The sequence below is a fragment of the Streptomyces sp. 3-6 genome, from assembly GCF_056323165.1.
In genome coordinates this window covers 576,448-690,369 of record NZ_JBWHZP010000001.1, presented here as the reverse complement: position 1 = coordinate 690,369, position 113,922 = coordinate 576,448, and the positions used below count along the sequence as shown (strand labels likewise).

Below are 113,922 nucleotides of genomic sequence, written 5' to 3'. Positions count from 1 at the left end.
GAGCCGCTGTGGCCGAACTGGCAGGTCCTGGCCGAGCGTGAGCCCTACCCGGCCGTGCCGCACCGCCGGCTGCTGCGCACCCGCACCGCGCGCACCCTCGCCGAGGTGGGCGCCTGGGAGCTGCGCGACCCCCGGCTGGTCGCCCTGCTGGAGAGCCATGCGCTCGCCCTCGGCCTGGACCCGCGGACCACCCCGGCCAACGCGGCGGTGCTGCCGTACATGGAGCACGCCTTCGGCACGTGGTACGTGCGGGGCGGTCTGCGGGAGCTGGCCCGCGCGCTGCACGAGCGGTGCCGGGCGCGCGGGGTGGAGTTCCGCTTCGGCGCGGAGGTGGCCGGGGTGCGGGAGAAGGACGGCCGGGCCGCGGGCGTGGAACTCGCCGACGGCGGCGCCGAGGACGCGGAGTTCGTGATCGCCGGTACGGCCCCCGGCGTGCTGGACCGGCTGTGCGGGGACACGGCGGTGCGCGGGAACGGGGAACCCCCGGCCCTGCGCACGGGGGCGAGCCGGCTCACGGTGCTGCTGGCGTTGCGCGGCGGGCGCCCGGAGGGCACCGCGCACCGCACGGTCGTGCACGCGGAGGACCGCGAGGCGGAGTGGGCGGCCCTGTTCGGTGACCGGCCCCGGCTGCCCGCCCGTCCGACGGTCACCGTGCTGCGGCCGGACGACCCCGCCCTGGTCCCGGACTCGGACCACGAGGCGGTCACGGTGTCCGCCGTCGTTCCGGTGCCGCCCGGCGGGTGGCGCGGAGCGGACGCGGAGGACGTCGCCGCCGGGGCCGGGCGGCTCATCGAGGCCGCGGAACGAGCCGTTCCCGGGCTCCGCGACCGCCTGCTGTGGCACGAGGTGCGCACACCGGCCGATGTCGAGGCGGAGACGGGGGCGGAGGGCGGAGCGGTGCCCGGGCCCGCCCTGGCGGCGGCCGGCGGGCGGCTGCTGCACGCGGCCAACACCACGCGCCTGCCGGGCCTGTTCACGGTCGGCGGCTGGTCCCACCCCGGTGGCGGTCTGCCGCACGCGGGGATGTCGGGCGCCCTGGTCGCCGGGCTGATCGTGGAGGGCCCGGACTTCCGCGGATCGCAGTGAAAGGCCGGGCTCGGAGGCTCCGGACGCCCCGGACGGCACTGAGCGGCGCCGAGCCCGGAGTGAGCCCGAAGCGCCACGTGTCCCGCACCCCGGGGACGTGCCGTCACCCGGGGCCGGTCACGCGGGGGCCGGTCACACGACGGCCGGTCACGCGGGGGCCGTCACACCCGCCTGATCACCTGATCACGAGGGGCGTCGCGCGGGCCGCCGGTCAGTAACGATACTGCTCGTCGTAGCCGGTGCCCTGGCCGTTGCCGGGCACCTGCTGGTCGCCCTGGTACGGGTAGGACTGCTCGGGCGGGAGGTCACCGCCGTAGGTGTCGTCGGTGCGCTGCTGCGGCACCCAGAGCCCGCCGGCCGGGGTCTCGCCGCCGTAGCCGGCCGTGTACTCGTCCTGGCCGTAGCCCTGCTGGCCGTAGTTCTGGGCCTGGGCCTCGGTGTAGCCGGTGTCGTACGAGGTCCCGCCGTAGCTCGCGTTGCCGATGTACGGGTCGGAGTAGGCGGCGTACTGCTGCTGCCCGGTGGTGTCGTAGCCCTGCTGCTGGCCGTAGCCGGAGTAGTCGTAGGAGTAGCCCTGGGCCGCGGTCGCGTACTGGTCCTGGTAGGGGTCCTGGGAGGGCACGCCGTACCCGCCGGTGTCGCCGTAGGTGCCGTAGGAGCCGGTGTCGTCGGGCAGGGGCTGCGGCTCGTAGACCGTGGTGGTCTCGGCGGCCGAGGGGCGGGCGGGGGTGAACACGTCGTCGCGGCCGTAGTCGTCGTCCGTGCCGTAGGCGTCGTCCGGGCGGCGGTCGGCGGACGCGTCGGGGTACGCGGGATCGGAGGCCCCGGACGCCTCGGACGTCTCGTCGAGGTCGGAGACCTCCAGGGTCGGCTCCTCGCGGTCACCGCGGCGGCCCTTGACGGCGGCCAGCCCCGGCGCGTTGACCGCCCAGCCCTCCGCGAAGCCGCGGCGGAAGGACAGCGTGACGTAGGTCTGCCCGACCGCGAAGGCGGCGGCCCCCAGGCCGATGACGACCACCGACGGGATCAGCACGCCGACGACCACGCCGAGGAACCCGCCGAAGGCGAGCAGCCGCCAGCGCAGTCGCGCCTTGTACTGCAGCAGCACCTCGCCGAGCAACCACAGCGCGACGATTCCGAACGCGATGTAGAGGACCGTCCAGCCCATGTACGCCCCTCTCCCAGTGGTCGCTACGCAGTGTGGCGTACACCGGTGCGACCGGTCCAGGCCCGCGGTGCGTGGTGCAGGCCCAGGTTCTCGTAGATTTCCAGCGTCGCCGTGGAGTTGTTGAGCGTGATGAAGTGCAGTCCGGGCACTCCCTCGGCCAGAAGCCGCGCACAGAACTCCGTGGCGTACTCGATGCCAATGGAGCGTACCGCCGCCGGATCGTCCTTGGCTGTGAGGATGCGCTCTTTCAGGGCCTCGGGGAACACCGCGTTGCTGAGCTTCGGCAACCGTTCCAGCATCTTCACGCTGGTCACCGGCATGACCTCGGGAATCACCGGAGTCTCACAGCCCGCCGCGTCGACTCGGTCACGCAGCCGCAGATAGGACTCGGGCTGGAAGAACATCTGCGTGATCGCGTAGTCGGCGCCGGCCCGGCACTTGTCGACGAAGTGCGCGACGTCGGTGTCCCAGTCGGCCGAGCGCGGGTGCATCTCCGGGAAGGCGGCGACGCCCACGCAGAAGTCGCCCGACTCCTTGATGAGCCGGACGAGTTCGGCGGCGTAGGTCAGGCCCTGCGGGTGCGGGACCCAGTCGCCCATCGGGTCGCCGGGCGGGTCGCCGCGCACCGCGAGCATGTTGCGGATCCCGGCGTCGGCGTACTGGCCGATGATGTTGCGCAGCTCGGCGACGGAGTGGTCGACGGCGGTCAGGTGGGCGACGGGGGTGAGGGTGGTGTCGGCGACGATCTGCTCGGTCTCGTGCACGGTGCCCGCGCGGGTGGAGCCGCCGGCGCCGTAGGTCACGGACACGAAGTCGGGGGCGACGGCCTCGACGCGGCGGAGCGCGCTCCAGAGGTTCCGCTGGCCCTTGGGGGTTTTCGGCGCCGAGAACTCGAAGGAGTACGTGGTCTTGCCACCGGCGAGCATGTCGCGCACGGTGCGTGCGCGGTCGGTCCTGGTGGATGCGGTTCCGAGGGCCATACCGGCAGGTTAGCCAGGGCCCGCCCCTCCCCCAACCGGATGGGGGAGATTTGCCGGAATTGCCGGCTTGCCGTCCACCTTTTGGACACCGCTGAGACGAAACGGGGTCATTCCGCGCCCGGGCCGGCGCGCCGCCGGCCGGCTCCGTGCACGCCCCCCGTCGTGTCCGCCGCCCGCGCCGCGTCCGCTGCGTCCGCCTTGTCCGCTGCGTCCGCCGCGTCCGTCCGGGCGGTCCCGCCGCCCCCGGTCGTCGGCGATGCCGGCGCGCGGCTCAGTCCGCGGCCGACGCCTGCCGGAGGCGCTTCGCGAACTCGGCCGCCGCCGCGCCCGGGTCGTCCGCCTCGGTGAGCGCGCGGACCACGACGACCCGGCGGGCACCCGCGTCCAGGACCTCGTCGAGGGTGCCGAGGTCGATGCCGCCGATGGCGAACCAGGGGCGCTCGGTGCCGAGGCCGGCCGCACACCGGACCAGGTCGAGACCCGGGGCGTGGCGGCCCGGCTTGGTCGGGGTGGGCCAGCAGGGGCCGGTGCAGAAGTAGTCCACGCCCTGCTGGACGGCCGCCGCGGCGGCCTCGGACGGGGCGTGGGTGGACCGGCCGATCAGGGTGTCCGCCCCGAGGATCGCGCGGGCGGCGGGCACCGGGAGGTCGCCCTGGCCGAGGTGGAGGACGTCGGCCCCGGCGGCGTGGGCCACGTCGGCGCGGTCGTTCACCGCGAGCAGCTTGCCGTGCCGCGCGCACGCCTCGGCGAGGACGGCGAGGTGCTCCAGTTCCTCGGCCGCCTCCATCCCCTTGTCCCGCAGCTGCACGATGTCGACGCCGCCCGCCAGGACGGCGTCCAGGAACTGGGGGAGGTCCCCCTGCCGCGTGCGGGCGTCGGTGCACAGGTACAGGCGGGCGTCGGCGAGACGCCCCCGGGCGGTGGCGGCGGCAGCGGCGGCCGGAGCGGGGACGGCGGTGGCGTCGGGCATGTGGTGCTCCCCCCAGGGCCCGTGCGGGCCTCGGTGTCTGCGGTATCGGGTGCGACGGCGTGGCGATGCGGAGGCGTGGCGATGCGACGGCGCGCAGGCGCCACGGCGCGGAGGTGCCACGGTGGCGTCCCGCGCCACCGGTGCGTACCCGCCCGGCCGTGCGTGGCCGCGGCGGCCGTACGGGCCCGCCGCCCGTCGCCCGGCGTGGGACGGGCCGGTGCCGCGCGGGCGTGCCCGGCGCGGGCAGGTGCCGGGTCCCGGCGGGCCGCTGCGGGCGGCCCGCCGGGACCGGCCGGAACGGCCCGGCCGGCGGACGGTGCGGGTGGGTCAGACGGCGAGCGCCTGGGCGCGGCGCTTCACCTCCGTGCCGCGGTTCTCGCTCAGCGCCTGCGCGGGCGTGCCCGGCAGGCTGGGGTCGGGGGTGAAGAGCCACTCCAGCATCTCTTCGACCGTGAAACCGTCGTCCCGCAGGAGCGTCAGGGTGCCGACGAGGCCCTTGACGACCTTGTCCCCGTCGATGAAGGCGGCGGGGACGTGCAGCGCGCGGTTCTCACCACGGCGGACGGCGATGAGCTGGCCCTCCTTGACCAGCTGCCGGACGCGCGTCACCTCGACGCCGAGCTTTTCGGCGATGTCGGGGAGGGTGAGCCAGGCGGGGACGAGAGCATCGATGTTTGCGTCAATCTCGGTCACGGGACAAGCGTGCCACCCGGCGCCGACAGTCGGAAGCCGGGCCCGCCCACCTGGGCCGACGGGCGCGTCGCGCCCCGGCCCGCCCGTACTCCTGCCGACCTCCGGGAAGGAGCCGGGCAGGGCCCCCGGCGCGGGCACCGGCAGCGGGGCACCGCCCCGCACGCCACCCGGAGCTCACACCCGCGCCCTCTCCGCGGCGCCCGCCCCCTCTGCGGACCCGACCCCTTCGCGGCGCGCGCCGCACGGGCTTTCTCAGCCCCGCCACGCCCACGTCACACCCCGGCCCGGCCGCCCCGCCGCCGCCCGCTCCCCCGCACCCGGGCCCGCCCGCCCCCGCGCACGCCCTCCCGTCACCGCGTCGCCGACTTGAGGGGGCGCGCCGGGTCGGCCAGCAGGTCCGGGTCCACCGGGGTGCCCGCCTCGATCAGCCTGCGCCCCTGGGCCAGGTCGCGCGGGCGTCCCACCGCCAGCAGCGCGACCAGGCGGCCGTCCCGCAGCCAGCAGACCGTCCAGGCCGGGTCCGCGGGGTCGCCGCGCCACACGGTCCGGTCGGCGTCCGCGTGGTGTCCCGCATACTGGACGAAGCGTCCGAACTGCTCGGACCAGAAGTACGGCACCGGGTCGTAGACGGCGGGCTCCCCTCCCGTCACCTCCCCGAGGATGTTCGCGGCCACCGTGCGCGGCCCCTGGAGGGCGTTGTCCCAGTGGTGCACCAGCAGGCGCCCGCCGTACCGCCCCGAGGGGAAGGACGCGCAGTCCCCGACGGCGTACACGGACGGCGCGGACGTCCGCAGGTGGCGGTCGGCGACGACCTCCCCGTGCGTCCCCAGCTCGATCCCCGAGCCGGTCAGCCATCCGGTGGCCGGGCGGGCGCCGATGCCGACGACCACCGCGCCCGCGGGCAGCCGCGTGCCGTCGTCGAGCAGGACGGCCCCCGGTTCGGCGCCCCGCACGCGGGTGTGCGTCCGCAGCTCCACGCCGGCGGCGGCGTACCAGGCGGCCATCGGCGCCGCCACCTCGGGCGGCAGGGCGTCCGCGAGGGGCAGGCCGGCCGCCTCGACGACGGTGACCGCGCAGCCGGCCTCGCGTGCCGCGGTGGCGAACTCGGCGCCGATCCAGCCCGCGCCCACCACCACCACGTCGTGCTTCTCGGCCAGCAGCGGCCGGAGCCGGGCGGCGTCGTCCAGGGTGCGCAGCAGATGGACGCCGGGCACACCCTCGGTGCCGGGCAGCCGGACCGGTTCGGCCCCGGTGGCGACCACCAGGACGTCGTAGGGGACGGGCCCGGCCTCCGTGTCCAGCACCCGGTCGGCGGGGCGCAGGCCGAGGACCTCGCAGCCGAGCCGCAGGTCGATGTCCAGGTCCTCGAAGTCGACGTCGAAGGCGGAGTCCTCGGCCTTGCCGAGCAGCACCGCCTTCGACAACGGCGGCCGGTCGTAGGGCTGGTGGGGCTCGGCGCCGATCAGGGTCACCGTGCCGGTGAAGCCCTGCTCGCGCAGGGCGACCGCGGTCTGCACCCCCGCCATGCCGGCGCCCGCCACCACCACCCGGCGCGCGTCGGACGGTGCGGTTTCCTGCGTCTGCTCGCTCACCCGATCACCTTAGGCACCGGTCGGCGCGCCGGTCAGTCCCGTCGCGCCGTGAACCGCCGCACAGCGCGGACCGCGAACCGCCGCACCCCGGACCGTGAACCGCCGGACAGCGGACCGTGCGCCGGCCGCGCCCGCCCGCCCCGGCCCCCCTGCCGGTGCGTCGGCCCGGGGACTAGGGTGGCCGCCGTAAGCACTCGCGGGAGTCCGGACGCACCGGGCTGAGAGGGAGGCTGGCGGCCTCCGACCGTACGTACCTGATCCGGGTCATGCCGGCGAAGGGAGGGGCTGGACGCCCATGTCGCCCACACACACCCCGGGGACCGCACCGACCGCCTCGGGCACCCCACCGACCTCCGACGTCCTCGTCGTCGGCGGCGGCCTCATCGGCCTGGTCACCGCCTGGCGGGCCGCGCAGCGCGGGCTGACCACCACCGTGGTGGACCCCGAACCCGGCGGCGGCGCGGCCCGGGTGGCCGCCGGCATGCTGGCCGCCGTCACCGAACTCCACTACGGCGAGCAGACGCTGCTGGGGCTGAACCTCGCCTCGGCGGACCGCTACCCCGACTTCGCGGCCGAGCTCACCGAGGCCACCGGCCAGGACCTCGGCTACCGCAGGTGCGGCACCCTGGCGGTGGCCCTCGACGCCGACGACCGCGCGCACCTGCGGGACCTGCACGCCCTGCACGAGCGGTCGGGCCTGGACTCGCAGTGGCTGACCGGACGGGAGTGCCGGCGCCTGGAGCCGATGCTCGCGCCCGGGGTGCGGGGCGGGCTGCGGGTGGACGGCGACCACGGCATCGACCCGCGGCTGCTGGCGGCGGCCCTGGTGACCGCGTGCGAGCGGGCCGGGGTGCTGCTGCACCGCGCGTGGGCGGACCGGCTGACCGTGGTGCGGGACCGGGCGACGGGGGTGGTCACCGCCGACGGCACGGAGCTGAGCGCCGGTCAGGTGGTGCTCGCGGCGGGCAGCCTCAGCGGCCGGCTCGCGGGGGTGCCCGAGGAGGTGCGGCCCCCGGTGAGGCCCGTGAAGGGCGAGGTGCTGCGGCTGACGGTGCCCGCGCGGCGCATGCCGTTCCTGAACCGGACGGTACGCGCCGTGGTGCGCGGCAGCCACGTCTACCTGGTGCCCCGGGAGAGCGGTGAGCTGGTGATCGGGGCGACCAGCGAGGAGGTGGGCTGGGACACCACGGTCACCGCGGGCGGGGTGTACCAGCTGCTGCGGGACGCGCACGAACTCGTCCCCGGCATCACCGAGTTGCCGCTGACCGAGACGCGGGCCGGGCTGCGTCCCGGCTCCCCCGACAACGCGCCGCTCCTCGGTCCGACCGGCCTGGCCGGCCTGCTGCTGGCCACCGGCCACCACCGCAACGGGGTGCTGCTCACGCCGGTCACCGGCGACGTCCTCGCGCACACCCTGACAACCGGTGAACTCCCCGAGGTGGCACGTCCGTTCACCCCCCGGCGGTTCACCGCCGACGCACTCCTGGAGCAGTCCGCATGAACCCTCCGCTCACCATCTCGGTCAACGGCAGCCCCCTCGCGGTCGAGCCCGGCACGGTGCTCGACCACGTCGTGCGGTCGCTCACCGCGGCGCCCTCCGGGGTGGCCGCCGCCGTCAACGAGACCGTCGTCCCGCGCGCGCAGTGGCCGTCCACCCCTCTCGCCGAGGGGGACCGGGTGGAGGTCCTCACCGCGGTGCAGGGAGGCTGAGCATGGCCGACGACCCCTTCGTCCTGGGGGACCTCACCCTCACCTCCCGGCTGATCATGGGGACCGGAGGGGCGCCCAGCCTCGACGTGCTGGAGCAGGCCCTGACGGCCTCCGGCACCGAGCTGACGACCGTGGCGATGCGCCGCGTCGACCCCTCGGTGCACGGCTCGGTGCTGTCCGTCCTGGAGCGGCTCGGCATCCGGGTGCTGCCGAACACGGCCGGCTGCTACACCGCGGGCGAGGCCGTGCTGACGGCACGGCTCGCGCGGGAGGCGCTCGGCACCGACCTGGTCAAGCTGGAGGTCATCGCCGACGAGCGGACCCTCCTCCCGGACCCGGTCGAGCTGCTGGACGCGGCGGAGACCCTGGTGGACAACGGCTTCACGGTGCTGCCGTACACCAACGACGACCCCGTGCTGGCGCGGAAGCTGGAGGACGTCGGCTGCGCGGCGGTCATGCCGCTCGGCTCCCCCATCGGCTCCGGTCTCGGCATCCGCAACCCGCACAACTTCCAGCTCATCGTGGAGCAGGCGGGCGTGCCGGTGATCCTGGACGCGGGCGCGGGGACGGCCTCCGACGCGGCGCTGGCGATGGAGCTGGGGTGCGCGGGGGTGATGCTGGCCTCGGCCGTGACCCGCGCGCAGGAGCCGGTGCGGATGGCCGCCGCGATGCGGTACGCGGTGGACGCGGGGCGGCTGGCCCGGCTGGCGGGGCGCATCCCGCGGCGTCACTTCGCGGAGGCGTCCTCGCCCACGGAGGGCCGGGCCGCCCTGGACCCGGAGCGGCCCGCCTTCTGACCGGCGCGTCCGGCCCCGGCCGCCCGGTCCGCCCCGCCCCGCCCCGCCCTGAGGCCCCGTGGTCGCCGCAGCCCGGCGGGCGCCGCCCCGCACGGCCGGGGCACCCCGCCCGCCCCGCACGGTCTCTCGTGCGTTGCGTCACAGGTCGGCTGCAGTCCCGCCCCGATCGGGGGCCGACCGGGCGGGGGTGTCGGCGGCGGCTCGTAGACTCACCTGCGTGGACACGACCCTTCAGGACCCTCTGGTCGGGCAGGTGCTCGACGGCCGGTATCGCGTGGAGGCGCGGATCGCGGTCGGCGGTATGGCCACGGTCTACCGGGCCGTGGACACCCGGCTGGACCGCGTCCTCGCGCTCAAGGTGATGCATCCGGCCCTCGCCGCCGACGCCTCCTTCGTCGAGCGGTTCATCCGCGAGGCCAAGTCCGTCGCCCGGCTGGCCCACCCGAACGTGGTGCAGGTCTTCGACCAGGGCACCGACGGGGCGTACGTCTACCTGGCGATGGAGTACATCGCGGGCTGCACCCTGCGGGACGTGCTGCGCGAGCGCGGAGCGCTGAAGCCCCGGGCCGCGCTGGACATCCTGGAGCCGGTGCTGGCCGCGCTGGGCGCCGCGCACCGGGCCGGGTTCGTGCACCGGGACATGAAGCCGGAGAACGTGCTGATCGGGGACGACGGCCGGGTCAAGGTCGCCGACTTCGGGCTGGTCCGGGCGGTCGACACGGTCACCAACACCACCGGCACGGTGCTCGGCACGGTGTCCTACCTGGCCCCGGAGCAGATCGAGCACGGCACCGCCGATCCGCGCGTGGACGTCTACGCGTGCGGGATCCTGCTGTACGAGATGCTGACCGGCGAGAAGCCGCACGACGGGGACTCCCCCGCGACGATCCTCTACAAGCACCTGCACGAGGACGTGCCGCCGCCGTCGGCCACCGTCCCCGGCATGGCCTACGAGCTGGACGAACTGGTCGCGTCGGCGACCGCCCGCACCCCGGACGTCCGCCCGCACGACGCGGTGGCGCTGCTCGCGCGGACCCGCGAGGCGCGCGCCGCGCTCACCGGGGAGCAGCTGGACGCCGTGCCCCCGCGGGCCGTGTCGGAGGAGCACGACAACGCCGAGGACCGCACGAGCGTCATCCCGCGCGCGCTGACGATCCCGCGCCCGCTGCCGGTCGACGGGGACGACGACGGCGACGGGCGGGCCGCGGGCGCCGGCGGGGCCGGGTCCGACCACCGCACCAGCCGGCTCCAGGCACCGCCTCCCCTTCCGCCCTCGCCCCGGCGGCGTCCGGCGCTGCGGGGCGGCCCGATGGCGGTCGTGGTCGCGGTGCTGCTGGTGCTGGGCGTCGGCACCGGCGTCTGGTACATCAACTCCGGCCAGTTCACCCAGGTCCCGCCGCTGCTGGGCAAGACCGAGCAGCAGGCCCGGGACCGGCTGAAGGACGCCGGACTGGGCCTCGGCCAGGTGGAGGAGGAGTTCAGCGACACCGTGGAGCGGGGCACCGTGATCAGCACGGACCCGAGGACGGGCGCCCGCATCCGGGGCAACGACTCGGTGTCGCTGGTGCTGTCCAAGGGCCCGGAGACGATCCGGCTGCCCGACCTCGACGGGTACCGGCTGGACGAGGCCCGGTCGCTGCTGAAGGACGAGGGGCTGGAGCCGGGCATGGTCACCCGGGAGTTCAGCGAGGACGTGCCGCGCGGCTCGGTGATCGCGACGAAGCCGGTCAAGGGCACCAAGGTCCGGGCGGGCTCGGCGGTGGCGCTCACGGTGAGCAAGGGCCGCCCGGTCGACGTGCCGGACGTGACCGGCGACGAGCTGGACGACGCGCGCGCGGAGCTGGAGGAGGCCGGCCTGGTGGTCGAGGTGGCCACCGAGCGGGTCACCTCGGAGCACGACGCGGGCGAGGTCGCCCGGCAGTCCCCGCCCGGCGGCCGTGAGGTCGCCGAGGGCGACACGGTGACGCTGACGCTGTCCAAGGGCCCGGAGATGGTGGAGGTCCCCGACGTCGTGGGCGACAGCGTGGACGAGGCCAGGGAGAAGCTGACGGGCGCCGGGTTCGAGGTCAAGGAGGACCGGGGGCTGCTCGGGCTGTTCGGCGACACGGTGAAGGCCCAGTCGGTGGAGGGCGGCGACACGGCGCCCAAGGGCTCGACCATCACGATCCGCATCCGCTGACGCCGCCGGCGTCCGCGCCGCCCGGTACCGGCTGCGCCCCTGCCCGACGGCCCGCCCCGCGCCGGGGACACCGGTGGCGGCGGTGCCGCACGGGCCCCCGGCCGGGCCGCCTGCGCCGTCATGACACCCTGGAGGCGTGAAGAATCACCCGTCCGGCCGCCTCCGCAACCCGATCGGCGGCCATGTGCCCGTGGCCGGCGGCCTGCACTCCGTCGGTCTGTCCTACGCCCGTGACCTGGGCGCCGAGGCCGTGCAGGTGTTCGTGGCCAATCCGCGGGGCTGGGCCACCCCGGTCGGCAACCCGGCCCAGGACGAGGCCTTCCGGGCGGCCTGCGCCGACGCGTCGCTGCCGGCGTACGTGCACGCCCCGTACCTGATCAACTTCGGTTCCCACACCCCGGCGACCGTGGAGCGCTCCGTGGCGTCCCTGCGCCACTCGCTGCGGCGCGGCCGGGAGATCGGGGCGCTGGGCGTGGTGGTGCACACCGGCAGCGCGACCGGCGGCCGGGAGCGGCCGGTGGCGCTGGCGCAGGTGCGGGAGCACCTGCTGCCGGTGCTGGACGAGCTGACCCACGACGACGACCCGTTCCTGCTGCTGGAGTCGACGGCGGGGCAGGGGTCCTCGCTGTGCTCACGGACCTGGGACTTCGGGCCGTACTTCGAGGCGCTGGACGCCCACCCGAAGCTGGGCGTGTGCCTGGACACCTGCCACGTCTTCGCGGCCGGCCACGACCTGACCGGGCCGGACGGCATGCACCGGACCCTGGACCTGCTGGTGGACACGGTCGGCCCGGGGCGGCTGAAGCTGGTGCACGCCAACGACTCCATGGACGTGGTGGGCGCCCACAAGGACCGGCACGCCAACATCGGTGCCGGGCACATCGGCGAGGACCCGTTCCGGGCGCTGATGACGCACCCGGCGACCGAGGGCGTGCCGCTGGTCATCGAGACGCCCGGCGGCAAGGAGGGGCACGCGGCCGACGTGGAGCGGCTGAAGAAGCTCCGGGACGGCTGACGCGCCCCGGGGCCGCCCGGCCTCAGAGCTCGGGGCCCTCGCCCGGTTCCTCCTGGTAGGAGTAGCGCTGCTCCCGCCAGGGGTCGCCGATGTTGTGGTAGCCGCGCTCCTCCCAGAAGCCCCGGCGGTCGGCGGTCATGTACTCGACGCCGCGCACCCACTTCGGGCCCTTCCAGGCGTAGAGGTGGGGGACGATCAGCCGCAGCGGGAAGCCGTGCTCGGCGGTCAGCAGCTCGCCGTCCTTGTGCGTGGCGAACAGGCTGCGCTCGGAGGCGAAGTCCGCGAGCCGCAGGTTGGCGCTGTAGCCGTACTCGGCCCACGCCATCACATGGGTGACCTCGGGGGCGGGCGGGGCGAGGTCCAGCACGGTGCGGGCGGGGATCCCGCCCCACTCGGCGCCGAGCATGCTGAACTTGGTCACGCAGTGCAGGTCGGCGACGACCGTGGTGTACGGCAGGGCCGTGAACTCGTCGTGGTTCCAGCAGTGCTTGTCGCCGTCGGCGGTGGCGCCGAACACCCGGAACTCCCAGCGTTCCGGCCGGAACTTGGGGACGGGGCCGTAGTGGGTGACCGGCCAGCCGCGCTGCAGGCGCTGTCCGGGCGGGAGGTCGAGCCGTTCGGCTCCGTGTGCTGTGCGCTCCCTCGGTTCGTTTTCCGCCGGCTGACCCATGTGTCCCATCCTGACAGACCGGGGGTGATGCGCCCGACCCGGGCCACGCAGGAACGGACAATCTGCGCGAAAAGCGCTAAGCATGGCCTTACTTACTAAGTGCGGGCTTACTGGACGATCTTCCCGCCGCGGTGCCATCATGCGCCTCATCTGCCAGTTTCCGCGCGGAAGGAACCCCGTCATGCAGGGCGACCCCGAGGTCATCGAATTCCTGAACGAGCAGCTGACCGCCGAGCTGACCGCGATCAACCAGTACTTCCTGCACTCGAAGCTGCAGGACCACAAGGGCTGGACGAAGCTCGCCGAGTACACGCGCGCCGAGTCCTTCGACGAGATGCGCCACGCGGAGGTCCTCACCGACCGGATCCTGCTGCTGGACGGGCTGCCCAACTACCAGCGGCTGTTCCACGTCCGGGTCGGGCAGACGGTGACCGAGATGTTCCAGGCGGACCGGGAGATCGAGGTCGAGGCCATCGACCGGCTGCGGCGGGGCGTGGAGGTGATGCGGAGCAAGAACGACATCACGTCGGCGAACATCTTCGAGGCGATCCTCGCCGACGAGGAGCAGCACATCGACTACCTCGACACCCAGCTGGAGCTCATCGACAAGCTGGGCGAGGCGCTGTACCTGTCGACCGTGATCGAGCAGGTCCAGCCGGAGGCCCCGGGGCCCGGCCTGAAGTGAGGACGCTTCGCCCCCGGCCCGTGCCGGACGGCCCTACGCGGCTTCCGGGAGGTCCGTGGTGAGGGGCGGGCGGCCCTGGTCGGCGAGCTGCCTGCGGGGGCAGGCGCCCCGGCCGAGCAGCGCCTGGATGCGCCGGACGCAGCCACCGCAGTCGGTGCCCGCCTTGCAGGCCGAGGCGATCTGGCGGGGCGTGCAGGCGCCCGCCTCCGCGTGGCTCCTCACTTGTTCCTCGGTCACGCCGAAGCAGCTGCAGACGAACACGCGGGTTCACCTCCCGACGGTGGTGCTGGGTCGTGCCATCGCCGACCCTGGATCGGTGAGGCTAACCTAACCTTACTGCTCGCCCGGGAGGGTGCGACAGAGGGGTGGGGCCCGGATCGATGTGATCCGGGCCCCACCCCTTTCCCGTGGTCACCGCCACGGCACGGCCGGTCACCGGCCCCGTGCGGCGCCTACTGGGCGCGGTACATCTCGGCGACGAGGAAGGCCAGGTCCAGCGACTGGCTGCGGTTGAGCCGGGGGTCGCAGGCCGTCTCGTAGCGCTGGTGCAGGTCGTCGACGAAGATCTCGTCGCCGCCGCCCACGCACTCGGTGACGTCGTCGCCGGTCAGCTCCACATGGATGCCGCCGGGGTGCGTGCCGAGCTCCTTGTGGACCTCGAAGAAGCCCTTGACCTCGTCGAGCACGTCGTCGAAGCGGCGGGTCTTGTGACCCGAGGCCGCCTCGAAGGTGTTGCCGTGCATCGGGTCGGTCACCCAGGCGACGGTGGCGCCGGACGCCGTGACCTTCTCGACCAGCTCCGGGAGCCGGTCGCGGATCTTGTCCGCGCCCATCCGGACGATGAAGGTCAGCCGGCCGGGCTCCCGGTCGGGGTCGAGGCGCTCGATGTACTGCAGCGCCTCCTCGGCCGTGGTGGTCGGGCCCAGCTTGATGCCGATCGGGTTGCGGATCTTCGAGGCGAACTCGATGTGCGCGTGGTCCAGCTGCCGGGTGCGCTCGCCGATCCACACCATGTGCGCGGAGACGTCGTACAGGTGGCCGGTGCGCGAGTCGACGCGGGTGAGCGCCGACTCGTAGTCGAGCAGCAGCGCCTCGTGCGAGGAGAAGAACTCGACGGTCTTGAACTCCTCCGGCTCGGCGCCGCACGCCTGCATGAAGTTCAGCGCCTGGTCGATCTCGCGGGCCAGCTGCTCGTAGCGCTGGCCGGACGGGGAGGACTTCACGAAGTCCTGGTTCCAGGCGTGCACCTGCCGCAGGTCGGCGTAGCCGCCGGTGGTGAAGGCGCGCACCAGGTTCAGCGTCGAGGCGGAGGCGTGGTACATCCGCTTCAGGCGCTGGGGGTCCGGGATGCGGGCCGCCTCGGTGAAGTCGAAGCCGTTGACGGAGTCGCCGCGGTAGGTCGGCAGGGTGACGCCGTCGCGGGTCTCGGTCGGCTTGGAGCGCGGCTTGGAGTACTGGCCGGCGATGCGGCCGACCTTCACCACGGGCACGGAGGCGGCGTAGGTGAGGACGGCACCCATCTGGAGCAGCGTCTTCAGCTTGGCCCTGATGTGCTCGGCGGACACGGCGTCGAAGGACTCGGCGCAGTCGCCGCCCTGGAGCAGGAACGCCTCTCCGCGAGCGACGGCGGCCATCCGGGCACGCAGCTGGTCGCACTCGCCGGCGAACACCAGCGGCGGATACGTTTCGAGCTCGGCGATCACATCGCGCAGAGCCTGGGCATCCGGGTACTCGGGCTGCTGCGCCGCGGGCAGGTCTCGCCACGTCGCCTGAGCGGCGACACTTCGGGAATCAGCGTTCACGGTCACGCCTCAACATTACGGGGTGAAGCCGCCCGCTCCGGGCCATGCCCAGCAAGTGAGACGCACCGTACGCTCCGCGGGCATGCGCTAAGGTGCTCGGCATGTTCGCGCACTCGCACCTCACCTGGTGGTGGACCGCTCCCCCGGCGGCCCACTGACTGCGCGTACGCACAGACTCCGCGAAGGCCGCCCGAGGGCGGCCTTCGGCGTTTCGCGGCGTCGGCCGGCCGGCCTCCCGTCACCGAGGGACCAGGACCGATGAACCCGACCGACCTTCTTGCCGACCTCCTTGCCGACAGCCGCCCGTTCGCCCTGCTGCGCCGCCGCACCCCCGGCCACGACCACGGGGTGGTCGAGCTGCTGCTCGGCCCGGTCACCCCGCGCGAGCGGCTGGCCGACCTGCCCGACGAGGGCCTGGCGCTCGTGCCGTTCCGGCAGATCCGCGAGCGCGGCTTCGACGTGCGCGACGACGGCACCCCGCTGCTGGTGCTGACCCCCGAGGAACGCCACGAGATCCCGCTGGCCGACGCCCTCGCCGCGCTCCCGGCGCACGATGTCCGGGTGACGGACGGCGGCTTCGACGTGGACGACGAGGAGTACGCCCGCGTCGTCGGCCGGGTGCTGCGGGAGGAGATCGGGCGGGGCGAGGGCGCCAACTTCGTCATCCGGCGGACCTACGAGGGCCGCGTCCCCGGGTTCGGGCGGGCCGACGCCCTGGCCCTGTTCCGGCGGCTGCTGGAGGGCGAGCGGGGCGCGTACTGGACGTTCGTCGTGCACACCGGGGACGGGGAGGGGCCCGGGGGGTCGTCCCCGGAAGGGCGGGAGACGGGCGGGCGCACTCTGGTCGGGGCCAGCCCGGAGGTGCACGTGCGGGCGTCCGGCGGGACGGTGGTGATGAACCCGATCAGCGGAACGTACCGCTACCCGGCCGGCGGGCCGAGCGCGGAGCACCTGCTGGACTTCCTCGCCGACGGCAAGGAGATCGAGGAACTGTCGATGGTCGTCGACGAGGAACTGAAGATGATGTGCACCGTCGGCGACCGGGGCGGGGTCGTCGTCGGCCCCCGCCTGAAGGAGATGGCGCACCTCGCGCACACCGAGTACGAGCTGCGCGGCCGGTCCTCGCTGGACGTGCGGGAGGTGCTGCGGGAGACCCTGTTCGCGGCCACCGTCACCGGGTCGCCGGTGCAGAACGCCTGCCGGGTGATCGAACGGCACGAGGCCGGCGGGCGCGGCTACTACGCGGGCGCCCTGGCCCTGATCGGCCGGGACGCGGGCGGCGCGCAGACCCTGGACTCGCCGATCCTCATCCGCACCGCCGACATCGACGCGGACGGGCGGCTGCGGGTCCCGGTCGGCGCCACGCTGGTGCGCGGTTCCGACCCGGCGGGCGAGGTGGCCGAGACCCACGCGAAGGCGGCCGGCGTGCTGGCCGCGCTGGGGGTGCGTCCGGGCCGGCCGCGCGCGGAGGAGGCGCGGCCCCGGCTCGCCGACGACCCCCGGGTGCGGGCCGCGCTGGACGGACGCCGGGCCTCGCTCGCGCCGTTCTGGCTGCGGATGCGGGAGCCGTCGGGCCGGCCGACGGGCCACGCGCTGGTGGTGGACGCCGAGGACACCTTCACCGCGATGCTGGCGCACCTGCTGCGCTCGGGAGGCCTGGAGGTGACCGTGCGGCGCTACGACGAGCCCGGTCTGCGGGAGGCGGTCCGGGCGCACGAGGGCCCGCTCGTGCTGGGGCCGGGCCCCGGCGACCCGTCCGACGCGGCCGACCCGAGGATGCGGTTCCTGCGCGCCCTGACGGCCCAGGCCCTGCACGGCCACCGGCACGGGGTGCTCGGGGTGTGCCTGGGGCACGAGCTGATCGCCGCCGAACTGGGCCTGGACATCGTCCGCAAGGAGGTGCCGTACCAGGGCGCGCAGACGGAGATCGACTTCTTCGGGCGGCCGGAGACGGTCGGCTTCTACAACAGCTTCGCCGCGCGCTGCGACGACCCGACGGCGGCGGAACTGGCCGCGCACGGCATCGAGGTGAGCCGGTCGGCCGGCGGCGAGGTGCACGCGCTGCGCGGGCCGGGCGGGGCGCCCGGCGGTGCCTTCGCCGGGGTGCAGTTCCACCCCGAGTCGGTGCTGACGCTGAACGGCGCGGCGCTGGTCGGGGAGCTGATGGGTCAGCTGCGCGGCACCAGCACGTTCTCCGAGCGGCGGCCGGCGGTGTAGTCGAGGACGTTGTCCACCGTGGTCGCGATGATCTGGCCGACGGCCTCCCGGGTGTAGTACGCCTGATGGGACGTGACCAGCACGTTGGGGAAGGTGACCAGGCGGGCCAGGGTGTCGTCCTCGATGGCCTCCAGGGACTTGTCGAGGAAGAACAGGCCCGCCTCCGCCTCGTACACGTCGAGGCCGACCCCGGTGAAGCGGCCCGCGCGCAGTTCGGTGACCAGCGCGGCGGTGTCCACCAGGCCGCCGCGGCTGGAGTTGACCAGGATGGCGTCGTCCTTCATCGACTTCAGCGCGGCGGCGTCGATCAGGTGCCGGGTCGCGGGCAGCAGCGGGACGTGCAGGCTGATCAGGTCGGACTCGGCCAGCAGGCGCTCCTTGGGGACGTAGGTCAGGCCGAGCTCCCGGCAGGCGGGGTTCTCGGCGACGTCCCAGCCGAGCAGGCGCATCCCGAAGCCGTGGGCGATCCGGGCGAACGCCTCGCCGATCTTCCCGGTGCCGAGGATGCCGACGGTGCGGCCGTGCAGGTCGCGGCCCATCAGCCCGTCGAGGCGGAAGTCGAAGTCGCGGGTGCGGGTGGAGGCGCGGACGATGCGGCGGTTGACGGCCATGGCGAGGGTCCAGGCGAACTCGGCGACCGAGTACGGGGAGTAGGACGACACGCGGGCGACGGTGAGCCCGAGCCGTTCGGCCACCTGGAGGTCGACGTTGTTGAAGCCGGTGGAGCGCTGGGCGACCATCCGGGTGCCGCCCGCGGCGAGCTGTTCCAGGACGGCACCGCCGAGATCGCAGTTGACGCTGGTGGAGATCACCTCGTGGCCGGAGGCGATGGGGGCGGTGTCCTCGTCGAGGAAGACGTGGAGGCCACGCACCGCGTGGTGGCCCTCGAAGGCGCGCTCGATCAGGGGACTCTCGTCGGCCTGCACGCCGAATGCCAGGATCTCCACGGGTTCCCTCCGGGGTCGTACCGTTCGCCGCCACGGCTGCCGTCGCGGCGAATATACGGGTCCGGCGGCGGGGACGGCGTGAGCCGGACGGCCGCGGGCGGGCCGCCGGACGGGGCCGGTCGTCCCGGCGGAACCGGGACGTGCGGCCCTGTCGGGGGCCCGGGGAGCCGGGCCGGGGAGGCGGGCCGGGCCGGGGCCCGCCCGGGCTCCGCCCGGCGCGCCTACGCGTCGTCGAGTCCGCGTTCGATGGCGTACCGGACGAGTTCGACGCGGTTGTGCAGCTGGAGCTTGCCGAGGGTGTTCTGCACGTGGTTCTGGACGGTGCGGTGGGAGATGACGAGGCGCTCGGCGATCTGCTTGTAGCTCAGGCCCTTGGCGACCAGGCGCAGCACCTCCGTCTCCCGCTCGGTCAGCCGGGGGGCCTTCGCCTCCTGGGCGTCGGGCGCGGGGGCCGGCTCGGCGGCGAGCCGGCGGTACTCGCCGAGGACGAGTCCGGCGAGGCCCGGGGTGAACACCGGGTCCCCGGCGGCGGTCCGGCGCACGGCCTCCTGCAGTTCCTCCGTGGACGCCGACTTCAGCAGGTAGCCGGTCGCGCCCGACTTCACCGCCTCCAGCACGTCGGCGTGCTCGCCGCTCGCCGAGAGCACCAGCACCCGCACGGCGGGATGGGCGGCGACGACCTCCTTGCACACCTGGACCCCGGGCTTGCCCGGCAGGTTCAGGTCGAGGACGAGCACGTCGGGGGTGGTGGCCCGGGCGCGGCGCACGGCCTGTTCGCCGTCGCCCGCCGTGGCGACCACCTCGAACCCGGACTCCGTCAGGTCCCGGGCGACGGCGTCCCGCCACATGGGGTGGTCGTCGACCACCATCACCCTCACGGGTCCCCGGTCCCGGCCGTCCGGCCGCTGCTCCGCCGTGTCCGTCATCGCTGCTCCGCCTTCCCCCGGGGGTCCCCGTCGGTGCCGGGCCCCCGGCCGTCCGGAAGCCCGTCGTGGTCGCTGTCGTCGTGGTGCGCCGGGCCGCCCGCGCGGGTGCCGCCGTCCCCGGCGGGGCGGGGGAGCCGCAGCTCCACCTCCGTGCCCTGTCCCGGGACGGAGATCAGGTCCGCCCGGCCGCCGAGGTCGCGCAGCCGCCCCCGGATCGACAGGGCCACCCCGAGCCGGCCCTCGCCCTCGGCCTCGGCGAGCCGTCCCTCGGGGATGCCGGGGCCGTCGTCGCGCACCGAGACGATCACCTCGTGCGGCTCGTCCTCCACCAGGATCCAGGCGCGCGCCCCCTCCCCGGCGTGCCGTCGGACGTTGTCCAGGGCGGCCCCGACGGCGGCGGCCAGCTCCCGGGCGGCGGCCGGCGGCAGCAGGACGGGGGCCCCGGGCTCCGCCAGGGCGGTCCGGGAACCGGCGAACGGGGCGAGCAGCGTGCGCAGGTCGACCGGCGCGCCGTCGTCCGGAACCGGCCGCTCCGCGGCGGTCACGGCGGCGCCCGGGGCGGCGTCCCGCGGGGTCCGGCCGGCGGGCACCAGGCCGCCGGAGACCAGGGTGCGCAGGGCGACCTCCTGCTCCCCGGCCATCCGGCCCAGCTCGGCCGCCTCGCCGCCGATCACGGCGCCGCGCCGCTGCACCATCGCGAGCACCTGCAGGACGCTGTCGTGGATGTCCCGCGCGAGGCGCTCCCGTTCCCGGGTGGCGGCCTCGATCTCCAGGGCGCGGGCCAGGGTCCGCTCGGAGGCGCGGGCGACCTCGACCACGTAGCCGATGGCGATGGAGGCGACCCAGACGAGGATCACGTTGTGCACCGTGTCGCGGGCCGGGCTGCCGCGTTCCACCAGGTTGGCCACGGCGACGAGGGAGGAGGCGAGGGCCGCCCAGCGCCAGCCGCCCTTGACCGCGAAGGCGAGCACCGCGCCGGCGGTCCATATCGACGGCAGGGTGGGGCCGCCCGCGTGGACCCGTTCGGGCGCGTCGGCGAGCGGGGTGAGCAGGATGCCGGTGAGGGCGAGGGTGAGGTCGGCGGCGAGGAAGCGCTTGGTGCAGGCCGCCGCGTTGGCGACCTTGGGCAGGGTGGCGAGGGTCCAGCCGGCCAGCACCGCGTAGTAGCCGACGGCGAGCCAGGGGCGGGGGAACTCCTCGTAGGCGGTGGCGAACAGGCCGATCGCGTAGAGCAGGGTGAGCACCCGGTAGCCGGCGAGCGCGCGCCACAGCGGCTGCTCGACCGACATCCTCATGACCTTCTCGCGCCCCGGCATCGTCCCCGTCCCCCCGTGTCCGGCCCGCGCCCCCGCCGGCCGGACCGCCTACTCGGTGCGGTCCCGGCCGGACGGCTGCGGCCGGTCCCGGCCCGCCTCTTCCATCGCCGTCCGCAACTTGGCCGCCTGCTCCTTCTCCGCGCGGGCCAGGGCGGCCCTGGCGGCCTTCTCGGCCTCCTTGTCGGCCTTGGCCGCCTCCGCGAGCTGCCGCTTCATGGCCGTGGCGTACATGTCGACGTACTCCTGGCCGGACAGCTTCATGATCTCGTACATGACCTCGTCGGTCACCGCCCTGAGCACGAACCGGTCGTGCTCCATGCCCTGGTAGCGGCGGAAGTCCAGCGGGCGCCCGATGCGGATGCCCGGCCGCATGAGCTTGGGCATCACCTTGCCGGGCGGCTGGATCTTCTCGGTGTCGATCATGGCGACCGGCAGCACGGGCGCGCCGGTGGCCAGCGCCACGCGCGCCAGGCCACCCGGCTTGCCGCGGTAGAGGCGGCCGTCGGGCGAGCGGGTGCCCTCGGGGTAGATGCCGAACAGCTCACCCCGTTCGAGGACCTCTATGCCGCTCTTGATCGCCGCCTCGCCGGCGCCCCGGGTGCCGGAGCGGTCCACGGGGAGCTGACCGACCCCTTTGAAGAACGCCGCGGTCAGACGGCCTTTCACGCCGGGCGTGGTGAAGTACTCGGCCTTGGCGATGAAGGTGACCTTGCGGTCCAGGACGGCCGGCAGGAAGAAGGAGTCCGAGAAGGACAGGTGGTTGCTGGCCAGGATCGCGGGACCCTCGGCGGGTACGTTCTCCAGGCCCTCCACCCAGGGCCTGAAGGCGAGCTTCAGCGGCCCCCCGATGGTGACCTTCATGGTGCCGTACAACAACCGCGTGCCTCCCGTGTGTGTGGCACGAACCTTATCCCGGCGGGCGGCCGACGGACCCGACGGCCCTGGTCGGTGTCAGTGCGGTCGCGTACGGTGAAGGTCCTGCGCGTCGTGCGGCCCCCGGCCCGGACGCGCCGGCCCCGTCGTCCGTCGCCGTACCGCACGTGTGCCCGTCCGTCTCACGAACAGGAGGCCGAAGGTGCCGCTCCTGACCGGAGCAGAGCCGTTCCGCCACGAGGGCGGCGGGACCGCTGTGCTGCTGTGCCACGGATTCACCGGTTCGCCCCAGTCGCTGCGCCCCTGGGCGGATCACCTGGCCGGACGGGGCCTGACCGTCTCGCTGCCCCTGCTGCCCGGACACGGCACGCGCTGGGAGGACCTGCGGGTCACCGGCTGGCAGGACTGGTACGCGGAGGTGGACCGCGAGCTGCGGCGGCTGCGGGAGCGCTCCGAGCGGGTGTTCGTGGCCGGGCTGTCGATGGGCGGCGCGCTGGCCCTGCGGCTGGCCGCGCGGCACGGGGACGCGGTGAGCGGCGTGATGGTCGTCAATCCGGCGAACCGGGTGCACGGGGTGGCGGCGCACGCCCTCCCGGTGCTGCGGCACCTCGTCCCCACCACGCGGGGCATCGCGAGCGACATCGCCCGGCCCGGCGTCACCGAGCTGGGCTACGACCGGGTGCCGCTGCACGCCGCGCACTCCCTGCGGACGTTCCTGCGGACGGTGGACGGCGAACTGCCCCAGGTGACCCAGCCGCTGCTGCTGATGCGCAGCCCGCAGGACCACGTGGTGCCCCCCTCGGACTCGGCGCGGATCCTGGGCCGGGTGTCGTCCACCGACGTCACGGAGGTCCTGCTGGAACAGAGCTACCACGTGGCGACGTTGGACCACGACGCGGAGCGCGTCCTCGACGAGAGCACCGCGTTCATCGGGCGGCTCGCACCCGGCGCCCTCGACGAGGCCGGTCTCGGCAAGGAAGGAACGACCGCAGGTGACTGAGCACGACGCGGGCCGCGAGGACCGCGAGGACCGTGAAGGTCACGAGGGCCCCGAGCCGCGCGCGCCGGAGACGGGCGCGGGCCAGGACGTGCCCCTCGACGAGGACGCCGCGTGGCGGGCGATCGTCGCCGGGTACGGCGACGAACCGCCGGACCCGCCCGGCGCGAAGCCGTTCAAGTCGGTGGAGGACCTCGCCCTGCTGGAGAGCGGCGCGAACGACGCCGACGACACCCGTGACGACGGCGTGCAGACCCAGGCCCCGGCGCCGGCCAGGGCGGACGAGGAGCCGGCCGGCCCGCTGGGCGGCTCGGTCTCCTTCGCCCCGGGCGTCGGCCCCCGCGACTACACGGTGCCCGAGCCCTCCGACGACGACCTCGACGAGAGCGACGAGGGCCACTTCGTCCCGCCCGAGCCACCCCCGCTGCCGGAGACGGACCCGGCGGTCAAGCTGGCCTGGCTCGGGGTGCTCGGCGGCCCGCTGCTGCTCCTGCTGGCGGTCCTGCTCGACTGGTACATGTCCTGGTGGCTGACCACGCTCAGCATCGGCGGTTTCCTGGGCGGCTGCGCCACCCTGGTCATGCGCATGCGCACGGACGACGAGGACGACGACGACCCCGGCCGGGGCGCCGTGGTCTGACCGGTCCGCCTACGCCACCGGGGCGGCCGGAACCCTCAGGGCGGCCAGCACGGGAAGGTGGTCGGTGGCCGCCCTCAGGTCGGCCTCCGTCACCCCGGGGTGGTCGAGCGGCACCCCGCAGCCCAGGACCTCGACGCCCCGGGTCGCGAAGACCGCGTCGATGCGCCGGTGCGGCTCGGTCCGGACCCAGGTGTGCTCGCCGCCCCACGGAGCCGCCGTCCGGCAGTCGGTCAGCGCCCCGGCCAGCCGCCGGAAGGTCCGCCCGCCCGGCCGCTCGTTCACGTCCCCGCCCGCGACCGCGTGCTCGGTGCCCATCCCGGCGAGCCGGTCCAGCAGCATCCCGCCCTGCGCGTACCGCTCGTCGCCGTCCAGCGACAGGTGGCAGCTCAGCACCCCGAGCCGGGCCCCGCCGAACCGCACGACGGCGGTGGCGAAACCCCGCCGGTGCTGCCCCGGCCGGAGCGGCAGCAGGACGTCCTCGGTCCGCTCCACGGTCGCCCGCAGCGAGCACAGCAGCGCCGGACCGGCCGCGGTGGCACCCCCGGAGAGGACCACCAGCCCGGAGGCGGACGCCAGCCGCGCCAGCTTCTTGCGCCACCGGAAGAACCGCGGCGCCTCCTGCACCAGGACCAGGTCGGGCGCGCAGGCGGTGATGACCCGGGCCAGGGCCGCCGGGTCGTCGCGCAGCGAACGGATGTTGTAGCTCAGCACCCGGATCACGGCCGAACCGTCCGGCTCGGTACGGGAGTCGGGCAGCGGCCCAGTCGTCACCATGCCGGTCAACATACGCCGCCCCGCGCGACACGACGGGTCGTACGGGCCGACGACGACCGGACGCGACCCGCTCAGCGGGCTCGGCGGGCTCAGCGGTCATAGCGGGATGAGCGGGCGGGGTCCGGGAGGACGTCACGCCAGGCGGGAGGGGCACCGCGAACCGGGGGGCCGCCCTCCGTCGTGGAGACACGGCCGAACGCGAACGGCGGTCCACGGCCGGGCGGTTCGGGCCGGCCCACGCGGCGGCGACTCGGTGGGCCGAGGCGTCCTCGTGGCGCCCGGGCGCGCGTCGCCCCCCTCCCCCGGGAACGGCTGCGCCCGCCGTCCCCTTCGTCGGGGTGGGGCGGGCGCTGCCGGGTTGGTGGGGGGCGGTCACATGATGGGGTCGGGCTCCCGGGCCAGGTCGGCGGCGCCGACGAGGCCGGCCTTGTTGCCGAGCTGGGCGGCGAGGACGTCGGCGACCGGGCGCCAGTTGCCGCCGACCAGCCACCGCTTGTACGACTTGCGGATCGGCCCGAGGACCAGTTCGCCCTCCTCGGAGAGGCCGCCGCCGACGATGAAGGCGGACGGGTCGAAGAGGGAGGCGAGGTCGGCGAGGCCCGCGCCGACCCAGCGGGCCAGCTCCCGGTAGGAGTCGACGGCCACCCGGTCGCCCTGGCGGGCGGCCACGGACACGTGCTTGCCCTCGATGCCGTCGGGCGTGCCGTCGCCCAGGGCGAGCAGCGTCTCGGCGTTCTCCGGCGTGGCGTTGGCGCGCTGCTGCGCGTAGCGGACGAGGGCGCGGCCCGAGGCGTACTGCTCCCAGCAGCCCTGGGAGCCGCAGCCGCAGAGGAGGCCGTCGGGCACCATGCGGATGTGGCCGAACTCGGCGGCCACGCCGAAGTGACCGCGGCGCAGCTTGTTGCCGATGATGACGCCGCCGCCGAGGCCGGTGCCGAGGGTGATGCAGATGACGTTGCGGTGGCCCTTGCCCGCGCCGAACTTGTACTCGCCCCAGGCCGCCGCGTTGGCGTCGTTCTCCACGACGACCGGGAGGGCCACGCGGGCTTCGACCTTCGCCTTCAGCGGCTCGTTGCGCCAGTCGATGTTGGGGGCGAAGTAGACCTCGGAACGCTGGCGGTTGACGTAGCCGGCCGCACCGATCCCCACGCCGACGATGTCGTGCCCGGCCCGCGCGCCCTCCACCGCGGAGGCGATGGCGTCCACGATGCCCTCGGGTGTGCCCGGGGTCGGCACCTTGTGGGTCGAGAGGATGTTGCCTTCCTCGTCGACCACGCCGGCCGCGATCTTCGTGCCGCCGATGTCGACGCCGATGGTGAGTCCCATGAATCCCTCAGTTTCGGTCGAGCCCCGCTACCGCCCACGGTACCCGAGGCCCTGTCCCCCTTTGTGCGGCGTCCGCCCGGTGGGCGGGCGCGGGGCGGGGTGCGGGAGGCGGCGGCGGCCGGCCCGGGAGGGCTCCGGGCGGCTGCCGGTCAGTCGAGGTCGATGCGTTCGGCGGGGCCGGAGCCGTCGTCGCCGTCCCGGCCCTCGTCCAGGTCCCGGGGGTCGGTGTCACCGGCGCCGGAGGCGCGGGTGGTCCAGCGGCGCTCCTGGTCCTGGACCGCGGCACGGTAGGCGGCGAGGAGTTCGCCGCCCGCGGCGGCGAGGTGGTCGAAGACGTCCGGATTGCGTTCGATGACGGGCTCGACGGCGGCCTTCGCCTGCTGGACGACCTGACGCACCACCTGCTGCGCCGCCGGCCCGGCGACCGCGCCGAGCAGCGGGGACTGCAGGCCGGAGAGCTTGTCGGCGACGGTGTCGACCAGCTTCCGCAGTTCCTCGGCGGCCGATCCGGCGGGCGGGCCGTACTGGGCGCGGCGGCGGGCCTTCTCGGCCTCCAGGTCCTCGGCGCAGGCGGTCGCCCAGGCGTCGGCGTCGGCGGGTGCGCGCCGGTCGGCGGCGGGGCGGGCGCCGGTGGTGGCCGGGGCCTCGGCCGGGACGTCGGCCACCGGGGCGGGCCGGGCGTCGTCGGCGGGCCGCTTCTCGTCCGCGTCCCGCGCCTCGTGCACGGCCTCGCCCCATGCGTCGTCGGACGGGGGGAGCTGTTCGCTCATGACGGACTCCTGACTACGGATGGGCCCTTACGACGGTACCCGAACGGGCTCGGCGCCCGGCCGGGGACGACGACGCGCAGGCCGGATCCGGCAGGTCCCGCCCCGGCGTCGCCCCGGTGGTCCACGTCCCTCCCACAGCGCCCTCCGCCGGACGCAGCGTCCCGCCCGCCTGTTTCGCCGGATTCACCGGCCCTGCGGCCACAGTCCCGGGTCGGGCCGAAACCGGATGGTCAGTTCGCCCTCGCGCAGCGCGGCGCCGTCGACGGTGCAGCGGCGCAGTGCGGAGGGCAGGGCGACGACGCGGCGGAACGCTCCGGCGGCGAGGACGAGTTCGTCGCCGCGCCGGATCAGGTCCAGGTCCTCGCGCCGGGCACCGGGCAGCGGGATGCTCCAGGCCAGGACGCCGTCATCGGTCAGGCGGTCGGTGAGGGGCCAGTCGACGGCGGCCGGGGCCTCGCCCGCGCCGGGCAGGCCGAGGGCGGCGAGGTCCTCGGTGCCGCGCGGGTCGCGTCCGAGGTGGGCGACGGGGTGGACGGTGAACGTCTCCCGCCAGTCGGCGAGCGTCTTGCGCTGCTGGGCGACGGGGCCGGCGAGCCAGCTGTCGTCGAGGTCCTCGGGCAGGACCCGGCTGGCGACGAGGCCGTCGGCACGCAGTCCCCGCAGGGCCAGGCCGAGGACGGCGGTGCGCACCGCGTCGGCCCCGGCCGGGGAGGGCTCGGCGACCAGGCGCACGGTGGTGGAGCGGTCGGCGAGGACGGCCTCGACGGCGGCCAGCTCCAGGTCCCAGCGGGCGGCGGTCTCGTACAGCCGCTCGGCGGGCAGCGGCACCCCGGCGAGGCGGCCGAGCACGGGACGCAGGGCGCGGGCCGCCTGCCGCTCGGGCGGGAGGAGGCGGCGCAGGTAGCGGCGGAGTTCCGCGGGGAGGGCGAACAGCGCGAGGGCGCGTTCGCTCGGCGGGAGGTCGACGACGAGGAGGTCGTACGCCTCGGAGAGGGCCGCGTCCCGCAGGGCGCGCAGCAGGGCGAGTTCCTCGGCGCCGGGCAGCGGGGTGAGTTCCTCGGGTTCGAGGCGGGAGGCGCCGAGCAGGTCGAGGGCGGCGCCCGCGCGGTCCTGGAGGGAGAGCAGGTCGTCCCGGAACGTCGCGTCGTGGTCGACACGGCGGGCGGTGAGGCCCGGGGCGGCCTCGACGGGACCGGCGCCGACCGGTACCCCCAGCACCGCGCCCAGGGTGTCCGTCCGGTCGGTGCCGAGGACGAGGGTGCGGGCGCCCGCGCGGGCGGCGGCGAGCGCGGTGCCGGCCGCGACGGTGGTACGGCCGCTGCCGCCGGGCCCGGTGATCAGGAGGGTACGCATGAGGGTGAACGGTACCCGGGTGCCGACCGGCGCGAACGGTACGTGTGCGCGCCCCGGCGGCACTCCGTGCGCCCTACTTCGCCCCGCCCTCGACCCGCTTCTTCAGGCCGGCCAGGGCCCGGTCGATGATGACCTTCTCGGCCTTGCGCTTGATCATGCCGAGCATCGGGATCTTGACGTCCACGGTGAGCCGGTAGGTCACCTCGGTGGTGGCCGCGCCCGCGGGCCGCAGGACGTAGGAACCGTCCAGGGAGCGCAGCATCTGGGACTTCACCAGGGTCCAGGAGACCTCGTGCTCACCGGTCCAGGTGTAGGCGAGGGTCTGGTCGTCCTTGATCGCACCGGCGTCCATGACGAGGCGCACCTGCTCGGCCCGGCCCTGACCGTCGGTCTTGAGGACCTCCGCCTCCTTCACCTCGCCGGTCCAGTCCGGATAGCGGGCGAAGTCGGCGATCACCCCCATGACCTCGGCCGGAGCCGCCTCGATCGTGATGCTCGAGCTGGTGTGTTCCGCCATCGCCGTGGCTCCTCCAGGTGCGGGCCGGTCGTCGGATCGCCGTGCACGGGCTCCCCGCGCACGCCCGTGCAGCGGAAGGCTACCGCGCGCCCGACCGGCACAACGCACCCGACCTGGGACATCCTGGCCGGATCCGGATCACCGCGGCGGGGCCGGGCGTCCCCCGGCCGGGCCGGGCGCCCCGCGGCGCGCCACGCCGACAGGGGCTGGCGGCCGGGTGGCCCCGGGACGGCCTCTCGGCCCCGGCCCGGCCCGGGGCCCGGGCGAGCGGCTCACCACTCGAGGGCCCAGGGCCGGCCGCTGCTCGCGAAGTGCCCGACGTTCACGCACTCGGTGGCGCCGACCCGCATCCGGCGCACCAGCGGCTGGTGGACGTGGCCGAACAGGGCGTAGCGGGGCCGGGTGCGGTGGATGGCGTCCAGCAGGGCCCGGCTGCCGCGTTCGAAGCGACGGGCGACGGTGTCGTAGACCAGTTCCGGCACCTCGGGCGGGATGTGGGTGCACAGCACGTCGACCTCGCCGACCGCCTCGATCTTCGCCGCGTACTCCTCGTCGCTGATCTCGTACGGCGTGCGCATCGGGGTGCGCAGTCCGCCGCCGACGAAGCCGAAGACCCGGCCGCCGATCTCCACCCGCTCGCCGTCGAGGACGGTGACGCCGGGCCCGGCGTACTCCTGCCAGAGCGGGGGCATGTCGACGTTGCCGTACGTGGCGTACGTCGGCGCGGGGAACGCGGCGAACAGCTCGGCGTACTGCTTGCGCACGGCCTTCTCGATGGCGGTGGCCCGGTCCCCCTCGATGCCCGCCCACAGCCGGGCGCCGAACGCGCGGGCCTCCTCGAAGCGGCGCGCGGTGCGCAGCTCGACGATGCGGTCGGCGTTCTCCCGGCCGAACAGGTCGGGGAAGATGCCGCGGGAGTGGTCGGCGTAGTCGAGGAAGAGCACCAGGTCACCCAGGCAGATCAGGGCGTCGGCGCCCTCTCCCGCCCGGGCGAGGTCACGGGCGTTGCCGTGCACGTCGCTGACCACGTGGACCCGGGTCCGCCCGTTCGCGGGCTGTGCGGTTGCCATGCCGATCAAGCGTAAACAGCGTTTCCGGTGGTGAACAGTGGCGGCCCCCGGCGCCGTCGTCGTTGGCCCGTCGCCCGGGGGGTGGACTACGCTCCGCAAAGAAACACCAGCCTGTGTGACGCAGCGAACATCTCACCGGGACCCCCTGTCGTGGAGGCCATACCGGCGGGTAACGTCCGGGCAGTCCAGTCGTGCTCGGGATTCAACCGTTGACTTCGCGAGCACTCTCCCGAGCCTTGGACCGCACCGTCGCATCGCACAACGTCGTGGCGCCGGCGCCCTAAGAGGAGCAGCAGTCTTGCGCGAGTTCAGCCTTCCGGCTTTGTACGAGGTCCCCGCGGACGGAAACCTGAGTGACATCGTCCGCCGCAACGCCGCGCAGCACCCCGATGTCGCGGTCATCGCCCGCAAGGTCGGCGGTGACTGGCAGGACGTGACGGCCACGGCGTTCCTCGCCGAGGTGCGGTCCGCCGCCAAGGGGCTCATCGCCGCCGGAGTGCAGCCCGGCGACCGGGTGGCGCTGATGTCCCGGACCCGTTACGAGTGGACGCTGCTGGACTTCGCGATCTGGAGCGCGGGCGCGATCACCGTGCCGGTGTACGAGACCAGCTCCGCCGAGCAGGTGGCCTGGATCCTCGGCGACTCCGGCGCCACCGCCTGCGTGGTCGAGCTCGATGTGCACGAGGCCGCCGTGGAGTCGGTGCGCGACCGGCTGCCCGAGCTGAAGCACGTGTGGCAGATCGAGGCGGGCGCCGTGGAGGAACTCGGCCGCCTGGGCCAGGGCGTCACCGACGCCACGGTCGACGAGCGCAGCTCCGTCGCGAAGGCCGACGACCCAGCCACCATCGTCTACACCTCCGGCACCACCGGCCGCCCCAAGGGCTGCGTGCTCACCCACCGCAGCTTCTTCGCGGAGTGCGGCAACATCGTGGAGCGGCTGCGCCCGCTGTTCCGCACCGGCGAATGCTCCGTGCTGCTGTTCCTGCCCCTCGCCCACGTCTTCGGGCGGATGGTGCAGATCGCGCCGATGGTGGCGCCGATCAAGCTCGGCCTCGTGCCCGACATCAAGAACCTCACCGACGAGCTGGCCTCCTTCCGGCCGACCCTGATCCTGGGCGTGCCCCGGGTCTTCGAGAAGGTCTACAACTCGGCCCGCGCCAAGGCGCAGGCCGACGGCAAGGGCAAGATCTTCGACAAGGCGGCCGACACCGCGATCGCCTACAGCCGCGCGCTGGACACGCCGTCCGGGCCGTCGCTCGGGCTGAAGCTGAAGCACAAGGTCTTCGACCGGCTCGTCTACGGCAAGCTGCGCGCGGTCCTCGGCGGCCGGGGCGAGTACGCCATCTCCGGCGGCGCCCCGCTCGGTGAGCGCCTCGGCCACTTCTTCCGCGGCATCGGCTTCAGCGTCCTGGAGGGCTACGGCCTCACCGAGTCCTGCGCGGCCACCGCGTTCAACCCCTGGGACCGGCAGAAGATCGGCACCGTGGGCCAGCCGCTGCCCGGCTCGGTGGTGCGCATCGCCGACGACGGCGAGGTGCTGCTGCACGGCGAGCACCTGTTCAAGGAGTACTGGAACAACCCGGCCGCGACCGCCGAGGCGCTGGCCGACGGCTGGTTCCACACCGGCGACATCGGCACCCTCGACGAGGACGGCTACCTGCGGATCACCGGCCGCAAGAAGGAGATCCTGGTCACCGCGGGCGGCAAGAACGTCGCCCCGGCGGTGATCGAGGACCGGATCCGGGCGCACGCGCTGGTCGCCGAGTGCATGGTCGTCGGCGACGGGCGGCCCTTCGTGGGCGCGCTGGTCACCATCGACGAGGAGTTCCTGGGCCGCTGGTGCGCCGAGCACGGCAAGCCCGCCGGGTCCACGGCGGCGGAACTGCGGGACGACCCGGAGCTGCTGGCCGCGATCCAGACGGCGATCGACGACGGGAACGCGGCGGTGTCCAAGGCGGAGTCGGTACGGAAGTTCCGGGTGCTGTCGGCGCAGTTCACCGAGGAGTCGGGGCACTTGACCCCGTCGCTGAAGCTGAAGCGGAACGTGGTGGCCAAGGACTACGCCCACGAGATCGAGGCGATCTACGCGAAGTAGGGGCTGCGGGGTGCGCGCGCAGTTCCCCGCGCCCCTGAGAGGGGCGTTCGCCCCGCCGTCGGACGGGACCCCGGACGGGGTCGGGCGCCGGGGCGGGGTGGGAGCCGGTGCGCTCCGGCGGCACGGCGTGCGTCGGGGTTGCGCGCGCAGTTCCCCGCGCCCCTGACAGGGGCGCTCGCCCCACCGTCGGACGGGAACCCGGACGGGGGTCGGGCGCCGGGGCGGGGAGGGGGCCGGTGTACTCCGGCGGCACGGCGTGCGTGGTGGTTGCGCGCGCAGTTCCCCGCGCCCCTGACAGGGGCGCTCGCCCCACCGTCGGACGGGACCCCGGACGGGAGTCGGGCGCCGGGGCGGGGAGGGGGCCGGTGCGCTCCGGCGGCACGGCGTGCGTCGGGGGTGCGCGCGCAGTTCCCCGCGCCCCTGACAGGGGTCCCGGGGTTACAGCAGGGTTTTCAGGTGTTCCGCCAAGAGGTCCCAGCGCCACTTCTGTTCGACCCACTCCCGGCCGCGCTCGCCCATCCGGCGGCGCAGGTCCGCGTCGCCGAGGAGGGTGATGAGGCGGTCGGCGGTGGGTCCCGGGGCGCCGCCGGGGACGACCCAGCCGGTCTCGCCGTCCAGGACCGCGTCGGGGGCGCCGCCGGAGTCGCCGGCGACGACGGGGAGGCCGGTCGCGGAGGCCTCCAGGTAGACGATGCCGAGCCCTTCCACGTCCAGGCCCCGCCGCCGGGTGCGGCAGGGCATCGCGAACACGTCCCCGGCGCCGTAGTGGGCGGGCAGCTCGGACCAGGGGACGGAGCCGGTGAAGCGGACCGAGGCGGCGACCCCGGTGTCGTGGGCCAGGCGGCGCAGGTCCTTCTCGTAGGGGCCGCCGCCGACGATCAGCAGCACGGTGTCCGGCTCGGCGGCCAGGACCGCGGGCAGGGCGCGGATCAGGGTGTCCTGGCCCTTGCGCGGCACCAGCCGGGACACGCAGACCACCACCGGCCGGTCCGTCAGGCCGAGCCGGGCGCGGACCTCGTCGCCGCCCGAGCCGGGGTGGAAGGTCTTCTCGTCCACGCCGGGCGGCAGTTGCACCATCCGGGCCGCCGCGTCGGGCGTCAGGGCCCCGGCGATGCGCTCGCGGGTGTACGCGCCGAGGTAGGTGAGCGTGTCGGTGGACTCCCCGATGCGGCGCAGCAGTTGCCGGGCCGCGGGGAGCTGCGCCCAGCCCGCCTCGTGGCCGTGGGTGGTGGCCACGATCCGCTCGGCGCCGGCCCGGCGCAGGGCCGGCGCCATCAGCCCGAGGGGGGCCGCCGCCCCGAACCAGACCGAACGGCACTCGTGTGCGCGCAGCAGGCCGACGGCGCGCCGGGTGACCGCCGGGGTCGGCAGCAGCATCGTGGTGCGGTCGCGCACGACGGTGAAGGGCTGCTCGGCGTCGAAGGCGGCGGTCGCCTCGACGCCTTCCCGGGACCGCTTCCAGGTGGAGGCGTAGACGACCAGCCGGCCGGGGTCCAGGCGCAGCGCCATGTTGTGCAGGAACGCCTGGATGCCGCCCGGGCGGGGCGGGAAGTCGTTGGTCACGATCAGGGTCTTGTGCATCGCCGCAGACCCTACCGAACCGCGGTCGGGGCCGGTCGCGGCAGGCGGACGGCGGGCGTCCCCGGAGCACGCCCGGGGCCCGGCCGCTGTGGCACCGGGGGCGGGCTCCGGGACATCATGGCCCCCTCGGCACCCCCACACCGAGCCTCCCACCGAGACCCCCCACACCGACGGACAGGATCGACGTGAAGACGACGGGCGCGGCACGGCCCCTCTTTGGACTGCTGACCGTCTGGGCCGTGACCAGGACGTTTCTTCTGCTGTGCGTGCTGAAGGTCGTCGTCTTCCCCGGTCCCGACGTCACCAGCGACGTGTCGGTGATCTACCACGACTGGTTCGCGGTGCTGCGTACCGGAACGTTTCCGCTGAACGACGTCACCTGGCAGTACCCGCCCGCGGCGGCCCTGGCGATCCTCTCCCCCGCGCTGCTGCCGTTCCTGGAGTACGCGACCGCGTTCTTCGTCCTGGTGTGCGTGGCCGACCTGGTCACCCTGGGCCTGCTGTGCCGGGCCGCCACGCGCCCCGGGCGGTCGTGGGCCGGCGCCTGGGTGTGGGTGGCCGGCGTCCCGCTGCTCGGGCCGACGGTGTACGCGCGGTACGACGTGATGGTCACCGCGGTGGCGGTGGCGGCGCTGCTGGCCGGGGTCGGCCGGCCCCGGCTGATGGGGGCGCTGGTGGCGTTCGGGGCGCTGCTGAAGGGCTGGCCGGCGCTGCTGCTGCTCGGGGTGCGGCGGCGCTCCGCCTGGGTGGCGGCGGCGCTGACCGGCGCGGGCCTGGCGGCGCTGTTCGCGGCGGTGATGCCGGGGGCGTTCGCCTTCCTGACGTTCCAGCGGGACCGGGGCACGGAGGTCGAGTCGCTGGGCGCGCTGGTCCTGCACGTGGCCCGGCACTTCGGCTGGGACGGTCAGGTGCTGCTCAACTACGGCTCGGTGGAGTTCGTCGGCCCGTACGTGGGCTGGGTGAGCACGGGCGCGCTGCTGCTGAGCGCGGCGGGGTTCGGCTGGCTGGTGCTGTGGCGGCTGCGGGCGACCCGGTTCGCGCCGCACACCGTGGCCGACGCGGCCTTCACGGCGGTGCTGGTGTTCACCACCACGAGCCGGGTGATCAGCCCGCAGTACATGGTGTGGCTGGTCGGCCTCGGGGCGGTGTGCCTGTGCTTCCGGGCGGGCGGCCGGATGCGGCTGCCGGTGGGGCTGGTGCTGGCCGCGTGCCTGGTGACGGTGCTGGAGTTCCCGGTGTGGTTCGCGCACGTGGTGGCCAGTGACCGGCTGGGCATCGGGCTGCTGCTGGTGCGCAACGGCCTCCTGGTCGCCGCGACGCTGCTGGCGGCCCGGGCCCTGTGGTCGTCGACCGCGTCCCGCCGTCCGGCTCCGCCGTCGCCCTCGTCCTCGCCCTCGCCATCGCCCTCGTCGCCGTCGCCGTCGCCGTCGCCGTCCCAGGATCGGACGAGCCGTACGGACGGGACCCAGGTGTCGTCCTGACCGACCGGACGGGACCGGGTGTCGGCCTCACCGTCCCGACAAAGCCCTCGGCGTCCTCCCGGCCGTTCGACCGTCCGGCCGGAACCCCGGGCGCCGTCCGGACCGTCCAGCCGACCGCACCCGGTCTCAGCCGAAGGTGCGCCGCACGTCCTCGCGCCACTGGGCGGTGAAGTCCGCGAGGGTGGTGCCCAGGACCTCGTGCAGGGCCTGTTCGACCGCGCCCTCGCGCCGGTCGTGGGCGCCCACCGCCCGGTAGAAGGCGCGCAGGCGGTCCTCGCCCCAGCGGTCGGCGACGAGGCGGCAGGCCATCCAGCCGCTCTCGTAGGCCCGCGCCAGGCTCCCGGAGTCGCCGGAGAAGCCGAAGTCGTCGTCGGTGGGCAGGGCGGCCGGGACGTCGCCGCGGGCCACCGCGCGGGCCAGTTCGGGCGCGGCCCGGGCCGGGGCGCGGTCGCCGCCGCGGTAGCCGACCCAGTCGGCGAAGCCCTCCGACAGCCACAGCGGGGTGGCGGCCGCGGTGTGGGCGCGGGTGGCGACGTGGGTCGCCTCGTGGGTGAACACCACCTGGCGTCCGGAGTCGCCGAGCACCCCGAACGCCTCGGGGTTGACGATGATCCGGTCCGCCGGGGACCGCTCGCGCGCGCCGGTCTCGCCGGTGGTGACGGCGGCGATGCCCCGGTAGGACGAGGCGGGCGAGTTCAGCAGCCCGGCCATGCCCTCCAGGGAGGTGGGCACCAGGACGACGAGGCGCCGGGGCCACTCCCGGCCCCACGCGTCGGACACCGCGGGCACCGCCCGGTCGGCCAGCCGGGCGTAGTCGCGCAACCGCTCCCGCGACTGCCCGACGCCGAGCACCAGGCTGCCCGCGCCGCGGACGGCCCGGACCCGCCCCTGGTCCCACAGCTGCTCCCCCGACGCCTCGCCCGGCCGTTCGGCGGCGACGCTCCACCGGCCGCCGTCGTCACGGGTGAGGCGCAGGGTGCGGGCGGTGGTGACGGGCGAGCGGTCGTGGCCCTCGATGCGGTAGCGGAGGTCGGCGTCGGCCGTGGCGGTGTCGCCGGTGCGGTGCACGGCGGTCACCCGGTAGGACCAGTCGGCCAGCGGCACGGCGCGCAGGTTGTCGTACCCGGCGCGGGCGCCGGTGGCGGCGTGGGCGGCGGCGTCGGCGTCCAGCAGGGCCCGCGCGCGCCGGTCCAGCAGGGACTGCACCTCGGCCCGGGTGCCGTCGGTGGGCCCGCCGCACGCGACCAGCGAGACCAGCAGCAGGCACAGCGCCACCACGGACGCCCCCGGTCCCCGCACACGGCCTGCCACGTCTTCGAGGGTACGGGCGCGGGGGCCGCTCCGGTCAGACCCGGGTGACCGAGGAGACGGGCATCATCCCGACCGGGTCGTAGCGCACGGGGGCGCCGGGGTAGGGCGCGTGGATCACCTGGCCGTTGCCCACGTACATGCCGACGTGGCTGGCGTCGGAGCGGTAGACGACCAGGTCGCCGGGGCGGGCCTGGGAGAGCGGGACCTGGCGTCCGGCGTACCGTTGGGCCTGCGAGGTGCGCGGGAGGGCGATGCCGGCCTGCGCGTAGGACCACTGCATGAGGCCCGAACAGTCGAAGCCGTTGGGGCCGTTGGCGCCCCAGACGTACGGCTTGCCGAGGGCGGAGCGGGCGGCGGCGAGGGCGGCGCCGGCGCGGCCGGAGACCGGTTCGGCGTCGCCGGGGACGGGCAGGCCGGCGCGGCCGGAGCGGGTGGCCCGGTCGTGGGCGGCACGGGCGTCGTCCGGCAGGGAGTTCAGCAGCCGCCGCGCCTCGGCGAGTTTGCGCTCGACGGTCTTCTTGTGGCGCGACACGGCCTTGCGGCTGCGTTCCAGGTCGCCCAGCTTGCGGGCGGTCTCGGCACGGTCCTGGGCCAGGGTGCGCAGGGCCTCCTGGAGGGTGCGCAGTTCGCCGGCCCGGCGGGTGCCGATGCGGTCGAGGACGGAGGCCTTGTCGAGGTAGTCCTCGGGGTCCTCGGAGAGCAGCAGTTCCAGCGACGGGTCGAGGCCGCCGGAGCGGTACTGGGCGCCGGCCATCGAACCGAGGGCGTCGCGCAGGGTGTTGACGCGTTCCTGCTGCCGGGCGAGGCCGTCCTGGGCGGTGCGGACCTGCCGGCGCAGGGTGTCGGTGCGTTCGTCGGCCTCGTTGTACGCCTCGGTGGCCTTCTCGGCCTCCTCGTAGAGCCGGTCCACCTCGGCCCGGGCGTCGTCGTGCGGTGCGGCGGCGGCCGGTACGGCGCCCAGGACGGTGGCGGCCGCGGAGAGCAGCCCGACGGCGACGGTGGTGCTCCGGTCGGACCCGGAGGACGGTGCAAGGCGGCGGTGGGACCCCACGGGAAGCCGCGCTCCTTCCGCTGGCGGACGGGGAAACGCGGCAGACAGTAACCCCGCGGCGGTGGGCGGACCAACGACCCCGGCGGGCACGCACGGTGACGCCCCGCCTCTGACGCAGGTCACAGGCGGGGCGTGGGCCGCTCGGCGACGTGGTGATTCCCCCGAACGGGGGTACGTCGTGCCGGTGTCCGGCCGGGTGCGGCGGCCGGACGGCGGTGGTGCGGAGGGGTCCGGGTCAGACGCGGACGCCGAACATGAACGGGCCGCCGATGGTGTTCATCGACTCGTAGCGCACGACGGTGCCGGTGCGGGGGGCGTGGATGATCTGGCCGTTGCCCGCGTAGAGGCCCACGTGGTGCAGGTCGTTGAAGAAGAAGACCAGGTCGCCGACCTTGAGGTCGCCGACCGAGTAGATCCGGGTGCCGGCCCCGGTCTGCGCCTCGGAGGTGCGCGGGATGCCGACGCCGGCCTGGGCGTAGGCCCAGGAGGTCAGGCCCGAGCAGTCGAAGGAGGAGGGGCCGGTGGCGCCGTAGACGTAGGGGGTGCCCAGCTTGCTCTGGGCTGCGGCGAAGGCGGCGGCGGCGCGGCCGGAGCCGGCCGGGACCTTGGCGGAGAGCGCCTCGCGCTGGCTGGTGCGGGTGGCGCGGTCCTCCTCCTGGGCGAGCTGGGCCTTCTGCTCGGCGGTGAGGCTGTTGAGCAGCTTCTGCGCGGAGGCCAGCTTGCCCTGGACCTCCTTCTTCTTGTTGCCCAGTTCGGTGCGCGTGGAGGCGAGGTCCTTGAGCTTCTCGCCCGCCTCGGACCGCTGCTGGGCGAGTTCGCGCTGCTTCTTCTGGATCTTCTTCAGCGCGTCGACCTGCTGGGTGCTGAGCTGGTCGAGGGTGGACGCCTTGTCGAGGTAGTCGTCCGGGTCGGCGGAGAGGAACAGCTGCACCGAGGGGTCGATGCCGCCGCTGCGGTACTGGGCGCTGGCCATCGAACCGAGGCCGTCGCGCAGCTCGTTGAGCTCCTGCTGGCCGCGGGCGACGTTGTCCTGGATGGTGGAGATCTCCTTCTGGAGCTTCTCCTGCTTCTCCTTGGCGCCGTTGTACTTCTCGGTGGCCTGCTCCGCCTGCTCGTAGAGCTTGTCGACCTTGGCCTTCACCTCGTCCTTGCTCGGCTTCTCGCTGGGCGCGGCGTTGGCCGCCTGCGAGCTGAGGACGACGGCTGCGGCGGCAGCGGTGGTGAGCACGGTCACTCGTGCGCGGTTCGGCTGCTTGGGACGACGGTGGGACGCCACGGAGGCGAGCTCCTTCTTCCTCCAGCCGCCTACCGACACGCCGGTGGGCGGGGGCCTCCGCCGTCGCCACCCCATGTGAACGATCACCCGAGCGGAGGTTCGAGGCCCGACCCTAGTGATTCTCTTGTGATCAGTTCAAATCCCTGGACCCGAAATCTCCGTCACAGCGCGTTTCTTTGCCATGAACTCACGTGCAGTGATATGGAGCTGACGCTACGTTGCGTGAGGATCCCTGCCAATTCGGGCAATCGGCGGGTACGTTGCGGTTGGGCCTTACGGTTCCGATGGGGCGTAGGGGCGGTTAACGGCCGGCGGGTCCCCCGGCCGTTCCCGGCGCGTGCCGGCCGCGCGTACCGGCCGGGGGGCTACGCCTTGGTGAAGCGCTTCAGGAGCACCGCGGAGGCCACCGGGCGGGCGCCGGCGCGGGCCACCCCGTCGGCGACCTCGCGGTCGGTGGAGACGACGATGACCGGCCGGCCCGGCGGCTCGGCGCGCACCAGCTGGCGGATCAGCTCGTCGGCGGTGACGCCCGGCTTGGAGAACAGCACCCGCACCCCGCGCGGCGGGGCCAGCAGCACCGGCGCGGCCAGTTCGGCGCCGTCGAAGACGCAGGTCACCTCGGCGCCGGTCTGCGCGGCGACCTGGGCGAGCTGGCCCAGCAGCCGCAACCGCTGCTTCTCCAGCGGCATCTGGGGATAGCCGGTCTTGGTGACGTTGTAGCCGTCGACCACGAGATGCGCCTGCGGCAGCGCCAGCAGCTGGTCGAGGATCGCGGGGTCGTCCTCGGACAGCGCGCGGGCCGCGATGTCCTTGGGGGTCATCCGGCCGGGCTCCACGGCGTCCACGGTCTCGGCGGGCCGCACGGACACCGGGGGCAGGGCCAGTTCGCGCCGGAGCCCCTGGGCGGCGTCCAGGACGGTGTCCAGCAGCAGCCGCACCCGCATGTCCTCGACGCTGCGCCCCTCGCGGGCCGCGCGGCGGGCGGCCTCCAGGGCGGCCTCCGTCTCCCCGAGACGCCCTTTGATCCGCCGGGTCTCGCTCTCGGCGGCCGACACCTGCGCGTGGCTCTCCGCGCGGACCGCCTCCAGCTCGCCCTGCGCTTTGCGCAGCGCCGCCTGACCGCGTTTGACGTCGCTGAGCGCGGACCGCAGTTTGCGGTGCAGCGACTCGGCCTCCTTGCGCGCCGCGTCCAGCTCGCCGCGCAGCCGCTCGGTCTCGGCGCGGGTGTGCTCGCGGGCCCGGGCGAGTTCGGCGCGCAGCCGCTCCAGTTCCGCCCGGTTCTCCTCGTCGGCGCGTTCGGCGTCGGCGCGCTGGGCCTCCTCGCCGGCCGCGGCGACCAGCTTCACCCAGCCGGGCGGGCGCAGCACGTAGGCCGCCGCTGCCACGTCCAGGGGGTCGGCGGCCGGGGGCGGGGAGCCGGAGTCCAGGGCGCCGGTCAGTTCCGGCTGCGCCTGCCTGAGCTTCTCCCCGATGCGCTGCCGGAACAGCGGGTCGGTCTCCAGGGCGGAGGCCATCGCGTTCCCGGCGAACTTGACGCGGCGGGTCGGCGTGAACCGCGCGTACTGGCGCAGCTGGGCGGGCAGCTCGGCGACGGTCAGGCCGCCGAAGCCGTCCGAGACGATCTGGACGACCCGGCGGCGCACACCGTCGGGCAGCGGACGGTCGAGCACCTCAGCGGCGCCGTCCTGCGGCCCCCCGCCCGTGGTCTCCACCATCCGTCACATCCCATCGCCTTGCCGCCCCGCGTACGGGGTCTCCGTCAGCGGGGCCGTCCCCCGCCGACGACGTCGCGCGAGCGGGAGGGACCCCTTTCGCTCAGGAACCGGCATCCGGCCTGTCCACGAGTTCCACCTGGTCCACGGCGTTGCACCAGCGGCACCGCACCGACTCGATGGTCTCACTGAGCACCTCGCGCTCCTCGACCCTCGGCTCCCCGGCCAGGTCGAGGTGGACGTACTCGACGACCTTCGAGGAGCGGGTCACGTCGAAGCGCGTGAGGTTGCCGCAGAGGGTGCAGCGCCACCGCGTGGCGGCGGTCGGCAGGGGAACCGTCATCGTGGCTGTTCGCCTTCCTTCCGGTCTCGGGGCACGCCGGGCGCCCCGGTGGGTCAGGGTCGTAACCCTACGGCCTGGCGGGTCCCCGCCGCCCGCCCGTCCACGGCGGCGAGGCGGTCCGCCCGGGTGCGTCCCGTTACGTCATGCTCTGTGTCCATGGTTCCCCACTGGAGAGCACTCCTCGCGCGGGCGGTCCGGCGGCCGTCGGCGCCGGTGACCCACACGCTGGTCGTCGTGTGCTGCGTGGTCTTCCTGATCGGCCCGGCCTCGGGCCTGAACCCGGTCCACGGGACGGGCGAGGAACTGCTCGCCGCGCAGCGGGCGTACTTCCGGCGCTGGGGGGTGATCCCCGCAGACCTGTTCGACGGGTCCCTCCGCGCGGTCCTGACCCCGGCCACCGCCCTCTTCGTGCACGGCAGCTGGGTGCACCTGCTGGGCAACATGCTGTTCCTGCACGTCTTCGGCACGCTGACCGAGGCACGGATGGGCCGCCTCCGCTTCACCCTGTTCTCCGTCTGCTGCGGCTACCTCGCCCTGCTCGGTTACGCCGTCGCCCACCCGGACTCGGAGCAGTCCCTGGTGGGGGCCTCGGGGGCGATCTCGGCGGTGCTCGGCGCGTTCCTGTTCCTCTTCCCCCGCGCCCGGGTGACCAGTCTGCTGCCGTTCCTGCTCTTCCTGCCGGTCCGCCTCCCCGCCTGGGTGGTGCTGCCGTTCTGGGCGGCCCTGCAGTGGCTGGGGGCGGGGCAGGCCTCCGACGGGCCGGGGGTCGCCTACCTCGCACACCTGGTGGGCTTCGGGCTGGGCCTCGGCTGCGCGTGGGTCTGCTCGGGCCGGACGACTACAGTGAAGGCGCCCCCAGCTCCGGCCCCCGAGGGAGAGAACCAGCCGTGATCACCGCGATCGTCCTCATCAAGACCAGCGTGGACCGGATCCCCGAGATCGCGGAGCGGATCGCCGCGCTGGACAGCGTCAGCGAGGTCTTCTCGGTCACCGGGACCTACGACCTGATCGCCATGGTCCGGGTCCGGGAGCACGAGGACCTGGCCGAGGTCATCCCCGGCCGGATCAGCAAGATCCCGGGCGTGGAGGGCACGGACACGCACGTGGCCTTCCGTACGTACTCCCAGCACGACCTGGAGGCGGCGTTCGCCATCGGGCTGGACAACTGAGGGCCCGCCCGGACCGCAGGACGGGACGGCCCGGTCCGCCGGACCGGCGCTCCGGGGGACCGTGCCACCGGTCCGGGGAACCGTGCCGGCTCAGGCCACTGGCGCGTCCGGGACGCAGCGGCCGTCCACCGTGCGGTAGGTCCAGCGGGCGCCGTCCCGGACGAGTTCCCGCACGGCGCGGACGAACCGCTCCACGTGCTCGTCCGGGGTGCCCGCGCCGAAGCTGACCCGGACGGCGTGCGCGGACCGCTCCCCGGGCGCCGGCGCGCCGCACCCGCCCGGCTGCGGCGTGTCGCCGAGCAGCCGCGCGAGCAGCGGGTGGGCGCAGAACAGGCCGTCCCGGACGCCGATACCGTACTCGGCGGACAGCGCGGCGGCGAAGCGGGAGCTGTCGAAGCCGTCGACGACGAAGGAGAGCACCCCGACCCGGGGGGCGTCGTCCCCGAACAGGGACAGGAACCGCACCTCGGGCACGTCGGCGAGTCCCTCGCGCACCGCGCGGATCAGCCGCTGCTCGCGGGCGACGAGGGTGTCGAACCCGGCCGCGGTGAGCGCCCGGCAGGCCGAGGCGACGGCGTGCGCGCCGATGACGTTGGGCGACCCGGCCTCGTGGCGGGCGGCGTCGGTGTGCCACCGGACGTCCACTCCCCCGTCCCCGCGCCGGACGACCCGGCGGCTCGCACCGCCGCCCGCGAGGTACGGCTCGGCCTCCCGCAGCCAGTCCGCCCGCCCGGCGAGCACCCCCGTGCCGAAGGGGGCGTACAGCTTGTGGCCCGAGAAGGCGACCCAGTCGACGTCCAGGTCCCGCACGCTCAGCGGGTGGTGCGGGGCGAGCTGGGCGGCGTCCAGGACGATCCGGGCGCCGTGCGCGTGGGCGGCGGCGGCCAGTTCGCGCACCGGCCACAGCTCGCCGGTGACGTTGGAGGCGCCGGTGACGCAGACCAGCACGGGCCCGTACGGCGCGCGGGCGGCGAGGGCGCGCTCCAGGGTCTCGACGGCCTGCCCGGGGCTGCCCGGCGCGTCCAGGACGGTGACGTCGGAGCGCCGCCAGGGCAGCAGGGCGGCGTGGTGCTCGGTCTCGAAGACGAAGACCCGGCAGCCCTCGGGCAGCGCGCCGGCGAGCAGGTTGAGGGAGTCGGTGGTGGACCGGGTGAAGACCACCTGGTCGGCACGGCGGCAGTCGAGGAACGCGGCGACGGTCCGGCGGGCGTCCTCGAACAGCTCCGTGGAGAGCCGGGAGAGGTACCCGGCGCCGCGGTGGACGCTGCCGTAGTACGGCGCGTAGGCGGCGACGTCGTCCCAGACCTGCTGGAGGGCGGGCGCGCTGGCGGCGCAGTCGAGCGCCGCGTAGGTCACCTCGCCGCCGGTGACCAGCGGGACGGTGACGTCCCGGCCGAGGACGGGCAGCGGGCCGCGGTCCCCCGGGGCGACGGGGCCGACGGGGCCGACGGGGCCGACGGGGGCCGGGGCGCTGGCAGCGAACGCGGTGGCGACGGCGGTGACGGACATGCTGAACTCCCTTGGGTGGCACGCCGGTTCACCGGGCGAGCAGCGGTGGCTCCAGCCCGGCGGGACGGCGGAAGGAACGGCGGACAGCCGAAAGAGGGGCGAAGAAGCGGACGGCGGAGGGAACGCGGAGGCGGGGCGCTTCGGCCCTACGACATTCGCCGGCTCACGGGAGACTCCTCGACGACCAGGACCCCTGGTGTCGCGAGGGGTCCGCGCTTGCCGTGGACCCTGCTGTCCACGGCCTGGTCCTCACCCGGGGCACCCCGCCACGGACGGAGGGTTGCCGGACAGCCGGCCGGGGCCTGATGGCTGTCACTCATGACCTGCACAGGAACGTACGGCACGAAAACGGGGTCCCGCAACCCGGTTCCGGATCGCGGGACCCCGCACGTGCGGTGGTTCAGGCGTTGCTGACGGCCACCCACCGGTCCAGGACGCGCCGGGCCGACCCCGAGTCGATCGACTCGGCCGCCTTCTCCATCCCGGCGCGGATCTGCTCCGTGAGGGTGCCCGTGCCGGGCTCCAGCGCCACCAGCGCCGCCGCCGAGTTCAGCAGCACGGCGTCGCGCACCGGGCCGCGTTCGCCGTCCAGCAGCCGCCGGGCGACCTCCGCGTTGTAGGAGGCGTCGGCGCCGCGCAGGGCCGCGACGTCGACCAGGCCGAGGCCCACCTCGCGCGGGTCGAACACCTCCTCGGTGACCGTGCCGTCCCGGACCACCCAGACCCGGGAGGTGCCGGTCGTGGTCAGCTCGTCCAGGCCGTCGTCGCCGCGGAACACCAGCGAGGAGTGGCCGCGTCCGGCGAACACCCCGGCCATGATGGGCGCCATCCGCGCGTCGGCGACCCCGACCGCCTGCGCGGTCACCCGGGCCGGGTTGGCGAGCGGGCCGAGGAAGTTGAACACCGTGCGGATGCCCAGCTGGCCGCGCGCCGCCGCCACATGACGCAGCGCCGGGTGGAACTTCACCGCGAAGCAGAAGGTGATCCCGGCCTCCTCGGCGACCTCGGCGATCCGGCGCGGGGTCAGCTCCAGGTTGACGCCGAGCTTCTCCAGCACGTCGGAGGCGCCGGACGCGGAGGAGGCGGCCCGGTTGCCGTGCTTGACGACCTTCGCGCCGGTGCCGGCGACGACGATGGAGGACATCGTGGAGATGTTCACCGTCTTGGCGCCGTCCCCGCCGGTGCCGACGATGTCGACGGTGGCGCCCGGTACCTCGATCACGTTGGCGTGGTCGTACAGGGCGCGGACGCAGCCGGCGATCTCCTCGACGGTCTCGCCCTTGGCGCGCAGGGACACCGCGAAGCCGGCGATCTGGGCGTCGGTGGCCTCCCCGCGCATGATCAGGTCCATCGCCCAGGCGGTGTCGTCGGCCGACAGGTCACGGCCCTCCAGCAGGCCGTTCAGCAGGGCGGGCCAGGAGCGGCCCGCCGCGGTGTCGCCTCCAGCGGGGGTCACAGCGCTCATCAGCCGCTCCTGTTGTCGTCACACGCGTCTTGCCTCCCACCCTATCCAGCCCCGGGCACGGCGAAGGCCCCCGTCCGCGTTCCGGACGGGGGCCTTCGCCGTGGTGTGGCGACGCTTCGCTCAGCGGTGCGAGGGATCAGTGGTGGCCGTGGCCGCTGGTGATCTCCTTGTACTCCTCGGCGGTCGGCTTCGGAATCTGCGACTCCTCGCCGTAGTACGCCTTGCTGAGCTTGGCCCGCAGCTTCTCGGTGGCCTTGACCTTGCGCTCGACGCCGTTCTCGTCGACCGTCGGGCCGATCTCCGCCGGCTTGTACTGCTCGTGCGCGGTGAGGGTGTGGAGCTGCTCCTGGCTGAGCGGCTCGTGCACCTCGATGAACTCACCGTGCGGCAGGCGCTTGATGATGCCGGCCTCGCGGCCGTGCAGCACCTTGTCCTTGTCGCGGCGCTGGAGGCCGAGGCAGATCCGCTTGGTGATGATGAACGCCACCACCGGGCCGAGGAAGAACCCGATGCGCACGAACCAGGTGACCGCGTTGATCGACAGGTGGAAGTGGGTGGCGATGATGTCGTTTCCACCGCCCACCAGCATGATCAGGTACGCGGTGATCCAGGCGACGCCGAACGCGGTCCGGGTCGGGGCGTTGCGCGGGCGGTCCAGGATGTGGTGCTCGCGCTTGTCCCCGGTGATCCAGGACTCGATGAACGGGTAGAGCGCCAGGATCCCGAGGAACAGACCGAACAGCGCCAGGGGGATGAACACGCCCAGGACCAGGGTGTGGCCCCAGAAGTTGATCTCCCAGCCCGGCATGGCGCGGACCAGGCCCTCGGCGAAGCCCATGTACCAGTCCGGCTGGGCACCCGTCGAGACGAGGTCCGGCCGGTACGGGCCCAGGTTCCAGATCGGGTTGATGGTGACCAGGCCGGCGATCAGCGAGATGAAGCCGAAGACCAGGAAGAAGAAGCCTCCCGCCTTGGCCATGTACACCGGCAGCAGCGGCATGCCGACGACGTTCTTGTTGGTCCGGCCGGGACCCGCGAACTGCGTGTGCTTGTGGTAGAAGACCAGGATCAGGTGGGCGACCACCAGACCCAGCATGATGCCCGGCAGCAGCAGGATGTGGATCGAGTAGAACCGGGCGACGAAGTCCGTCCCCGGGAACTCCCCGCCGAACAGGAACATCGAGATGTACGTGCCGACGATCGGCACGGACAGGATCGCGCCCTGCGTGAAGCGGACACCCGTACCGGACAGCAGGTCGTCCGGGAGCGAGTAGCCGGTGAAGCCGGTGAACATGCCCAGCACGAACAGCAGGAAGCCGAACAGCCAGTTGATCTCACGCGGCTTGCGGAACGCGCCGGTGAAGAAGACGCGCATCATGTGCACGAACATGCCGGCCAGGAAGATGACCGCGGCCCAGTGGTGGATCTGCCGGATGAGCAGGCCACCGCGCACGTCGAAGCTGATGTCCAGGGTCGAGGCGTAGGCCTGCGACATCAGCTGGCCCTGCATCGGGACGTAGCTGCCGTGGTACTCCACCTCGGCCATCGACGGGTGGAAGAACAGCGTCAGGTACACACCCGTGAGGATGATGATGATGAAGCTGTAGAGGCAGATCTCACCGAGCATGAAGGACCAGTGGTCCGGGAAGATCTTCCGCATGTTGGCCTTGGCCAGGGAGTAGATCCCCAGCCGGCCGTCGGCCCAGTCGGCGACGCGCTCGCCGGCCGGTGCCTTCCCGCGAGAGCGGGAGTCGGTGGTCGTCGTGGTGCTCATCCGCGCTCCCAGAATGAAGGGCCGACGGGCTCGTCGAAGTCGCTCTGCGCTTCGAGGTAACCCTCGTCGTTCACGCCGATGCGCAGCTGCGGCAGCGCGTGACCGGCGGGACCGAAGATCACCTTGGCGCCGTCGGAGAGATCGAAGGTGGACTGGTGGCAGGGGCACAGCGCGTGGTGCGTCTGCTGCTCGTACAGGGAGATCGGGCAACCGACGTGGGTGCAGATCTTCGAGTACGCGAGGATGCCCTCGTGCGACCACTCCAGGGCGCGCTTGTCCTTGATGTTCTCCGGCTGGATCCGGACGAGCATCAGCGCGGCCTTGGCGATCTCGTTCTGGAACCCGTGCTCGTGCGGGTCCAGGCCCTCGGGCTGGGCGAAGGTGAGCGAGCCGACGATGATGTCCGAGGGACGCAGCGGCTCGTTGGTGTTCTGGTTGATGAGCAGCTTGCCCTTCGACCAGGCGGTGTGGCGCAGCTTGTCCTCGGGCAGCGGGCCGAGGTCGCGCAGCAGCACGACACCGGACAGCGGCACCAGGGTCAGCGCGCCGAACATCGTGTTGCGGATGAGCTTGCGGCGGCCGATGGCCGACTCCTTGGCGCCCTGCCGGAAGTCGTCCATGACCTTGGCCTTGACGTCCGGCGCGGCCTGGATCGGGTGCCGTTCGTCGGTGAGCTCCACGTCCGACATCAGGGTGCGGGCCCAGTGCACGGCGCCGGCGCCGATGGCGAACAGCGCGATGCCGAGCGTCACGCCGAGCGCGAAGTTCAGCGCGCTGATGTGGCCCAGCGTCCAGATGTAGACGGTCTTGTCGACCGGGATCGCCACGAAGGCGGCGATGAAGCCGATGGTCGCCAGCATCGACACCGTGAACATCAGGGCGACCGTGCGCTCGGACCGCTTGGCGGCCCGCTCGTCGATGTCCTGGATCCGGTGCTCGTGGGGCGGCAGCCCCGGGTCGGCGAACGGGTCCTTGGGATCCGTGACGCCGACGGTGCCGTGAGCGGTGTCCTGCGCGGTGGGCAGGTTCTCTTCGGGAATGTCTTGGCTACTCATGACTTCTTGGCCTTTGCGGTCCGAGCGGCGACCCACACAGCGACGGCGATCAGCCCGCCGAGGCCGAAGACCCAGCCGAAGAGGCCTTCGGCGACCGGGCCCAGCGAGCCCAGCGCGAGGCCGCCCGGGCTCTCGGAGTCGTCGCTGTTGACCTCCTGGAGGTACGCGATGATGTCCTTCTTGTTCTGCACCGTCAGCACGCTGTCGGGGAACGAAGGCATGTTCTGCGGGCCGGTGAGCATGGCCTGGTACACGTGCTTCGGGTCGACGTCCTCGAGGTCCGGAGCGTACTTGCCGTGCGTCAGGGCGCCACCCTTACCGGTGAAGTTGTGGCACTGCGCGCAGTTGGTGCGGAACAGTTCACCGCCCTTGGCGATGTCGGCGCCCTGAGGGCCGTACTCCTCCTCCGTCGGGACGGCGGGACCGGCGCCCAGCGAGGCCACGTAGGCGGCCAGTTGGTCGATCTCGGCCTGGCTGTACACGGCCGGCTTCCGCGGCGCCTGGGCGCTCTGCGAGGTGGCGGCCGGCATGCGGCCGGTGGCCACCTGGAAGTCCACGGCGGCGGCGCCCACGCCCACCAGGCTCGGCCCGTCGGAGGTCCCCTGACCGCCGGTGCCGTGGCAGCTGGCGCAGCCGACCGCGTAGAGCTTCTTTCCCTCCTCGATGGTGAGGGACTGGGCGGTTTCTTCGGCCTGCGCCTTGTCCGCGGGCGCGAACACGGCGTACAGCCCCCCGGTGCATGCCAGCGCGAGGAGGAGAACCACGAGCGCCGCCAACGGGTGGCGTCGTCGTGCGGAGAGCTTTTTCACGGATTACCCCGGTGTCAGGATCTTCTGCGTCGATGCTTCTGGTTGGTGCGCGTCAGGAGCGCGCGCGGTGATGAGCCCGGCTACTTGATCATGTAGATCGTCGCGAACAGACCGATCCAGACGACATCGACGAAGTGCCAGTAGTAGGACACGACGATGGCGGCTGTGGCCTGATCGTGGGTGAACCTCCGAGCGGCATAGGTCCGGCCCAGGACCAGCAGGAAGGCGATGAGTCCGCCCGTCACGTGCAGGCCGTGGAAGCCGGTGGTCAGGTAGAACACCGAGCCGTACGGGTCGGAGCTGAGGGACAGGCCCTCGTGCTTGACCAGCTCGGTGTACTCGACGATCTGACCGCCGATGAAGACCGATCCCATGATGAAGGTGACGATGAACCACATCCGGAGCTTCTTCACGTCACCGCGCTCGGCCGCGAACACGCCGAGCTGGCAGGTGAGCGAGGAGAGCACCAGGATCGTGGTGTTCGTCGCCGCGAACGGGAAGTTCAGCGTGTCGGCCTTCTCCGACCAGAAGTCTGGTCCGGTCACCGATCGCAGGGTGAAGTACATCGCGAAGAGGGCCGCGAAGAACATCAGCTCGGAACTCAGCCAGATGATGGTTCCGACGCTGGTGAGGTTCGGTCGGTTGACCGACGGGTGCGCGTGCCCGGTATCTACTGTCGTTGCTGTCGCCACGCCGACATTATGTCGGTCGCTTATCCCGCCCTCACCCCGGGGGGTGCCGTTCGGAGTGTCCGCCCCTCCTGGACTGCCCGGATGGCCCATCGAAGCCATGTCCGAACCGGTGTTGACGAGCGTGCGGAAGGGGTAGCATCCGCGCCATCGGGGACCCGACGTCCCCGACGAGGCTGCCCTCTCTCGGAGTGTGGAGGAACCATGCAGGCGACCGCCACCGTGCTGGTCTACAGCGACAACGCCAACACGCGGGAGCAGGTGCGCCTCGCCACCGGCCGACGGCCCGCTCCGGACGTGCCCGTCGTGGAGTTCGTCGAGTGCGCGACCCAGGCGGCCGTCATCAGGGAACTGGAGCGCGGCGGCATCGACGTCTGCGTGTTCGACGGTGAGGCCACGCCCATCGGCGGCATGGGGCTGGCCAAGCAGATCAAGGACGAGATCTTCAACAGCCCGCCGGTGCTGCTGCTCATCGGACGGCCCCAGGACGCCTGGCTGGCCACCTGGAGCCGTGCGGAGGCCGCTGTGACGCTGCCGGTGGAGCCGGTGGAGTTCGCCTCGGCCCTGGCGTCCCTGCTGCGTCAGAAGCGGCTGCAGAGCGCCTGAGCCCTTCCGGCCGGGCCGGGCGGGCCTCCGCGAGCCCGGCGCGAGGGTCACAGGCGGCCCCGGGAACGCCGCGCGTGCCTCGCCCGGGCTCACCGTCCGCGGCCCGGGCTCACACCGACTGGGGGCGCAGCCGGGCCTGTTCCTGCGGGCCGGCGGACTCCGGGTCGCCGGTGACCAGGGCGCTGCCCTGGCGCCACTGGGCCCAGGTGAGGTTCCAGTCCCCGAAGCCGTTGCCGAAGGGCTCCATGGTGTCGCCGTCGGAGTTGACGACCTCGACCAGGTCGCCCTCCCGCACGGTGTCGAAGAACCACTGCGCGTTGCCGGTGCTCATGCCCACGCAGCCGTGGCTGACGTTGGCGTAGCCCTGGGAGCCGACGGACCAGGGGGCGGCGTGCACGTACTCGCCGCTCCAGGTGACGCGGGTGGCGAAGCTGACGTTGAGGTCGTAGGACTCCGAGGAGCCCTCGGCGATGCCGACGGTGCTGCTGCGCATCCGGACGAAGCGTTCCTTGGCGAGGACGACCTTGACGCCGTTGCGGGTCTCGAAGCCGGGCTTGCCGGTGGTGACGGGGATCGACTTGACCTCCTCGCCGTTCTTGTAGACCGTCAGCCGGTGTGCGGCGGCGTCGGTCACGGCTATGACGCGGTCGCCGGTGCTGAAGGTCAGCGGCTCGGCCCTGCCCCCGCGCAGGCGGTCGTTGACCTTGATGCCCTCCAGGGTGCTGCGGACCCGGACGGTCGCGTCGGCGGGCCAGTAGTCCTTGGGGCGGTAGTGCAGCTTCTTGTCGTCCACCCAGTGCCAGGCGCCGCTGACGGCGGGGGTGGACTCGACCTTGAGGGCGCGTTCGACCACGGCCCGCTGGGCGGGGTCCCGGACGGGCGCGTCGAGTTCCGCGGTGACGGGCTGGCCGACGCCGTAGGTGCCGGGCTTCGGCCCGAAGGCGACCCCGAGGCGCTTGGTCGTGGAGGGCTTGCCGGTGGTGAACGTGAGGACCTTGCGGCCGGGGGCCCCGTCCTCGTCCTCGGTGCTCACCCGCACCGTGTAGGCGGAGTCGGCGGCCAGCGGCGAGGTGCTGTGCCAGCGGCTGCCGTCGGCGGCGAGTTCGCCCGCCAGGTAGCGGCCGGAGGCGTCGACGGCGGTGACGTCGGTGATGCGCCCGCCGGAGTCCTCGGCGACGATCTCCAGCGGCTTGTCGGGGTCGGCCGGCCGGTCGTCGCCGGTGGGGCCGTTGAAGGAGATCTGGTCCGCCGCGTCGTAGGGCTCGCCGGACAGCGGGTTGCCGTCGTCAGAGCAGCCGGTGACGCCCGCACCGAGTGCGATCACCAGCAGCGTGCAGCCGACGACGGTGCGGATGCGCGGGTCGTTTCTCATGACCTCACGCTAGGGAGCGGCGTCAATCGTGGCGCGCTGGGCGCCTCGAACGAGTGACGCGGATTGCGGCAGACGCGGGGGCCCGGACGCTCCTGACGGAGTGTCCGGGCCCCTGGGTGCCTCGGGCGTGGTACGGGACCTACTGGGTGCGGTTCTCCCCGCGGTAGTACTCGAAGGTCCAGCCCCAGATGCCCGCCGCGATCAGCGGGATGGAGAAGTACATCAGCCACCAGCCCACGGCGATCGCCGTGAAGCCGAGGGCACAGCCGAGCGCCAGGAACAGCGGCTGCCAGCTGTGCGGGCTGAAGAACCCGACCTCGCCGGCGTCGTCCGCGACGTCCGCTTCCTTGTTGTCCTGGGCGCCGACGTCGACCCGCTTGGCCGTGAAGCCGAGGTAGAAGCCGATCATGACGGCCAGGCCGAAGGCCAGGAAGAGGGCTGTGGTGCCGACCGCTTCCTTGGACCACACACCGTAGACGACCGCCACGATGAGCAGGAAGACGCTCAGCCACATGAACATCTTGCCCTGGATCTTCACTTGCCGGCCTCCTTGCCGCCGGAGAGGGCCTTCTCTCCATGACCGACGTTCTCGAGCTCGTCGAGGGCGGCGATCTCCGGGTGGTGGAGGTCGAAGGCCGGGGATTCACTGCGGATGCGCGGCAGCGTGAGGAAGTTGTGCCGGGGCGGCGGGCAGGAGGTGGCCCACTCCAGGGAGCGGCCGTAGCCCCACGGGTCGTCGACACCGACCATCTTGCCGTACTTGGCCGTCTTCCAGACGTTGTAGAAGAACGGCAGCAGCGACATGCCGAGCAGGAACGAGGCGATCGTGGAGACCGTGTTCAGGGCGGTGAAGCCGTCGGCCGCCAGGTAGTCCGAGTACCGGCGCGGCATGCCCTCGGCACCCAGCCAGTGCTGGACCAGGAAGGTGCCGTGGAAGCCGATGAACAGCGTCCAGAAGGTGATCTTGCCGAGCCGCTCGTCGAGCATCTTGCCGGTGAACTTCGGCCACCAGAAGTGGAAGCCGGCGAACATCGCGAAGACGACGGTGCCGAACACCACGTAGTGGAAGTGCGCCACCACGAAGTAGGAGTCGGTCACGTGGAAGTCCAGCGGCGGCGACGCCAGGATGACACCGGTCAGACCACCGAAGAGGAAGGTGACCAGGAAGCCCAGCGACCACAGCATCGGCGTCTCGAAGCTCAGCGAGCCCCGCCACATGGTGCCGACCCAGTTGAAGAACTTCACACCGGTCGGGACCGCGATGAGGAAGGTCATGAAGGAGAAGAACGGGAGCAGCACGCCGCCCGTGGCGTACATGTGGTGCGCCCACACCGTCACCGACAGACCGGCGATCGCGATGGTCGCGCCGACCAGACCCATGTAGCCGAAGATCGGCTTGCGGGCGAAGACCGGGACGATCTCACTGACGATGCCGAAGAACGGCAGCGCGATGATGTACACCTCGGGGTGACCGAAGAACCAGAACAGGTGCTGCCACAGCAGCGCCCCGCCGTTGGTCGGGTCGAAGATGTGCGCCCCGAACTTGCGGTCCACCTCCAGCGCGAGCAGTGCCGCCGCCAGCACCGGGAAGGCGAGCAGGACCAGGACACCGGTCAGCAGCACGTTCCAGGTGAAGATCGGCAGCCGGAACATGGTGAGTCCCGGTGCGCGCATACAGATGATCGTGGTGATGAAGTTGACCGAACCGAGGATGGTGCCGAAGCCCTGGAAGGCCAGGCCCATGATCCACAGGTCGGAGCCCATGCCGGGCGAGCGGATCGCGTCGGAGAGCGGGGCGTAGCCGGTCCAGCCGAAGCTGGCGGCGCCGTCCGGCGTGAGGAAGCCGGCCAGCGCGATCAGCGAGCCGAACAGGTAGAGCCAGTAGGCGAACATGTTCAGCCGCGGGAACGCCACGTCGGGCGCGCCGATCTGCAGCGGCATGATCCAGTTCGCGAAGCCGACGAACAGCGGGGTGGCGAACATCAGCAGCATGAGCGTGCCATGCATGGTGAACGCCTGGTTGAACTGCTCGTTCGACAGGATCTGCAGGCCCGGACGGGCCAGCTCGGCGCGCATGACCAGGGCCATGATGCCGCCGATGACGAAGAAGATGAACGACGTCGTCAGGTACATCGTGCCGATGGTCTTGTGGTCGGTGGTCGTCAGCCACTTCACCACGATGCTGCCCGGCCGCTTGGCGCGGACCGGCAGTTCGCTCTCGTAGGAGCCCTCGGCCGCCGTGACGCCCTGAGGTTCGTTGATGATGCTCACAGGACGCTCACCTCCCGGTTCTTCTCGGGACCCGACTGCTCGATGCCCGCGGGCACATAACCGGTCTGCCCCTTCTTGACGAGGTCGTTGAGGTGCTGTTCGTAGCGCTCGGGCGAGACGACCTTCACGTTGAACAGCATCCGGGCGTGGTCCACACCGCACAGCTCGGCGCACTTGCCGAGGAAGGTGCCCTCACGGCTGGGGGTCACCTCGAAGGCGTTGGTGTGGCCCGGGATGACGTCCTGCTTCATCAGGAACGGCACCACCCAGAAGGAGTGGATGACATCGCGCGACGTCAGGATGAAGCGCACCCGCTTGCCCTCGGGCAGCCACATGGTGGGGCCCGGGTTGTTGGTCTGCGGGTTCCTCGTCGAGGGGGTACCGCAGTCGTGGACACCGCCGGCCTCGGCCGGGAAGGCGTCCCTGTAGCGGTCCGGGATCGCGTCCAGTTCCTTGGCGGTCTTGGCGTCGCCGGTGGAACCGTCCACGTTCTCGACGTAGTTGAAGCACCAGCTCCACTGGAAGCCGACCACGTTGACCGTGACGTCGGGCTTGCTTTCGAGCTTCATCAGCTCGGATTCGTCACGGGCCGTGAAATAGAACAGCACCGAGACGATGAGGAGGGGGACCACCGTGTACAGCGCCTCGAGGGGCATGTTGTACCGGGTCTGCGGAGGGACCTCCACCTTGGTGCGGCTGCGCCTGTGGAAGAAAGCACTCCACAGGATCAGACCCCACACCAGAACGCCCACGGCGAGCGCGGCCGCCCACGAGCCCTGCCACAGGGAGAGGATCCGGGGAGCCTCTTCCGTGGTCGGGGTGGGCATACCAAGGCGGGGGAAGTCCTCCCAGGTGCAACCGGTGGCGGTCGCCAGGACCAGGCCCGCGGTCGATGCCTGCAGCAGCTTCCGCCGCATCGGGCGCCGCGGCTTGGGGGTACCGCCCACGCCCTTCAGGCGGTGGGGGAGGTCGGAGCCGTTGGGACTCACGTAGCGCCTTCCCGAGAGTCTCGCCCGCGCTGTACGGCTGCGGCCTGGCCTTCTCGCTGGTCGGTCGCCGCCCTGCGTCGGGCAGGGGTTTGGATGTTTATGCGGACCAAACCCTAGCCGACGCCCTTCGGGGGGTCGCGGGGAGGGTGGCATACGCGCCGGGGGTCACCCTGAACGGGTGGGACGAGCCGCCTGCCAGGGCCCGTTCGGAAGGCCGGCCGGAGCCCGGCCGGGTCCCGCCGGGGAGGCCGGACGGGGCCCCGCCGGGTCGATCCTACGACTCCCCCGCGCTGCCGGGAGAGCCCCGCACGCTCTACCGTTGCCGTGTGGGTTACTTCGACGCCGCTTCCGCCGCTCCCCTCCATCCCGTGGCCCGTCAGGCGCTGTTGGCCTCCCTCGACGAGGGGTGGGCCGACCCCGCGCGGCTGTACCGGGAGGGGCGGCGGGCGCGGATGCTGCTCGACGCGGCCCGCGAGGCGGCGGCCGAGGCCGTGGGGTGCCGTCCCGACGAACTGACCTTCACCCCCTCCGGCACCGTGGCGGTGCACACCGGCATCGCGGGCGCGCTGGCCGGGCGGCGGCGGACCGGCCGTCACCTGATCGTGTCGGCGGTCGAACACTCTTCGGTGCTGCACGCGGCGGACGTTCACCGCGCCGGCGGCGGCGAGGTCACCGAGGTGGCGGTGGACCGGACGGGCGCCGTCGACCCCGCCGGCTACGCCGCAGCCCTGCGCCCGGACACCGCGCTGGCCTGTCTGCAGTCCGCCAACCACGAGGTGGGCACCGAGCAGCCGGTGGCCGAGGTGGCCGCGCACTGCCGGGCGGCCGGCGTCCCCCTGCTGGTGGATGCGGCGCAGTCGCTGGGCTGGGGCCCGGTGCCGGAGGGCTGGTCGCTGCTGGCGGCGAGCGCCCACAAGTGGGGCGGGCCGCCCGGGGTGGGCCTGCTCGCGGTGCGCAAGGGGGTGCGCTTCGCGCACCGGGGGCCCGCCGACGAGCGGGAGTCGGGGCGGGCCGCCGGCTTCGAGAACATCCCGGCGATCGTGGCGGCGGCGGCCTCGCTGCGGGCGGTGCGCGCGGAGGCGGCGCAGGAGGCCGCGCGGCTGCGGGAGCTGACGGACCGGATCCGGGAGCGGGTGCCGCGGCTGGTGGCGGACGTGGAGGTGGTGGGCGATCCGGTGCGGCGGCTGCCCGGGATCGTCACCTTCTCGTGTCTCTATGTCGACGGGGAGACGGTGCTGCACGAGCTGGACCGCGCCGGTTTCTCCGTCTCGTCCGGTTCGTCCTGCACCAGCAGCACCCTGACGCCGAGCCACGTGCTGAAGGCGATGGGGGTGCTCAGCGAGGGCAACGTCCGCGTGTCGCTGCCGCCGGGGACGCCGGAGGAGGACGTCGAGCGGTTCCTGGCCGAGCTGGCGCCGGTGGTGGCCCGGGTGCGGGAACAGCTGGGCGCCCCGGGCGCCGCCGGCTCCGCCCCGGTGGGCGGCGGAGACGACGCGCTGGTGGTGGACGCGCTCGGCCGGCGCTGCCCGATCCCGGTGATCGAGCTCGCCAAGGTGATCGGGGACGTGCCGGTGGGCGGCACGGTCCGGGTGCTGTCCGACGACGAGGCGGCCCGGCTCGACATCCCCGCGTGGTGCGAGATGCGCGGCCAGGAGTACGTCGGCGAGGAGCCGGCGGACCGGGGCTCGGCCCATCTGGTCCGCCGGCTGTCGTAGCGCCTTCCGGCAGGGGCGGCCGTCAGGAGAGGTGCTTCTGCACCTCGGCCGCGGCCTCCTCGCCGTAGGCCCGCGCGAAACGCTCCATGAAGTGGGCGCGGCGCAGCTGGTACTCCTGGGTGCCGACGGTCTCGATGACCAGGGTGGCCAGCATGCAGCCGACCTGGGCGGCTCGCTCCAGGGAGACGTCCCAGGCCAGTCCGGACAGGAAGCCCGCGCGGAAGGCGTCGCCGACACCGGTCGGGTCGGCCTTGCGCTCCTCCTGAGGGCAGCCGACCTCGACGGGCTGCTCACCGGCCCGTTCGATGCGGACGCCGCGCGCGCCGAGGGTGGTGACGCGGTGGCCGACCCGGTCGAGGATCTCGGCGTCGCTCCAGCCCGTCTTGCTCTCGATGAGCCCCTTCTCGTACTCGTTGGAGAAGAGGTAGGTCGCCCCGTCCAGCAGTATCCGGATCTCCTCCCCGCTCATCCGGGCGATCTGCTGGGAGAAGTCGGCGGCGAAGGGGATGTTCCGGGCGCGGCACTCCTCGGTGTGCCGGAGCATGCCCTCCGGGTCGTCGGCGCCGATGAGGACCAGGTCGAGCCCGCCCACCCGGTCGGCGACGGTCTTCAGCTCGATGAGGCGGGCCTCGCTCATGGCGCCGGTGTAGAAGGAGCCGATCTGGTTGTGGTCGGCGTCCGTGGTGCACACGAAGCGGGCGGTGTGCAGGGTCTCGGAGATGCGGACGGAGTCGGTGTCGACGCCGTGCCGGTCGAGCCAGGCCCGGTACTCGTCGAAGTCCGCGCCCGCTGCGCCGACGAGGATCGGCTCGGTGCCGAGCTGGCCCATGCCGAAGGCGATGTTCGCGCCCACACCTCCCCGGCGCACGTCCAGGTTGTCGACCAGGAAGGACAGCGAGACCGTGTGCAACTGGTCCGCGACGAGCTGGTCGGCGAAGCGTCCGGGGAACGTCATGAGGTGGTCGGTGGCGATGGAGCCGGTGACTGCGATGCGCACGGCGTGGACTCTCCAGGGGGAGGGGGCTTGACACTTCACGCTACCGGGTGGGAACCGCCCGTAGAAGCAGCCAAAACTACCCGATAGTAGATCTTTCTTCGTGACCTTCGACGTGCCTACGGTGCGAACATGACGAACCTCAAGGTCCACACGACCACGCAGGCCGATGTCGAGGGCGACCTGGCGTCGCTGCGCGGTGACTGCGCCCGGATGGCCCGGCGCTGGGCGGTGCCCGACCGGGGCGCCCCCCGTCCGGTGTCCCCGTCCCTGATCCACGGGGTGTCGGTGCCGACCTCGTCGGCCCGGCTGCTGGACGCCATGTCGGACTACGGCGACTGAGGCGCTCCCGGCCGCGACGGACGCCGTCCGGCCGACGTCCCGCCGGGCAGGCTCGGGCCTCGTCCGGCGGGCGTCCCGACGTGCCCGGCAGGGCCGGTGGAACCGTGCGCTCCCCCGCTGCGTCCCATCGCTGTCCCCCGTAAAGGGGATGCGGGATACGACCCCTCAGCAGTCCGGGCACGACCGGGCAGGGTCTTCCGGGACAGCTGTGCAGCCGAAGGAGCGATGCGGTGAACACCGAGCGACCCGACAACGACGACGCCGGCGCCGAGGCACGGGCCGCCGGCAACGCGCGCGCCACCGGGGGCGCTCCGGCGGGCGGCGTCGGCGACGACGGGAACGCCGCCGCCGGGGACCGGGAGCAGGGGGAGCTGACCGAGCGGGAAGCGCGGGAGGGGCAGGAGAGGCCGGCGGAGCCCGTGGGCCGCGGGAGCGGCGGGGACTCGGCCGAGGGGGCCGTGACCGGGGGCGAGGGCGGGGCGGCGAGCGTCGGCACCGGGGCCGGGCGGTCCGGTGACGGCCCGGCGGACGCCCGGGGCGACGGTGCGCGGGGTGGCGCTGCGCCTGACGACGGTGCGCGAGGTGGCGGTGCGCGGGCGGACGGTGCGCGGGCCGACGTGGTCGTGGAGCCTGCCACCGCCGGGTCCGCAGCCGCCGAGGACACCCCGGGCCCGGGCCCGGCGGGTGCCCCGGACGCGGAGAAGCGGGGCGGAAACGGTTCGGCCGGGGGCTCGCCGTCGCGTCCCGCCGCCTCGTCCGAGCCGTCCGAGCCGTCCGAGCCGTCCGAGCCGTCCGGCTCCACCGACTCCCCCGGCCCCACCGACTCTCCCGACTCACCCGGCGCCTCCGGTTCCTCCGACTCACCGGAGTCCTCGGAGCCGTCTCGTTCCCCCGAGGCCGGCGGCTCCGGCCGTTCCGGCGGTTCCGGCGGATCCGACGACGCCTCGCGGGCCGACGACTCGGACGGGGAGGGGAACCGGCCGGGGGCGGGGCGGCGGACGCCCGTGCTGATCGCCTCCGTGGCCGCCGCCGTGCTGCTGGTCGGGGGCGGCGGGGCGTACCTCGCGACGGGGCTGGCCGGCGGCTCCGGTTCCGGTGCCGACACGACCCCGGGGGCCAACGGCGACCCCACTCCCCCGCCGCTCGCCCTGGACGGCTACGCCGAGGGCGGGGTGCCCGGTATCGCGCCGGGCGAGCCCAACCCGTACGGGGCCCTGTACCGCGCCGACGGTCCGCTGCCGAAGGGGCCCGGGGCGGCCCCGGTGTACCGGACGCCGGGACTGGTCACCCAGGAGCAGGTCAGCGGCCTGGCGAAGGCACTCGGCGTCGAGGGCCGCCCGGTGGCCGAGGGCGGCAGCTGGCGGATCGGCGGCAAGGACGGCTCGGGGCCCGTGCTCCGGGTGGACCAGAAGGCGCCCGGCGCCTGGACGTTCAGCCGGAACGCCCTGACCACCGACAACTGCAAGGGGGCCACCTGCACGGTGCCCCCGGCCGACGGGTCGCCGGTCTCCGAGGAGGCCGCCGAGAAGGCCGCCCTGCCGCTGCTGAAGGCGCTGGACCAGGACACGGCCAAGCTGGACGCGAGCCGGGCCGTGGGCACCGACCGTACGGTGAACGCCGCTCCGGAGGTCGGCGGGCTGCCGACCCACGGCTGGGACACGGTGGTCACGGTCGGCTCCGACGGCACTGTGGGCGGGGCCCAGGGCCGGCTGCTGAAGCCGGTGAAGTCGGACACCTACCCCGTGGTGGGTGCCGAGCGGGCACTGAAGCTGATGAACGCGGCGTCGGGAGCCGACCGGCGCGGCGGCATCGGCGGCTGCGCCACTCCCGCGCCGCTGGACGAGGGCGGGGAGAGCCGCGAGGTGCCCTGCGCGGAGACCTCCGCGGTGCCGCCGAAGGACGGCGGGGGCGGCCAGGGCGGCAAGGAGACGCTGACCGTCGACCGGGCCGTGTTCGGGCTGGCCTCGCACTCCGTGGACGGGCAGCCGGCCCTGGTGCCGTCCTGGCTGTTCGAGGTGCGCACGCCGGGCGTGCGGGAGACCTCGACGGTGACGTACCCGGCGGTCGACCCGGAGTACCTGGCCTCCGCCACCCGTTCCGGTGAGGGGAGTTCCGCGCCCTCGCGGCCGGGCGACGAGCCGACCTCGGCTCCCGCCGAGCGTTCCGTGGACGTGGAGGGCTACACCGCCGAGGGCGACGAGCTGACCGTGACGTTCACGGGCGGGGTGTGCGCGGAGTACACCACGACGGCCCGCGAGAGCGGCGGCACGGTGACGGTGACCGTCACCGAGAGGACGCGGCCCGGCCAGGTCTGCATCCTGATCGCCAAGCAGTACCAGCAGACGGTGAAGCTGGACGCCCCGCTCGGCGACCGCGAGGTCGTGGACCGGGACGGCGAGGCCGTACCGCTGCACAAGGACGGCGCGCGGCTCCCGGCGCCGTCCGGCGGGAGCAGCTGACACGCGGCCCGGCGGCCGGGAAGAAGCGCGGCGGCCGGGAGGAAGCGCGAAGGCGGCGACCCCCGTGGAGGGGGCCGCCGCCTTCGTCGTACGCGTGGTGCGCGCCGTTCCGGGAGGTCCCGGTCCGGCCGTCCGGCCGCGGTGCGGGTCAGCTGAAGGAGTCGCCGCAGGCGCAGGAGCCGGTCGCGTTCGGGTTGTCGATGGTGAAGCCCTGCTTCTCGATGGTGTCCACGAAGTCGATGGTGGCGCCGCCGAGGTACGGGGCGCTCATGCGGTCGGTGACGACCTTCACGCCGTCGAAGTCCTTGACCACGTCACCGTCGAGGGAGCGCTCGTCGAAGAAGAGCTGGTACCGCAGGCCGGAGCAGCCGCCGGGCTGGACGGCGACGCGCAGGGCGAGGTCGTCACGGCCTTCCTGGTCGAGCAGGGCCTTGACCTTGCCCGCGGCGGCGTCGGTCAGAACGATGCCGTCGGTGACGGTGGTGGTCTCGTCCGATACGGACATCTACATCTCTCCCGGGTTGTACGGAGACTGCTTGCCGACGGTTGCAACCGGCGGGGCCGCGGATTCATTCCGGGCCGGGAGCTCGTTTTCCCGCTCCGTCTTCATGCTCGCACACGCCCCGGCGTGGGGAGAACGGCCCTTGCCGCCCGTTTCCGGGAATACCCGTGCCCCCGGCCGGGATTCACGTCACATGGACGCTATGGCCGTCGTCAAAGTGACGTGAAGCGGTTATGATAGATAGCGTCAATCCGACGAAAAGTCGCAACGGTGTCCCGCATGTCCCGCCGGATCCGGTCCTGTCGGGCCCGGCGAGCCGCAGAACAGAAAGGGTGCGTGTCGTGACCACCGCCCAGACCCAGGAGCTCGACGTACAGCCGACGCCCCTCGCCCTGCTGCTCCTCGGCCGTGAGGCCGACCCGAAGAGCGAGCGCGGTGTGGAGTGTCCCGGCGACCTGCCCTCGCCGTCCGACCCGGACCTGGTGGAACGCGCCCGCGCGGCCAAGGAGAAGCTGGGCGACAAGGTCTTCGTCCTCGGCCACCACTACCAGCGCGACGAGGTCATCCAGTTCGCCGACGTCACGGGCGACTCCTTCAAGCTGGCCCGGGACGCCGCCGCGCGCCCGCAGGCCGAGTACATCGTCTTCTGCGGTGTGCACTTCATGGCCGAGTCCGCCGACATCCTGACCGGCGACGACCAGAAGGTGGTCCTCCCGGACCTGGCGGCCGGCTGCTCCATGGCCGACATGGCCACCGCCGAGCAGGTCGCCGAGTGCTGGGACGTGCTGACCGAGGCCGGCATCGCCGAGCAGGTCGTGCCCGTCTCGTACATGAACTCGTCCGCCGACATCAAGGCGTTCACGGGCAAGCACGGCGGCACGATCTGCACCTCCTCCAACGCCCGCCGCGCCCTCGACTGGGCGTTCGAGCAGGGCGAGAAGGTGCTGTTCCTGCCCGACCAGCACCTGGGCCGCAACACCGCGGTGCGGGACATGGGGATGTCCCTGGAGGACTGCGTCGTCTACAACCCGCACAAGCCCAACGGCGGGCTGACCGCGGACGAGCTGCGGGCCGCGAAGATGATCCTGTGGCGCGGCCACTGCTCGGTGCACGGCCGGTTCAGCCTGGACTCGGTCAACGACGTGCGCGAGCGCATCCCGGACGTCAACGTGCTGGTCCACCCCGAGTGCCGGCACGAGGTCGTCGCCGCGGCCGACTACGTCGGGTCGACCGAGTACATCATCAGGACCCTGGAGGCGGCGCCGGCCGGTTCCAAGTGGGCCATCGGCACGGAGCTGAACCTGGTCCGCCGGCTGGCGAACCGGTTCGCGCCCGAGGGCAAGGAAGTCGTCTTCCTCGACCGCACGGTGTGCTTCTGCTCGACCATGAACCGCATCGACCTGCCGCACCTGGTGTGGGCCCTGGAGTCCCTCGCCGAGGGCAACCTGGTCAACCGCATCGAGGTCGACAAGGAGACGGAGTCCTTCGCCAAGCTCGCGCTGGAGCGCATGCTGGCGCTGCCGTGACGGCCCGGGCCCCCGTGCCCGGCCGCCCCTGACGAAGGCCCACCCGGAACCTCGATGCCGGGTGGGCCTTCTTCCGTGTGCGGCCGGCCGGACCCGGCCTGCCGTGCGGGCACGGTCTCCGCCCCTCAGCCGGGCGGACAGGGCTTCCCGTGTGCGACCGGACCGGCACGGCCTCGCGTGCGTACGGAGCGGCACGGCCTCCCCCGTGCGGCCGGACGGACACGGCCTCCCGTGTGCGACCGGAGCGGCCCCGCACCGGATCGCACCGGTGCGGGGCCGTTCGCGCGCGGATCAGACCTGCGCCGGGGCCGCCTCGCCCGAGGAGCCCGGGGAGCTGTCCGACGAGGAGCTGTCCGCGGAGGACTCCGCCGCCTCCGGGCCGGCCGCGCCCTTCTTCAGCGCCTTCCGCTGCGCGCGCCGCTCCTTGCGGAGCTCCAGCATCGCGTAGAGCGTCGGCACCAGGAGCAGGGTGAGCAGCGTCGACGTGATCAGACCGCCGATCACCACCACGGCCAGCGGCTGGGCGATGAAGCCGCCCTCGCCGGTGACGCCGAGCGCCATCGGCAGCAGGGCGAAGATCGTCGCCAGCGCCGTCATCAGGATCGGCCGCAGCCGGTGGCGGCCACCCTCCAGGACCGCCTCGATGACACCGTGGCCCCGGGCGCGGTACTGGTTGATCAGGTCGATCAGCACGATCGCGTTGGTCACCACGATGCCGATCAGCATCAGCATGCCGATCATCGCCGGGACGCCCATCGGGGTACCGGTGACGAGCAGCAGGCCCAGGGCGCCGGTCGCCGCGAACGGCACGGACACCAGCAGGATCAGCGGCTGGGCGAGCGACCGGAAGGTGCCCACCAGCAGCATGAAGACGATCGCGATCGCGGCGAGCATCGCCAGGCCCAGGTTGAGGAACGCCTCGTCCTGGTCCTCGGTGACGCCGCTGATCTCGGCGGAGGCACCCGCCGGCAGCGTGAGCGAGTTGATCTTCGCCTGGAGGGCCGACCCGACCGCGCCGGTGTTGTCGCCGGTCGGCGTCGCGGTGACGGTGGCCGACCGCTGGCCGTCGATCCGGGTCATGGAGACCGGGCCGTCCACCAGCTCGACGGTGGCGATGTCACCCAGCTCCACCGGGCCCAGCGGCAGCTTCTTCAGCTCGGCCAGGGAGCCGGCCGACTGCGCCGAGCGGATGACGACGTCGCGCTCGGCGTCGTCCAGGACCACCTTGGCGGCCGGGGTGCCGCGCACCGCCTGGGCGACGACGCCGCCGAGGCTCTGGTCGTCGAAGCCCGCCGCGGCGGCCTTCTCGTTCGCCCGGACCGAGATGCGGGGCACGCTCCGCGCCAGGTCGCTGCTGACGTCGGTGACGTCGTCCAGCGAGGCCACGGCCTCCTGGACCTGGTCGGTCGCCTTGCGCAGCACCTGGGCGTCGGCCGCCTTGACGACGACGCTGAGGTCCTGGCTGGAGAAGCCGTCCCCGGCGGCCACCGTCGTGGTGCCGAGGCCGTCGAGACCGGCGAGGCCCTTCTTCAGCTCGTCCCGGACGGCGTCGGAGGACGCGGAGTCCTCCAGCATCACCTGGTAGGTCGCCTGGTTGGTGTCCGTACCGCCGCCGAAGGCCGCCATGAAGCCGGACGAGCCGACCGTCACCTGGAAGTCCTTGACGCCCTCGGTGTCGCCGAGCAGCTTCTCGACCTTCTTCGCCTGGGCGTCGGTCGCCGCGAGGCTGGTGCCGGGGTCCAGTTCCTGCCGGACGGTGAGGACCTTCTGCTCGCCCTGGTCGAAGAAGTTGGTCTTGAGCAGCGGGGCCATGGCGAGCGTGCCGATGAGCACGACCACGGCGATGGCCAGGCTGGCCAGCCGACGCCGGGTGGCGAAGCGCAGCACGGCCAGGTAGCCCTGCTGCAGACGGCTCCGGGCCTCCTTCTCCTCGGCCAGCCGGCGGGCCTCCGCCGCGTCCTCGGGGGTGCCCTTCGGGGGCCGCAGGAACCAGTACGACAGCACCGGCACGACCGTCAGCGACACCAGCAGGGACGCCAGCAGCGCGGCCGTCACGGTGAGGCTGAAGGAGCCGAACAGCTCGCCCACCATGCCGCCGACCAGGCCGATCGGCAGGAAGACGGCGACGGTGGTGAGCGTCGCGGACGTCACCGCCCCGGCCACCTCGCGCACCGCCTTCATGATCGCCTCGTGGCGCTCCTCGCCGTAGCCGAGGTGCCGTTTGATGTTCTCCAGGACGACGATGGAGTCGTCCACGACGCGGCCGATGGCGATGGTCAGCGCGCCCAGCGTCAGCATGTTCAGCGACAGGTCGCGCGTCCACAGCACGATCAGGGCGAGCACCACGGACAGCGGGATGGACACCGCGGTCACCAGGGTCGACCGGATCGAGGCCAGGAAGACCAGGATGACCAGGACGGCGAAGACCAGGCCGAGGGCGCCCTCGGTGGTGAGGCCCTCGATGGCCTGGGAGACGGCCGGGCCCTGGTCGCTGACGACGGTGAGCGTGGCCCCGGAGCCGAGGTCCTCGCGCAGCCCGGGCAGCTTGTCCTGGACGGCCTCCGAGATGGCGACCGCGCTGCCGTCGTGGTCCATGGTGACCATCACGGCGAGGCTGGGCCGGCCGTTGGTGCGGGTCAGGGAGGTGGCGCGGGCCTCCTCCTGCTCCACGTCGGCGACGGCGGCGAGCCGGACCGGCTTGCCCTTGCCGGGCTCGGCGGTGATCCGGAGGTCCTCGATCTGCTCCAGCGAGGTGAAGCCGCCGCCGACCTGGACGGTGCGGTTGGCGCCGTCCTCGTCGAAGGATCCCGCCGGGACGGTCGCGCCGCCGGCCTGGAGGGCCTGGGACAGCGACTGCGGGGTGAGACCCGCCTCGGCCAGCTTCTTCGGGTCGGGGGTGACGGTGACCTGGAGGTCGCGCACACCGTCGACCATGACCTGGCCGACGCCGTCGATGTCCTTCAGGGCGGGCACCACGGTCCGGTCCAGCTGGTCGGCGAGGGCCTGCTGGTCCTTGTCGGAGGTGACGGCGAGGACCACGGCCGGGATGTCGTCCGTGGAACCGGCCACGACCTGCGGGTCGACCGAGTCCGGCAGCATGACCCGGGCGCGGTTGACGGCCTGCTGGACGTCGGCGACGAGCTGCTTGGTGTCGTTGCCGTAGTCGAAGGACGCCATGATGACGGCGTTGCCCTCGCCGGCGGTCGAGGTGACGCCGGAGATGCCGTCGACGGCCTCGAGGTTGTCCTCCAGGGGCTCGACGACCTGCTTCTCGACGACCTCCGGGGACGCGCCCTGGTAGGGCGCGAGGACGGACACCATCGGGAGTTCGATGGTGGGCAGCAGCTGCTGCTTGAGTTGGGGTATCGCGATCGCCCCGAAGACGAGCGCGACGATCGACATCAGTCCGATCAGCGCCCGTTGCGCGAGGCTGAATCTGGACAGCCAGGACATGGGTTACGGGTCTCTCTTCTGTGAGCGGCAGAAGTGCGTGGACGGGCGTGGCGGCGCCCGCTGTACACACTGGGCCATCGGTGACGGGCGATCCGTCGCCCCGTGGTCCATTTCCTTCTACAGCCCCTACTCCCACCGCAGTACACCGGGGTGAGGTCAGTCCGCCTTCGGACGTACCAGGCCGGTTTCGTAGGCGATGACGACCAGTTGGGCCCGGTCGCGGGCGCCCAGCTTGCTCATGGCCCGGTTGACGTGCGTCTTCACGGTGAGCGGGCTCACTTCGAGGCGTTCGGCGATCTCGTCGTTGGAGTGGCCCCGGGCCACCTGGACCAGCACCTCGCGCTCCCGGACGGTGAGCGACTCCAGCCGTTCGGCGCGGGCCGGGTCGCGGTCGGTGGCGTCGGCCGGGTCGCGCTGGGCGAGGAAGCGGGCGATCAGGCCCTTGGTGGCGGCCGGGGACAGCAGGGCCTCACCGCCGGCGGCGATGCGGATGGCGTTGAGCAGTTCCTCGGGTTCGGAGCCCTTGCCGAGGAAGCCGGAGGCGCCGGCGCGCAGCGACCGCACCACGTAGTCGTCGACCTCGAAGGTGGTCAGTATGACCACGCGGACCGCGGCGAGGTCGGGGTCCTCGCTGATCAGACGGGTGGCGGCGAGCCCGTCGGTGCCGGGCATCCGGATGTCCATGAGGACCACGTCGGCGCGCTGTTCGCGGGCCAGCCGGACCGCTTCCGCCCCGTCGGAGGCCTCTCCCACCACCTCCATGTCCGGCTCGGAGTCGACGAGGACGCGGAAGGCGCTGCGCAGCAGGGCCTGGTCGTCGGCGAGCAGGACGCGGATGGTCATGCGGTCTCCCCCGGGGATGCGCGGGTCACGGGCCGTCGGCGGCCGTCGCGGTGGGCGGGCTCGTGGTGTCGTCGGTGGTGGCGGCCGGGGTGTCGGTGGTGGCCGCCGGGCCGGTGCGGGTGGCGGTGGTGCCGTCGGCGGGCGCGGTGCGGGCCTGGAGGGGCAGGATCGTATGGACCCGGAAGCCACCGCCGTAGCGGGGGCCGGTGGTGAGGGTGCCGCGCAGGGCGGTGACCCGTTCCCGCATGCCCAGCAGACCGTGCCCGCCGCCGGGGGCGGGGGCGGGCTCCTCGTCGGTGCCGTCGTCGAGCACGGTGATCTCGATGTTCCGGCCGACGCGGACGATGCTGATCTCCGCCCGGGCCCCGCTGCCGGCGTGCTTCTGCACGTTGGTGAGGGCCTCCTGCACGATCCGGTAGGCGGCCGAGTCGACGGTGGCGGGCAGGGTGGTGTCCCCGATGTCGCGGGCCACCTCGACCCGGAGCCCCGCACTGCGGAAGGTCCCCGCCAGCTCGTCGAGGCGGTCCAGGCCGGGGGCGGGTTCGGTCGGTGCCTCGGGGTCGCCCGACTGCCGGAGCAGGCCGACGGTGGCGCGCAGTTCCTCCAGCGCGGAGCGGCTGGCCTCGCGGACGTGCGCGAGGGCCTCCTTGGCCTGGTCGGGCCGCCTGTCCATGACGTGCGAGGCGACCCCGGCCTGGACGTTGACCAGGGCGATGTGGTGGGCGACGACGTCGTGCAGGTCCCGGGCGATGCGCAGGCGCTCCTCGGCGACCCTGCGCCGGGCCTCCTCCTCGCGGGTGCGTTCGGCGCGCTCGGCACGCTCCCGGATGGCCCGCACGACCGCGCGGCGGCTGCGGACGGCGTCACCGGCGGAGGCGCCGATGCCCGTCCAGGCGAAGATCGCGAGGTTCTCCTGCGCGTACCAGGGCAGGGGCCCGGCGGCCATCGCGGTGCCGGTCAGGACCGTCATGGTGAGCAGCCCGAGACGCCAGGTGGTGGGCCGGTCGGTGGTGGAGGCGACGGTGTAGAGCGCGATCACCGCGCACATGGCGACGGGCGCGCGGGGGTCGCCGGTGAGCGAGTCGAGCACGGAGGCGGCGCCGGTGACGGCGAGGACGGTGCGCGGGGCACGGCGCCGGAAGGCCAGGGCGACGGCGCCGAGGGCCATCAGCGCCAGCCCGAGCGGGCCGGGGGTGCGCAGGTTCCAGGTGACGCCCTCCGGGCCGTGCGGGTCCACGAAGGAGCCGACCACCATGCAGACCAGGACGCCCGCGGCCAGCGCGGTGTCGAGGGCGAAGGGGTGGGCCCGCAGCCGGCACCGGGCGCGCGTCAAGGTGCTCACGGGCGTCTACGGTAGCCCGGCCGACACGCTACCCGGGCGGGCTCGGCCCACCGGGGCGGGGCGACGACGGGTGGGGCGACGGCCACGGCGGCCGGGGGCGGGCCCGGAGTCGGGACGGCGGCCGTCGGACGAGGCGGGGCCCGGCGCGCGGGGCGGGCCCGGCCTCCCGGCAGGACAAGCCGGGGAGTCCACAGGGCCGGGGAATCCCACAGGTGCGGGAGTTCGGAAGGTTCGTCCGGTGCGCGCGTGAGGCCCGTGGAACTGGTGGAACCCCCGGAGGGCCGCGGATGGCCCGCGAAGCCTGCGTAGGCCCGTGGAGCCCGCGGTGAACACCCGGTACTCACGGGCAGCACGGAGCCGCCCCCGGTCTTCGCGGGGGCGGCTCGATGCCGTCGCACTCCGTCGCAGCCTCGGAACGCCGTCGGAGCCGTCATGGACCGACCTGTCGGGGCCGGGGCGTCGGGAACCGACCGTCGGGGCCAGGCCGTGGGGGACCGACGGTCGCGGGGCCGGGCCGTCGATGAACAACCGTCGGGGACTGCGGGGGGGGCCGTCAGACGCCGGGGATCAGGCCGTCGTCGTTCAGCAGGTCCCTGACCTCCTCGATGGTCGCGTCCGGGGACGGCAGGATGAGGTCGGACGGCTCCAGGGAGTCGTCCGGCAGCGGCTCACCGAGTTCGTGGACCTTGGCGAGCAGCGCCCGGAGCGTGGTCCGGAAGCCCGGACCGTCGCCCTTGTCCATCTCGGCGAGCAGTTCCTCGTCCAGTGTGTCGAGCTCGGAGAGGTGGCTCTCGGCGAGAGCCACCTGCCCCTCCCCCATGATCCGTACGATCACGTCGCCCTCCTCAGGCGTGGATCCCGGCGGCCGGCGGTGCTACTGCTTGTCGAAGCGCGGGGTGTCCTGCGGCTGCTGCTGGGTCCGGGGGTCGGCCTGGCCGGTGCCGCCCTCGATGGCCTGCTGCCCCGCGCTCGGGCCGCCCGCCAGCTCGGCCTTCATCCGCTGCAGTTCCAGTTCCACATCCGTACCACCGGAGAGCCGGTCCAGCTCGGCCTGGAGGTCGTCCTTGTGCGTGCCGGACGGGTCGTCCAGGGCGCCGGAGGCGAGCAGCTCGTCGATGGCGCCGGCCCGTGCCTGCAGCTGCGCCGTCTTGTCCTCCGCCCGCTGGATGGCCAGCCCGACGTCGCCCATCTCCTCGGAGATGCCGGAGAAGGCCTCCCCGATGCGGGTCTGCGCCTGGGCGGCGGTGTAGGTGGCCTTGATGGTCTCCTTCTTGGTGCGGAAGGCGTCCACCTTGGCCTGCAGCCGCTGGGCCGCGAGGGTGAGCTTCTCCTCCTCGCCCTGGAGCGTCGCGTGCTGCGTCTCCAGGTCCGTCACCTGCTGCTGGAGCGCGGCACGGCGGGACAACGCCTCCCGGGCCAGGTCCTCGCGGCCCAGCGCGAGCGCCTTGCGGCCCTGGTCCTCCAGCTTGGAGGACTGCGACTGGAGCTGGTTCAGCTGGAGCTCCAGACGCTTGCGGCTCGTCGCCACGTCGGCGACACCGCGGCGGACCTTCTGGAGCAGCTCCAGCTGCTTCTGGTACGAGTAATCGAGGGTTTCGCGCGGGTCCTCGGCCCGGTCAAGGGCCTTGTTCGCCTTCGCGCGGAAGATCATCCCCATACGCTTCATGACACCGCTCATGGGCTTCGCGCGCCCCCTTCTGACGGACTCCAGCTCACAGGTCTGCGACAAGACCCACAGTACGGGCCCTGCATCCATTACCGCACTGTCCGGGGACGGATGGGCTCCTCCCCAAGGACGACTGTCCACCCTCCCGATCCCGCGCAAGGAGTAGGTGATCCCCGGGGACCGGGCCCGGTGACGCACCCGGAGACGGGGTACGCCGTCCCCACGACGTTCCCTCTGTCCCTCTACAGACGTCCGGTGTTGCCGGATCGTTCCCCACCGGACTGTGGTCCAACCCCGGGTACCCCGTACCCTTGGGTTTTGTGTTCCGAAGCCGTGCCAAGGAAGAGAAGGCCCCGGCCGCCGACAAGGCGACGGTGACCGACTCCAAGCAGCCCCGTCACCCGGAGGCCCCCAAGGGGCGTCCCACGCCGAAGCGGAGTGTGGCCCAGTCCCAGCGCCGCAGCGTGGCCAACACGTCGATGACGCGCAAGGAGGCCGCCAAGCGGCAGCGCGAGGAGCGCCGAGCCGCGCTGGAGCGGCAGCGCCAGGCGCTGGCCACCGGCGACGAGCGGTACCTGCCCGCCCGGGACAAGGGTCCGGTGCGGCGGTTCGCCCGTGACTTCGTCGACTCGCGGTTCAACATCGCCGAGTACTTCCTGCCGATGGCCGTGATCATCCTGGTGCTCAGCGTGATCCGGGTGCCGGCGATCCAGAACGCGGCGCTGCTTCTCTGGCTGGTCATCATCGTCATGATCGTGCTCGACTCGTTCGTCACCGGCTTCCGGCTGAAGAAGCGGCTCGCGGAGCGCTTCCCCGACGAACACCGCCGCGGCGCCGTGCCCTACGCGCTGATGCGGTCGCTGCAGATGCGGCGGCTGCGGCTGCCCAAGCCCCAGGTGAAGCGCGGGGAACGGCCCTGAGCGCGACGCCGTTCGCGGACGGCGCCGCGGACACCCGGCCGGCCCCGGCCGGGGCGTTGCGTGACGTCGTCCGGCAGGAGCTGGTCGCCCGCCAGCTGGAGGAGCAGATCGTCGCGCGTTTCCCGGTCGGCCGACGGCTGCGCGTGCTGGACGTCGGCATGGGCCGGGGCGCGCAGGCGCTGCGGCTCGCCCGGGCCGGTCACCAGGTGACCGGGCTGGAGCGGGAGCCGGGGCGGATCGCCGCGGCCCGTGAGGCGCTGGCCGGGGAGCCCGAGGGCATCCGGGAGCGGATGCGGATCGTCGAGGGCGACGGCCGGGACACCGGCGTGCACTTCCTGCCCGGGAGTTTCGACGTGGTGCTCTGCCACGGCGTGCTGATGTACGAGGCGGAGCCGGACCCGCTGGTCGCGGGGCTGGCCCGGATGCTCGCGCCCGGCGGCCTGCTGTCGCTGCTGGTGCGCAACGGCGACGCCCTGGCGATGCGCCCCGGCCTGTCGGGCGACTGGTCCGGCGCGCTGGCCGCCTTCCGCGCGACCGCCCGGCTGCCGCACTCGCGCACCGGCTCCGAGGAGGAGGCACCGCCCCGCCCCGGGGCGGAGGGCCGGGCCGACCGGCTGCAGAAGATGACGGCGACCCTCTCGGGCATCGGCGCCCCGTTGCAGACCTGGTACGGCGTGCGGGTCTTCACGGACACCGCCGCGGACGGCACCGGCCTGCCGGAGGACCTTGCGACCCTGCTCGCGGTGGAGGAGAAGGCGGGCCGCACGGACCCCTACCGCGGGGTGGCGGCGCTGCTGCACCTCTGCGGTGTGCGCGGCTGACGGCCACGGAGCGGGGACCGGCGGCCTCCCGGCACGGGTGACGCCCCGGAACCGGGCGGGCACGAGGGCGAGGACCCGTCGGCCCCGCCCCCCTGGCTCACGCGTCGTGGGCGTGCAGACTCATCGGCCCGTAGATCTCGGTGGCGTCCTCGAAGAGGCGCACCTGATCGGCGCCGCCCTCCAGCAGCTCCTTCCAGTTCTCCCCGATCCAGGACTCGGCGTCCCCCTGGGTGGTGAAGTCCTCCGGCTGCACCGCGGGCTCGACCTGCGTCCCGTCGGCCTTCTCGAACCGCCACGTCCATGCCGCCACGTACGCCTCCCAGAGGTGTGAACACACTGCGCAACGGGAGCCGGATCACGGTCCGGCTCCTGCCCGAAGCCTAGTCGGGCGGGCAGGGCCTGTGGGGAGGGGTGAAAATCGGGGCGTGGAACTCACTCTGCTCGGCACCGGTGCCCCCGCGGGCCTGCCCCGCCCCGACTGCCCCTGCGCGGCCTGCGCCCGCGCCCTCGGGCCGGACGCGCGGGCGGCCACCTCCCTGCTCCTGGACGGCGCGCTGCTGCTGGACCTGACGCCCGGCGCGGCGCTCGCGGCGGCCCGGGCGGGCCGCTCCCTCGGCGGCGTGCGCCAGGTGCTGCTGTCCCACCCGCACGACGGTCCGGCCGTGGAGGTGCCCGCGGGACTGCCGCAGCCCGGGCGGGTGCCGGACGGGCGCGAACTGGCGCTGATGACGGGCCACCGGGTGCGGGCGGTGGCGCTGGACGCGCCCGGCACCGGGTACGCGGTGACCGGCCCGGACGGCCGGCGGCTGCTGTACCTGCCGCCGGGCGGGGCGCCGGCCGGGCTGGAGGAGCCGGTGGAGCCGTACGGTCTGGTGCTGCTGGACGTGGTGGGGCGGCCCGACGCGCTGGCCCGGCTGCGGGCGGTGGGCGCGGTCGGCGCGGCCACCGACGTGGTCGCCGTCCACCTCGGCCACGACCTGCCGCCCGGCGCGGAGACCCGGCGGCGGCTGGCGGCGGCCGGGGCCCGGGCCGTGCCGGACGGCACCACCCTGGAGGTGGGCGCCTACGAGGAGGTGCCGGACGTCCCGCAGCGCACGCTGGTGCTGGGCGGGGCCCGGTCGGGCAAGTCGGTGGAGGCGGAACGGCGGCTGGAGACCTTCCCCGAGGTGCTGTACGTGGCGACCGGCGGGTCGCGCAACGGGGACACCGAGTGGGCGGCGCGGGTGTGCGTGCACCAGGAGCGGCGGCCGGGGTCGTGGCGGACCGTCGAGACGTGCGATCTGGTGCCGCTGCTCAAGGACGACGGGCCGCCGCTGCTGGTGGACTGCCTGTCGCTGTGGCTGACGGACGCGATGGACGCGGTCGGGGCGTGGGACGACGCGGAGTGGGCGGGCGGCGGCGAGAAGGCGTTGCGGGAGCGGGTGCGGGAGCTGACGGACGCGGTCCGTCAGACCCGGCGGACCGTGGTCGCCGTGTCCAACGAGGTCGGGTCGGGCATCGTGCCGGCCACCGCGTCCGGCCGCCGGTACCGGGACGAACTGGGGCGGCTGAACGCGGCGTTCGCCGAGGAGTGCGAGCAGGTGCTGCTGGTGGTGGCGGGCCAGGCGGTCGTGCTGCGGGGGTGACCCCCGCCGGCCGGGGCCGTGTCCCCCCGGGGGCGTCAGCCGGCCGTCCGGCCCGGTCTGCGGGCGATGATCCGGTGGCCGTTGGCGAACGGGGTGTGCCGCAGCAGCGGGGCCAGGGCGAGGTCGGCCGCCAGGGCCGCCGCCACCAGCGGCGTCCCGGCGCGCAGCACGGCCGTGCGCAGGTGCCGGTCGAACGCGGCGGGCGGGACGGCGCGCCAGGGAGTGTCCGGGGCGGGCAGGGAGTGGGCGAGGGCCAGGGCGGCGGCGCCCGCGAGGTCGTGCGGCACGTGGGCGGCGCGGCGTCCGGCGGTGACGATCACGCAGCCGCGTTCCTCCAGGACGGCACGGACGTTGCGCGGCGGCAGCAGGTGGAGGCGGCGGGGCTGGTCGTAGGGCAGCCACCAGCGGCCGAACAGGGTGGCGAACAGGCAGCGCGGGTCCAGGGTCTCGACGAGCAGGTGTCCGCCGGGGCGCACCGCGTCGAGGGCCGCGTGGAGCTCCGCGCGCGGGTCGGGGACGTGTTCCAGATGGTGGAGCACGCTGACCACGTCGTACCGGCCGGCCAGGCGGGCGCGCAGGCGCGGGTGGGTCAGCGGGCCGACGTGGGCCTCCTCCACCCGGCCGAGACCGCGGGCGCGTTCGACGCGCGCGGTGAGGTCGGTGCCGTCGAAGGCCGTGTAGGGGAAGAACTCCCGGGCGAGGGCGGGGAACCGGGCATGGCCGGTGCCGACGTCCAGCCAGCTCTCCGGTTCGCCGAAGGGCAGCAGGGCGCGCGCGGCGGCGCGGAGGCGGCGCGGGGCGGTGCTCAGCCTCAGGACCCACTCGGTGGCGGGGTCGCGGGGGGCCCCGGGCACGGCCCGCCGGTAGAAGGCCAGTCCCTCGGCGGTGAGCCGGGGGTTCTGGAAGGTGTGGCCGCAGTCCCGGCACGCGTCGACGGTGAACAGGCCCGGCCGGTGCCGTCGCAGGTCGCCGGTGCGCAGCCGGTTCCGCAGCCGTGCGGACCCGCACCAGGGGCAGTCCTCGCGACGCGGCTCGTGCACCCGTGTGCTCCCCGCGGGCGCGGGGACGGCCGGGGGCACGGCGGGGGCCGGCGGTGCGGGCCGCGCCGGGGGCACGGGCGGCGCGGGAGGCACCGGCGGCACGGGAGGCGCGGCGGACGCCGGGGGGAGCGTTGCCGGAGGGACGGTCGCCGGAGGGACCGTCGGCATCGGGGGGACGGGAGGTACCGGGGGCACCGGAGGCACGGGCGGCAGGACGGACATGGGCGGCTCCCGAGCGGTGGGCGTACGGCAAATCCACCGCAAAGCATTACGTACCGGGCAGCCCTCCGGGGTGCAACGACGCCGGGGCGGCGTGGTGGGCCGGCACCGGAGCGGAGCAGGCCCCCGAGACGGGACCGGAGGCGGGCCCGGGGGCGGCCGGGACGGGCGGCGGGGGCTCGGCCGGTGCGACGCGGGCCGGTACTGTTCGGCGAATGAGCTCGCTTAACCTCGACGACTTCACCGATCTGATCGAGCGCCCGGACAGCGGAGTGCGCCGTGACGCGGAGGCCCGCCGGGAGCGCCAGGCCGTGCCGCCCGGTTCCCTGGGGCGCCTCGACGAGCTGGGTGAATGGCTGGCGGCCGCTCAGTCCTCGGTGCCGGTGCGGCCGGTCGAGCGGCCGAAGGTCGTGCTCTTCGCCGGTGATCACGGCATCGCCGGGCTGGGGGTGTCGGCCCGTCCGGCGGGCAGCGCCGCGGAGCTGGTGCGGGAGGTGCTGGAGGGCGGCCGTCCGGTGGCCGTGCTGGCCCGGCGCCTCGGCGTGCCGGTGCGGGTGGTCGACATGGCCCTGGACTGCGACCCCGGGTCGCTGCCCGCCGACGTCGTGCGGCACCGGGTGCGGCGCGGCAGCGGTCGCGTGGACCGCGAGGACGCGCTGACCCTCGCGGAGGCCGAGGCGGCGTTCCGGGCCGGGATGACGGTGGCCGACGAGGAGGCCGACTCCGGTACGGACCTGGTGGTGCTGGGCGATGTGAGCGTCGGCGGGACCACTGTGGCGGGCGTGCTCGTGGCGGCCCTGTGCGGGGCCGACGCCTCCGTGGTGACCGGGCGGGGCGGGCTGGCCATCGACGACCTGGCGTGGATGCGCAAGTGCGCGGCGATCCGGGACGCCCTGCGGCGGGCCCGGCCGGTGCTCGGCGACCAGCTGCGGCTGCTGGCGACGGTCGGCGGCGCGGACTTCGCCGCGCTCACGGGGTTCCTGCTCCAGGCGGCCGTGCGGCGGATGCCGGTCCTGCTGGACGGCGTGGTGACGACGGCGTGCGCGCTGGTCGGCCAGCGGGTGGCGTTCCGGGCCCCGGACTGGTGGCTGGCCGCCCACGACAGCGGTGAGCCGGGCCAGGCCAAGGCGCTGGACCGGATGGCCCTGGAGCCGCTGCTCACCCACGGCGTCACGGTCGGCGAGGGCACGGGCGGCCTGCTGGCCCTCCCCCTGGTGCAGGCGGCGGCCGCCCTGGCCGCGGACCTTCCGGAGCGGTCGGAGCGCACGGCGAGCCCGGAGAGCCCGGAGAGCCCGGAAAGCGCTGAGTGGGCCGCCCCGGCCGGACCGGCGGACCCGGCTGAGGCCGAGGCGGGGTCGGAGGCGGACGCCGGGGCCGAGGCGGAGGCCGGGCCGACGACCCCCCGGGCGGCACACACCCCGGACGTCACCGCGTAGCCGCGCCGAACCCCCGTGAGCACGCACGTCGGCGCGCGTCCCCGGTACCGGGCGAGCCGGCGTCGGTGTCCGGCGTCATTGCCCCGCGTCGGCGCCCCACGTCGGCGCCCCGCCTCGACGCCCCAGGTCGGTGACCCGCCCCGGCGCCCTGCGTCGGTCCCCGGCCGGCTCAGCGGTGTTCGAGGGACCGCGGCGGGTCGGGGTCGGGTCTGCCGCCGATCCAGTCCTGCACGGCGCGCCGGGGGCCGGACCAGCGGCGGTCGTGGTGGTAGGCGCGCAGCACGGCCTTGGCGCGGGCCCGGTGGCGGCGCCGGTAGAAGCGCTTGGCCCACGGCGAACCCGGCCGAGCCAGCCGGATCGCGCCGACCAGCGCGATGAGGGGGACGACGACCCCGAGGACGGCGATCCTCGCCTTGCCCTTGCTGAGGGCGATCAGGGAGAAGAGGAAGTTCGCCGTGACGGTGGTGATGAGGTTCGCGCGGTTCTGCTGTTCGCTCGCGTCGAGGTCGTCGACGCCGAACGGGGAGAAGCCGCCCAGCAGCAGGCCGACCAGGGCGGCGGTGAGGACGACCACCTCCACGCTCTGCCGTCCCGCCTCGCTCCAGTACACGTCGTCGAGGTGCAGGATCAGCGCGAACTCGTCCAGCACCAGGCCGGCGCCGATGCCGAAGACCACCGCCGCCACGGCCGAGCCGAAGCCGTGCCGCCCGCCGGCCACCGCGGCGAAGCCGCCGACGACGGTGAGGATGACGCCGGGCACGACGTGGTGGATGTGCAGGTCACCGGCCTTGACGTTGCCGAAGGGGCCCTTGCCCGCCCGGATCATGCGGGTGATGACCCGGGTGATCACGAAGGTGAGGACGAAGGCGGTGAGTGCGAGGAGCAGCGGCAGCTTGCCCGGCTCGATGATGTTCCGCTCCCACCACTGTCCCATATGCGCACTTTATCCGGGCCCGCCCGGGCTGCCCTGCTGACCGCCGGGTAATCTGCGCCGGTGCCCGCGCCCTCCCTCGCTCCGCTGACCGACGGCCTCCGCTTCGCCTTCGGCACCCTCACCGTGTTCCCGGTCCGGGTGACCCGCTGGGATCGCGCCGCCGCCCGGGCGGGGATGCTGTGCGCCCCGCTGGCCGGGCTGGCGGTCGGTGCCGTGGCCGCCGCCGCCGGCCTGCTGCTGCTGTTCCTCCAAGCGGGATCCGCGCTCGCGGCCGTCGCCACGGTCGCCGTGCCGGCCGTACTGACCCGCGGGCTGCACCTGGACGGGCTGGCCGACACCGCGGACGGGCTGGGCAGCGGGAAACCGGCCGCGGACGCGCTGCGGATCATGAAGCAGTCGGACATCGGGCCGTTCGGGGTCATCACCCTGGTCCTGGTGCTGGCGGCCCAGACGGCCGCCCTGGCCCGCGCCTACGAGGACACGTGGGCGCGCGGGGCGCTGGCCGCGGTCGTCGCGGGGGTGGTGGCCCGGCTGGTGCTGACGCTGGCCGCCCGCCCGGCCGTGCCGTCCGCCCGTCCGGAGGGGCTGGGCGCGGCGGTGGCGGGGGTAGTGCCGGTGGCGGGCGCGGCCGGGGCCGCCGTGGCCGTGACGCTCGCGGCGGCGGCCGGCGGCACGCTGCTCGGGGCGGACGGCGTGGTCCGCGCGGTGCTGGCCGTCGCCCTGTCGGTCGCCGCCGCCGACCTGCTCCTGCGGCACTGCGTGCGCCGGTTCGGCGGTGTGACGGGAGACGTGTTCGGCGGGCTCGCGGAGACGGCGGCGACCACGGCGCTCGTCGTCGCCGCGCTGGGCTGACGCCCCGGCCCCGGCAACCCACCGACGGCGACGGGCGGCACCGGGAAGCGGCACCGCCCGTCAGGGGCCGGTCAGTCGCGGGCGGCACCGGGAAGCGGCACCGCCCGTCCGGGGCCGGTCAGTTGCGGGTGGCGAGCGCCACGGCCGCCGTGCCGACACCGCTCGCCGCGGCCACCAGCGCGGCGGCCACGCAGCGGGCCCGCAGCCGCCGGTAGCGCTCCTCGTACTCGACCCGGAGCCCGGCCACCCGGTCGCGGATCCGCAGCAGGTACGCGCGGGACGCCTCCACGCGCTCGGCGGCGTAGACGCGTTCCACGTCCTCGCGCTGAGCGGTCGTCAGCCAGGGCAGCTGTTCGGCGAAGGCGGCGGCCCGCCGACGGGCGTCCTCCAGTTCCGCGGCCCACAGGAGGTGGCCTTCGAGCCGGACCAGACCGCGGGCGCTCTCCTGACTGGGATCCACGGGCTTCCTCCACGCTCCGGTCGGTGGGTGTCAGCTCTGCTTGTCCCCGGGGGCCACCGTCTCGGAGGTGTCGGGCCGGTTGTCCGCCCAGTCGATCGCGGCGATCTGCGGGTGGTGCAGGTCGAAGGCCGGGGACTCGCTGCGCACCCGGGGCAGGGTGACGAAGTTGTGCCGGGGCGGCGGGCAGGAGGTGGCCCACTCCAGGGAGCGGCCGTAGCCCCACGGGTCGTCGACGCCGACCGGCTTGCCGTACTTGGCCGTCTTCCAGATGTTGTAGAAGAACGGCAGCAGCGACATGCCGAGCAGGAAGGCGGAGATCGTCGAGGCGGTGTTGAGCGCGGTGAAGCCGTCGGCGGCCAGGTAGTCGGCGTACCGGCGGGGCATGCCCTCGGCGCCCAGCCAGTGCTGGATCAGGAAGGTGCCGTGGAAGCCGATGAACAGCGTCCAGAAGGTGATCTTGCCGAGCCGCTCGTCGAGCATCTTGCCGGTGAACTTCGGCCACCAGAAGTGGAATCCGGAGAACATCGCGAAGACGACGGTGCCGAAGACGACGTAGTGGAAGTGGGCCACCACGAAGTAGGAGTCGGTGACGTGGAAGTCGAGCGGCGGCGACGCCAGGATGACGCCGGTCAGGCCGCCGAAGAGGAAGGTGAGCAGGAAGCCCAGCGACCACAGCATCGGGGTCTCGAAACTGAGGGAGCCCTTCCACATCGTGCCGACCCAGTTGAAGAACTTCACGCCCGTGGGGATGGCGATGAGGAAGGTCATGAACGAGAAGAACGGCAGCAGCACCCCGCCGGTGGCGAACATGTGGTGCGCCCACACCGTGACCGACAGGCCCGCGATGGCGATGGTGGCACCGATCAGTCCGAGGTAGCCGAAGATCGGCTTGCGCGCGAAGACCGGGATGACCTCACTGACGATGCCGAAGAAGGGCAGCGCGATGATGTACACCTCGGGGTGACCGAAGAACCAGAAGAGGTGCTGCCACAGCAGCGCCCCGCCGTTCGACGCGTCGAAGACGTGGGCGCCGAACTTGCGGTCCACCTCCAGGGTCAGCAGCGCGGCGGCCAGCACCGGGAAGGCGAGCAGGACCAGGACACCGGTCAGCAGCACGTTCCAGGTGAAGATCGGCATGCGGAACATCGTCATGCCGGGCGCCCGCATGCAGATGATCGTGGTGATGAAGTTGACCGAACCGAGAATGGTGCCGAAGCCCTGGAAGGCCAGGCCCATGATCCACAGGTCGGAGCCGAGCCCCGGCGAGCGCGTCGCGTCGGACAGCGGGGTGTAGCCGGTCCAGCCGAAGCTGGCGGCGCCGTCCGGCGTGAGGAAGCCGGCCAGCGCGATCAGCGAGCCGAACAGGAACAGCCAGTACGAGAACATGTTCAGCCGCGGGAACGCCACGTCGGGCGCGCCGATCTGCAGCGGCATGATCCAGTTCGCGAAGCCCACGAACAGCGGGGTGGCGAACATCAGCAGCATCAGCGTGCCGTGCATGGTGAACATCTGGTTGTACTGCTCGTTCGACACGATCTGCAGGCCCGGACGGGCGAGTTCGGCGCGGATGACCAGCGCCATGATGCCGCCGAGGACGAAGAACGAGAACGAGGTGCCGAGATACAGCGTGCCGATCGTCTTGTGGTCGGTCGTGGTCAGCCACGAGACCACGACCGCGCCGGGCCTTCTGCTGCGGACCGGCAGCTCGTCCTCGTAGGACTCCGTGGGCTCCTTGTCGAGGGAGCCCACCGTGCTCTCGTTCGCCACTGTTCCGCTCCTCGCTGAGGGCTCGGGATGCTTCCGGGAGGCAGCATGGCGCGACCGCGACCGACTCTGTCAGAACTCCGGGCGGAACGGCGCGTCGTGGCGCGCGTCCAGTTGACCGGCGTACGGCGTTCGAGTGACGAGGGCTGTCGAACGTGACGCACCGTCGTGGACGGTGGCCGATTTTCGCCCCTGCCCGGCCTCTCGGCCCACCGGCGCGTGCCGCACTCCGGCCGCCCCGACACAATGTGGTCATGGCGTCCTCCCCCGGTACCGACTCGCCCCCGCCCTGGCACGCTCTGCCCGCCCCCGACGTGACCGGGCGGCTCGACGTCGACCCGGAGACGGGACTGTCCTCGCGGGAGGCGGCCCGGCGGCTCGGGGAGCACGGGCCGAACCGGCTCGACGAGGCCGCCCGGGAGCCCCGGTGGCGCGCGTTCCTGAGGCAGTTCCAGGACTTGTTGATCGTCATCCTGATCGTGGCCGCCGTGGTCAGCCTGGTGGTCTCCCGGGAGTGGGAGACCCCGATCGCGATCCTGGTGGTGGTCCTGCTCAACGCGACGATCGGCTTCGTCCAGGAGTCCCGCGCCGAGGCGGCCCTGGACGCCCTGCGGCACATGGCGGTCACCACCGCCACCGTCCGACGCGACGGCGGCCTGGTCCAGCTGCCCGCCGAGGACCTGGTGCCCGGGGACGTCGTCGCCCTCGCCCCCGGTGACCACGTGCCCGCGGACTGCCGGCTGCTGACCTCGACGTCGCTGGAGGTGCAGGAGTCGGTCCTGACCGGCGAGGCGCAGGCCGTGGCCAAGGACGGGCAGGCCGAGGTCGGGGCGGACGAGCCGCTCGCCGACCGGGTCACGGCCCTCTACATGAACACCTCCGTCACCCGGGGCCGCGGCGAGGCCGTGGTCACGGCCACCGGCATGCCCACCGAGACCGGCCGCATCGCGCACCTGCTGCAGCGGACCGAGTCCGGGCCGACCCCGCTGCAACGCCAGATCGACGCCCTCAGCCGCACCCTCGCCCTGCTGGCCGGCATCGTCATCGTCGTCGTCTTCGTGCTGGGCCTGCTGCGCGGGCAGGACTTCGGCGACCTGTTCGTCAGCGCGGTGTCGCTGGCGGTCGCGACGATCCCCGAGGGGCTGCCCGCGGTCGTCGCGTTCACCCTGGCGATGGGCACCGGCCGGATGGCCCGGCGGGGTGCCGTGGTCAAGCGGCTGACGTCGGTGGAGACCCTGGGCAGCACCTCGCAGATCTGCACCGACAAGACCGGCACGCTGACGCTGAACCAGATGACCGCGCGCGAGGTGCTGTCGGCGGGCCGCCGGCTGACCGTGTCCGGACACGGCTACGCCGCCGACGGCCGGATCGGCACCCCCGACGACGGGCAGCCCCCGCCGTCCCTGCACCGGGCGCTGACCGCCGCGGCCCTGTGCTCCGACGCCGTGATCCGGGACGGGGACGTGGTGGGCGACCCCACCGAGGGCGCCCTGGTGGTGCTGGCCGAGAAGGGCGGCATCGACGTGGAGGGGCTGCGCCGGGAGCGACCGCGGCGGCTGGAGGTCCCGTTCGACTCCGCCCACAAGTTCATGGCGACGTTCCACACCTGGACCGACGACGCCGGGCGGGAGGTGATCCGCTGCTTCGCCAAGGGGGCCCCGGACGTCCTCGCCGACCGCGCCGACCGCCTGCTGGACGAGGACGGGGAGCGGCCGTTCGACCGGGCGGCGCGGCAGCGCCACGACGAGGACAACACCCGCCTCGCCGAACAGGGCATGCGGGTGATGGCCCTGGCCACGAAGGACTTCCCCGCCGAGGGCTTCACCGTCCCCGAGGACCCGAAGGAGCTGGTCGAGGGGGTGGTGCTGGTGGCCCTGGCGGGCATCGTGGACCCGCCGCGCCCCGAGGCCCGCACGGCCATCGCCGAGTGCCGCGAGGCGGGCGTCCGGGTCCGGATGATCACCGGCGACCACGCGGTGACCGCCGGGGCCATCGCCCGCGAACTAGGCATCCCCGGGCGGGCCGTGACCGGGGCGGAGCTGGACCGGACCGACGACGACGCCCTGGCCGCCCGGCTCGACGAGGTGGGCGTGGTCGCCCGGGTGTCCCCCGAGCACAAGATCCGCATCGTGAACGCCCTGCAGGGCCGCGGCGACGTCGTGGCGATGACCGGCGACGGCGTCAACGACGCCCCCGCGCTGCGCAAGGCCGACATCGGGGTCGCGATGGGCATCACCGGGACGGAGGTGACCAAGGAGGCCGCCACCATGGTGCTGACCGACGACAACTTCGCCACCGTGGTGGCCGCCGTCCGCGAGGGGCGGGGCATCTACGACAACATCGTGAAGTTCACCCGCTTCCAGGTCTCCACCGCCCTCGGCTTCGTCACCACCTTCCTGATCGCCTCGCTGACCGGGCTGGCCGGCGGAGCGCCCTTCACCGCGCTGCAGATCCTCTTCGTCAACCTGGTCATGGACGGCCCGCCCGCCATGTCGCTGGGCGTCGACCCGGTCGCTCCCGACGCCATGAACCGCCCGCCGCGGCCGGTCGGCGAGCGCATCCTCAACCGCCCCCGCCTGCTGCGGATCCTGCTGGGCAGCTCGGTGATGGCCGCGGGCACCCTGGCGGTGCTGGTGTGGGCGCCGGGCCCCGAGCCGGCCCTGGGCGAGGCGACCGTCGCGGGCACCATGGCCTTCGTCACCTTCGTGTTCTTCCAGGTGTTCAACCTGCTCAACGTGCGGCACGACACCCGCAGCGTGTTCAGCCGCCGGACCTTCGACAACGCCTCGGCGTTCCTGGCCACCGGTGCGGTCGTCCTGCTGCTCGTCCTGGTCGTCGAGACGGACGCGCTGCACGGCTTCTTCACCACCACCGACCTCACCCCGGGCCAGTGGCTGGTGTGCGCGGCCGTCGGCTCCGCGATCCTGTGGACGGGCGAGGTGCTCAAGGCGGTGCTGCGCGCCCGCGCGGCCCGGCCGGCGGCGGCCACGGGGTGACCCGGCGGTTCAGCAGGCGCGGCGCCAGGGCCCCAGGTCGTACTTCTTGAGCAGCGAACTCAGGCCCAGGCGCCGGGAGTCGGCGCAGAAGCGGTCGGTGGGCAGTTCGTACTCGACGTGGAAGACGGCCTTGCCCGCCTCGACGAACGGGGTCAGCTCGGCGCACTCCCCGTACTGGGCGCACTGCTCGTTGACCGCGAAGTCGAAGTCGCCGACCAGCTCCGGGATCTGGTCCAGGTCGTTCTTCAGGCCCACCGACAGGCCGCGCTGGTGGGCGAGCCGGGCGATCAGGCGGTTGTAGCGGAGCTGGTCGGCGGCGGTGAGGGGGAAGCCGGTGCGGTTGCGGTAGCCGTCCATGTTGTCCGGTTCCACCGCGTCGAAACCCTTGTCGCGGCACATGTCCAGGCGCCTCGCCATCAGCGGCTCCAGGACGTCGGTGCGGCGGATGTCCAGCCAGCGCTCGCCCTCCCAGCCGTTGCCGCGGCCGATCACGGACTCCGGGAAGGCGTCGGCGTCCGGCCGGAAGTCCTCCCAGGCGCCGGTGGAGAGGTAGCAGACGACCTTGCGGCCGTCGCGGTGCAGCGCGGCGACGGTCTGCCGGGAGTGGTCGAAGCCGTCGATGTCGTAGACCGGCACGTCGACGGAGGTGTCCAGCCGTCCGCTGAGCTGCCACTGCCAGCCGGTCCCCGGCCGGGGCCGCCAGCGCCCGTCGTCCTGGGGCGCCGGCCGGCCGGGCGCGGAGCCGCAGCCCGCCAGGAGGAGCAGGACGAGCAGGAGGGCGGGAAGGGCGGGTCGTCTCACCGGTGGCCTTTCGCGGAGGGGAGTCGGGACGAGGGGACACAGCGGGCGGAGCACTGCGCGGGCGGCGGGAGGGCACCCTGTGGAGGGGGCCCGCAGGACTGAGCGAGCGTACGGACGCGCGTAGGCTCGTCCCGGGTGTTCGCCGTACCGGGGAAGGCCCCGCCGTGACCGCGCCCTCGCGTCGCAATTAGGGTCGGCTGCCGGGCCCGGTCGACCCACACCTTTCGGCCACTGCAACTTCACATCGGAAGCGAGAATTCACCACCGTGACTGCTCTCACTCTCAGCACCGCCGCGGTGCCCGGCCTGCGGGCCGACGCGATCGTGATCGGTGTCGCCAAGGGCACCGCGTCCGGGTCCGGGACGCCGGTCGTCGCACCGGGCGCCGAGGCCGTGGACCACGCGTACGACGGCGGGCTCGCCGGCGTCCTGGAGACGCTCGGCGCGTCCGGTGCCGAGGGCGAGGTGACGAAGCTCCCCGCGCCCGCCGGTTTCAAGGCGCCGCTCGTGGTGGCGGTGGGCCTGGGCGCCCAGCCCGAGAAGGACTCCGGCTACGCCCCGGAGGCCCTGCGCAAGGCGGCCGGTGTCGCCGCCCGGGCCCTGACGGGCACCAAGAAGGCCGCCTTCGCCCTTCCCCTCGCGGCCGCCGCCGACGCCGGCGCGGTCGCCGAGGGCGCCCTGCTCGGCGCGTACTCCTTCGACGCCTACAAGGACCAGGCCGGCGCCCAGGACGGCAAGAACGGCAAGGCGCCGCTCGCCGAGGCCGTCCTGCTCGGCGGCAAGCCGCGCGACCGCGCGTACAAGGCCGCCCTGGAGCGGGCCACCGCGGTCGCCGAGGAGCTGAACCGGGCGCGGGACCTGATCAACACCCCGCCCAACGACCTGAATCCGGAGGCGTTCGCGGCCGTCGCGCAGGCGGCGGCCAAGGAGCACGGCATCAAGGTGCAGGTGCTCGACGAGAAGGCCCTCACCAAGGGCGGTTACGGCGGCATCCTCGGGGTCGGCGCCGGCTCCGCCTCGGGGCCGCGCCTGGTGAAGCTGTCGTACACCTCCAGCAAGGCGAAGAAGCACCTGGCGTTCGTCGGCAAGGGCATCACCTACGACTCGGGCGGCATCTCGCTGAAGCCGGCCGGGCACAACGAGACGATGAAGTGCGACATGAGCGGTGCCGCCGCCGTGTTCGCCGCGGTCGTCGCCGCCGCCCGCCTGGGTCTGGACGTCAACGTCACCGGCTGGCTGGCGCTGGCCGAGAACATGCCCTCCGGTTCCGCCACCCGCCCCGGTGACGTGCTGCGCATGTTCAGCGGCAAGACGGTGGAGGTGCTCAACACCGACGCCGAGGGCCGCCTGGTCCTCGCCGACGCCCTGTGGGCCGCCTCCCAGGAGAAGCCGGACGCCATCGTGGACGTGGCGACCCTGACCGGCGCCATGATGCTGGCGCTGGGCAACCGCACGTTCGGCATCATGGCGAACGACGACGCCTTCCGCACCGCGGTCCACGAGGCCGCCGAGGAGGTCGGCGAGCCGGCCTGGCCGATGCCGCTGCCCGAGCACCTGCGCAAGGGCATGGACTCGGCCACCGCGGACATCGCGAACATGGGCGAGCGGATGGGCGGCGGACTGGTCGCCGGCCTGTTCCTGCGCGAGTTCGTCGGCGAGGGCATCACCTGGGCCCACCTCGACATCGCCGGACCGGCCTTCAATGAAGGCGGCCCCTTCGGGTACACGCCCAAGGGCGGCACGGGCACGGCCGTCCGCACGCTGGTCCGGCTCGCGGAGCTGACCGCGTCCGGCGACCTGGCCTGATGTCCGGCCGCCGGGGCCTCGCACGCGGGTAGGGCGAGGCCCCGGTGGCGGACGTGGGACGTCTCACACCACGGCCCCACGTCTCGAACGGCCTCGACAAGTGCGAGGATAGGGCTCGGCAGGACAGGGCCCCCACCGAAGGGCCGAAAACCTAAAAGCGGCCGGACACCAGCCGCCGACCGGTCACTGGAGACCGGCGTGGCGCACATGCATGGAGGACGTGACGTGGCGAACGACGCCAGCACCGTTTTCGACCTAGTGATTCTCGGCGGTGGCAGCGGTGGGTACGCCGCGGCGCTGCGCGGGGCTCAGCTGGGCCTGGACGTCGCCCTGATCGAGAAGGGCAAGGTCGGCGGTACCTGCCTGCACAACGGTTGCATTCCCACGAAGGCCCTGCTGCACGCGGGCGAGATCGCCGACCAGGCGCGCGAGAGCGAGCAGTTCGGTGTGAAGGCCACCTTCGAGGGCATCGACATGGCGGCCGTCAACAAGTACAAGGACGACGTGATCGCCGGCCTGTACAAGGGCCTGCAGGGGCTGATCGCCTCGCGCAAGGTCACCTACATCGAGGGTGAGGGCCGGCTGTCCTCGCCGACCTCCGTCGACGTGAACGGGCAGCGGGTCGAGGGCCGCCACGTCCTGCTGGCGACCGGTTCGGTGCCGAAGTCGCTGCCGGGCCTGGAGATCGACGGCAACCGCATCCTCTCCTCCGACCACGCCCTCGTCATGGACCGCGTGCCGAAGTCCGCGATCGTGCTGGGTGGCGGCGTCATCGGCGTCGAGTTCGCCTCCGCGTGGAAGTCCTTCGGCACCGAGGTCACCATCATCGAGGGCCTGAAGCACCTCGTGCCGGTCGAGGACGAGAACAGCTCCAAGCTGCTGGAGCGCGCCTTCCGCAAGCGGGGCATCAAGTTCAACCTGGGCACCTTCTTCGAGAAGGCCGAGTACACCCAGGACGGCGTCAAGGTCACCCTCGCCGACGGCAAGGAGTTCGAGGCGGAGGTCCTGCTCGTCGCCATCGGCCGCGGCCCGGTCTCCCAGGGCCTGGGCTACGAGGAGGCCGGGGTCGCCATGGACCGCGGCTTCGTCCTGGTCGACGAGTACATGCGCACCAACGTCCCGACCGTCTCCGCCGTCGGTGACCTGGTGCCCACGCTCCAGCTCGCGCACGTCGGCTTCGCCGAGGGCATCCTGGTGGCGGAGCGTCTGGCCGGCCTGAAGACCGTTCCGATCGACTACGACGGTGTCCCGCGGGTGACGTACTGCCACCCGGAGGTCGCCTCCGTGGGCATCACCGAGGCGAAGGCCAAGGAGATCTACGGCGCGGACAAGGTCGTCGCCCTGAAGTACAACCTGGCGGGCAACGGCAAGAGCAAGATCCTCAAGACCGCGGGCGAGATCAAGCTGGTCCAGGTCAAGGACGGTCCCGTGGTCGGCGTCCACATGGTCGGCGACCGCATGGGCGAGCAGGTCGGCGAGGCCCAGTTGATCTACAACTGGGAGGCGCTGCCGGCCGAGGTCGCGCAGCTGGTCCACGCCCACCCGACGCAGAACGAGGCGCTCGGGGAGGCCCACCTGGCGCTGGCCGGCAAGCCCCTCCACTCCCACGACTGACGCCTTCCGTCTTCGGGCGCGACGACACAGACTTCCGCAATTCGTAAGGAGCAACCGAAACCATGGCGGTTTCCGTAACCCTTCCGGCGCTCGGCGAGAGCGTCACCGAGGGCACTGTCACTCGCTGGCTGAAGGCCGAGGGTGAGCGCGTCGAGGCCGACGAGCCGCTGCTCGAGGTCTCCACCGACAAGGTCGACACCGAGATCCCGGCGCCCGCGTCCGGCGTGCTGTCCTCCATCAAGGTCGCCGAGGACGAGACGGTCGAGGTCGGCGCCGAGCTGGCCCTGATCGACGACGGCAGCGGTGGTGGCGGCGCGGCCGAGGCGCCCGCCGCCGAGCAGGCCCCGGCGGCCGAGCAGGCCGCTCCCCCGGCCCCGGCCCCCGAGCCGCAGGCGCAGCCGTCCACCGAGCAGTCCGCGCCGGCCCCGGCTCCCACCGCCGACGCGTCGGCGGGCGGCGGTTCCGCCGAGGGCACGGACGTGGTCCTGCCCGCGCTCGGCGAGTCCGTCACCGAGGGCACCGTCACCCGCTGGCTGAAGTCGGTCGGTGACAGCGTCGAGGCCGACGAGCCGCTGCTGGAGGTGTCGACGGACAAGGTCGACACCGAGATTCCCGCCCCCGCCTCCGGCACCCTGCTGGAGATCGTGGTCGGCGAGGACGAGACCGCCGAGGTCGGCGCCAAGCTGGCCGTCATCGGCGAGGCGGGTGCCGCTCCGGCAGCCGCTCCCGCCCCGGCCGAGCCGCAGGCCCCGGCCCAGCCCGAGCCCGCCCCGGCTCCGCAGCAGCAGGCCCCGGCCCAGCCCGAGCCCGCTCCGGCCCCGGCGCCCACTCCGGCTCCGGCTCCGCAGCAGCAGGCGGCTCCCGCCCCGGCGCCCGCACCGGCTCCGGCTCCTGCCCCGCAGCAGCCCGCTCCGGCCGCCGCGAAGCCGGCCGACGAGGGTGCCTACGTGACCCCGCTGGTGCGCAAGCTGGCCGCCGAGAAGGGCGTCGACCTGTCCACCGTCAAGGGCAGCGGCGTCGGCGGCCGGATCCGCAAGCAGGACGTCGAGGCCGCCGCCGAGGCCGCGAAGGCCGCCCCGGCCGCCGCTCCGGCCGCAGCCGCTCCGGCCGCCCGGAAGAGCCCGGTGCTGGAGGCCTCCCCGCTGCGCGGCCAGACCGTGAAGATGCCGCGGATCCGCAAGGTCATCGGCGACAACATGGTCAAGGCCCTGCGGGAGCAGGCCCAGCTGTCCTCGGTCGTCGAGGTCGACGTCACCCGGCTGATGAAGCTGCGCGGCCAGGCCAAGGACGCGTTCGCGGCGCGCGAGGGCGTCAAGCTCTCCCCGATGCCGTTCTTCGTCAAGGCCGCCGCGCAGGCGCTGAAGGCCCACCCGGTCATCAACGCCAAGATCAACGAGGCCGAGGGGACCATCACCTACTTCGACACCGAGAACATCGGTATCGCGGTGGACTCCGAGAAGGGCCTGATGACCCCGGTCATCAAGAACGCCGGTGACCTCAACATCGCCGGCATCGCCAAGGCCACGGCCGAGCTGGCGGGCAAGGTCCGCGGCAGCAAGATCACCCCGGACGAGCTGTCCGGCGCGACCTTCACCATCAGCAACACCGGGTCGCGCGGCGCGCTGTTCGACACGATCATCGTGCCGCCGGGCCAGGTCGCCATCCTCGGCATCGGTGCCACGGTCAAGCGTCCTGCCGTCATCGAGACGGAGGAGGGCACGGTCATCGGCGTCCGCGACATGACCTACCTGACGCTCTCCTACGACCACCGTCTGGTGGACGGCGCCGACGCGGCCCGTTACCTGACGGCCGTCAAGGCGATCCTGGAGGCGGGCGAGTTCGAGGTCGAGCTCGGCCTGTAGCCGACGCCGCCGAGCGCAGGGGTGCCCCCGTCCGGAGTCTCCGGGCGGGGGCACCTGCCGTGCGGGGGTCCGCCGTGCGGGGGGCCTGCCGTGCGGTGGCACCTGCCGTGCCGGGGGCGCAGGGCGCGCGGTGCGGACCGGGCGACGTCACAGACGTCGTGTAAGTCTCGTCTCACCTGGGCGAAAGCGCCCCCGTGCGCCCCACCGGTCCGGCGCGGCGGCCGTATTGTCTTTAGCGTCGAACGCCCTCAGGGGACCGGTGGGGCCCCCGCGTAAGGAGCTCTCATGACCGCGCCCGTCGTCCACTCGCTGCGCGAACAGATCCGCGAGCACATCCTGGAAGGGATCATCAGCGGGCGCTGGCAGCCGGGTGAGCGCATCGTGGAGCGGCGGATCGCGACGGAGCTGGAGGTCAGCCAGACGCCGGTGCGCGAGGCGCTGCGCGAACTGGAGTCGCTGCGGCTGATCGAGTCGGCGCCGAACAAAGGGGTGCGGGTCCGCAATCTGACGGCCGCCGACCTGGAGGAGAGCTACCCGGTGCGGGCCGGCCTGGAGGCGATCGCGGCGGAGCTGGCGGCGGACCGGCTGGCCGAGGACTGCTCGGCGCTGGAGCCGCACGTCGCGGCCCTGTACGAGGCGGACCGCCTGGCGGACGGTACCGGTCAGGTGCGGCACACGGTCGCCTTCCACCGGGAGCTGGTCCGCGCGGCCGGCAACTCGGTGCTCCTGCACACCTGGGAGGGCCTGGGCATCGAGGTGTTCACGGCGCTGTCGATCCGCTGGCTGGGCACGGTCCAGCAGTCCTACGCGGAGGAGCACGAGGAACTGGTGGCCGCGTTCCGGCGCCGGGACCCGCGCATCGCCGAGATGGTCAAGGCCCACGTGCTGGGGTGCGCCCCGCGGGCCTGAGCGTCCGCCGGGCCCGGCCCTCGGGGCTCGGGCCCGCGGGGACGCCCTGTGGTCGCGGGTCGCGGGAGCGGGCGCGGGGCGCGGGCGCGGGTCGGGACCCCCGCCGGGGTCGCGGGCCCGGGTCCTCAGCGCGAGGCGCGGGCCCCCGCCGAGATCGTGCCCGCGTCAGGGCGCACGCCCGGGTCGGAGGTGCACGCCCGGGACGGGAGCGCACGGCCCGCGTGGGAGCGCGTGGTCCGCGTCGAGGTCGCGGGGCCCGCGTCGGGGTCGCGTGCCCCCTGTCGCCAAACGGGCGCGGGGCCGCTCATACGCCGTCCGACCTGCGAGAACAAGGCGTTTCGCGGTCACCGAGTGCCAGCATCCAAGGCACCGCGTGCCGACTTTCTCGTCATCAAGAGATTTTCGCCCGGGAACCTTTGATCGATCATCGATCAGCGGGTTATTGTCGCCAGCGGGCTCTCACCCGAGCCTCCAGCCCTGTCCTGCCAAAGACCTAGGGCACCCCCGAACCCCTGCTGTGAGGGAACCCCCTTCGACTGAGGAAGGCGGCGACATGACCGACCCCAAGGCTGTCCGTCCGAGCGAGCTCGACCAGCTTCCGGACCGCGACCCCGAGGAGACCGCCGAGTGGCGGGCCTCCCTGGACGCCGTCACCGAGGCGGCCGGCCCGCACCGTGCCGCGTACCTGATGCGCCGCACCCTGGAGCACGCCGAGGGCGCCGGCCTGCCGCTGCCGAAGCTGCTGGAGACCGACTACGTCAACTCCATCCCCACGTCCGCCGAGCCCGCCGTGGACGGCGACGAGGAGCTGGAGTCCCGGATCACCGCGTGGAACCGCTGGAACGCGGCCGCGATGGTCACCCGCGGCAGCAAGTACGGCGTCGGCGGCCACATCGCCACCTTCGCCTCCGCGGCCTGGCTCTACGAGACCGGCTTCAACCACTTCTTCAAGGGCAAGGAGGCGGACGGCTCCGGCGACCAGCTCTACATCCAGGGCCACGCCTCCCCCGGCATCTACGCCCGCGCGTTCCTCGACGGCCGGATCAGTGAGCGGCAGCTCGACAACTTCCGCCGCGAGGCCGGCGGCGACGGCCTGCCGTCGTACCCGCACCCGCGGCGCCTGCCCTGGCTGTGGGAGTTCCCCACGGTCTCCATGGGCCTCGGCCCGATCTCCGCGATCTACCAGGCGCGGTTCAACCGCTACCTGACCAGCCGCGGCATCAAGGACCTGTCGAACTCCCACGTCTGGGCGTTCCTCGGCGACGGCGAGATGGACGAGCCGGAGTCGACCAGCGCCCTGACCCTCGCCGCCCGCGAGGGCCTGGACAACCTGACCTTCGTCGTCAACTGCAACCTGCAGCGCCTCGACGGTCCGGTCCGCGCCAACTTCAAGATCGTGCAGGAGCTGGAGGCCCAGTTCCGCGGCGCCGGCTGGAACGTGATCAAGACGCTGTGGGGCACCGCCTGGGACGAGCTGTTCCAGCTCGACACCACGGGCGCCCTGGTCCGCCGGCTGCGCGAGGTACCGGACGCGCAGGTGCAGACGTACCAGACGCGCGACGCGGCCTACATCCGCGAGGACTTCTTCGGCAAGGACCCGGCGCTCGCCGAGATGGCGAAGCTGCTGAGCGACGACAAGATCCTCGAGTGCTTCCACGACTCGCGCGGCGGCCACGAGGCCCGCAAGGTCTACGCCGCCTACCGGGCCGCGGTGTCCCACCAGGGCGCGCCGACGGTGATCCTGGCCCAGACGGTCAAGGGCCACACCCTCGGTGAGGGCTTCGCCTCGAAGAACGCCAACCACCAGATGAAGAAGCTCTCGGTGGACGAGTTCAAGGCGATGCGCGACCGCCTCGGCCTGCCGATCAGCGACAGCGCCTTCGCCGACGGCGAGGTCCCCTACGCCCACCCGGGCGCCGACTCCCCCGAGGTCCGCTACCTCCAGGAGCGCCGTGCCGCCCTCGGCGGTCCGGCCCCGGCCCGCCGCGTCCACCCGGTCGCGCCGCTGCCCCAGCCCGCCGACAAGGCGTTCACCGCCTTCGACAAGGGCTCCGGCTCGCAGAACGTCGCCACCACCATGGCGTTCGTCCGCCTGGTCAAGGACCTGGTGCGCGACAAGGAGACCGGGAAGCGCTGGGTGCCGATCGTGCCCGACGAGGCGCGCACCTTCGGCATGGAGTCGCTGTTCCCGTCGCTGGGCATCTACTCGCCCAAGGGCCAGACGTACGAGCCGGTCGACCGCGACCAGCTGATGTACTACAAGGAGGCCACCAACGGCCAGATCCTCAACGAGGGGATCACCGAGGCCGGGGCCATGGCCGAGTTCATCGCCGCCTCGACGTCGTACGCGACGCACGGCGAGACGATGATCCCGTTCTACATCTACTACTCGATGTTCGGCTGGCAGCGCACCGGCGACCAGATGTGGCAGCTCGGCGACCAGCTCGGCCGCGGCTTCCTGGTCGGCGCCACGGCGGGCCGCACCACGCTGACCGGCGAGGGCCTCCAGCACGCCGACGGCCACTCCCCGGTCATCGCGGCGACCAACCCGGCCGCGCTGACCTACGACCCGGCGTTCGCCTACGAGCTCGCGGTCGTCGTCAAGGAGGGTCTGCGCCGGATGTTCGGCGAGGGCCGGCCGGACGAGGACCAGAACGTCTTCTACTACCTGACGGTCTACAACGAGCCGCTGCCGCAGCCCGCCAAGCCGTCGGTGCCGGGCATCGACGAGGGCATCGTCAAGGGCCTGTACCGCTTCAACACGGCCGAGTCCGCCGGACTCACCCCGGCGGCGAACGCCCCGCGGATCCAGCTGCTGGGCTCCGGCACGGCGATCCACTGGGCGCTGAAGGCGCAGCGGCTGCTCGCCGAGGAGTGGGGCGTGGCCGCCGACGTCTGGTCCGCCACCTCCTGGACGGAGCTGCGCCGGGACGCCATGGAGGCGGACGAGGCGCTGCTGCGCGGCGAGGAGCGGGTGCCGTACGTGCGCCAGGCGCTCCAGGGTGCCCAGGGCCCGGTGCTGGCGGTCTCCGACTACATGCGCCAGGTGCCCGACCAGATCGCGCAGTGGGTCGAGCAGGACTACTCCTCGCTGGGTGCCGACGGCTTCGGCCTGTCGGACACCCGGGAGGCCGCCCGCCGTCACTTCGGCGTCGACGCCGAGTCGATCGTCGTCGCGGCGCTCGCCCAGCTCGCCCGGCGCGGCGAGGTCCGGGCGACCGCCGTGAAGGAGGCGCGCGAGCAGTACGGTCTGTGACGGCCGGCGCCGGAACGGCCGTGTGACCGCGGCCCGGTGACGGTGCGACCGTGATCCGGTGAGAAGGCCCCCGCTGCGGCGGGGGCCTTCTCGCCCTTCTTGCATGATGGGCGCATGCGTGCTGCCCGGCTGATCAAGATGGTGCTGCTGCTCCAGTCCCGCCCCTCCATGACCGCGGCCGAACTGGCGCGGGAGCTGGAGGTGTCCGAGCGCACGGTCACCCGGGACGCCCAGGCCCTGTCGGAGGCCGGGGTGCCGGTGTACGCGGAGCGGGGGCGGGCCGGCGGCTACCGGCTGATCGGCGGCTACCGCACCCGGCTGACCGGGCTGGCCCGCGGGGAGGCGGAGGCGCTGTTCCTGTCGGGGGTGCCGGGCGCGCTGCGGGAGATGGGGCTGGAGGACGCGGCCTCGGCGGCCCGGCTGAAGGTGTCGGCCGCGCTGCTGCCCTCACTGCGGGACGCCTCCCGGACGGCGGCCCAGCGCTTCCACCTGGACGCGCCGAACTGGTTCCGCGAGCCGCCGACCCCCGAGCTGCTGCCCGCCGTCGCCGACGCGGTGTGGGACGACCGGCCGGTCACCGCCCGCTACCGGCGCGGGGAGGCCGAGGTCGAGCGGCACCTGGAGCCGTACGGCCTGGTGCTGAAGGCGGGCGTCTGGTACCTGTGCGCGCGGGTGCCGGAGCAGGGGGCGTTCCGGGTGTACCGCATCGACCGGTTCACGGTGGTGGAGGCGTCCGGGGAGCGCTTCGAGCGGGCGGCGGACTTCGACCTCCCGGCGTTCTGGGAGGAGCGGGCCGAGCAGTTCGCGCGGTCGATCCTGCGCGCGGAGGTCGTCGTACGGCTCTCCGCGGAGGGGGTGCGGCGGCTGCCGCACGCCGTGGACCCGCTGTCCGCCCGGGAGGCGCTGGCGGGGGCGGAGGGCCCGGACCGGACCGGGTGGGTGACGGTGACGCTGCCGGTGGAGTCCGAGGACGTCGCGCACACGCAGCTGACGGCTCTCGGGGCGGAGGCGGAGGTGCTGGCCCCGGCGTCGCTGCGGGAGCGGTTCGCCGAGCAGGCGGCGCGGCAGGCCGGCCTGTACCGGCGCTGACAGGCGTTCTGCCGGCCGGGGCCGAAGGGCCCGGGGCAGTGCGGGCCCGGCCGTTGCCTGCCCGGTGCCTGCCCGGCGTGCTCTGCCGTGCGCCGGGGCCGGCCGGTGTGCGGGGGTCCGTCCCGGAGGTGGCGCACTGCGGGTGCGTCGGTGGGGCGCAGGGCCGATGCTGGACAGCGTGATGGACGAGACGGAGTTCTGGCAGCTGGTGGACGCCGCCCGGGAGGACGCCGAGGGCGACCCGGAGGAGCAGGCCGATCTGCTGGTGGAGCGGCTGCTGGGGCTCGATCCGGACGCGGTCGTGGACTTCGCCCGTCACTTCGAGGCCCGCTACCACCGCGCCTACCGCTGGGACCTGTGGGGCGCGGCCTGGGTGCTGCTGGACGGGGCGAGCGACGACGCGTTCGACTCCTTCCGCTGCTGGCTGATCGGCCAGGGCCGCGAGGTCTTCGAGGGCGCCCTGCACGACCCGGACGCGCTGGCCGACCTGCTGGACGACGACTTCGACGAGGAGATCGACGGCGACGGGGAGGAACTGGGCTACGCGGCGGACGAGGCGTACGAACAGCTCACCGGCACGGGCGTTCCCGACCTCGGTCTGCCCCCGGGCCCCGCCGAGCCGGAGGGGGCTCCGCTCGACTTCGAGGACGAGAACGCCCTGGCGGAGCGCTACCCCCGCCTGTGGGACCGCTTCCGGGACTGAGGCCGCCCGGGCGGCGAGCCGTGCCCGGCGAGTACGGGAACCGCCCGCCTCGGCGGCCCCGCCTGCCCCGCCTGCCCCGCGAGCCGCGCATGGCGGCCTCGAAGCCGGCCGCCCGACGACACGGCGGGCACGGGACGGGGGCACGGCGGGCACCGAAGCCGCCCGATCGGGGGCGTGGGCACGGCGGGTGGAGGCCCTCCCGGCCACGTCGCGGGGCCCGGAGGGCACGTCGAGCCTGAGCGGCGAGGGGCCGGGGCACGGAAACCATGGATGGCGAAGAACCCCTATGGGACGCGTCGGGCCGGGCCCCGGGAACGGCACCGTGGGCCGGCCCGCTCGGACGGCACCCTGGTGGCGGTGGGAAGGCGGTCCTCCCAGGCGCCCCTGGGGGACCCCTTCCCGGCCCGAGCAGGTCCCCTTCCTCGGCCCGTACGGGCCGAGGAAGGGGACCTTCGGCGCGGCCGGGTCAGTGCACCGGATGGCGGTGACGGGCCGGGACCGGGGTGAGGGCCGGGTGGCGGGGCGCGGCGTTGGCCTGGGTGAGCGTGGAGGCGGTGTGGGCCGGGGGGCCCAGGATGACGGCCGCGGCTGCGCACAGGACCGTCCAGGGGGCGCGCAGGGCGCCGGTCCGGACGGTACTTCGATCATGACTGTCGTTCATCGGCCCTTCTCCGGTCTGCTTGCGTGCCGGACGGCAGGGCGGCGGACGCCTCCCCGATCCGGCGGGTTTCTCGTCGCGCGTCGGACGCGCGCCCCTGCATCTCGGCCGCCATCTCCCGGATCTGCGGGAGTCGGGCGTGCAGGGCGGCGCCCGGGCAGCTGGTCTCGTAGCCGTCGTTGTGACCCGCGACGGCGGGCAGGGTGGCGGCGGTGCCGGCCGCGTACCGGCTGCCGCCGTTGCTCGACACCAGCCGCACCTCGGCCCGCGGGTCGGTGCCGGCGGGACCCAGCTTCCAGGCCGCGAGGGTGGCGATGGCGTGCAGCATCGGCTTGGGCACCGGGGCGCCGGCGGTGAAGGTGCCGATGGCGGCGATGCCGACGGTGCGGTGGTTGAAGCCCTGGGTGTGGGCGCCGGTGACGGGCCGGTCGGTGCCGCCGGCCCGGCCCTCGTAGATCACGCCGCAGCGGTCGACGAGGAAGTTGTAGCCGATGTCGTCGAAGTCCCGGGCGAGGATCTGCCCCTCGTACAGGTGGCGGATGACCTCGGGCGTCTCGGCGCAGGCGTAGTCGTTGGGCGAGTCGGTGTGGTGGACGAAGACGGCGACGACGCCGTCGTCGTAGCGCGGTGGCGGCTGCTCCCGCGCTTCTTCGCCCACCCAGGTGGCGCGCGGCAGGATGTGGGGCCGGGGCGCCGTGTGGGCGGGCGCCTGGCGTGCGGCGGGCTGCGCGGTGGGTTCGGCGGCGCGTTCGACGCCGTGGGCGCAGAGCACCAGGGCGACGGCGGCTGCCGCGCCCGGCAGGCAGGCGAGCGGCACCGTGACCGCCCTGGGCGGGCCCGGGGTACCGGGCCGGCCGGGTATCCGGGAGGCGCGGCGCTTCCGCGCCCCTCGCGGTCTCCTGGGGACACGCATGGGTCCACTGTGGGACCGATCGGCTCCGCCCGCGATGTGTACTGTGCCACCCGGTGGAACCATCGTCCGGGTCCGCGGCGTTTTCCCGGGTGTACGCGCGCGGGGCGGCCCGCTTCGACGGTCGTTCGCGCGCGTGGCTGATCACCGGGCCCCTCCCCCACGTATGAGGGGGTCCGAGAGAAAGGCGGCGTGCGTGGACCTGCTCGACATCCTGCTGGTGCTGATCGTCCTGGCCTACGCGGCGTCCGGCTACCGGCGCGGGCTGCTGGCGGGCTGTGTCTCGCTGGCCGGCTTCGTGGGCGGTGCGGTGATCGGCGTGTGGATCCTGCCCTGGGTGATGGACCTGGTGACGCCGGGCACGACCCGGGCGACGGTGACGGCGGTGCTGACGGTGCTGCTGCCGGCCGTGGTGGGGCACGAACTGGCCGGGCGGCTGGCGCTGCGGCTGCGGCGGGAGCTGGACCGGGGCCCGCTGCGGGTGGCGGACGGGATCGGGGGCGCGGCGGCGAACGCGGTGGCGGTGCTGATCGTGGCGTGGGTGGCCGCGTCCGTGCTGGGCGCCTCCTCCTCGCCGGTGGTGACCTCGGCGATCCGGGACTCCCGGCTGCTCGGCGCGGTGCAGGACGCGATGCCGGACACCACCCCGAGCTGGTTCTCGCGGGCCACCTCGGCGCTGACCGAGGCCGGGTTCCCGCAGGTGTTCAACCCCTTCGAGAACGAGTCGACGGCCGAGGTCGCCGAGCCCACCGGGGACAGCGTCACGGCCGCCGCCACCCGGGCCGCCCAGCGCAGCACGGTGAAGGTCGAGGGCGCGGCCGGCACGCAGGGCCGGGAGGGCAGCGGCTTCGTGTACGCGCCGGAGCGGGTGATGACCAACGCGCACGTGGTGGCGGGCATCGACCGGCCGACGGTGCAGGTCGGCGGCGTCGGGCGGACGTACCGGGCGCAGGTGGTGCTGTTCGACCCGGCGAAGGACGTCGCGGTGCTGGAGGTGCCGGGGCTCCGGGCGCCGGTGCTGCGCTTCGAGGACGACGCCCGGCGCGGCGACCAGGCGGTCGTGGCGGGTTACCCGCAGGACGGGGACCTCGATCTCCAGGCGGCGACGGTCGCCAACCGCGTACAGGCCCGGGGCAGGAACATCTACAACGACGCGACCGTCACCCGCGAGATCTACTCGATCCGTTCCACCGTCCGCCCGGGCAACTCCGGCGGGCCGCTGCTGACCACGGACGGCAAGGTGTACGGGGTGGTGTTCGCCCGTTCGACGTCCGACGCGGAGACGGGCTACGTGCTCACGGCGGCGGAGGTCGCCGAGGACGCGGAGCGGGCGGCGGACGCGACGGCGCCGGTGGACACCGGCGAGCTGGTCACCTCGTAGGGCCTCTCGTCCGGCTCACTCCGGGCCCGGACCGCGGACCGGTTCGGACCGCGGACCGGTTCGGACCGCGGACCGGTCCGGACCACGGACCGGATCAGACCACCGACCGGTTCCCGCCAGAGGCCACTTCCCGCCAGAGGCCGGTTCCGACCAGGGACCGGTTCACCAGGGACCGGTTCAGACCAGGGACCGCCCCATCAGGACGTCGTCCGCGTAGGCGCCGCCCACCAGGAACTCCTCCGGCTGGACGCCTTCGACGACGAAGCCCTCCGAGGCGTAGAGCGCGCGGGCCGGGGCGTTGTGGCCGAGGACGCGCAGCGTGATGCGGCGGGCCCCCTGCCGCCGGGCCTCGGTGACGGCGGCCCGCACCAGGGCCCGCCCGACGCCCAGGCCGCGGGCGTCCTCGGCGACCGCCAGGCCAGCGATCTGGCGGACGTGCGCGTTGGAGGCGAGGGGCGTGGGGAAGCCGAGCCGCACGTAACCGACGACCCGGCCCGCGTACTCGGCGACGAGGTGGTCCGGCGGGCCCCACCGCTCGGTGAAGAAGGGCCCGTACGGCGGCTCCGGCCGCGGGGTGACGGCGTGCAGCGGGGACCAGGTGTCCCGGTCGAGCCGGGCGAGCCGCTCCTCGTCGTCGGGGCGGGCGGGGCGTATGCGCGGCTCGGGCATGGGGGCCACTGTACGTCCGGGACGCGCCGCCGCGGTCGCCCGTTCCGGGGCCCGGGACGGCAGGATGGGCGGCATGGAACAGTCACGAGTCGCGGTGGCCGGTGCGTCCGGTCTCATCGGTGGTGCCCTGGTGCGGTCGCTGGTCGCGGACGGGCACGAGGTGGTCCGGCTGGTGCGCCGGGCGCCCCGGGGCCCGGACGAGGTCCGGTGGGACCCGGAGGCGGGTGACGTGGACGCGGCCGGGCTGGCCGGCTGCGACGCGGTGGTGAACCTGGCCGGGGCCGGGGTCGGCGACCGGCGTTGGACACCCGCGTACAAGGAGCGGATCCGGTCGAGCCGGGTGCACGGCACGGCGGCGCTGGCGTCGGCGGTGGCGGGGCTGGCGGAGGGCGAGCGGCCGCGGGTCTTCGTCAACGGGAGCGCGATCGGCTACTACGGCGAGACCGGTGACCGGGAGGTCGACGAGAGCGCCCCGGCCGGGGAGGGCTTCCTGCCGTCGGTGTGCCGGGAGTGGGAGGGCGCGGCGGCTCCGGCCGAACGGGCGGGAGTGCGCACGGTGTTCCCGCGGACCGGGCTGGTGGTGTCGCGCGACGGCGGGGCGTGGGGCCGCCTCTTCCCGCTGTTCCGGGCCGGGCTGGGCGGCCGGCTGGGGGACGGTCGGCAGTACTGGTCGTTCGTGGCCCTGCACGACGTGGTGGCCGCGCTGCGCCATCTGCTGGAGCACGAGGGGCTGTCGGGGCCGTTCAACGTGACCGCGCCGCGGCCGGCGACCAACGCGGAGATCACCCGGGTGATGGCCCGGGTGCTGCGCCGTCCTGCGGTGTTCGCGGTGCCCGCGCCGGTGCTGCGGACCGTGCTGGGGGAGATGTCCGGGGACGTGCTGGGCAGTGCCCGGGTGCTGCCGAAGCGGCTGCTGGAGTCGGACTTCCGGTTCGCCTTCCCGGACGTCGAGGGGGCGGTGCGGGCGGCCCTGTGAGCGGATGCGACCGTCTGTCCCCGGGTCCGCGCCCCCTGTGACCTCTTCCCGTCCGGGTGCGGTCGGTATGCGACCGCCGTGCGCCCGTGCCCTGTCGATGCGCGACTGCCCCGGACCGGTCAGGTGCCTAACCTCGACCTGAACTCGGGTATCCCTGGGGCCTGTTGAGGGCATGACGTCTCCAGCGCCCGCGCAACCTCGAGGAGGGGCACGTGCTTGAGCCCACGCACCAGGCGGACGTCGTCGTCGTGGGGGCCGGTGTCGCCGGCCTCGCCGCGGCGCGTCGGCTGACCAGCGCAGGAGTCGGCACCATGGTCCTGGAGTCCGCCCGGCAGGTGGGCGGCCGCATGGCGACCGAGAAGATCGACGGCTTCCGGCTCGACCGGATCGGGCAGTTGCTGTCGACGGCGTATCCCGAACTACGGCTGAACGCGGGCCTGGACGGCCTGGTCCTGCACCCCTTCGCGCCCGGTGTCCTGCTGCACAGCGACGGACGGCACCACCGCGCGGGCGCTCCGTCGGGCGCCGGGGGCGCACGGGGCGCACTCCATGCGGTGCGCGCCTTCGCGAGCGCTCCCCATCCCCGGGGCGGGCCCCGGCGGCCGGCCGCGGTGCCGGGCCGTCAGGTCTCCGTCCCCCGCAGCCGCACCGGCGCGCCGCTGGGCACCGCGGTGGACCAGGCCCGGCTGGGGGCCGCGTTCACCCGGCTCGCGGGGACGCCCGTGGAGCGGGTGCTGGCCCGGCCGGAACTGACCGCCGCGGAGGCGCTGGTGGCTCGGGGGCTGCCGGCCCGCACCATCGACGGCTTCCTGCGTCCGCTGCTGGCCGCGCTGTTGTGCGACCCGGACCTCACCACGTCGAGCCGGTGCGCGGACCTCGCCCTGCGCTCCTTCGCGCGGGGGCGGCTGTGCCTGCCGGAGGGCGGCGCGGATGCCCTGCCGGAGCTGCTGCGGCGGGGACTGCCGCCGGGCACCGTGCACACCGGCGTCCGGGTCACGTCCGTGTCCACCACCTCGGTGACCACCGCCGAGCACGGCGAGTTCCGCTGCCGCGCCGTGCTCGTGGCGACCGACGCCCGCTCCGCGGCGGAGCTGCTGCCGGGGCTGCGGGTGCCGGACTTCCACCCGGTGACCGTGGTGCACCACGCGACCGACGAGCCGCCCGCCACCGGCACCGCGCTGCTGCTCGACGCGGACCGGGGCGGGCCGGTGGCCCACACGGCCGTGGTCAGCCGGGTCGACCCCACGCGGGCGCCGGCCGGCCGCGCGCTGGTCACCTCGACGGTGCTCGGTACTCCCCCGGCCCAGGTGGACACCGCCGTCCGGATGCACCTGAACCGGCTCTACGGCACGTCGACCAGCCGCTGGGAGACGCTGGCCGTGCACCACACCCCGCACGCCGTCCCGGCGATGCGGGCCCCGCACGACCTGCGCCGGCCGGTGCGGCTGCTGGCGGGGCTGTACGTGTGCGGCGACCACCGGGACACCAGCACCGTGCAGGGCGCGCTGCACTCCGGCCGCCGGGCGGCCACCGCCCTGCTGACCGACCTCGGCGCGGGCCGCCCCCTGCACACCTCGGACCCGCTGCCGACGGCCCCGCGGGCGGCCTGACGGGGCGGTGACGGACCTCCGCGGGCCCGGAGCCGCGTCCCGGCTCCCGGCCCGCGGGCCAACCCCGCGCGACGCCGAGCGGGCCACGGGTGCGCGTGGGCGGACGGCGTCGGACGGCGGCGCTTCCGGGCTCGGACGCAGCCGGGCGCGGACGCTTCCGGGTCCGCCGGGCCGCCGGGCCGCCGTCCGGTGGCTCCCGGCGGACCGGAGGTCAGGCGGCCCGGAGGTGCGGAGCTACGAGGTCAGGCAGCCCGACGGCCCGGAGGTCGGCTATCCGAGGGCCGCCACCTTGTCCCGGTAGGTGCGCACCGGGCCCGCGTCGCGGTACGGCTCCAGACGGCGCTCGAAGTCGCGCACGTACTCCACGGCCCGCACCGACCGCATCTCCGCCGCCTGGCCGGCCGCCTCCACCGCGAGCTGGCACGCCTGGTCGAGTTCGCCCAGGCCGAGGCGGGCGGTGGCGAGGACGACCCGGCTGAACAGCCGGCTGCGGGCGTACGCCGGCGCGCGCAGTTGCAGGGAGCGCTCGGCGTGCTGGGCGGCGGCGCGGAACTGCTGGAGGTCGCGGTGACAGTGGCCGAACTCGTCGGCGAGCTGGGCCTCGTCGAAGAACCGCGCCCAGTGCGGCACCTCGTCGCCGGGCCGGGCGGCCGCCAGGGCGCGTTCCGCGCGGACCAGGGCGGTGGTGCAGGCGCGCACCTCGCCGAGCACCCCGTGTCCGCGGGCCTCGGCGGCGTGCAGCAGCGCCTGCACGGCCGGTGGGACGGAGCCGCCGGCGCCCTGCTGGGCGACCCGGGCGAGCTGCACCGCCTCGCGCCCGTGCCCGAGGTACACCGCCTGGCGGCTCATCGTCACCAGCACGTAGGCGCCGTAGGCCCGGTCTCCGGCGGCCTGGGCGAGCCGCAGCGCCTGCACGAAGTAGCGCTGGGCGAGCCCGTGCGCGGCGATGTCGTACGAGGTCCAGCCGGCCAGCCGGGTCAGGTCGGCGGCGGCGGCGAACAGCCGGCGGCCGGTCTGCTCGCCGTAGGTGCCGCGCAGCATCGGTTCGCACTCGTGCTCCAGGTAGCGCACCAGCGCCTGCCGGGCGTGGCCGCCGCCGTAGGCGTCGTCGAGGGTGCGGAACAGCTCGCCCACGGAGCGCAGGGCGGCGATGTCGCCGCCGCTGACCCGCTGGCCCGGACCGCGTTCGGCGCCGCGGGCGCGGCGCGGGACGAGCCCCGGGGCCCCTGGGGGCCGGACGGCGGGGCGGCCCTGGGCGGGGACCCGGACGGGGGGCTCCGCGCGGGCGACCTTCTCGTCGGGACGGCCGATCAGCCAGTCCCGGCTGGGGACGACGAGCCCCGCGGAGGTGAAGGCGATCTTGCGGAGTTCGGCGTGGCTGCCGGAGTCCTTGCGCCACAGCCCGCTGACGATGTCGACGGCCTCCTCGGGGGTGGCCGCGAACTCCAGCCCCGCGTAGACGGGCGCGCAGGCGTCCAGGCCCAGGTCCTGCGCGGTGAGCCGGCGGCCCAGCCGCCGGGTGAAGACCTCGGCGATGAGGGCCGGTGTGGTGCCCCGCGGCTGCTGTCCGCGCAGCCAGCGGGTGACGGACGTCTTGTCGTATCTCAGGTCGAGTCCGTGTTCGAGACCGAGCTGGTCCACGCGACGGGCGAGCCCCGCGTTGGAGAACCCCGCTTCTGCGATGAGCGCGGCGAGCTGGCGGTTGGGGGTGCGCTGCGCGGGTCGTTCCGTCATCTGCTGTGCGGTCTCCTGCCTTCCGGGCGAGCTGTGAGCCGGGGTGCCTGTGAGCAGCCCGAACGGCCTCACGGTCGGCGCGAATGTAGCGGAGAGTAAGCGGGCGGTCGCACATTCCGTCAGGCATTCATCCGATCGTGTGAGGATTGGCCGGAAGGCTGACGGACGTACAGTGGCGTGGGCGCGTTGCGTGCCTTACGAGCTTTCCAAGGAGGCGCTTGCCGTGAGCGAGGTGCGGTTCGTCCGGATGGGCTTCGGAGCCGAGGCCGTGGACTATCGGGTGGCCTGGGACGAACAGCGCCGGGTGCACGCGGCCCGCTTCGCCGACGAGGTGCCCGACACCGTGCTCCTCCTGGAGCACCCCCCGGTCTACACGGCCGGCCGCCGGACCGAGGAGAGCGAACGCCCCCTCGACGGCACCCCCGTGATCGACGTGGACCGCGGCGGCAAGATCACCTGGCACGGCCCCGGCCAGCTGGTGGGCTACCCGATCCAGAAGCTGCCCCGCCCGGTGGACGTGGTCGCCCACGTGCGCCGCCTGGAGGAGGCCCTCATCCGCACCTGCGCCGACTTCGGCCTGGCGACCACCCGGGTCGAGGGGCGCAGCGGCGTGTGGGTGCTGGGCGACCCGGTCGAGCAGCGGCCCGCGCTCGGCGGACTCTCCCTCGACTTCGACCCGCGGCTGCACGACGAGGAGTTCGACCCCCGGCTGAACGGCCCGGAGTACGCCCCGTCCAACGCCGGACAGCGGCGCGAGGACCGCAAGATCGCCGCCATCGGGATCCGGGTGGCCAAGGGCGTCACCATGCACGGCTTCGCGCTCAACGTGAACCCGGACAACGTCTGGTTCGACCGCATCATCCCGTGCGGCATCCGCGACGCCGGCGTGACGTCCCTGGCGAACGAGCTGGGGCGCGACGTCACCCTGGACGAGGTGCTGCCCGTGGTCGAACGGCACCTGAAGGACATCCTGGAGAACGCGGACCTCAAGCCGCGGGAGATCGAGAGGACACCGGCGGCCTGACGGCCCGGCCGGAGGGGCGGACGCCGCCTCCGGCCACCAAATCAACGGGCGTACCCTGGGGAACGCCGAAGAATCAAACGCTAGGGAGCCGATGTGTCCGCAGTCGCACCCGACGGACGCAAGATGCTGCGCCTGGAGGTCCGCAACAGCCAGACCCCCATCGAGCGCAAGCCCGAGTGGATCAAGACCCGGGCCAAAATGGGCCCCGAGTACTCCAAGATGCAGAACCTGGTCAAGAGCGAGGGTCTGCACACGGTCTGCCAGGAAGCCGGCTGCCCGAACATCTACGAGTGCTGGGAGGACCGCGAGGCCACCTTCCTGATCGGCGGCGACCAGTGCACCCGGCGCTGCGACTTCTGCCAGATCGACACCGGCAAGCCGGAGGCGCTCGACCGTGACGAGCCGCGCCGGGTGGGCGAGTCCGTGGTCACCATGGACCTGAACTACGCCACCATCACCGGCGTCGCCCGCGACGACCTGGAGGACGGCGGCGCCTGGCTCTACGCGGAGACCGTGCGCCAGATCCACGCGCAGACCGCGCAGCGCGCCGACGGCCGCACCAAGGTCGAGCTGCTGGCCCCCGACTTCAACGCCGTGCCCGAGCAGCTGGCCGAGGTCTTCTCCTCCCGGCCCGAGGTGTTCGCGCACAACGTGGAGACGGTGCCCCGGATCTTCAAGCGGATCCGCCCCGGCTTCCGCTACGAGCGCTCGCTGAAGGTCCTCACCGAGGCCCGTGACGTCGGCCTGGTCACCAAGTCCAACCTGATCCTCGGCATGGGCGAGACCCGTGAGGAGGTCAGCGAGGCGCTGAGGCAGCTGCACGACGCCGGCTGCGAGCTGGTCACCATCACCCAGTACCTGCGCCCGTCGGTGCGCCACCACCCGGTGGAGCGCTGGGTGAAGCCGCACGAGTTCGTGGAGCTGAAGGAGGAGGCCGAGCAGATCGGCTTCTCCGGCGTCATGTCCGGCCCGCTGGTGCGCTCCTCGTACCGCGCGGGGCGGCTCTACCAGATGGCCGTCGAGAAGCGCGGCAGCTACGTCGCCGCCCAGGCGGTCTGAGGGCGCCTCGGCGCGTCCCGTCCCGGCCGCCGTGGTCGGGCTGCCCGCCACGGCGGCTGCCCGGCCCCCACCGCTGCGGCTGGGCGGGGCAGCAACTGCCCGGCCGCTGTGGTGGGGCCGGGCAGCCGTCTCACCGTGGCTGGGCGGGGCACTGCCGCACGGCCGCCCCACCACCGTGGCTTTCCGGCCGCCGGGCATGCCTGTGAAATCGCGCACAAGGAATTACTGGTCAGTAATGGCCGAGAGCACGCGGTCCCGCACGTCCTCGCAGATGAGGGCGCACAGCGGGGCCGCGTTCTCGTTCCCGGGCCCGGTACCGGGCCTTCATGGGTGTTTGACCGGCGGGTCACGTCCTGGTAACACCAAGCAGTGACCCTGGAATGACAGCACGTACACCCGCACGCGCACCCGGCACCGCACCGCCCACGTGCGTCCGGCCCCGTGCATCCGACCACGGAACCGTACCGAGAGGGACACCCGTCATGCAGGCCGCGCCCGTCCGCGCCACCGCCATCCCGTCCTTCACCACCGCCCTGCGGGCCGTCGAGTCGCTGCTGATGAGCAGCGGCCAGCGCACGGCCCGCCGCAACGCCTGGACCTCCGTCCTGGAGGACCGCCGCCGCGCCAAGGACCGGGTCGAGACCGAGCGCGCGCTGCAGCAGTCGCTGCTCACGCGCCCCTGATCCGGCCGTACCCGGTCCCGCAGGCCCACCGCGCGCCGTCCCGCGAGCCCGCCGCGTCCCGTCCCGTGGGCCCACCCTGTCCCGCGCCTCCGGGCGCCCCGGCCCGCCCGTGTCCCGGCCGGGGACTCCCCGGCCGGGCACTGCCGTCGATCGCGCTCCGGGGGGCACGTAGACTTCGGGGCATGGCGAGGAAGGAAACCGCAGCGGACGCTGCGAACCCCGGGCGACTGAAGCAGATCGCCCTGACCTACAAGATGACCCGCAGGGCCGACAAGAAGATCGGTCTTGTACTCGCGGCTGTCGGAATCGTCACCTTCGGTGTCTTCCTCGCGATCGGTTTCTTGATCGGGCACCCCATCTATCTCGGCATCCTGGGCTTCCTGCTCGCCTTCCTCGCGACGGCGATCGTGTTCGGGCGCCGGGCCGAGCGGGCCGCGTTCGGTCAGATGGAGGGCCAGCCGGGCGCCGCCGCGGCCGTGCTGGACAACATCGGCCGGGGCTGGACGACCACCCCGGCGGTGGCCATGAACCGCAACCAGGACGTGGTGCACCGCGCGGTCGGCAAGGCCGGCATCGTGCTGGTCGCCGAGGGCAACCCGAACCGGGTGAAGACCCTGCTGGCCGCGGAGAAGAAGCGGATGAACCGCATCGTCGCCGACGTCCCGGTGCACGACCTGATCGTGGGCACCGGCGAGGGCCAGGTCCCGCTGAAGAAGCTGCGCACGACCATGCTGAAGAAGCCCCGGGTGCTCACCGGCCCCCAGGTCACCGCGACCAACGACCGGCTGCGCGCGCTCGGCGACCTGATGAACAACATGCCGCTGCCGAAGGGCCCGATGCCCAAGGGCATGAAGCTGCCGAAGGGCGGCCCCCGGCCGCGCTGAGCCACCGCCGCCGCGGACGACACGCGCTGAGGGGCGCCCGGACCACTCCGGGCGCCCCTCAGTGCGCTGGGGTGCGTCGCGTCGCCTGCCGGTGACCGCGGTGCCGCGCGGTCGTCGTGCGGTGCGCCGCGTGTGGCGGTCTTGCCGGGCGCGTGACGGTTGTGCCGGGCGGCGGACGGGAGGCGTCGGGCGCCGCGCCGGGTCGCTCCGTCCCGTCCGGCCGTTCCGCCCTCCCCCGACGCCGTCCCGCGTCGTATACGGCGGGCCGTGCACGTCGGGCCGTGCGCGTCGCCCCGGACACGTTGCGCCGGTCACGTCGCGCCGGGTCGGGCCACGGCATCCCCGGGGCGGGCGGGTCGGCCGTGGCCGTCGGCACGAGCAGGGGTCCACGAGCGCAGGGGTCCACGAGCAGGGGTCACGGAACCGGAACCGTCCTTCCCGGAGCTACGGACCGGCGTCCAGGCGTCCCGGCCGGGCCGGAACCCTCAGATCCGCACCTCGACCGTGCCGGCCATCCGGTCGTGCAGCCCCCGGCCGTCGCGGTCCCAGATCAGGGCGGGCAGGGCCAGGCAGAGCAGCAGGCTGCGCAGCAGCGCACGCGCCGGCTGGACACTCCCGGTGTTCAGGGCGACCACGCGCAGCCCGAAGAGCCGCTTGCCCGGCGTGCAGCCGATCGTCCCGACGGTGAGCACGCTCATGACGAAGAAGATGAGCAGCGCCCAGTTGGACGAGGTCTGGCCGTAGCTGCCGGTGATCAGCTGGGACGCGATCAGCGCGCACATCGCCCAGTCCACCGCCAGCGCGCCGAGCCTGCGGCCGGGGCGGGCGATCGAGCCCGGCCCGTCCTCGGGCAGCCCGAGCTGCTCGCCCCGGTACCCGAAGTCGGCACCGGCGTCCTCCATGGCCGCACGCGGGCCGGAGAGCCATGATCCGATTGCTTGCCTGTTGTCCACCCGTCCACGGTACTGCGCCCGCATATGACCGGAGCAGGGCGGGGTGTGTCCGGGACCTCGTCGGCGAGGGCGCGGTTAACGTGTGCGAAACAAATGGGTCACGCCCGAGAAATCACCCGTCCCTAGGGTCGAACACAGCGTGTGCCACCCGCACTGGCCGCACGAACGATCTACCACCCCGGCGGGACGGTCGGGAGTAGGAGGAGCTGGATGTTCCAGAACGCCGACGAGGCCAAGAAGTTCATCGCGGACGAGGACGTCAAGTTCATCGACGTCCGGTTCTGCGACCTCCCGGGTGTGATGCAGCACGTCACGGTCCCTGCCGAGGCGTTCGACCCGGACGAGGAGCTGGCCTTCGACGGATCCTCGATCCGCGGGTTCCAGGCCATCCACGAGTCCGACATGTCGCTGCGCGCCGACCTGTCCACGGCCCGCGTCGACTCGTTCCGCCGCGACAAGACGCTGAACATCAACTTCTTCATCCACGACCCGATCACGGGCGAGCAGTACTCCCGCGACCCGCGGAACGTGGCCCGCAAGGCCGAGGCGTACCTGGCCTCCACCGGCATCGCGGACACCGCGTTCTTCGGCCCCGAGGCCGAGTTCTACGTCTTCGACAGCGTGCGCTTCAAGACCTCCGAGAACGAGTCCTTCTACCACATCGACTCCGAGGCGGGCGCCTGGAACACCGGTGCGCTGGAGGACAACCGCGGCTACAAGGTCCGCTACAAGGGCGGCTACTTCCCGGTCCCGCCGGTCGACCACTTCGCCGACCTGCGCGCCGAGATCTCCCTGGAGCTGGCCAAGGCCGGCCTGAAGGTCGAGCGCCAGCACCACGAGGTGGGCACCGCCGGCCAGGCCGAGATCAACTACAAGTTCAACACGCTGCTCGCCGCCGCCGACGACCTCCAGCTCTTCAAGTACATCGTGAAGAACGTCGCCTGGCGCAACGGCAAGACCGCGACCTTCATGCCGAAGCCGATCTTCGGTGACAACGGCTCGGGCATGCACGTCCACCAGTCCCTGTGGGCGGGCGGCGAGCCGCTCTTCTACGACGAGCAGGGCTACGCCGGCCTGTCGGACACCGCCCGCTACTACATCGGCGGCATCCTCAAGCACGCCCCGTCGCTGCTGGCGTTCACCAACCCGACGGTGAACTCGTACCACCGTCTGGTGCCGGGCTTCGAGGCCCCCGTCAACCTGGTGTACTCGCAGCGCAACCGCTCCGCCGCCATGCGCATCCCGATCACCGGGTCCAACCCGAAGGCCAAGCGCGTCGAGTTCCGCGCCCCGGACGCCTCCGGCAACCCGTACCTGGCGTTCTCCGCGCTGCTGCTCGCGGGCCTGGACGGCATCAAGAACAAGATCGAGCCGGCCGAGCCGATCGACAAGGACCTCTACGAGCTGGCTCCCGAGGAGCACGCCAACGTCGCCCAGGTCCCGACCTCGCTCCCCGCCGTCCTCGACCACCTGGAGGCCGACCACGAGTTCCTCCTCCAGGGCGACGTCTTCACCCCGGACCTGATCGAGACCTGGATCGACCTCAAGCGCACCAGCGAGATCGCCCCGCTGCAGCTGCGCCCGCACCCCCACGAGTTCGAGCTGTACTTCGACGTGTGACACCGCCCCGGGCCGGAGCGGGTGACCGCTTCCGGCCCGGCCGCCTTCCGGGTCCGTCGGCCGTGTTCCCTCCCGTGGTGGGGACACGGCCGACGCCCGTTCCGGCCGGGAGGTACGGACGGATGCTGCGGTCGCGCCCCAGCCATCGCTCGCCCCTTCCGCGCACCCTTGCCCTCCCGTTGGTCGGCTGAGAAAATCGGGCTCCCTCGGGTCGCGGTAAGGCGAGTTCCTCATGATCTCTGCAACCGATTATGTCGGACAGGATTTCGGCTGGTTCAGCATCACGCGGCACATCGGTTCCGGCGCCGAGGCCGAAGTCTTTCACTGCCGCCACCTGCCCACGCAGCGCCTCTACGTTCTCCGCTTACCCGCCGAGGAGGACGACCTCTGGGAACGGAACGGCCCCTTGCTGCCGCCGGTGAATCACGCGATCGAACATGCCAATGCCATCGGATCCGCGGCGGCGGGGCCCCTGTACGAAAACGTCGAAGTTCTCGTGGGCGGAAGAAGGGTAAAAAGCCACGTCATTCAGCTGTTCGGGGTCCGGGAGGGTCGCTATCTTCTCCCGGTCAGCAACCGTCGCAGTCTCCGCGGGGCCATGTCGTTCGATGCCGTACTGGACATCCCCGCCCGTCTGACGAGGACCACACTTTTCTGGGAACGGATCCAGCACATGCTGCTCGCGGACTGCAGCTTCCTGGACTCGAGCCATCTCGGTGAGGCCCAGTGGCTGAGCCGTTGGCAGGCACTGCTGGCCAACGATTCCTCGCTCGTCCACGGGCTGGATCTCGCCCAGTTCTCGCCGCGCACCGACGAGTTGATCAGTGCGTGCCTGACCAGGAGCGTGATCCCCGGCCCCCGGCTGGAGGAGTCCGCGATCATGCGGATCCTCTACGGGGTGGCGACCGGCGCCTTCGGACTCGACACCATCGAGAGGTCACTGGTCTGCCCGTTCTTCCGGAGGAACATCACGGTCGCAGATGTCGACTACGCACTCGGGCTGCTGGGGCTGTACGGGCAGGTGGACTGGATCGAGAGACCGGTCGCATGGCTGGGCCCGCACCACGTACAGCCCCTCGTCACCCTGCTCGACGGCCTCTCCCGCCAACCCCACGACTACCAGGACGACCGTTCGGAGTTCGTGGATACGGGATTCCCCGACCGCCGCACAGTCGAGCAGTTCGATCTCATGCTGCAGGACGTGGCGGGCCACTCCCAACCATGCATTTCCATCAACAGGAACCGGGCGTGAGTTACTTCTGGTACATCTCGAAATCGAAGACCGAGCTGTTGTCGACGCACTACCGAAGGAGCCTCTGGGATTCCTTCCGCGAACTCAGTATGAAGCTCAAGACCCCGATTGCCGAGGCAGAACTCCGGTTCACCCATGCCACGCCGCATCTGGTCAGCGAAATCCGCCGTCTGGAGGGAAGGATCACCAAGGACCTGGCACCGCCGGGCTTCGAGAACCTGACCGTCGGCACGACGCCACTGCCCCCCTTCTTCTCGTTCCGGAGTCCGGCCGCGAGGTTCGTGGACGAGCAGCAGTTCTGGGTGGCCGGTCATGATGGAGGGGTTGCACTCGTCCTGGTGGGAGCCGCACACCACGCAACCGGAGTGTCCACCTCCTCCAGTGTGCTCAGCCCCAGCATCGATCCGTTCCGGGCCATCACGGAGAAGGCCGAAGAGGCATCGTCCCCCGTCCACGACGACCTCTCCGGCGCATGCTCCTACGCCTGGCAGGCGGTGATGCGGGTCAACGGCCAGAACGTCGCGAACCTGCCCACGGTGAAGGGCATCGCGGTCACCGTGGCCGTCATCGATGCACAGAGGCAACAGGTCAGGCGTGCCGGCATCGGCGGCATCCGGCAGGTGGTGGTGGGTACTCCGCTCTTCGTCGAGCAGACGTGACGCACCCGCCCCGTGTGTCTTCCTGCCGAGGCGCTCCGGTGGGCGCCGGCGGCCGCCCGTGGCCGGAACACTTCCGCCGGGGGCGGCCTTCAGGGGACCATGGGACCTGACACGGTTGTTCGAGAGAGGTCACGGGGATGTCCGAGAGGGACGAAGAGGAGCGGGAGTTCGACATCAGGTGGGCCGACGACGCCCCGCACAAGGAGCCGTCGGCGCGGGCCCGGATGCTCGCCGCCCGGTGGAAGGACAACCCTCCCGGGCCGGTCCCGTTCCGCCCCGAACCGGAGCACCGCGGGTCGGCCGGGCGCTCCCGCTGGACGTCGACCGTCCTGGTCCTGGGCGGGATCGTCGCGGTGATCCTGCTGCTGGGGTACATCGGCTTCCAGCCGTACTGATTCTCCCGCGACAGCCGCTCCCCCTCACGCCTATGGTCGGCGGGAACAACAGCTCGCGGGGGGCGTGGTGGACGTGGGGCGTGGAGAGAGCGCGGCGGTGCGGCTGCTCGGCGGGCCGTTCCCGGCCGAGGGCCTGGACGGCGGTGATCCAGGGGCCTGGACGGCCTTCGACCTGAGGCTCCGGTGGGACATCCGGTACGGGGCGGCGCCGCCCGACGGCCCGGACGCTCCCGGTCCGGACCCGGTGGCGCGGGCCGCGCGGGCGCTCTGCCATCCGGACGGCCGCGTGCGCGAGTCGGCGCTCGGCGAGGCCCTGGCGCACCCGGTGCTGCTGCCGCTGCTGGTCCTGCGGGCGGCCGACTGGGTCGCCCCGGTGCGGGAGCGGGCCCGCCGGCTGCTGACCGGGGCGCTCGACGCGCGGTCGGCGTTCGCCCTGGCACCGGTGGTCCTGCGCGCCGGGGAGCGTGCGCGGGGGACGTTCGCGGTCGAGCTGCTGGGCGCCGTGCTGCGCCGGGCGCCGCGTGAGGAGGTGCTGCGGCTGTGCGCCCACCCGGAACGGTCCGTGCGCCGGTTCGCCGTCCGGCTGGCCGTCGGGGAGGGGCGGTTCTCCCCCGCCGAGCTGGCCCGTCGCGCCCACGCGGACCACGACATCGTCGTCCGGTCGGTGTGCGCCGACGCCGCACTGGCGGCCCTGGCGCGCGGGGCCGACCGGGAGGGGGTGCTGGAACCGCTGCTGACCGCCCGCGGTCCGCGGGTGCGGGCGGCCGGGGTCACGGCGCTGCGGCGGGCGGGGCTGCCGGAGCGCGCCCAGGGGTTCCTGGCCGACCGGTCGGCGCTCGTGCGGGCCGGCGCGCGGTACGTGGTGCGGCAGGACGGCCGGGACCCGCTGTCCTGGTACCGGGAGCGGTGCGCCGGCCCGGAGGTGCCGCCGGACGCGGTGATCGGGCTGGCGGAGTGCGGGCAGCGGGGGGACGCCGCCGTGCTGTGGCCGCTGCTCGGCCATCCGGTGCCGCGGGTCCGGGCGCGGGCGATGGCCGGACTGCGTCTCCTGGACGCGGTCGACCCGGCACGGCTGCTGCCGCTGCTCGACGACCCGGCGCCGGGTGTGGTGCGGGAGACGGTGGCCGCGCTGCTGCCGTCCGCCCGGTCGCTGCCGGACGGGACGTTGACGGACCGCCTGGCGGGTCACCGGCCCCGGGCGACGCGCGTGGGCGCGTTCCGGCTGCTGGTCGCCCGAGGGGACGTGGCGGGGCTGCGGACGGCGGTGGGACTGCTGGGGACACGGACGAGGGACTGCGGGAGCGGGCGGAGCGGGCGGTACGGCGGTGGCAGCCCACGGAACCCGGGAACCCGGAGGTGGGCGTGCTGCTGGAGGCCGCCCGGCACCTCTTCGACGACGACGCCTACACCCGGCGCAGGTGGATGGCGGGCCTGCCCCGGTGACCCGGGGGCCCGGAGGCCCGGTGCTCGGCTCCCGGGGCTTGCCGGGATTCCCGGAAGTTGCCGGGAGAAGCCGGGAGCAGCCGGGAATCCCCGGTGCCTCCGGTGCCCCGGCGAGCAGGGCACCGGGACCCGGGGCTCCGCCGGCCGAGGGTCCGGTCAGGAGCCCCGTCGGTGCGGGGCCCCTCACCGCTTCAGCGGTTGTAGCGCATGAAGGCGCGGACCATGTGGCACGTGGTGTCCGACGGCGGGTGCACACCGATCATCTCCGCGGCGCTGCGTATCGTCTCGTTGCGCGCCTGGGTGGGCAGGTAGACGCCGGAGTCGAGCAGGGCGATGGCCAGGCGCATCGCCTTCAGCCGGCGGTTGTGCGTGACGTACCAGTCGCGCGGGCGGCCGGGCGGCAGCGGGCGCTTCTCGACCGGGGCGCAGGGCAGTTCGAGCAGGACGGGACGCTTGGCGGTGGACTGGGTGGGCAGGGGCTTCGGCTTCAGGGCGGCAGCGGGCACGGGCATCCTCCAGTCGCGGTCGGGGCACGCTCCGAGGTCGACGGCGACCCCGGCGATTCCCTCGAACACTGCTTCCAGTGTACCGCCCGGCACTGACAGTTCGGGGGCCTGTGGACAACCACAAAAGCCCTGCTCAGCACGTAAATTGAGAGCGCGTCACAGGGGGTGCGAGGGAGACGCGCGGGGCGTCTGAAATTCGAACAGAGTGGATTCCTCGCGGGCGGGCCCACGAAGAGAGCGGGTTCCGCGCGGGCGGGCGTACGGTGGGGCCCATGGAGATCTGGATCAACCCCGCCTGTTCCAAGTGCCGCAGCGCGATCAGCCTGCTCGATGCCGAGGGCGCCGAGTACACCGTCCGGCGCTACCTGGAGGACGTGCCGAGCGAGGACGAGATCCGCGAGGTGCTCGGACGGCTCGGACTGGAGCCGTGGGACATCACGCGCACCCAGGAGGCCGCGGCCAAGGAGCTGGGGCTCAAGGAGTGGCCGCGCGATGCCGGTGCGCGGGACCGGTGGATCACGGCGCTCGCGGAGCACCCCAAGCTGATCCAGCGGCCCATCATCACGGCCGACGACGGCACGGCGGTGGTCGGCCGCAGTGAGGAGGCGGTGCGGGACGCCCTGTCCCGGTAGCGCGGACACCCGCAACGGCCGTGTGACGCAGGTTACTTCGCGGACTTGCCCCGGCTGGTGAGCAACTCCGTTCGGTATCTCGTACATAGCGACGTACGCTCCCCCATCCTTTTCAGGAGGCGCGCATGTCGCGTAGGAGAACTCTCGGTCCGAAGAAGAAGCTGGCGCTGTTGCTGAGCGCCGCGACGGTGGCGGGAGGCGGCGCCTTCTTCATGGCGACGACGTCGAACGCCGCCCAGACACTGTCCGTCAAGGCGGCGGGCGACTCGACCGTGTGTCAGGGCCTGGCCACCGCGCTCGGCAACAACCAGAAGTTCATCGAGGGCCAGCGGGCCGCCCCCGACGCCCAGTCGGAGGCCAGAATCGCCAACCGCGAGGCGGTCATCGAGGAGATCAAGCGCAAGCAGGAGGCGTCCGGGTGCACGGTGGGGGAGTCGGCTCAGGGCTCCCAGGCCGGTGGCCAGCCGGCGGCGCCCTCCCAGCCCGCGCAGGGTGAGCAGGCGGGCGGCGGTGACGCCGCGCAGAACCCGGGCGGCGACGGCGCCGCGGCCGTGGGCGAGCAGGTGTGCAACGGCTCGACGGTCACCCTCTCCGGCGAGCCGGGCGCCCCGGCCGCGTCCAGCAACCAGTTCCCGGCCGGGACGAAGCTGAAGGTCACCAACCTGGACAACAACAAGTCCACGACGGTGGAGGTCACCTCCACCTCCGGGAGCTGTGTCCTGCTCAACGACGCCGCCTTCGAGCAGGTCCGGGAGCCCGGCAAGTTCCTGATCCGCCGGGCCGTGATCGAGAAGGTGGGGTGACGCCCGGGCGGTCAGGAATTCCCCGACGGCGGTCCCCTCGCGGGGGGCGAGGCGTGTTTCGGCCACGTCTCGGCTCGGGACCGCCGTCCCACGGGGGCCCGCCGCTCCGACCAGGAGCGGCGGGCCCCCGCCCGTGTCCCCGGGCGGGCGTCGCAGGGCGCCCGCCCGGGGACACGACGCATGACGGGCGGCTGGGCACACGCCGGGGGGCTGGGCCTGACGAGTCGCACGGCACAGGAACACGACGAGTGCCTCGCCCTGACGACTGGCCCGGCGCACGACGGGGGCACGGCGTGCGCCGGGCGCGCGGCGTACGACAGCTGCGGACAACGGCACACAGCCGCACGGCATACGACAGCCGTGCGGCGAGCGGCGTCCGGGCGGTCCCATCAGCACGGGCGTACGCCGGTCGGCGTACGGCGCCGCGGGTGCGGCGGAGTCGGTAACACGGCATTCACGTGCGGGCAATGGACGGGAAATCGCCTGTTGACA

Annotated in this window: 99 protein-coding genes and 2 riboswitches (1 of these 101 only partly in view); of the genes, 46 read left to right on the top strand and 53 right to left on the bottom strand. The window is 73.5% G+C overall.

Annotation, left to right across the window (positions count from 1 at the left end; genetic code table 11):
* Positions 1-1,086 carry the 3' portion of a phytoene desaturase family protein gene (locus AC02VZ_RS02840; protein ID WP_432055229.1) on the top strand. The gene continues 432 nt to the left of window position 1, outside the view, so only the last 1,086 of its 1,518 coding nucleotides appear in the window; the start codon falls outside the window, past its left edge; its stop codon occupies positions 1,084-1,086.
* A 211-nt stretch (positions 1,087-1,297) separates the two neighbouring features.
* On the opposite strand, the gene AC02VZ_RS02835 is transcribed toward AC02VZ_RS02840, so the two are convergent.
* From AC02VZ_RS02835 to AC02VZ_RS02815, 5 genes are all read right to left on the bottom strand, one after another.
* Positions 1,298-2,254 carry an SCO2102 family sporulation regulator gene (locus AC02VZ_RS02835; protein WP_476474427.1) on the bottom strand — a complete coding sequence of 319 codons (957 nt, stop codon included), beginning with the start codon at positions 2,252-2,254 and terminating at the stop codon, positions 1,298-1,300.
* A 23-nt stretch (positions 2,255-2,277) separates the two neighbouring features.
* Positions 2,278-3,234: a methylenetetrahydrofolate reductase [NAD(P)H] gene (gene metF, locus AC02VZ_RS02830; protein WP_476474426.1), complete on the bottom strand. Its 957-nt coding sequence runs from the start codon at positions 3,232-3,234 to the stop codon at positions 2,278-2,280.
* Between the two features lie 271 nt (positions 3,235-3,505).
* On the bottom strand, positions 3,506-4,204 hold the full coding sequence (thiE, locus tag AC02VZ_RS02825; RefSeq protein ID WP_476474425.1) for a thiamine phosphate synthase: 699 nt from the start codon (positions 4,202-4,204) through the stop codon (positions 3,506-3,508).
* Between the two features lie 327 nt (positions 4,205-4,531).
* Positions 4,532-4,897, bottom strand: coding sequence for an Rv2175c family DNA-binding protein (locus AC02VZ_RS02820; RefSeq protein ID WP_164332751.1), 366 nt, complete (start codon positions 4,895-4,897; stop codon positions 4,532-4,534).
* 350 nt (positions 4,898-5,247) lie between these two features.
* Positions 5,248-6,489, bottom strand: a complete 1,242-nt coding sequence (locus AC02VZ_RS02815; RefSeq protein WP_476474424.1) for an NAD(P)/FAD-dependent oxidoreductase — start codon at positions 6,487-6,489, stop codon at positions 5,248-5,250.
* Between the two features lie 186 nt (positions 6,490-6,675).
* Positions 6,676-6,787, top strand: a riboswitch (TPP riboswitch).
* Between AC02VZ_RS02815 and thiO the strand changes: the two genes are divergently transcribed.
* The 5 genes from thiO to AC02VZ_RS02790 all read left to right on the top strand — a co-directional run bounded on the left by thiO (position 6,785) and on the right by AC02VZ_RS02790 (position 12,190).
* Complete coding sequence (gene thiO / locus AC02VZ_RS02810; protein WP_476474423.1) at positions 6,785-7,990, top strand: glycine oxidase ThiO; 1,206 nt, start codon at positions 6,785-6,787, stop codon at positions 7,988-7,990. It overlaps the preceding riboswitch by 3 nt.
* Positions 7,987-8,199 (top strand): sulfur carrier protein ThiS, encoded by a 213-nt coding sequence (thiS, locus tag AC02VZ_RS02805; protein ID WP_476474422.1) that lies wholly within the window; start codon positions 7,987-7,989, stop codon positions 8,197-8,199. Before thiO ends, thiS begins: the two co-directional genes overlap by 4 nt.
* 2 nt (positions 8,200-8,201) lie before the next feature.
* The gene (locus AC02VZ_RS02800) at positions 8,202-8,996 is read left to right on the top strand and encodes a thiazole synthase (RefSeq protein ID WP_476474421.1); all 795 of its coding nucleotides are present in this window, start codon (positions 8,202-8,204) and stop codon (positions 8,994-8,996) included.
* 217 nt (positions 8,997-9,213) lie between these two features.
* A complete protein-coding gene (gene pknB / locus AC02VZ_RS02795; protein WP_476474420.1) occupies positions 9,214-11,175 on the top strand; it encodes a Stk1 family PASTA domain-containing Ser/Thr kinase in 1,962 nt (653 codons plus the stop codon).
* A 136-nt stretch (positions 11,176-11,311) separates the two neighbouring features.
* Complete coding sequence (locus AC02VZ_RS02790) at positions 11,312-12,190, top strand: deoxyribonuclease IV (protein ID WP_432055237.1); 879 nt, start codon at positions 11,312-11,314, stop codon at positions 12,188-12,190.
* Positions 12,191-12,212: 22 nt separating this feature from the next.
* Here the strand turns inward: AC02VZ_RS02790 and AC02VZ_RS02785 are convergent, their stop codons facing one another.
* Entirely contained in the window at positions 12,213-12,860 is a 648-nt protein-coding gene (locus AC02VZ_RS02785; RefSeq protein ID WP_432055238.1) for a sulfite oxidase-like oxidoreductase, read from the bottom strand.
* 181 nt (positions 12,861-13,041) lie between these two features.
* On the opposite strand from AC02VZ_RS02785, the gene bfr reads away from it, so the two are divergent.
* The gene (bfr, locus tag AC02VZ_RS02780) at positions 13,042-13,545 is read left to right on the top strand and encodes a bacterioferritin (protein ID WP_362089070.1); all 504 of its coding nucleotides are present in this window, start codon (positions 13,042-13,044) and stop codon (positions 13,543-13,545) included.
* Positions 13,546-13,578: 33 nt separating this feature from the next.
* Here bfr and AC02VZ_RS02775 read toward each other — a convergent pair whose 3' ends face one another.
* Both AC02VZ_RS02775 and AC02VZ_RS02770 read right to left on the bottom strand, forming a co-directional pair.
* Complete coding sequence (locus tag AC02VZ_RS02775; protein WP_432055239.1) at positions 13,579-13,806, bottom strand: (2Fe-2S)-binding protein; 228 nt, start codon at positions 13,804-13,806, stop codon at positions 13,579-13,581.
* A gap of 191 nt (positions 13,807-13,997) precedes the next feature.
* Positions 13,998-15,353 carry a class II 3-deoxy-7-phosphoheptulonate synthase gene (locus AC02VZ_RS02770; protein WP_432055240.1) on the bottom strand — a complete coding sequence of 452 codons (1,356 nt, stop codon included), beginning with the start codon at positions 15,351-15,353 and terminating at the stop codon, positions 13,998-14,000.
* A 252-nt stretch (positions 15,354-15,605) separates the two neighbouring features.
* On the opposite strand from AC02VZ_RS02770, the gene AC02VZ_RS02765 reads away from it, so the two are divergent.
* Complete coding sequence (locus AC02VZ_RS02765; protein WP_476474419.1) at positions 15,606-17,564, top strand: anthranilate synthase family protein; 1,959 nt, start codon at positions 15,606-15,608, stop codon at positions 17,562-17,564.
* On the opposite strand, the gene AC02VZ_RS02760 is transcribed toward AC02VZ_RS02765, so the two are convergent.
* From AC02VZ_RS02760 to AC02VZ_RS02745, 4 genes are all read right to left on the bottom strand, one after another.
* Entirely contained in the window at positions 17,516-18,511 is a 996-nt protein-coding gene (locus tag AC02VZ_RS02760; protein WP_476474418.1) for a 2-hydroxyacid dehydrogenase, read from the bottom strand. The two genes, AC02VZ_RS02765 and AC02VZ_RS02760, sit on opposite strands and share 49 nt — an antisense overlap.
* 221 nt (positions 18,512-18,732) lie before the next feature.
* Positions 18,733-19,437 carry a response regulator gene (locus AC02VZ_RS02755; RefSeq protein WP_432055243.1) on the bottom strand — a complete coding sequence of 235 codons (705 nt, stop codon included), beginning with the start codon at positions 19,435-19,437 and terminating at the stop codon, positions 18,733-18,735.
* On the bottom strand, positions 19,434-20,753 hold the full coding sequence (macS, locus tag AC02VZ_RS02750; protein ID WP_476474417.1) for a MacS family sensor histidine kinase: 1,320 nt from the start codon (positions 20,751-20,753) through the stop codon (positions 19,434-19,436). The genes AC02VZ_RS02755 and macS overlap by 4 nt, the downstream gene beginning before the upstream one ends.
* Positions 20,754-20,801: 48 nt before the next feature.
* A complete protein-coding gene (locus AC02VZ_RS02745; RefSeq protein WP_432055245.1) occupies positions 20,802-21,614 on the bottom strand; it encodes a lysophospholipid acyltransferase family protein in 813 nt (270 codons plus the stop codon).
* A gap of 214 nt (positions 21,615-21,828) precedes the next feature.
* On the opposite strand from AC02VZ_RS02745, the gene AC02VZ_RS02740 reads away from it, so the two are divergent.
* Positions 21,829-22,626, top strand: a complete 798-nt coding sequence (locus AC02VZ_RS02740; protein ID WP_476474416.1) for an alpha/beta hydrolase — start codon at positions 21,829-21,831, stop codon at positions 22,624-22,626.
* Positions 22,619-23,263 (top strand): hypothetical protein, encoded by a 645-nt coding sequence (locus tag AC02VZ_RS02735; RefSeq protein WP_432055247.1) that lies wholly within the window; start codon positions 22,619-22,621, stop codon positions 23,261-23,263. Before AC02VZ_RS02740 ends, AC02VZ_RS02735 begins: the two co-directional genes overlap by 8 nt.
* Positions 23,264-23,272: 9 nt before the next feature.
* On the opposite strand, the gene AC02VZ_RS02730 is transcribed toward AC02VZ_RS02735, so the two are convergent.
* The 6 genes from AC02VZ_RS02730 to AC02VZ_RS02705 form a co-directional block, all read right to left on the bottom strand.
* Positions 23,273-24,037 (bottom strand): endonuclease/exonuclease/phosphatase family protein, encoded by a 765-nt coding sequence (locus AC02VZ_RS02730; protein WP_476474415.1) that lies wholly within the window; start codon positions 24,035-24,037, stop codon positions 23,273-23,275.
* A gap of 372 nt (positions 24,038-24,409) precedes the next feature.
* Positions 24,410-25,363 (bottom strand): ROK family glucokinase, encoded by a 954-nt coding sequence (locus AC02VZ_RS02725; RefSeq protein WP_476474414.1) that lies wholly within the window; start codon positions 25,361-25,363, stop codon positions 24,410-24,412.
* Between the two features lie 149 nt (positions 25,364-25,512).
* Positions 25,513-26,133: a DUF5304 domain-containing protein gene (locus AC02VZ_RS02720; RefSeq protein WP_476474413.1), complete on the bottom strand. Its 621-nt coding sequence runs from the start codon at positions 26,131-26,133 to the stop codon at positions 25,513-25,515.
* A gap of 183 nt (positions 26,134-26,316) precedes the next feature.
* Positions 26,317-27,486 (bottom strand): ArsA family ATPase, encoded by a 1,170-nt coding sequence (locus tag AC02VZ_RS02715; RefSeq protein ID WP_476474412.1) that lies wholly within the window; start codon positions 27,484-27,486, stop codon positions 26,317-26,319.
* Between the two features lie 73 nt (positions 27,487-27,559).
* Positions 27,560-28,003 carry an SRPBCC family protein gene (locus AC02VZ_RS02710; protein ID WP_432055252.1) on the bottom strand — a complete coding sequence of 148 codons (444 nt, stop codon included), beginning with the start codon at positions 28,001-28,003 and terminating at the stop codon, positions 27,560-27,562.
* Positions 28,004-28,275: 272 nt separating this feature from the next.
* Positions 28,276-29,031 (bottom strand): metallophosphoesterase family protein, encoded by a 756-nt coding sequence (locus AC02VZ_RS02705; RefSeq protein ID WP_432055302.1) that lies wholly within the window; start codon positions 29,029-29,031, stop codon positions 28,276-28,278.
* Between the two features lie 340 nt (positions 29,032-29,371).
* Between AC02VZ_RS02705 and AC02VZ_RS02700 the strand changes: the two genes are divergently transcribed.
* Positions 29,372-31,168 carry an AMP-dependent synthetase/ligase gene (locus AC02VZ_RS02700; RefSeq protein ID WP_476474411.1) on the top strand — a complete coding sequence of 599 codons (1,797 nt, stop codon included), beginning with the start codon at positions 29,372-29,374 and terminating at the stop codon, positions 31,166-31,168.
* Between the two features lie 438 nt (positions 31,169-31,606).
* On the opposite strand, the gene AC02VZ_RS02695 is transcribed toward AC02VZ_RS02700, so the two are convergent.
* Complete coding sequence (locus AC02VZ_RS02695) at positions 31,607-32,749, bottom strand: glycosyltransferase family 4 protein (protein ID WP_432055254.1); 1,143 nt, start codon at positions 32,747-32,749, stop codon at positions 31,607-31,609.
* Positions 32,750-32,934: 185 nt separating this feature from the next.
* Here AC02VZ_RS02695 and AC02VZ_RS02690 point away from each other — a divergent pair, with 185 nt between their 5' ends.
* Positions 32,935-34,230, top strand: a complete 1,296-nt coding sequence (locus tag AC02VZ_RS02690; RefSeq protein ID WP_432055255.1) for a glycosyltransferase 87 family protein — start codon at positions 32,935-32,937, stop codon at positions 34,228-34,230.
* Between the two features lie 126 nt (positions 34,231-34,356).
* Here AC02VZ_RS02690 and AC02VZ_RS02685 read toward each other — a convergent pair whose 3' ends face one another.
* The 5 genes from AC02VZ_RS02685 to AC02VZ_RS02665 all read right to left on the bottom strand — a co-directional run bounded on the left by AC02VZ_RS02685 (position 34,357) and on the right by AC02VZ_RS02665 (position 39,923).
* Positions 34,357-35,541, bottom strand: a complete 1,185-nt coding sequence (locus tag AC02VZ_RS02685; protein ID WP_432055256.1) for a gluzincin family metallopeptidase — start codon at positions 35,539-35,541, stop codon at positions 34,357-34,359.
* 34 nt (positions 35,542-35,575) lie between these two features.
* A complete protein-coding gene (locus AC02VZ_RS02680; RefSeq protein ID WP_432055257.1) occupies positions 35,576-36,592 on the bottom strand; it encodes a C40 family peptidase in 1,017 nt (338 codons plus the stop codon).
* Between the two features lie 235 nt (positions 36,593-36,827).
* Positions 36,828-37,868: a C40 family peptidase gene (locus AC02VZ_RS02675; RefSeq protein ID WP_432055258.1), complete on the bottom strand. Its 1,041-nt coding sequence runs from the start codon at positions 37,866-37,868 to the stop codon at positions 36,828-36,830.
* Between the two features lie 365 nt (positions 37,869-38,233).
* Positions 38,234-39,583, bottom strand: coding sequence for an NYN domain-containing protein (locus AC02VZ_RS02670; protein WP_432055259.1), 1,350 nt, complete (start codon positions 39,581-39,583; stop codon positions 38,234-38,236).
* A 100-nt stretch (positions 39,584-39,683) separates the two neighbouring features.
* On the bottom strand, positions 39,684-39,923 hold the full coding sequence (locus tag AC02VZ_RS02665) for a hypothetical protein (protein ID WP_432055260.1): 240 nt from the start codon (positions 39,921-39,923) through the stop codon (positions 39,684-39,686).
* A gap of 156 nt (positions 39,924-40,079) precedes the next feature.
* Here AC02VZ_RS02665 and AC02VZ_RS02660 point away from each other — a divergent pair, with 156 nt between their 5' ends.
* Positions 40,080-40,814: a rhomboid family intramembrane serine protease gene (locus tag AC02VZ_RS02660; protein ID WP_432055261.1), complete on the top strand. Its 735-nt coding sequence runs from the start codon at positions 40,080-40,082 to the stop codon at positions 40,812-40,814.
* Positions 40,811-41,092, top strand: coding sequence for an Lrp/AsnC family transcriptional regulator (locus AC02VZ_RS02655; RefSeq protein ID WP_190095628.1), 282 nt, complete (start codon positions 40,811-40,813; stop codon positions 41,090-41,092). Before AC02VZ_RS02660 ends, AC02VZ_RS02655 begins: the two co-directional genes overlap by 4 nt.
* A 90-nt stretch (positions 41,093-41,182) precedes the next feature.
* On the opposite strand, the gene AC02VZ_RS02650 is transcribed toward AC02VZ_RS02655, so the two are convergent.
* The 6 genes from AC02VZ_RS02650 to ctaE all read right to left on the bottom strand — a co-directional run bounded on the left by AC02VZ_RS02650 (position 41,183) and on the right by ctaE (position 48,396).
* Positions 41,183-42,601 carry an aminotransferase class V-fold PLP-dependent enzyme gene (locus AC02VZ_RS02650; RefSeq protein WP_476474410.1) on the bottom strand — a complete coding sequence of 473 codons (1,419 nt, stop codon included), beginning with the start codon at positions 42,599-42,601 and terminating at the stop codon, positions 41,183-41,185.
* Between the two features lie 207 nt (positions 42,602-42,808).
* Positions 42,809-42,925: riboswitch (SAM riboswitch) on the bottom strand.
* A gap of 76 nt (positions 42,926-43,001) precedes the next feature.
* Positions 43,002-44,066, bottom strand: coding sequence for an anthranilate phosphoribosyltransferase (gene trpD, locus AC02VZ_RS02645; RefSeq protein ID WP_432055263.1), 1,065 nt, complete (start codon positions 44,064-44,066; stop codon positions 43,002-43,004).
* 136 nt (positions 44,067-44,202) lie between these two features.
* On the bottom strand, positions 44,203-45,840 hold the full coding sequence (qcrB, locus tag AC02VZ_RS02640; RefSeq protein WP_432055264.1) for a cytochrome bc1 complex cytochrome b subunit: 1,638 nt from the start codon (positions 45,838-45,840) through the stop codon (positions 44,203-44,205).
* Positions 45,837-46,895 carry a cytochrome bc1 complex Rieske iron-sulfur subunit gene (qcrA, locus tag AC02VZ_RS02635; RefSeq protein WP_432055265.1) on the bottom strand — a complete coding sequence of 353 codons (1,059 nt, stop codon included), beginning with the start codon at positions 46,893-46,895 and terminating at the stop codon, positions 45,837-45,839. Before qcrA ends, qcrB begins: the two co-directional genes overlap by 4 nt.
* The gene (gene qcrC / locus AC02VZ_RS02630) at positions 46,892-47,704 is read right to left on the bottom strand and encodes a cytochrome bc1 complex diheme cytochrome c subunit (protein WP_164338243.1); all 813 of its coding nucleotides are present in this window, start codon (positions 47,702-47,704) and stop codon (positions 46,892-46,894) included. The genes qcrA and qcrC overlap by 4 nt, the downstream gene beginning before the upstream one ends.
* An 80-nt stretch (positions 47,705-47,784) precedes the next feature.
* On the bottom strand, positions 47,785-48,396 hold the full coding sequence (gene ctaE, locus AC02VZ_RS02625; RefSeq protein WP_362089103.1) for an aa3-type cytochrome oxidase subunit III: 612 nt from the start codon (positions 48,394-48,396) through the stop codon (positions 47,785-47,787).
* Positions 48,397-48,597: 201 nt separating this feature from the next.
* On the opposite strand from ctaE, the gene AC02VZ_RS02620 reads away from it, so the two are divergent.
* Positions 48,598-48,999, top strand: a complete 402-nt coding sequence (locus tag AC02VZ_RS02620) for a hypothetical protein (RefSeq protein ID WP_432055266.1) — start codon at positions 48,598-48,600, stop codon at positions 48,997-48,999.
* A 109-nt stretch (positions 49,000-49,108) separates the two neighbouring features.
* Here AC02VZ_RS02620 and AC02VZ_RS02615 read toward each other — a convergent pair whose 3' ends face one another.
* From AC02VZ_RS02615 to ctaC, 4 genes are all read right to left on the bottom strand, one after another.
* Complete coding sequence (locus AC02VZ_RS02615) at positions 49,109-50,371, bottom strand: L,D-transpeptidase (RefSeq protein WP_476474409.1); 1,263 nt, start codon at positions 50,369-50,371, stop codon at positions 49,109-49,111.
* 139 nt (positions 50,372-50,510) lie between these two features.
* Positions 50,511-50,909: a cytochrome c oxidase subunit 4 gene (locus AC02VZ_RS02610; protein ID WP_432055268.1), complete on the bottom strand. Its 399-nt coding sequence runs from the start codon at positions 50,907-50,909 to the stop codon at positions 50,511-50,513.
* Positions 50,906-52,642 carry an aa3-type cytochrome oxidase subunit I gene (ctaD, locus tag AC02VZ_RS02605; RefSeq protein ID WP_476474408.1) on the bottom strand — a complete coding sequence of 579 codons (1,737 nt, stop codon included), beginning with the start codon at positions 52,640-52,642 and terminating at the stop codon, positions 50,906-50,908. The genes AC02VZ_RS02610 and ctaD (AC02VZ_RS02605) overlap by 4 nt, the downstream gene beginning before the upstream one ends.
* Positions 52,639-53,631 carry an aa3-type cytochrome oxidase subunit II gene (ctaC, locus tag AC02VZ_RS02600; protein WP_432055270.1) on the bottom strand — a complete coding sequence of 331 codons (993 nt, stop codon included), beginning with the start codon at positions 53,629-53,631 and terminating at the stop codon, positions 52,639-52,641. Before ctaC ends, ctaD (AC02VZ_RS02605) begins: the two co-directional genes overlap by 4 nt.
* A gap of 326 nt (positions 53,632-53,957) precedes the next feature.
* Here ctaC and AC02VZ_RS02595 point away from each other — a divergent pair, with 326 nt between their 5' ends.
* Positions 53,958-55,346, top strand: a complete 1,389-nt coding sequence (locus tag AC02VZ_RS02595; protein WP_432055271.1) for a cysteine desulfurase/sulfurtransferase TusA family protein — start codon at positions 53,958-53,960, stop codon at positions 55,344-55,346.
* Positions 55,347-55,368: 22 nt separating this feature from the next.
* On the opposite strand, the gene AC02VZ_RS02590 is transcribed toward AC02VZ_RS02595, so the two are convergent.
* Positions 55,369-56,343, bottom strand: a complete 975-nt coding sequence (locus AC02VZ_RS02590; RefSeq protein WP_432055272.1) for a carbohydrate kinase family protein — start codon at positions 56,341-56,343, stop codon at positions 55,369-55,371.
* 129 nt (positions 56,344-56,472) lie between these two features.
* Between AC02VZ_RS02590 and AC02VZ_RS02585 the strand changes: the two genes are divergently transcribed.
* Both AC02VZ_RS02585 and AC02VZ_RS02580 read left to right on the top strand, forming a co-directional pair.
* The gene (locus AC02VZ_RS02585) at positions 56,473-56,682 is read left to right on the top strand and encodes a hypothetical protein (protein WP_432055273.1); all 210 of its coding nucleotides are present in this window, start codon (positions 56,473-56,475) and stop codon (positions 56,680-56,682) included.
* A 230-nt stretch (positions 56,683-56,912) separates the two neighbouring features.
* Entirely contained in the window at positions 56,913-59,141 is a 2,229-nt protein-coding gene (locus tag AC02VZ_RS02580) for a hypothetical protein (RefSeq protein ID WP_476474407.1), read from the top strand.
* Between the two features lie 148 nt (positions 59,142-59,289).
* On the opposite strand, the gene erpA is transcribed toward AC02VZ_RS02580, so the two are convergent.
* A complete protein-coding gene (gene erpA, locus AC02VZ_RS02575) occupies positions 59,290-59,646 on the bottom strand; it encodes an iron-sulfur cluster insertion protein ErpA (protein ID WP_164332385.1) in 357 nt (118 codons plus the stop codon).
* Between the two features lie 338 nt (positions 59,647-59,984).
* Here erpA and nadA point away from each other — a divergent pair, with 338 nt between their 5' ends.
* On the top strand, positions 59,985-61,169 hold the full coding sequence (nadA, locus tag AC02VZ_RS02570) for a quinolinate synthase NadA (protein WP_469055532.1): 1,185 nt from the start codon (positions 59,985-59,987) through the stop codon (positions 61,167-61,169).
* Between the two features lie 291 nt (positions 61,170-61,460).
* Here the strand turns inward: nadA and AC02VZ_RS02565 are convergent, their stop codons facing one another.
* The 5 genes from AC02VZ_RS02565 to AC02VZ_RS02545 all read right to left on the bottom strand — a co-directional run bounded on the left by AC02VZ_RS02565 (position 61,461) and on the right by AC02VZ_RS02545 (position 68,473).
* A complete protein-coding gene (locus AC02VZ_RS02565; RefSeq protein WP_432055276.1) occupies positions 61,461-64,622 on the bottom strand; it encodes an efflux RND transporter permease subunit in 3,162 nt (1,053 codons plus the stop codon).
* Between the two features lie 156 nt (positions 64,623-64,778).
* Positions 64,779-65,465 carry a response regulator gene (locus AC02VZ_RS02560; RefSeq protein ID WP_432055277.1) on the bottom strand — a complete coding sequence of 229 codons (687 nt, stop codon included), beginning with the start codon at positions 65,463-65,465 and terminating at the stop codon, positions 64,779-64,781.
* Positions 65,466-65,490: 25 nt separating this feature from the next.
* A complete protein-coding gene (locus AC02VZ_RS02555; protein WP_476474406.1) occupies positions 65,491-66,807 on the bottom strand; it encodes a sensor histidine kinase in 1,317 nt (438 codons plus the stop codon).
* A gap of 553 nt (positions 66,808-67,360) precedes the next feature.
* Positions 67,361-67,642 carry a PspA-associated protein PspAA gene (gene pspAA / locus AC02VZ_RS02550; RefSeq protein ID WP_476474405.1) on the bottom strand — a complete coding sequence of 94 codons (282 nt, stop codon included), beginning with the start codon at positions 67,640-67,642 and terminating at the stop codon, positions 67,361-67,363.
* Positions 67,643-67,681: 39 nt separating this feature from the next.
* A complete protein-coding gene (locus AC02VZ_RS02545; protein ID WP_275404107.1) occupies positions 67,682-68,473 on the bottom strand; it encodes a PspA/IM30 family protein in 792 nt (263 codons plus the stop codon).
* Positions 68,474-68,754: 281 nt separating this feature from the next.
* On the opposite strand from AC02VZ_RS02545, the gene AC02VZ_RS02540 reads away from it, so the two are divergent.
* Both AC02VZ_RS02540 and AC02VZ_RS02535 read left to right on the top strand, forming a co-directional pair.
* Positions 68,755-69,393 (top strand): DUF3043 domain-containing protein, encoded by a 639-nt coding sequence (locus AC02VZ_RS02540; RefSeq protein WP_432055303.1) that lies wholly within the window; start codon positions 68,755-68,757, stop codon positions 69,391-69,393.
* 80 nt (positions 69,394-69,473) lie between these two features.
* Positions 69,474-70,214, top strand: coding sequence for a class I SAM-dependent methyltransferase (locus AC02VZ_RS02535; protein WP_432055304.1), 741 nt, complete (start codon positions 69,474-69,476; stop codon positions 70,212-70,214).
* A gap of 97 nt (positions 70,215-70,311) precedes the next feature.
* Here AC02VZ_RS02535 and AC02VZ_RS02530 read toward each other — a convergent pair whose 3' ends face one another.
* Positions 70,312-70,524 carry a hypothetical protein gene (locus AC02VZ_RS02530; RefSeq protein WP_432055280.1) on the bottom strand — a complete coding sequence of 71 codons (213 nt, stop codon included), beginning with the start codon at positions 70,522-70,524 and terminating at the stop codon, positions 70,312-70,314.
* Between the two features lie 115 nt (positions 70,525-70,639).
* Between AC02VZ_RS02530 and AC02VZ_RS02525 the strand changes: the two genes are divergently transcribed.
* Positions 70,640-71,839 carry a bifunctional adenosylcobinamide kinase/adenosylcobinamide-phosphate guanylyltransferase gene (locus AC02VZ_RS02525; protein WP_432055281.1) on the top strand — a complete coding sequence of 400 codons (1,200 nt, stop codon included), beginning with the start codon at positions 70,640-70,642 and terminating at the stop codon, positions 71,837-71,839.
* A gap of 35 nt (positions 71,840-71,874) precedes the next feature.
* On the opposite strand, the gene AC02VZ_RS02520 is transcribed toward AC02VZ_RS02525, so the two are convergent.
* A complete protein-coding gene (locus AC02VZ_RS02520) occupies positions 71,875-72,879 on the bottom strand; it encodes a class I SAM-dependent methyltransferase (RefSeq protein WP_476474404.1) in 1,005 nt (334 codons plus the stop codon).
* Between the two features lie 434 nt (positions 72,880-73,313).
* On the opposite strand from AC02VZ_RS02520, the gene cobT reads away from it, so the two are divergent.
* On the top strand, positions 73,314-74,534 hold the full coding sequence (gene cobT, locus AC02VZ_RS02515) for a nicotinate-nucleotide--dimethylbenzimidazole phosphoribosyltransferase (protein ID WP_476474403.1): 1,221 nt from the start codon (positions 73,314-73,316) through the stop codon (positions 74,532-74,534).
* 169 nt (positions 74,535-74,703) lie between these two features.
* On the opposite strand, the gene AC02VZ_RS02510 is transcribed toward cobT, so the two are convergent.
* Positions 74,704-75,468: a hypothetical protein gene (locus AC02VZ_RS02510; protein ID WP_432055284.1), complete on the bottom strand. Its 765-nt coding sequence runs from the start codon at positions 75,466-75,468 to the stop codon at positions 74,704-74,706.
* A 60-nt stretch (positions 75,469-75,528) separates the two neighbouring features.
* Between AC02VZ_RS02510 and AC02VZ_RS02505 the strand changes: the two genes are divergently transcribed.
* On the top strand, positions 75,529-76,320 hold the full coding sequence (locus tag AC02VZ_RS02505) for an adenosylcobinamide-GDP ribazoletransferase (protein ID WP_476474402.1): 792 nt from the start codon (positions 75,529-75,531) through the stop codon (positions 76,318-76,320).
* 118 nt (positions 76,321-76,438) lie between these two features.
* Here AC02VZ_RS02505 and AC02VZ_RS02500 read toward each other — a convergent pair whose 3' ends face one another.
* The gene (locus AC02VZ_RS02500; RefSeq protein WP_476474401.1) at positions 76,439-76,780 is read right to left on the bottom strand and encodes a hypothetical protein; all 342 of its coding nucleotides are present in this window, start codon (positions 76,778-76,780) and stop codon (positions 76,439-76,441) included.
* Positions 76,781-76,810: 30 nt separating this feature from the next.
* Entirely contained in the window at positions 76,811-78,547 is a 1,737-nt protein-coding gene (gene ctaD, locus AC02VZ_RS02495) for an aa3-type cytochrome oxidase subunit I (RefSeq protein ID WP_432055287.1), read from the bottom strand.
* Positions 78,548-78,798: 251 nt separating this feature from the next.
* Here ctaD (AC02VZ_RS02495) and AC02VZ_RS02490 point away from each other — a divergent pair, with 251 nt between their 5' ends.
* Positions 78,799-81,540 (top strand): cation-translocating P-type ATPase, encoded by a 2,742-nt coding sequence (locus tag AC02VZ_RS02490; protein WP_476474400.1) that lies wholly within the window; start codon positions 78,799-78,801, stop codon positions 81,538-81,540.
* Positions 81,541-81,549: 9 nt separating this feature from the next.
* Here AC02VZ_RS02490 and AC02VZ_RS02485 read toward each other — a convergent pair whose 3' ends face one another.
* Positions 81,550-82,341: an endo alpha-1,4 polygalactosaminidase gene (locus AC02VZ_RS02485; RefSeq protein WP_432055289.1), complete on the bottom strand. Its 792-nt coding sequence runs from the start codon at positions 82,339-82,341 to the stop codon at positions 81,550-81,552.
* Positions 82,342-82,607: 266 nt separating this feature from the next.
* On the opposite strand from AC02VZ_RS02485, the gene AC02VZ_RS02480 reads away from it, so the two are divergent.
* The 7 genes from AC02VZ_RS02480 (at position 82,608) to AC02VZ_RS02450 (ending at position 93,579) form a co-directional block, all read left to right on the top strand.
* Positions 82,608-84,146, top strand: coding sequence for a leucyl aminopeptidase (locus tag AC02VZ_RS02480; RefSeq protein WP_432055290.1), 1,539 nt, complete (start codon positions 82,608-82,610; stop codon positions 84,144-84,146).
* 225 nt (positions 84,147-84,371) lie between these two features.
* The gene (lpdA, locus tag AC02VZ_RS02475; protein WP_432055291.1) at positions 84,372-85,760 is read left to right on the top strand and encodes a dihydrolipoyl dehydrogenase; all 1,389 of its coding nucleotides are present in this window, start codon (positions 84,372-84,374) and stop codon (positions 85,758-85,760) included.
* A 62-nt stretch (positions 85,761-85,822) separates the two neighbouring features.
* Positions 85,823-87,622, top strand: coding sequence for a 2-oxoglutarate dehydrogenase, E2 component, dihydrolipoamide succinyltransferase (sucB, locus tag AC02VZ_RS02470; protein ID WP_476474399.1), 1,800 nt, complete (start codon positions 85,823-85,825; stop codon positions 87,620-87,622).
* A 285-nt stretch (positions 87,623-87,907) separates the two neighbouring features.
* Entirely contained in the window at positions 87,908-88,531 is a 624-nt protein-coding gene (locus AC02VZ_RS02465) for a GntR family transcriptional regulator (RefSeq protein ID WP_432055293.1), read from the top strand.
* A 553-nt stretch (positions 88,532-89,084) separates the two neighbouring features.
* Positions 89,085-91,787, top strand: a complete 2,703-nt coding sequence (gene aceE / locus AC02VZ_RS02460; RefSeq protein ID WP_476474398.1) for a pyruvate dehydrogenase (acetyl-transferring), homodimeric type — start codon at positions 89,085-89,087, stop codon at positions 91,785-91,787.
* Between the two features lie 114 nt (positions 91,788-91,901).
* Positions 91,902-92,876, top strand: a complete 975-nt coding sequence (locus AC02VZ_RS02455; RefSeq protein ID WP_476474397.1) for a helix-turn-helix transcriptional regulator — start codon at positions 91,902-91,904, stop codon at positions 92,874-92,876.
* A 181-nt stretch (positions 92,877-93,057) separates the two neighbouring features.
* Positions 93,058-93,579, top strand: coding sequence for a DUF4240 domain-containing protein (locus AC02VZ_RS02450; protein WP_476474538.1), 522 nt, complete (start codon positions 93,058-93,060; stop codon positions 93,577-93,579).
* Positions 93,580-94,045: 466 nt separating this feature from the next.
* Here AC02VZ_RS02450 and AC02VZ_RS02445 read toward each other — a convergent pair whose 3' ends face one another.
* Complete coding sequence (locus AC02VZ_RS02445) at positions 94,046-94,240, bottom strand: hypothetical protein (protein ID WP_362089131.1); 195 nt, start codon at positions 94,238-94,240, stop codon at positions 94,046-94,048.
* Entirely contained in the window at positions 94,224-95,054 is an 831-nt protein-coding gene (locus tag AC02VZ_RS02440; RefSeq protein ID WP_476474396.1) for a peptidoglycan recognition protein family protein, read from the bottom strand. The genes AC02VZ_RS02445 and AC02VZ_RS02440 overlap by 17 nt, the downstream gene beginning before the upstream one ends.
* A gap of 289 nt (positions 95,055-95,343) precedes the next feature.
* Here AC02VZ_RS02440 and AC02VZ_RS02435 point away from each other — a divergent pair, with 289 nt between their 5' ends.
* Positions 95,344-96,528: a MarP family serine protease gene (locus AC02VZ_RS02435; protein ID WP_432055297.1), complete on the top strand. Its 1,185-nt coding sequence runs from the start codon at positions 95,344-95,346 to the stop codon at positions 96,526-96,528.
* A gap of 177 nt (positions 96,529-96,705) precedes the next feature.
* Here AC02VZ_RS02435 and AC02VZ_RS02430 read toward each other — a convergent pair whose 3' ends face one another.
* Complete coding sequence (locus tag AC02VZ_RS02430; RefSeq protein ID WP_476474395.1) at positions 96,706-97,197, bottom strand: N-acetyltransferase family protein; 492 nt, start codon at positions 97,195-97,197, stop codon at positions 96,706-96,708.
* A 73-nt stretch (positions 97,198-97,270) separates the two neighbouring features.
* Between AC02VZ_RS02430 and AC02VZ_RS02425 the strand changes: the two genes are divergently transcribed.
* Together AC02VZ_RS02425 and AC02VZ_RS02420 are read left to right on the top strand one after the other, a co-directional pair.
* A complete protein-coding gene (locus tag AC02VZ_RS02425) occupies positions 97,271-98,173 on the top strand; it encodes a TIGR01777 family oxidoreductase (protein ID WP_476474394.1) in 903 nt (300 codons plus the stop codon).
* Positions 98,174-98,385: 212 nt separating this feature from the next.
* Positions 98,386-99,783: an NAD(P)/FAD-dependent oxidoreductase gene (locus tag AC02VZ_RS02420; RefSeq protein WP_476474393.1), complete on the top strand. Its 1,398-nt coding sequence runs from the start codon at positions 98,386-98,388 to the stop codon at positions 99,781-99,783.
* Between the two features lie 270 nt (positions 99,784-100,053).
* Here AC02VZ_RS02420 and AC02VZ_RS02415 read toward each other — a convergent pair whose 3' ends face one another.
* Positions 100,054-101,517, bottom strand: coding sequence for a regulator (locus tag AC02VZ_RS02415; RefSeq protein ID WP_476474392.1), 1,464 nt, complete (start codon positions 101,515-101,517; stop codon positions 100,054-100,056).
* 223 nt (positions 101,518-101,740) lie between these two features.
* Between AC02VZ_RS02415 and lipB the strand changes: the two genes are divergently transcribed.
* The 4 genes from lipB (at position 101,741) to AC02VZ_RS02395 (ending at position 105,167) form a co-directional block, all read left to right on the top strand.
* Entirely contained in the window at positions 101,741-102,541 is an 801-nt protein-coding gene (lipB, locus tag AC02VZ_RS02410; protein ID WP_476474391.1) for a lipoyl(octanoyl) transferase LipB, read from the top strand.
* A 93-nt stretch (positions 102,542-102,634) separates the two neighbouring features.
* The gene (gene lipA / locus AC02VZ_RS02405) at positions 102,635-103,600 is read left to right on the top strand and encodes a lipoyl synthase (protein ID WP_476474390.1); all 966 of its coding nucleotides are present in this window, start codon (positions 102,635-102,637) and stop codon (positions 103,598-103,600) included.
* Between the two features lie 482 nt (positions 103,601-104,082).
* Complete coding sequence (locus tag AC02VZ_RS02400) at positions 104,083-104,283, top strand: SCO2195 family GlnR-regulated protein (RefSeq protein WP_476474389.1); 201 nt, start codon at positions 104,083-104,085, stop codon at positions 104,281-104,283.
* Between the two features lie 182 nt (positions 104,284-104,465).
* Positions 104,466-105,167 (top strand): DUF4191 domain-containing protein, encoded by a 702-nt coding sequence (locus AC02VZ_RS02395; RefSeq protein WP_476474388.1) that lies wholly within the window; start codon positions 104,466-104,468, stop codon positions 105,165-105,167.
* Positions 105,168-105,652: 485 nt separating this feature from the next.
* Here AC02VZ_RS02395 and AC02VZ_RS02390 read toward each other — a convergent pair whose 3' ends face one another.
* On the bottom strand, positions 105,653-106,120 hold the full coding sequence (locus tag AC02VZ_RS02390) for an RDD family protein (RefSeq protein ID WP_432058905.1): 468 nt from the start codon (positions 106,118-106,120) through the stop codon (positions 105,653-105,655).
* A gap of 210 nt (positions 106,121-106,330) precedes the next feature.
* Between AC02VZ_RS02390 and glnA the strand changes: the two genes are divergently transcribed.
* From glnA to AC02VZ_RS02365, 5 genes are all read left to right on the top strand, one after another.
* On the top strand, positions 106,331-107,740 hold the full coding sequence (gene glnA, locus AC02VZ_RS02385; protein ID WP_476474387.1) for a type I glutamate--ammonia ligase: 1,410 nt from the start codon (positions 106,331-106,333) through the stop codon (positions 107,738-107,740).
* Positions 107,741-107,972: 232 nt separating this feature from the next.
* The gene (locus tag AC02VZ_RS02380) at positions 107,973-108,992 is read left to right on the top strand and encodes a hypothetical protein (RefSeq protein ID WP_476474386.1); all 1,020 of its coding nucleotides are present in this window, start codon (positions 107,973-107,975) and stop codon (positions 108,990-108,992) included.
* Positions 108,989-109,651, top strand: coding sequence for a DUF7019 family protein (locus tag AC02VZ_RS02375; protein WP_476474385.1), 663 nt, complete (start codon positions 108,989-108,991; stop codon positions 109,649-109,651). Before AC02VZ_RS02380 ends, AC02VZ_RS02375 begins: the two co-directional genes overlap by 4 nt.
* 137 nt (positions 109,652-109,788) lie before the next feature.
* Entirely contained in the window at positions 109,789-110,046 is a 258-nt protein-coding gene (locus AC02VZ_RS02370; protein WP_432058908.1) for an SCO2583/SCO2584 N-terminal domain-containing protein, read from the top strand.
* Positions 110,047-110,119: 73 nt separating this feature from the next.
* Positions 110,120-111,700 (top strand): hypothetical protein, encoded by a 1,581-nt coding sequence (locus AC02VZ_RS02365; protein WP_476474384.1) that lies wholly within the window; start codon positions 110,120-110,122, stop codon positions 111,698-111,700.
* On the opposite strand, the gene AC02VZ_RS02360 is transcribed toward AC02VZ_RS02365, so the two are convergent.
* Positions 111,681-111,995 carry a hypothetical protein gene (locus AC02VZ_RS02360; RefSeq protein ID WP_476474537.1) on the bottom strand — a complete coding sequence of 105 codons (315 nt, stop codon included), beginning with the start codon at positions 111,993-111,995 and terminating at the stop codon, positions 111,681-111,683. The genes AC02VZ_RS02365 and AC02VZ_RS02360 overlap by 20 nt on opposite strands.
* A gap of 272 nt (positions 111,996-112,267) precedes the next feature.
* Here AC02VZ_RS02360 and AC02VZ_RS02355 point away from each other — a divergent pair, with 272 nt between their 5' ends.
* Both AC02VZ_RS02355 and AC02VZ_RS02350 read left to right on the top strand, forming a co-directional pair.
* On the top strand, positions 112,268-112,627 hold the full coding sequence (locus tag AC02VZ_RS02355) for an arsenate reductase family protein (protein ID WP_476474383.1): 360 nt from the start codon (positions 112,268-112,270) through the stop codon (positions 112,625-112,627).
* A gap of 125 nt (positions 112,628-112,752) precedes the next feature.
* On the top strand, positions 112,753-113,430 hold the full coding sequence (locus AC02VZ_RS02350; protein ID WP_476474382.1) for an RlpA-like double-psi beta-barrel domain-containing protein: 678 nt from the start codon (positions 112,753-112,755) through the stop codon (positions 113,428-113,430).
* Positions 113,431-113,922 lie beyond the last annotated feature (492 nt).

Bases quoted from the DNA above. Each gene is read 5' to 3' on its own strand.
- AC02VZ_RS02670 (WP_432055259.1), bottom strand. From the start codon at position 39,583: ATGGTGGAGACCACGGGCGGGGGGCCGCAGGACGGCGCCGCTGAGGTG.
- macS (WP_476474417.1), bottom strand. From the start codon at position 20,753: ATGCCGGGGCGCGAGAAGGTCATGAGGATGTCGGTCGAGCAGCCGCTG.
- AC02VZ_RS02510 (WP_432055284.1), bottom strand. From the start codon at position 75,468: ATGGGACAGTGGTGGGAGCGGAACATCATCGAGCCGGGCAAGCTGCCG.
- bfr (WP_362089070.1), top strand. From the start codon at position 13,042: ATGCAGGGCGACCCCGAGGTCATCGAATTCCTGAACGAGCAGCTGACC.
- AC02VZ_RS02445 (WP_362089131.1), bottom strand. From the start codon at position 94,240: ATGAACGACAGTCATGATCGAAGTACCGTCCGGACCGGCGCCCTGCGC.
- AC02VZ_RS02615 (WP_476474409.1), bottom strand. From the start codon at position 50,371: ATGAGAAACGACCCGCGCATCCGCACCGTCGTCGGCTGCACGCTGCTG.
- qcrA (WP_432055265.1), bottom strand. From the start codon at position 46,895: ATGAGTAGCCAAGACATTCCCGAAGAGAACCTGCCCACCGCGCAGGAC.
- thiE (WP_476474425.1), bottom strand. From the start codon at position 4,204: ATGCCCGACGCCACCGCCGTCCCCGCTCCGGCCGCCGCTGCCGCCGCC.
- AC02VZ_RS02695 (WP_432055254.1), bottom strand. From the start codon at position 32,749: ATGCACAAGACCCTGATCGTGACCAACGACTTCCCGCCCCGCCCGGGC.
- AC02VZ_RS02725 (WP_476474414.1), bottom strand. From the start codon at position 25,363: ATGGGACTCACCATCGGCGTCGACATCGGCGGCACGAAGATCGCGGCC.
- AC02VZ_RS02430 (WP_476474395.1), bottom strand. From the start codon at position 97,197: ATGCCCGAGCCGCGCATACGCCCCGCCCGCCCCGACGACGAGGAGCGG.
- AC02VZ_RS02400 (WP_476474389.1), top strand. From the start codon at position 104,083: ATGCAGGCCGCGCCCGTCCGCGCCACCGCCATCCCGTCCTTCACCACC.
- AC02VZ_RS02350 (WP_476474382.1), top strand. From the start codon at position 112,753: ATGTCGCGTAGGAGAACTCTCGGTCCGAAGAAGAAGCTGGCGCTGTTG.
- AC02VZ_RS02720 (WP_476474413.1), bottom strand. From the start codon at position 26,133: ATGAGCGAACAGCTCCCCCCGTCCGACGACGCATGGGGCGAGGCCGTG.
- aceE (WP_476474398.1), top strand. From the start codon at position 89,085: ATGACCGACCCCAAGGCTGTCCGTCCGAGCGAGCTCGACCAGCTTCCG.
- AC02VZ_RS02545 (WP_275404107.1), bottom strand. From the start codon at position 68,473: ATGAAGCGTATGGGGATGATCTTCCGCGCGAAGGCGAACAAGGCCCTT.
- AC02VZ_RS02730 (WP_476474415.1), bottom strand. From the start codon at position 24,037: ATGGTGACGACTGGGCCGCTGCCCGACTCCCGTACCGAGCCGGACGGT.
- AC02VZ_RS02380 (WP_476474386.1), top strand. From the start codon at position 107,973: ATGATCTCTGCAACCGATTATGTCGGACAGGATTTCGGCTGGTTCAGC.
- AC02VZ_RS02490 (WP_476474400.1), top strand. From the start codon at position 78,799: ATGGCGTCCTCCCCCGGTACCGACTCGCCCCCGCCCTGGCACGCTCTG.
- AC02VZ_RS02765 (WP_476474419.1), top strand. From the start codon at position 15,606: ATGAACCCGACCGACCTTCTTGCCGACCTCCTTGCCGACAGCCGCCCG.
- AC02VZ_RS02395 (WP_476474388.1), top strand. From the start codon at position 104,466: ATGGCGAGGAAGGAAACCGCAGCGGACGCTGCGAACCCCGGGCGACTG.
- metF (WP_476474426.1), bottom strand. From the start codon at position 3,234: ATGGCCCTCGGAACCGCATCCACCAGGACCGACCGCGCACGCACCGTG.
- thiO (WP_476474423.1), top strand. From the start codon at position 6,785: ATGTCGCCCACACACACCCCGGGGACCGCACCGACCGCCTCGGGCACC.
- AC02VZ_RS02425 (WP_476474394.1), top strand. From the start codon at position 97,271: ATGGAACAGTCACGAGTCGCGGTGGCCGGTGCGTCCGGTCTCATCGGT.
- AC02VZ_RS02355 (WP_476474383.1), top strand. From the start codon at position 112,268: ATGGAGATCTGGATCAACCCCGCCTGTTCCAAGTGCCGCAGCGCGATC.
- AC02VZ_RS02800 (WP_476474421.1), top strand. From the start codon at position 8,202: ATGGCCGACGACCCCTTCGTCCTGGGGGACCTCACCCTCACCTCCCGG.
- sucB (WP_476474399.1), top strand. From the start codon at position 85,823: ATGGCGGTTTCCGTAACCCTTCCGGCGCTCGGCGAGAGCGTCACCGAG.
- AC02VZ_RS02650 (WP_476474410.1), bottom strand. From the start codon at position 42,601: ATGTCCGTCACCGCCGTCGCCACCGCGTTCGCTGCCAGCGCCCCGGCC.
- glnA (WP_476474387.1), top strand. From the start codon at position 106,331: ATGTTCCAGAACGCCGACGAGGCCAAGAAGTTCATCGCGGACGAGGAC.
- AC02VZ_RS02620 (WP_432055266.1), top strand. From the start codon at position 48,598: ATGCAGGCGACCGCCACCGTGCTGGTCTACAGCGACAACGCCAACACG.
- AC02VZ_RS02455 (WP_476474397.1), top strand. From the start codon at position 91,902: ATGCGTGCTGCCCGGCTGATCAAGATGGTGCTGCTGCTCCAGTCCCGC.
- AC02VZ_RS02465 (WP_432055293.1), top strand. From the start codon at position 87,908: ATGACCGCGCCCGTCGTCCACTCGCTGCGCGAACAGATCCGCGAGCAC.
- AC02VZ_RS02660 (WP_432055261.1), top strand. From the start codon at position 40,080: ATGGTTCCCCACTGGAGAGCACTCCTCGCGCGGGCGGTCCGGCGGCCG.
- AC02VZ_RS02565 (WP_432055276.1), bottom strand. From the start codon at position 64,622: ATGTCCTGGCTGTCCAGATTCAGCCTCGCGCAACGGGCGCTGATCGGA.
- erpA (WP_164332385.1), bottom strand. From the start codon at position 59,646: ATGTCCGTATCGGACGAGACCACCACCGTCACCGACGGCATCGTTCTG.
- AC02VZ_RS02755 (WP_432055243.1), bottom strand. From the start codon at position 19,437: ATGACGGACACGGCGGAGCAGCGGCCGGACGGCCGGGACCGGGGACCC.
- AC02VZ_RS02665 (WP_432055260.1), bottom strand. From the start codon at position 39,923: ATGACGGTTCCCCTGCCGACCGCCGCCACGCGGTGGCGCTGCACCCTC.
- AC02VZ_RS02450 (WP_476474538.1), top strand. From the start codon at position 93,058: ATGGACGAGACGGAGTTCTGGCAGCTGGTGGACGCCGCCCGGGAGGAC.
- AC02VZ_RS02835 (WP_476474427.1), bottom strand. From the start codon at position 2,254: ATGGGCTGGACGGTCCTCTACATCGCGTTCGGAATCGTCGCGCTGTGG.
- AC02VZ_RS02710 (WP_432055252.1), bottom strand. From the start codon at position 28,003: ATGGCGGAACACACCAGCTCGAGCATCACGATCGAGGCGGCTCCGGCC.
- AC02VZ_RS02785 (WP_432055238.1), bottom strand. From the start codon at position 12,860: ATGGGTCAGCCGGCGGAAAACGAACCGAGGGAGCGCACAGCACACGGA.
- AC02VZ_RS02745 (WP_432055245.1), bottom strand. From the start codon at position 21,614: ATGAAGGTCACCATCGGGGGGCCGCTGAAGCTCGCCTTCAGGCCCTGG.
- AC02VZ_RS02415 (WP_476474392.1), bottom strand. From the start codon at position 101,517: ATGACGGAACGACCCGCGCAGCGCACCCCCAACCGCCAGCTCGCCGCG.
- AC02VZ_RS02560 (WP_432055277.1), bottom strand. From the start codon at position 65,465: ATGACCATCCGCGTCCTGCTCGCCGACGACCAGGCCCTGCTGCGCAGC.
- AC02VZ_RS02370 (WP_432058908.1), top strand. From the start codon at position 109,789: ATGTCCGAGAGGGACGAAGAGGAGCGGGAGTTCGACATCAGGTGGGCC.
- qcrB (WP_432055264.1), bottom strand. From the start codon at position 45,840: ATGAGCACCACGACGACCACCGACTCCCGCTCTCGCGGGAAGGCACCG.
- trpD (WP_432055263.1), bottom strand. From the start codon at position 44,066: ATGAGCGCTGTGACCCCCGCTGGAGGCGACACCGCGGCGGGCCGCTCC.
- thiS (WP_476474422.1), top strand. From the start codon at position 7,987: ATGAACCCTCCGCTCACCATCTCGGTCAACGGCAGCCCCCTCGCGGTC.
- cobT (WP_476474403.1), top strand. From the start codon at position 73,314: ATGAGCTCGCTTAACCTCGACGACTTCACCGATCTGATCGAGCGCCCG.
- AC02VZ_RS02585 (WP_432055273.1), top strand. From the start codon at position 56,473: ATGACGAACCTCAAGGTCCACACGACCACGCAGGCCGATGTCGAGGGC.
- AC02VZ_RS02715 (WP_476474412.1), bottom strand. From the start codon at position 27,486: ATGCGTACCCTCCTGATCACCGGGCCCGGCGGCAGCGGCCGTACCACC.